Raw genomic sequence first — 115343 nt, forward strand, 5'->3', positions numbered from 1 at the left:
GAGGGGTTGACGCGGGCGTGGCGTCGTTTTACGGGGCGTTCGCAGTTTTGTGCGTTGGGTTCGGTGAAGTCGAATATTGGTCATTTGGAGCCGGCTGCGGGTTTGGCGGGGTTGGTGAAGGTGTTGTTGGCGATGGAGCATGGGGTGGTTCCGGCGTCGTTGCATGTGCGGCGGCCGAATGATCACATTCGGTTTGAGGAGACGCCGTTTTTTGTGGTGGATCGGCCGTGGGTGTGGGCGCGTGGTGGTGGGGTGCGTCGTGCTGCGGTGAGTGCGTTCGGTATGGGTGGGGTGAATGCTCATGTGATTGTGGAGGAGCCGCCTGCTGTTCCGGTGCGGGGGGTGTTGGGGCAGGACAGTCATGTGGTGCGGGTGACGGGGGCGGACGAGGCCGCGGTACGGGCCCTCGCCACCACCTACGCCGACCGGTTCGACACCGCGCGCGACGCGTGGGAGACCGCCGACCTGTGCCACACGGCCAATGTCGGCCGCTCCCCGCTCGAGTTCCAGACGGCCGTCCACGGACACGACGCCACCGAGCTCGCGACGGCCCTGCGCGCCGTCGCCGCCGGCCGCGTGCCGATCGCCCGCGCCGACGTCCACCTGACCGCCGAACACGCCGCCAACGGCACCCTCGTGGAAGGGGAACAGCACCGTCACAGCGCCGTCGCCGACCTGGTGCGAGCGGGGTACGCCCACGTGGACTGGGCCGCGGTGTCCGCCCCGGGCGCGCGTATCACCGACCTTCCGACGTATCCCTTCGCCTCCGAGCGGCACTGGCACTGGCACAGGCAACCCGTCGCGGCATCGGCGCCACCGCGGAACAGCCCCGAGGCGCTACGAGTCGAGTGGCGGCCCCGGGAACTGCCCGCCGTTACCCCGGCGGTATCCGGCGTGGTGCGCCTGGTCACCGCGGACCTCGTGCTCAGGGACGCGCTCACGGTGGAACTCCGTGCCCGCGGAGCGCTCGTCGCGGAGCCGGGGCAGCGCGCCGACTCCGTCATCGTGGTCGACGCGTCCCCGACCGCCGAACCGCTCGGCCTGAGCACGTTCTGGTCCGAACTGGGCGGTCTCATCGCAGAGTTGCCCCCGAACGGCAGGCTGCTCCGGGCGGGCTACCACGGTGCCGCGGTACACCCCGGGGAACGTGCTGCGCTGCGGCCCGAAGCGGCTGCCATGGCCATGGCAGCAGCGGCCGCCTGCGCCGAGAGCCGCAAGCCGTGTGCGGTCGTCCACCTGGACCCCGCCGACCCCGCCGAGGACCGGGCCCGGCAGATCGCCGCCGAGTACGCCGCCCTGTATCACAGCCCCGGGGACACGGAACCCGGCACGGCCGCGGCCTACCGACGGGGCATCAGATACATCCCGGACCTGGTCAGCGCGGTTCCCGGCCCGCCCTACGAGGTGTCCGCGGACGGGTACTACCTGGTGACCGGCGGACTGGGCGCCGTGGGACGGCGCCTGGCCGAGGGGCTGATCGACCGCGGCGCACGGCGCATCGGCATCATCGGCAGGTCCGTGATCGACGCCTCCCGGTCCACCGTGTTGCGGGATCTGGCGCGCCGCGCCGAGGTGGTGTACCTGCCCTGCGATGTGTCGGACGCGTCGGCCCTCGCCGCCGTGGCCGAGGAGCTGGGATCGCGCTGGACCCGGCTGCGCGGCATCGTGCACTGCTCCGGCGGGGTCAATCCGTTCGGGGCCATGCACCGCAGAACCTGGAACGACGCCGCCAAGGTGGTAGCCCCGAAGGTGCCGGGCTCGCTCAACGCCGTACGCCTGGCGAAGGACCAGGGCGCAGACTTCGCCGTCCTGGTGTCCTCCATCGCCGGCACTCAGGCCTCGGCCGGACGCGGCCTCGTCGACTACAGCCTCGCCAACGCTTATCAACTCGCCCTGGCCGAGGGCGAGAACAACTCCGACACCGTCGTCACCGCGCACGCCTGGCCCAACTGGACGGACATCGGCATGGAGGCGGACGCGTCCTTCGCCGCCGCCCACTCCGTCGGCGCCGACGAGGCGGAGGCCGCGTTCTTCGACCATGTGCTCTCCGGCGGCGCGGTGATCTTCCCGGGACGGACGCCCGCGCCCATGCCCGAGTCGGCGGACCCGATGACGGACATCCGCACGGTCATCCTCGCGCCGGCGGCGGCCGGGCGGAACCGGGCGGCGATGCGCGCGTCGGTGCGAGATGCCTTCGTCCATGTGCTGGGCGAGGACCCGGGCGAACGCCCGCTGCGGGGGCTCGGGCTCGACTCCCTGGTCATCGCGGAACTGGCCACGGCCCTGGAACAGCGGGCCGGCCTCACCGTCGATCCGTCGCTGCTGATGCGGACGCGGACGGCCGACGACCTCGCCTCAGCGCTCGCCACGACCGTGGAGACCGCGTCGGCCGCCGCCGAGGCGGAGCCCGCCCCGCCCCGGCCGGCCCCGCCCCGGCCCGCCCCGGTCCGGCAGGCGACTGCCGACGACGAACGCGTCGCCGCGCTGAGCGCCCTGCTGCGTCCCCTGCTCACCGGCGACCGAGAGCGGTGAGTCATGACCAACGACATCGACGAAAGGACTGTGGTGAGCGAGGTGGACAGCCGCATCGCCGTCATCGGACTGTCGGTACGGCTCCCGGGCGCCGAGGACGTCGTGGACCTGACGGACCTGCTGGCGCGCCACGACGTGGAGGTCGACGACGTCCCGCCCAGCCGATGGCGCCGCGAACTGTACCTCGGTGACGGCCCTCACCAGGGTTCCCATCACCGCGGCGCCTTCCTGCCCGACGTGTTCTCCTTCGACCACGAGGCGTTCGGCCTGACCGCCGAGGACGCCGTGCACCTCGACCCGCAGCAGCGGATGATGCTCGAGGTCGGTGCGCGCGCCCTGGAGGACTCCGGGTACCTCAGGTCCCGGCGCCGGCTGAACGCGGGCGTGTTCATCGCCGCGCGCATGAACGGGTACGGCTTCGACCAGGGACGTGGCCTGGCCGACTCCTCGGACCTCGCCGGCCGGCCCGCCGCGTTGTGGGGGCGGTCGCAGAACTTCATGGCCGCCTGGCTGTCGGACCGCTTCGACCTGTCGGGGCCCAGCCTGGTCGTCGACACGGCCTGCTCCTCCTCCCTGACGGCCGTGTGGCTCGCCTGCCAGAGCCTCGCGGCCGGCGCCAGTGAACTGGCCGTGGTCGGCGCGGTCGACCTGTTGATCGATCCACTGACGTTCGTCATGCTCTCGCGCACCGGAGCCCTGTCCCCTGACGGCCTGTGCCAGACCTTCGACACCAAGGCCAACGGCTATGTGCCGGGGGAGGGGGCCGTCGCGCTCGTCCTCAAGCCGATGGCGGCGGCACTGGCCGACCACGACCTGATCCTGGGCGCGATCAACGTGGCGGCGGTCAATAACGACGGCTCCACCATGGGTGTCACCACACCGAACCTGGACGCGCAGGTGGAGCTGTTGAGCAAGGCGTACGACACGATCGACCCGGCCACCGTCCAGTACGTGGAGGCGCACGGCACCGGCACCGCCATCGGAGATCCGATCGAGGCGCGGGCCCTCACGGAGGTGTTCGGCCGCCACGGTGTTCCGCGGAACGCCGTGGCGCTCGGTTCCCTCAAGCGCCGTATCGGCCACCTCCACTCGGCGTCGGGCCTGGCAGGACTGGCGAAGGTCGTCGTCATGCTGCGCGAGGGCGTCATCCCGGCGCTGGCGGTCGACGCGCCCAACCCCCGCCTCAACCTGTCCGACAGCCCCTTCTATCTGCCCGCCACCCACCGCCCCTGGCCCGATGCGCCGTTGCGCCGGGCCGCGGTGAGTGGATTCGGGTTCGGCGGCACCAACGCGCACGTCGTCGCCGAGGCCGTGCCCCAGGCCCCGTCGAGGCGGACGCGGGCGGACACGTCGCCCGGGACGGTCCACGTCCTGCCCCTGTCGGCCGACAGCCCGTACGCGCTGCGCGAACTGGCGGCGCAGTGGCTCCAGTTCCTGCCCACGGTGGCCGGCGACCTCGACCACGTGTGCGCCACGGCACGGCTGGCCCGTCCGCACCGCCGCGAGCGCATGGCCGTCACCGGCGCCGACGCCGACGAGCTGGCCTCCGCGCTGCGGGCGTGGCTGCTCCGGGGCGACCTGCCCGGATCCGGGCAGCCCCGGGCCGAAGTGCGGGTTCGCCCGGGAGTCGTGCCGGCCGCTTGGCTGTCCGTGCTCGACCGCTCCACGCCCGCCGTGCACGAGGTCATCAGCCTCTTCGAGGCCGCGACCGGCGCCCGGCTGGCAGGCTTCTCGGGCGAGTTGCTCCGGATCAGCCAGGGAGTCGCCGTCGCGGTGGCACTGCGCGACCTGGGGCTGCCGGAGGACTCGGTGGACCTGCCCCCGGGATGGGAGGTGGTCCGGGACTTCGCCTGGGGGCGCGTCCCCCTGGAACAGGCGCTGGCCGACGTGCTCAGGCGTGACGACGACGCGGCGCCCGTACCCGAGGACGACGGGGGCGGCGACCGCGAGGTCTGCGCACGGCTGGCCCGGGCCCACGACGAGCAGGACGTGGCCGCGGTCCTCGCCGCGATCGCCGCCGAACTCTTCGCGGCGGGCCTGGACATCGACTGGTCCGCGTTCCAGGCGGGGCGCACCTGGCACAAGCGTCTGCTGCCCGTGGCCCAGCCGAGCGGTCCCGCTCTCGACCTGCGTGAGCCGCAGCGCTCGGCCGAACCCGGGACGCCCACGGAACTCGTCTCGGACGAAGGAACCGCCGGGTACACCTTCTCCCGGGTGTTCGGACCCGGTGAGGTCCCCATCGCCCAGCACGCCGTGCACCGGAAGATCATGCTTCCGGGGGTGGCCTGGTTCGACTTCCTGCGCGAGGGCGCCGCCGTGCGCGGCGAGCCCTTCCACGGAGTCGGGGACGTCCTGTTCCACCGCCCGCTGATCCCCTCCGGGGCGCGCCGAGTGGTGTGCCGGGTCGATGGGCAGGGCGGGTTCACGGTCGAGGACGCCGAGAGCGGCGAGCCCTTCGTCACCGGCCGGTATCTGACACAGCACGCACCCGAGCCCGCCGCCGTGCCGGTCGCCTCGCTGGTGGACGACTGCTGCGACGTCCACGCGGGCTCAGGCCTGTACCGATGGTTGCGGCGGGTCGGATACCACCACGGCCGCTACTACCGGAACATCTCCTGGGTGGCCGGCCTGCCCGACGGCGGCACGCTCGCCCGCGTCGAGGGCCGCCGCCAGCGGGAGCTGAACCCGTCCGGTGTCCAGCTGTTCCCGGGGCTGCTCGACAGCGTCACCATCGCCGCGATCGCCCCCGGCAACCCGGTGTTCGGCGCGGCGGACGCCTCGGCGTTCATTCCGCTCTCCGTCGGCCGGGTTGATGTCCACGGGCCCTTGGACGACGCGGCGTATGTCCGTACGGAGATCGCCTTCTGGAACGACGAGGCCTGTCGCGTCACCCAGACCGTCACCGACGTGACAGGCCGGCCGCTGCTCGTGTTCGCCGACATGTCGTCCAAGCGCGTGCCCGCGCAGGCGTTCGACGCGGACAGTGAGACATCGCCACCGGCCCACGTCCCCGCCGAGCCTCCTCCCACTGCGCCCCGGGCCGCCGCGCCGACGAATCAGCCGGCGAACCAGGCGTCGGATGCCGGGCGGGTGCTCGCGTGGTTTCTGCGACTGACGGAAACCGCCGAGGAACACGCCGACACGGAGTTCCTGTCCGCGGGGTTCGACTCGGTCGGCCTGGTGTCGCTGAGCGAGCGCATCTCCCAGGAAACAGGCATGTCTCTCTATCCGACGGTCTTCTTCGAGTACCCGACCCCCCGGCAGTTCGCCGAGTTCGTCGTGCGAGAGGCACCGGAGCTCGCCCTCGCACCGGAGGATCCGGCCGCCGAGCCGTCCCGTGCCGCCGACGAGGCGCCGGCCCCCGAGCCGGAGCCGGCGGTACCGGCTCCGGCCCTCCGCCGGACCGGCCCGGCACGCCAGGCCGCCGACCACGCGCCCCGCCCACGCGACATCGCGGTGGTGGGAGCGGCCGTCCGGCTGCCGACAGCAGATGGCCTCGCCGACTTCGCGGAACTCCTGCACGAAGGCCGGGACACCGTACGCCCACTGCCGGACGGCCGCTGGGGCCGGCCTGACCAGCCGTCGCCGTACGCCTCGTTCCTGGACCACGTGGACGAGTTCGATCCCGCGCCGTTCCGCATCTCGCCCCGGGAAGCCCCGCTGATCGACCCGCAGGCGCGGATCGTCTACGAGACGGTCTGGGAAGCCCTGGAGGACGGCGGTCGTGTCGGCGAGCGCGCCGAGGGCAGCGTCACCGGCCTGTGGATCGCCTACAGCCACGACCACTACCACGAGGAGCGGGCGCGCCATGGCATCCCCGACGGGCGCGGGCTCGGCCTGGAGGCGATGATCGCGAACCGGCTGTCCTATCTGATGGACTGGCACGGTCCCAGCACCGTCGTCAACACCCTGTGCTCCTCCTCGCTCGTGGCGGTGCACTCGGCCCTTCAGCATCTGCGCGCCGGAGACATCGACACGGCGGTGATCGGAGCCGTGCACGCCGCCATCAGCCCCGAGTACTTCCGCTCCATGGGCGATCTCATGGCACTGTCACCACGGCACCGCTGCCGCGCCTTCGACAACACCGCCGACGGGTTCGTGCCGGGCGAAGGGGCCGTCGCCGTGGTGCTGCGGCGGTACGACGACGCCGAGCGGGACGGCGACCGCGTCCGCGGCCTGGTCAAGGGCGCGGCCGTGAACCACGGAGGCCGGACCACCCGGTACTCCGCACCGAGCCCCAAGGCCCAGCGGGACGTCATCGCCGCCGCCCTGCGGGACGCGGACGTCTCCCCGGAGACCATCGAGCTGGTCGAGGCCCATGGCACCGGCACCCGGCTGGGCGACCCGATCGAGATCGACGGGCTGACGCGGGCGTGGCGCACGCACACGGGCCGTTCCCAGTACTGTGCGATCGGGTCGCTGAAGGCCAACATCGGCCATCTGGAGCCAGCTGCGGGCCTCGCGGGCCTGGTGAAGGCCCTGCTGGCCATGGAGCACGACCGGATTCCGCCGACGCTCCATGTCACGCGCCCCAACGACCACATCCGCTTCGAGGACACCCCCTTCTATCTCGCCGGGCGCGCACAGCCCTGGCCGCGCGGCGTCCGCCCGCGGCGCGCCGCGATCAGCGCCTTCGGGATGGGCGGAGTCAACGCACACGTGATCGTCGAGGAGCCACCCGCCACGTCCGGCCGGGCACCTCTCACGCAGGACAGCCACATCGTGCGGATCAGCGCCGCCGGCGAGCCCGCCCTGCGAGCCCTGGCCGGCGCCTACGCCGACCACGTGGCCGCCACGGACGAGGAACGGCTCGGGGACTTCGCCCACACCGCGAACACCGCCCGGGCGGTGCACCGTCACCGGGTCGCCGTCCACGGCGCCACCGCCGAAGAACTGGCCACCCGGCTCGCCGCCGTCGCCGCCGGAACCACCCCGGCGACCCGGCACACCGGCGGGACGACGCCCACCGCGTTCCTCTTCACCGGGCAGGGCTCCCAGTACCCCGACATGGGCAAGGGGCTGTTCGCCACCGAGCCGCACTTCCGCGGCGCGCTCCACGAGTGCGCCGAACTCGTCGCTCCGCACACCGACGTCCCGCTGCTCGAACTGCTCTACGGAGACGCCCAACACCTGCTGGACCGGACCCGGTACGCGCAGATCGGCATCGTCAGCGTGCAGGTCGCCCTCGTCCGCTGGCTGGAGGCGGCCGGCATCCGTCCCGATGTGGTCGCCGGGCACAGCCTCGGTGAACTGACCGCGGCCTGGACAGCCGGCGTGCTCACGCTGCCCGACCTGCTGCGGCTGACCGCCGTGCGCGGCCGGCTGATGCAGGCGCAGCCCGCCGTCGGGGCCATGGCCGTCGTCCACACCGACGCCGACACCCTGATGGCCGCGCTCCAGCCGTATCCCGGCATCGAGATCGCCGCCTACAACGCGCCGCGCATGCAGACCATCAGCGGGCCGGCGCAGGACATCGACCGCTTTCGGAGCGAGACCTCCGCACGTGTGCGGCCGCTGGCGGTCAGCCACGCCTTCCACTCCGCGCTGATGGACGGAGCCGTGGCCCCGTTCGCCGATGTCGTGGCCGCCACCACCCTCACCCCGCCGGTGATCCTCTTCGCCAACACCCTCACCGGTACCTGGCACACCCCCGACACCGCCACCGACCCCCGGCACTGGGCCCAGGCCATCCGCCGGGCCGTCCGGTTCGGCCAGGCCGTCACCACCCTGGGCGAGGCGCGTCCGCACACCGTGTGGGAGATCGGGCCGCACCCGCAGCTCATCCCCCTGGCCCGCGCCACGCTCGCAGAGGGGGGCGCGGGCGTTCAACCGGCGTGGATCGCCACGCTCCGGCGGGACCGTGGTGACCAGGCCCAGCTCCACGCGGCCCTGACGACCCACCACAACCACACCGGCGCGGACCTGACCTGGACCGGCCTCCACCACGGCAAACACCAGCGCACCACCACCATCCCCACCTACCGGTTCCACCGACAGCGTTTCTGGATCCCGGCCGACGCCCGGGACACCCCGGACGCCACGGCCGGCACACGTCCCGACGACAGGAAAAGGCACCAGCATCATGGCTAGCGAGTACGGACTGAAGCGACACTTCAACGGCGAGGCGGCACACCTCCTCGGTGGGATGATCCGCCCCGCGCACCCCGCTTTCGACGCCGAGGGCTACGCCGCCGAGGTGGAGCGGCGCATCCCGGACAAGGAACTGAAGGACCGCGTTCTCGTCCTGACCGAGGGCCTGCGCGCCCGGCTGCCCCAGGACTACCCCGGTGCCGTCTCGATCCTGCTGTCGATTCTCGGCGAGGAACTCGCCGAGGGCGAGGGCATGTTCAACGCCAGCTGGTATCTGATGCCGGTGGCCAGGTTCGTGGAGGAGTACGGTCTCGACCACCCCGAGCTGTCCCTCGACGCCATCGAGGAGATCACCAAGCGGCACACCGGCGAGTACGCGATCCGGCCCTACATCGAGCGCCACTACGAGCCGACCATGAAACGCGTCGCGCGGTGGGCCCACAGCCCGAGCCACAACGTGCGGCGTCTGGCGAGCGAGGGGGTCCGGCCACGCCTGCCCTGGGCCCGCACCCTGGACATCTTCGTCAAGGATCCGCAGCCGGTCCTGGAGATCCTCGAACCCCTGCGCAGCGACCCCTCCGAGTATGTGCGCAAGTCCGTCGCGAACAACCTGAACGACATCTCGAAGGACACCCCCGACGTGGCCCTCGCCACCGCGCTGCGATGGCTGGAGGAGAGCCCCACCGCCGAGACGACCTGGACCGTCAGGCACGGGCTGCGCACCTTGGTGAAGAAGGGCGACCAGCAGGCCCTGGCCCTCCTCGGCGCGACGGGCGGCGAATGGGTCCACGCGTCCCGCCTGCGCGTCACCCCCGGGTCGGTGGCCGTCGGGGACACGCTCGTCATCGACTTCGAGATCGAGAACACCGACGACCGGGCCCACAGCGTCACCGTCGACTACGTCGTCCACCACATGCGTAAGAACGGCCGCAGCATCCCCAAGGTCTTCAAGCTCACGACCCTCGAGCTCGAGGCCGGTGAACGGCGGAGCCTGCGGAAGTCCCACCCGATCAAGGAGGTGCAGACCCGGAAGTACTACCCGGGCGAACACCTCGTCGACATTCAGGTCAACGGCCTGGTGAAGGCCACCGAGCGATTCGATCTGCGGACATGAGCGGCGTCCGGTTCCACCTCGGCGCTACCGATCCGGTGGTCCGCGACCACCGGATCGGGGCCACCCCGGTCATCGCGGGCGCGACCCAGGTCGATGTCATGCTCCGCGCCTGCGAGGACCGACGGCCCGGCAGCCTGTGGACGTTGCGGCATGTCACCTTCCGCAGACCGCTGCGGGTGGCAGGGCCGGACATCGAGCTGGTGGGCGTCATGACCGAGGACGGCCACTGCTCGGTCCGCTCGCCGGACGCCGACGGGCCGGTCGAGTACAGCACGGCCCACTGCCACGGCGTTCCCCTGCCGCCGCCCCGCTACCTCGACGTCGCCGGGCTGCGCGCGGGCTGTACCGAGAGTGTCCCGCTGGCGGAGGTGGCCGGGTGGCGGCGCGCCAGCGGCATCACCTACGGGCCGGCCTTCCAGGCGATCCGGTCCGTGTCCCGCGGGCCGGGCCGGATGCTGGCGGTCCTGCGCGCCTCCGACGACCTGCGCTGGGCGGGCTTCTTACCGCCCCCGCTGCTCGACGGCGTCCTCCAGCTCCTCGGCATGCTCGACGCCGGAGCGGCCGGGATGCGCCTGCCCTGGTACATCGGCCGGGTCGTGGCCCGCCGCCCGATCACGGGAACGGTCCTGGCCCTGGTCGAGCGGGAGACGACGCCGCCGGGCGGCGCCGGTGGTGCCGTACGCGGCCGGGCCACCGTGTGCAGCCAACAGGGGGAGATACTGCTCGAACTCGAACGCATCACCCTCAAGGCCCCGGTGTCCGAGGCGCGGGAGCGGCCTCAGGCGCCGCCCCCCGGAGCGGTGTTACGGCCCCCCGGCCCGATGGAGACGGTCACCTGGCGGAAGGCCGAGCCGACCGCCGCACCGCCGTCCTCCGACGGTGTCACGCTGCTCGTCTCCGCGCACGACCTGCCGGCACCGCAGGACCGGCCCGTCGTACGGCTGGCCCTCGGCGAGCTGACCGCGGAGCGTCTCGACGCCACGCTCGCCGACGGCCCCGTGTGTGAGGTGGTGTACGTCGCGCCCGAGGACATCACGACCGAGGCACAGGCGACCGGGGCACTCCAGGGCGCCTTCACCCTCGTACGCCGACTCGCGGCGCGTCCCCCGATGCCGGACCTGCTGATCGTCACCACGGCGGCCCACTCGGTCACGGGGGAGGAGTCCGTCGCCCCCTTCATGACCGCGCTGTGGGGCCTGGGCCGCACGCTGCGCGTGGAGCATCCCCGCACCACCGTGCGCCTGGTCGACCTGGAACCCGGCTCCACCCGGGGCGGCCGGGCCGCGCCGCTGCCCGACGCTCTGGGACACGCGGAGCCGGAACTCGTCCGGCGCGGCGGATCCTGGTACACGCCCTCGCTCGAACCGGCCCAGCCTGCCACCGGCCGGCCGGCCCGGTTCCGCGGCGGCCGCTTCCTCATCACCGGCGGCATGGGCGCCATCGGCCTGCGGGTGGCGGAGTTCCTGGCCGCGGAGGGCTGCGCGCATCTGACCCTGGTGGGCAGGACCGTGCCGGACCGTGAAGAAGCCAGGCGGCGCATCCACCGGCTCTCCACGCTCTGCGAGTTGGATGTCGTGGCCGCGGACGTACGCTCCCTGCCCGCTGTGCTCGACGGCGCCGCGCGCTACGACGGGATCTTCCACACCGCGGGAGTGCTGCGCGACGGCCTGGCCCGCAGCCTGACACCGGACCAGGTGGCGGAGGTCCTCGGCCCGAAGATCGGTGGGGTGCACGCCATCGCCGATCTGGTGGCCGCGCACGACCGGCCGGACTTCGTCGTCCTGTTCTCGTCGATATCGGCCGTACGCGCCAACCTGGGCCAGAGCTCCTACGCCGCCGCCAACGCCTACCTGGACGGCTACGCAGCCCGCAAACGCGCCGACGGCGAGCCCTGGTACAGCCTCGCCTGGGGCCTGTGGACCGTCGGCATGGGCGAGGACATCGCCGTGCGGGCCGCCGAGCACGGCATCCCGGCCCTCACCGCGGACGACGGCGTCGCCCTGCTGCACGCGGCCCTCAGCCGTCCCCCCACGAACCACGTCCTGTCCGCCGCCGCGCAAGCGAAGGGTGAACCCATGACCACCGTCACACCGGAAAGCGGGCTGTGGCCGCCGCTCGCCACCGCTGTGCAGAAGATTCTTCACGTCGACGACGTCACACCCGAGGACGACCTGCTGGAGTTGGGCCTCGATTCGATGATGGCGGTCGAGCTGGCCGCGGCCCTGTCCGGCGACGGACTCGACGTCGACCCCATGGTGTTCTTCGAGCACAGCGGCATCCGCCCCCTGCTCGGCCATCTCGACTCGGCGGTGGCGGGGGGCGGTGCGGTCGGCGAACCCGCGGACGGCGCATCAGCCCGGACGCCCGAACCGGCGGCCTCCCCGGCACCGGCTCCGCGGGAGGACCCCGCGGCACCCGCTCCCGCGGGTACCGTCGCCGACTCCTTCGTCCCCGACTGGGACCGCTACCGTCCGGCGGCGCCCCCACGGCCCGCGGAAAGCCCGGCCCCGAGCCCCGCACCCACCTCCACGGTTCCCGTGACACCCCGCACCGCGGGGCGCATACCCCGTCGCACCCTGCCCGGCCGGCTGTCCCCCCGGAGCGACGGCACCTTCCTCGACCGGCGCATCGACGCGCTCTCGGCGGAGGACCGTCTCGTGGTCGCCCGGGACGAGTATTTCTACGAGCCCGTCATCGAGCGGGCCGAGGGCGCCCGGATCAGGTTCGACGGCCGCTGGTTCCTCAACTTCGCTTCGTACAGCTACCTGGGACTCATCGGGCACGACTACATCGACCAGCAGGTCCTGGACGCGGTGGAGCGGCACGGGACCGGCGCCCACGGCGTGCGGCTCCTGGCCGGCACCCTGCATCTGCACCGCGAACTGGAGCTGACGCTCGCCAGGTTCCTCGGGACCGAGGACGCCATCGTCTTCTCCAGCGGCTACATGGCCAACGTGGCGACGGTGGGCGCGCTGGTCGGCCCGGGCGACGTGATCATCGGCGATGTGTACAACCACGCCAGCATCCTCGACGGATACCGGCTCTCGGGGGCCGAGGTCATCACGTACGCGCACAACGACCTGGCCGACCTGGAGCGAGCCCTGAAGAAGGCGGGTGACGCGGGCCGGCTGGTGGTGACCGACGCCGTCTTCAGCATGGACGGCGACGTGGCCGACCTGCCGGGCATCGTGGAGCTGTGCGAGCGCTACGGCGCCCCGCTGATGGTCGACGAGGCGCACAGCCTCGGCGTGCTCGGTGACACCGGGCGCGGCATCACCGAACACGCCGGCCTCGACCCGGAGCGCGTCGACGTGAAGATGGGCACGCTGTCCAAGACCGTTCCCAGCGCGGGCGGTTACGTCGCCGGATCGCGCGACCTCGTCTTCGCGCTGAAGAACAACGCGCGCGGCTGGATGTTCTCGGCCGCCGCGACTCCGGCCCAGGTGGCGGCGGCCAAGGCGGCGATCGAGGTGATGGCGGCCGCCCCCGAACTCACCCGCGAGCTGCGGGCCAGAACCACCCGGTACCGCGAGCAGCTGCGCGCCCTTGGCTTCGACACGCTCGCCAGTGAGACGCCGGTGGTGCCGGTCGTCTGCCGCAGCGCCGAGCAGGCGATCGCCATGGCCCGGCTCTGCCAGCTCGACGGGCTGTTCGTGCAGCCCATCGTCTATCCGGCGGTGCCCCGGACACTGCCGCGCCTGCGGACGATCGTCAACCTCAGCCACTCGGAAGCCGATCTGGACACGGCGGTGGCCACGCTGGAGAAGGCGGGCCGGTCCTGCGGCCTCATCTCCTGACCGGCGACCAGGCCTCTTCAGTGGCAGTACGACAGCACCTGCTCTCGACGAACCACATGACTCTCAGGGGGTTTTGGACATGACCGACATCGACGCCGCGGCGTTCTTCTCCGCCGTACTGAAGACCATCGCCTCGACCCGCAACCACGGCACCGACCCGGGCGAACACGCCAAGGGTGTGGTGGAGCCGGCCACGCGCATCCGTGCCGTCGAGGAGGAAGTGGGCGAGCGACGGCTCACCTCCGACGAGGCCGAAGAGGTGCTGGAACTGCTCGGGACCACCTTCCGGGCCAAGCGCACCCCGGACGAGGAGCGGGAGTACTACCTGCGGTACATCGAGCAGGTTTCCGGGATCAGCCGGGCCTCGCTGGGTGTGTCCGCACCGTGAGCACTCCCGACCCCGCGTGGTACAGCCATGAGCTCTGCTTCTGGCACGACCCCGGGCCCGGTTCGGGATACGTACCGGTCGGGCCCGGGATCGAGCCGCTGAGGCAGTTCGCCGTGGACCCGGACCTCAGACGGGCCGAGGGTCTGGTCAGGGCGTCCGGTGTCATGGACCGGTTCACCGCCGTGACACCGACGCCCGCCTCGGACGAGGACCTGCGGCTCGTACACACACCGGAGCACATCGAACGCGTCGAGGCGGCATCGGCGATCGGCGCGGGAGACGCGGGCGTGTACGCCCAGGTGAACTACCACAGCGCCCAGGCCGCGAGGCTCGCCGCCGGGGCCTGTGCGCAGGCCACCACGGATGTCCTGGACGGGCGGTTCCACCGGGCCTACTGCCTGGTGCGGCCGCCCGGACACCACGCCGAACCCGACCGGGCGATGGCACTGTGCCTCTACAACAACGTGGCCATCGCCGCCCGGGCCGCGCAGCGCCACGGGGTGCGCCGGGTGCTGATCCTCGACTGGGACGTGCACCACGGCAACGGCATCCAGCGGGTCTTCTACGAGGATCCCGACGTGCTGTACATCTCCATCCACCAGGACGGGCTGTTCCCGGCGGCGTCCGGCCTCGTCATGGAGACCGGTGCCGGTGCGGGCGCGGGCAGCACACTCAATGTGCCGCTGCCCGCGGGCAGCGGACACGAGGCGTACCTCGCGGTCGTCAGCCGCGTCGTGGAACCCGCGGCCCGGGCGTTCGGGCCCGGGTTGATCCTGGTGGCGGCGGGCGTCGACGCGGGCGGTCACGATCCGATGGGCCGGATGATGTGCACCAGCCGCACGCTCCACGCCATGACCTCGATGATGTGCCGTCTCGCCGGCGAACTGACGGGGGGAAGGATCGTCTTCGCCCACGAGGGCGGCTACTCGGCCTGGTACCAGCCGACGCTGGTGCTGAGCACGGCGAGCGCGATCGCCGGTCTCCCCGCCCCGTACGACCCGTTCCTGCACTCGCTGGAACACCTTCCGGGGCAGCGTCTGCAACGGCACCAGAACCGGGTGATCGAACATCTCGAAGCCCACCATCCGCTGCTGACCGAGCAGTCGGCCCCCGTCCGGCCCGGGGCCCGGAGCGGCCGATGAGCCACTGGTGGATGAGACCGCGGGCCGGTGCGCCCGGAACCGGGCCGCCTCCCCGCCGCCGCGTGGTCGCCCTCCCGCACGCCGGGGGCTGGCCGTCCGCCTTCCGCTCCTGGTGGCAGGTGCTCCCCGCGGATGTCGAACTCCTGGTGGCATCGCTGCCGGGACGCGGCGCGCGCATCGGCGAGCCGCCCCTGACCCGCGTCGAGCCGCTGGTCGAGGCCCTCAGCCGTGATCTCGCGGACCTGGAACCGCTGCCGTACGCGGTCATCGGGCACAGCTTCGGCAGCGTCCTGGGCTATGAACTCACCCGGGCCATGGAACAGAAGGGCCTTGCGCCCACCCTGCTCGCCGTGTCGGCCCGCCAGCCCCCGTGCTTCCCCAGCGAGCCGCCGTTCGCACACCTCAGGAGCGACCCGGAACTGCTGGAGCATCTGCGGGACATCGGCGGCATGGTGCCCGGGTTCATGGCCCGGGCGGACCTCGTCCAGCCGACCCTGCGCGCCGTCCGGGCCGACCTCGAGGCGATGGAACGGTACGAGCGGCCGCTGTCGGGGACCAGCGTGCCCGTCCTGGCCCTCGGCGCGGTGGACGACCCGGTCGTCATCGCCGAGCGGCTGCACCTGTGGTCGCTCGAAACGACCGGCGGATTCCGCCGGTTGATGTTCACGGGCGGCCACTTCTATCTGTACGCACACGCCAACGCGGCGGTCATCGCTCGCCATCTGGTGGCCGAGGACCGCGGCTTACTTGGAAGGAAAGACCTTGAGCAGCATCGCTGACTCTCCCCGCCAGGCCGGCCCACGCGAGTGGCTGGGCCTGGCCGTGCTGGCGCTTCCCACGCTTCTGCTCTCCATCGATGTGAGTGTGTTGCACCTGGCGGTGCCGCACATCAGCGAGGCGCTGGACCCGTCTGCCACCCAGATGCTGTGGATCATCGATGTCTACGGCTTCCTGATCGCGGGCTTCCTGGTCACGATGGGCACGCTCGGCGACCGCATCGGCCGCCGGAAGCTGCTGCTGATCGGCGCCGCGGCCTTCGGAGTCGCCTCGGTTGTCGCCTCGTACGCGACCGACCCGGCCATGCTGATAGCGGCGCGGGCGGCGCTCGGCATCGCCGGCGCCACGCTGATGCCGTCCACGCTCGCCCTGATCAGCAACATGTTTCCCGACCCCAGGCAGCGGGGGATGGCCATCGCCATCTGGGTCACCATGTTCTCCGTAGGTGTCGCGCTCGGCCCGGTGGTCGGCGGCGCCATGCTGGAGTACTTCTGGTGGGGGTCGGTCTTTCTGCTCGGCGTGCCCATCATGGCGCTGCTGCTGGTGGCCGGCCCCCTGCTGCTCCCGGAGTACCGCGACGAGGACGCCGGCCGCCTCGACCTGGCCAGCGTGGCACTGTCCCTGGCGGCCATCCTGCCGGTGATCTACGGGCTCAAGGAGATCGCCAAGGACGGAGTGTCCGCGGTACCGGGGCTGGCACTCGTCGTGGGTCTGGTCGTCGCGGTCGTCTTCGTCCGCCGGCAGCGCACACTGGACAGTCCGCTGCTGGACTTCCGCCTCTTCGCCAACCCCACCTTCCGCACCGCACTCGTGACACTTCTGCTCAGCATGCTGGTGGCGGGCGGTACGTATCTGTTCGTGACGCAGTACCTGCAACTCGTCGGCGGACTGTCGCCCATGAAGGCCGGCCTGTACCTGTTGCCGGCGGCCTTCGCGCTGATCGTGACGTCCGTGCTGTCCCCGGTCGCCGCGAGCAGGTTCCGGCCCGCGTACGTCGTCGCCGCCGGCCTGGTCGTGTCGGCCGTCGGCCATGGGATGCTGGCGCTCGCCGACAGCTCGTCGGGGGTCGCGCAGGTGGTGACCGGCTTCGCCTTCGCCTACGCGGGCGGTGGCCCGCTGGTGGCCCTGGGCACCGACATCGTGGTCGGATCGGCCCCGCCCGAGCAGGCGGGGTCCGCTTCGGCCCTCTCGGAGACCAGCACCGAGCTGGGCATGGCGCTCGGCGTGGCCACGCTCGGCAGCGTGGGCACCGCCGTGTACCGCGGCGAGGTGGACGTTCCCGCACGGGTTCCGGACGGCGCGGGCGACACTCTCGCGGGAGCACTCGAGGCGGCGAAGAACCTGCCCGCGGACCTGTCCGCGGCATTCGTCGACTCCGGACGGGCCGCCTTCACCGAGGGCATGAACGTCATCGGCGGCATCGGGGCGCTGCTCGCGCTCGGCAGCGCCGTCCTGGTGGCCGTGGTGATCAAGAGCCCTCCCACCGGTGTCGGCGAGGAGTCCGCCGCCGGTGCCGAGCCGGTCGCCGAAACCGCCGAACGGGCCTCTTGACCAACTCTGTTGACGTTCCAGGTGGCCCGGATGGGTACGGGCCGCCTGGACGTCCTGTGTTGACATACCGACGGTATGTCACTAACTTTTACATGCTGCCGGTACGCGAAATGGGGAGTGGCATGTCGGCCTCGGCCGCCGGGTTGCCACCCCGTGAACTCACCCTGGTCGAACCAATCCCGCCCGGCCGTGGTCGGACGCACAGAAACCACTGGTGCGCGCGGTTCGAACCACCCCCGAAGCAGATGTCGGACAGGAGAAGACTGGAGCGTGTCCCCATGTGTCCGGATCCACGTCATCGCACCGCCGACCGATCAGTGCTCGCACGGGACGCGATTCTCGCGGTTGAGAGAGAGACGTGCCATGCCCGGAAGAATTGACCCCGAGACCGCGGCCGCGGTGATGCGCGCGGCGGGCCTTGAACCACTGGCGCCCTACCCGGGGGCGAATGTGGCCTGGGATTGCCGCTGCACCAAGGGAGCACACCGCGTCGCACCCACTTTCACCTCGGTGCGCACCGGTTTGAATTCGGGCTGCCGTTACTGCGGATGGACCGCCGCCGGTGAACGGCGACGCGCCGCCGGCCGGGAGAGGGCGGAGGTGGACATGCGGGCGGCGGGCTTCGAACCGCTTGAGCCCTATCCGGGCGCCCGAGTGAAGTGGCGCTGCCGCCATACGGCCTGTGGCCACATTGTCTACCCCCGACTGTTCAAGATCCGAGCCGGTGGCGGCGGATGCCTCGCCTGCGCCGGCCGGGCGCCGGTGGATCCGGTGGCCGCCGAGGCGCAGATGCGCGCGATCGGCATGGAACCTCTCGAACCTTTTCCCGGGCGGGTGCGCGACCAGTGGAAGTGCCGCTGCACGAGGTGCGGTCACATCGGCGCGCCGACACTGAACAACATCCGGCGCGGTCAGGGCGGCTGCTTCGTCTGCGCCCACAGCACCCCGGAGCGCACGGCGCGCGCCCCATCGCCCTCGTCTCACCGCGCGCGCAGCGCCTCCAGCAGCTGAGCCAGCGCTTTCGCGGTGTCCGCCAGGTCGCGGGGGTTCCCCGAAGTCGCCAGCCACAGAGCCGCTTCGTTCATCGCACCGGACAGCAGATGCATGAGCGGCTCGACCGGCTGTGCGGCGATCGTGCCCTCCTCGATCAGGTCGACGAGCACCTCGGTCAGGTGCCCACCCGAGGTGGCCTCGTTCATCGCCCGCCACTCGCTCCAGCCGAGAACCGCCGGCCCGTCGATGAGCAGGATGCGCTGGACCGCCGGATCGGTGGAGGCGTTGAGGAACGCCTGACAGCCGACGATGAGCCGGTCCCAGGGGTCCTCCCGCACATCTGCCGTGACGGCGATGTGCTCGCCCACCTCCTGCTGCACCTGCTCCAGCACGGCACGGAACAGGTCGGACTTGCTGGCGAAGTGGTGATACAGCGCGCCCTTGGTCACGCCCGCCGCGCCGACGATCTGCGACAGGACCACGGCGCCGTATCCGAGCTCCGAGAACAGCCGCCTGCTCTCGAGCAGCAGGGTCTGTCGTGTCTGCTCCCGCTGTTGTGCCCGGACTCCTTGCGACATCTCGCTGCCCCGTCCTCGACGTACTGAAGGTGTGCCAACGCGTGTGCCGCTCGAAAAGTCACCGCCGCACGTCATGTTGCTTATCTGTACGCCCTGATGATGCCACTGAGGATTCAGATGTATAGGACTTTGCCCGGGCTGAAGTGGCGCGTCGAAGTGCGCTCCGGTCGACTACCGGGAGCGACGTGTGAGGGAATGCGGCATCAACCGCCTCAAAAGGAACCGAGCCCGCGCAGGGCCCGTCGGGTCGGGAGGGGGTTGCCGGGCTCGCGGGGCGGTGGGTCCGGCGAGAAAGGAGCGGGCTGTCCGGCATCGCCGCACAGCCCGCTGTGGTCAGCCCGCGAGGGCGGTCAGCAAGGGCAGGTATCCGTCACGGTGCCCGGCCTGATTGGGGTGGTAGGACTCGTTGATCTTGCTCCACTCCAGACTTGTCACCCAGGTCTCGCCGCGCGAGCAGATGGTGTGCGGGTCGAACGCGGCACGCGGGTCGAGAAAGGTGAACCCGGCCTTCGTGGCCTGCTCCGCCAGGACCGAGTCGAGCGTGTCGGCGGCCGAGTTGAGCGCCGTGCGTTCGGTGTCGCTCAGCCCGAGGATCCCGCAGCTGCCGCCGATCGTGTACAGCCGCGGATAGCCCACCACCACGACCTTGGCGTTGGGTGCCTTCGCCCGCACCGACGCGTAGGTGCTCGCCAGCGCGCTCGGCAGATTGCTGGTCGCGGCGGCCTTCGCGGCCTCCACTCCGGCGACGCAGTCCTTGTCGTCGATGGTGAGGATGCAGTTCTTCAGCACCTCGACGAAGCCGACGTCATTGCCGCCCACCTGCACCGTCACCAGCGTGGCGTCCGCGGTGAGCTGCGGCACCTGCCGGCTTGTCAGCTCCGCCGTGGTGGCCCCGGAGCACGATGCCTCCACGAAGGCGTACGAGGGGTGCTGCTGTGCCCACAGCCGGGGGTACGTCAACGGGCCGCGGCGGCACGGGTCGTCGGGGTTGTCGTAGACGCGTGTGCCGGGCCCGACGGCGTATGAGTCGCCGAGTGCCACGTACGTGCCGGCCGACGCCGTCGTCGGCTCGGCGTCGGCGGCGTACGCACCTGATGTGGCCGTGGCCGCCAGGCAGAGGGTGGCCAGCGTGAGAGAGAGGGACGCGAGGCGTTTGCGATTTCTTAAAGAGCGCATTCTTCACTCCTGGAGTGTGGGTGCGGTCTTAGTGGCGGAACTGTCGGCCGAAGCGCCGGCCCTGAAGTTCCGTGATCAGATCACCCGCGGCGAAATCCCGGGTGTCGACTCGGCGGACCGTAATAAGGATCGCGCAGTCCTGTCAACCGCTTCTCGGCGCCTATTTCGTCCTTCGGGCGCGAGCCTGCCAGCCGACCAGGGAAATGTATATGGAGTCCAGCAGCATAACGGGAATCTCAACAGTGTTGTCCGGGGACATGCGGGGGAGGGGTGGAACGAACTGATCGCGGCATTGCTCCGTCGACACCAAGCTGTAACCGAATAAGCCGGGCGCGGTGGCTGTACTTCGTAGTAATGTCCCTGCCGCTACCCGCTCTCGGACGCCTTACCCCCCACCCTTTCCGAGGCGCTTGACTCATGGCAGCTCATCTTGCCCTTTTCCCCGTGCACGCCCTCGCGTATCTCGGATAACGGGCCACTTGCGTCGTTCTTGAGCTTTGCTTCATGCGCTTCCTCGTTTCCTGGAGAGTTTTCCATGCCAATACTCCAGAACAGCACTGACGGTGGCACATCGAGGATCAGGGACCTCGTCCTCGCGGTGCATCCGTTCGGTGTCGCGTCGGCACGGTTCACCGCGGCCGCCGTACGCGCAGGCGGACTGGGCGTGCTCGATCTCACGGCCGGTGACCGGTCGGCGCGTGAGCAACTGGGGCTCGCCGCCGATTGGTCGCGCGCCGGATTCGGCGTACGGCTGGCCGACGGCCGTGGTTTCCCGCCGCAGGACCTTCCCGCCTGCGTCCACACCGTGGTGCTGGCCGCCGGCGCGACGGCGACCGCCGCCGACTTCCCCGGGCGACGCCTGCTCGTCGAGGTGACGTCCGGCGCCGAGGCCCTGGCCGCCGTGGCCGCCGGAGCCCACGGGCTGATCGCCCGCGGCCACGAGGCCGGCGGCCGGTGCGGTGAGCTGAGCACGTTTGTGCTGTTGCAGCAGTTGCTCGCGAACGAAGCCAACGAAGCCAACGAAGCCGACGAAGCCAACGAAGCGGACGCACTGCCTGTGTGGTGTTGCGGCGGCATCGGCCCGCACACCGCGGCGGCGGCCGTCGCGGGCGGGGCCGCCGGAGTGGTGCTGGACACCCAGACCGCGCTGCTCGCCGAGGCGGAACTGCCCGCGGAGATCACCAGCTTGCTGAGCGGACTCGATGGCTCGGAGACCGTGGTCACCGGCGGCCGGCGCGTGCTGCGGCGGCACACTCCGGGCTCGGACGACACCGCGGTGGCGCTGGAGATCGGGCAGGACGCCTTCCTGCCACGACGCTTCCAGCGGCGCTGGGGCACGCTGGGCGCGGCGATACGCGGCATACGCGAGGCCGTGGCCGACTCGCTCGGCACCGACGTCCCCGTACTCGGTCCGGACAGCGCGGGCAGTCGCGCTCTCGGCACCGAACTCCCGCTCGTCCAAGGGCCGATGACACGGGTGAGCGACCAGCCCGCCTTCGCCGCCGCCGTCGCCGCCGAGGGAGGCCTGCCGTTCATCGCGCTGGCGCTGTCCGGCGCGGAGCAGACCCGCGCGGTGCTGGAGGAGACCCGGACGGCCCTGGGCGACGCGCCCTGGGGCGTCGGCGTGCTCGGCTTCGCCGCCGAGGAGATCAAGAACGCCCAGCTGGAGGTCATCCGGGAGATCCGCCCCTCACACGCCATCGTCGCGGGCGGTCGTCCCGCGCAGGCGGCGGTCCTGGAGAAGGCCGGCGTCTCGGCCTTTCTGCATGTGCCCTCGCCGGGGTTGCTCAGCCAGTTCCTCGCAGCGGGCGCGCGCAAGTTCGTCTTCGAGGGCTCCGAGTGCGGCGGGCACGTCGGCCCCCGCACCAGCTTCGCGCTGTGGCAGGCACAGCTCGACGTGGTGGACGACTTCCTCGCCACCGCCGGAGAGGACACCGCCACCGAACTCCAGCTGCTGTTCGCCGGCGGTGTGCACGACGAGCGGTCCGCGGCCATGGTGGCCGCCATGACCGCTCCGCTGGCCGCACGCGGCGCGGCGGTCGGACTCCTCATGGGCACCGCTTACCTCTTCACCGAGGAGGTCGTCGCGGCGGGAGCGGTACAGCCGCTGTTCCAGGAGCAGATGCGGGAAGCCGAGCACACCGAACTGCTGGAGACCGCCCCCGGCCACGCCACCCGCTGTGTGCCCAGCCCCTTCACCGAAGAGTTCGCCGCAGTCAAGGAGGAACTGCGAACCGGTGAGGTGCCCGGCCGCGAGATGTGGGAGCGGCTGGAGAGGCTCAACGTGGGGCGGTTGCGGCTGGCGAGCAAGGGCATCGAGCGGGTCGGCGGGGTGCTGCGCGCGGTCGGCGAGGACCGCCAGTTCTCCGAGGGCATGTTCATGGCCGGGCAGGTCGCCGTCCTGCGGTGGGACGTCACCACCGTCGCCGCGCTGCACGCCTCGGTCACCACCGGCGCGCGGACCTTCCTCGAGCGGCGCAGGCTCGCCCTCGGAACCGGCGAGGACGAGCCCGTCGCCGCCCCCGAGCCGCTGGACGTCGCCGTCGTCGGCATGGCCTGCGTGTTCCCCCAGGCGCCCGACCTGGCGTCCTTCTGGGGAAACGTGCTGTCCGGCGCCGACGCGGTCACCGAGGTGCCCGCCTCGCGCTGGGACACCTCCCTCTACTACGCCGAGGACGGGGCGGGGGAGCACACCCCCTCGCGCTGGGGCGGCTTCCTGCCCGAGGTCCCCTTCGAACCGCTGGACTACGGCATCCCGCCCGCCTCCCTGCCGAGCATCGAGCCCGTCCAGCTGCTGGCCCTGGAAGTGGCGCGGCGCGCGCTCGCCGACGCGGGCTACGCCGACCGCGCCTTCAACAGGGGCCGCGCCTCGGTGGTGTTCGGGGCGGAGGCGGGGAGTGACCTGTCGAACGCCATGACCCTCCGTACGGTCCTGCCCTCCTACCTCGGACAGCTGCCTCCCGAGCTGGACGAGCAGCTGCCCGGCCTGACCGAGGACTCCTTCCCCGGCATCCTCGCCAACGTCATCGCCGGACGGATCGCCAACCGCCTCGACCTCGGCGGCGCCAACTACACGGTCGACGCCGCCTGCGCCTCCTCCCTCGCAGCGGTCGATGTGGCGTGCAAGGAGCTGGCGGGCGGCACCAGCGACCTGGTGCTGTGCGGCGGCGCCGACCTGCACAACGGCATCAACGACTACCTGCTCTTCGCCTCGGCGCACGCCCTGTCCCCCTCCGGCCGCTCGGCGCCCTTCGACCGCTCTGCCGACGGCATCGCGCTCGGCGAGGGCGTGGCCTGCGTCGTCCTCAAGCGGCTCGCCGACGCCGAGCGCGACGGGGACCGGATCTACGCGGTCATCAAGGGCGTCGGCAGCTCCAGCGACGGCCGGGCCCTCGGCCTGACCGCACCGCGCGCCGACGGCCAGCGCCGCGCGCTCACCCGGGCCTACCGCAACGCCGGGATCTCACCGGCCGAGGTCGGGGTGGTCGAGGCGCACGGCACCGGCACCGTCGTCGGCGACCGCACCGAACTGGGCGCCCTCACCGAGACCTTCACCCAGGCCGGCGCCGACCCCGGCGGCTGCGCCCTCGGCTCGGTGAAGTCCCAGATCGGCCACACCAAGTGCGCGGCCGGCCTCGCCGGGCTGATCAAGACCTCGCTCGCGCTGCACCACGGCGTCAAACCGCCCACGCTGCACCTGCGGCACCCGAACCCCGGCTGGGACGAGCGCACCAGCCCCTTTGTCTTCCACACCGGGGCCAGGCCCTGGCCCGTGCCGCCCGCCGAGCGCGTCGCCGGGGTCAGCGCCTTCGGATTCGGCGGCACCAACTTCCATGTCGTCCTGCGCGCCCACGACGACGGTGCCCCACCCGTCCACGCCCGCGACGAGTGGCCCGCCGAACTGTTCCTCTTCCGCGGCGCCGACCACGAGACCGCCGCCAAGGCGGCCCGGGACCTCCTCGCCCTCGCCGAGGCCGACGGCTCCGCCCATCGTGCCCCCCGGCTGCGGGACCTCGCCCTGGCCGCCTCCCGCCGCGCCGACCCCGCGGCCGTACGCGGCCTGCCCACCCGGATCGCCGTGCTGACCTCCTCCGTGCCGGACCTGACCGCATCGCTGCGCCGGGCCATCGACGGGGAACACGCCCCGGACGACGGCATCCACCTCGCGGACGGCACCGAACCCGGCGAGATCGCCTTCCTCTTCCCCGGCCAGGGCAGCCAGCGCCCGGGCATGCTCGCCGATCTTTTCGTCTCCTTCCCCGAACTCCAGCGCTTCCTGCGCCTCGACGAGTCCGCCGCGGCGATCCTCCACCCGCCCGCCGCCTTCGACGAGGCCGGACGGCAGAGCCAGGCCGATCGCGTCACCGACACCCGCGTGGCCCAGCCCGCGCTCGGCATCACCGGACTCGCCGCCCACCACCTGCTCGGCCGGGTCGGTGTCCGCCCGGCGATGACGGCCGGACACAGCTATGGCGAACTCGTCGCACTCGCCGCGGCCGGCGTGCTCGGCCCCGAGGAACTGCTGTGGTGCAGCAGGGCGCGCGCCGAGTCCGTCGTCGCCGCCACCGGCGCCGGCGACCCCGGCACCATGGCCGCCGTCGCCGCCTCGGCACCGGACGTCACCGCACACCTCGAGGAGGCCGGCCGCGCGGGGTCCGTGGTCGTCGCCAACCGCAACTCGCCCCGCCAGACGGTGATCTCAGGCCCCACCGGCGACGTGGCGGCGGCCGTCGAACACCTCCGCGCCCGGGGGCTGAAGGCCCAGCGGATCCCGGTGGCCTGCGCCTTCCACAGCCCCTTGGTCGCCGCCGCGGGCGACACCCTCGCCGCGACGCTCGCCTCGGTCCCCGTCGAGGCGCCGTCCATCCCGGTGTGGTCCAACCGCACCGCCGGGGTGTATCCCGCCGGACCCGAGGGGATACGCGCCGAACTGGCCGCCCAGATCGGGGCGCCGGTGCGCTTCGTCGAGCAGATCGAGGGCATGTACGCGGCCGGCGCCAGGACCTTCGTCGAGGTGGGCCCCGGCGCGGTGCTCACCCGACAGGTCACCGAGATCCTCGGCGACCGCCCGCACCGCACCGTCACCCTGGAGACCCGGCGCCGTACGGGGCTGACCGGCTTTCTCTCCGCGCTCGCCGAACTGGCCGCGGCGGGGGCCGACGTACGCACCGGCTGGCTGTTCCAGGGCCGTGACGCGATCGACGCGGCCTACGCCCCCCGCCCCAGACGCGCGGGCTGGACCGTCGACGGCCACCTCATCCGCACCGCCGACGGCGCCATCCCCGCCACAGCCCTGCACCCCGCCCAGCGCATCCCGGAGGCCCTGGTGACCACCCGTCCCGACAGCCATGGAGACCATGGACAGCCACTCCACGCCGCCCCCGCCCATGGCCCGACGGGGACCGGCGGCGAGGCCCTGGTCAGGGAATTCCTCCGCACAAGCCGGGAGCTGATCAACGCCCAGCGCGATGTCCTGCTCGGCTACCTCGGCACCGGACCCGGCCTCCGCCCCGGGCCGCCGCCCGTGGAGTACGTACCCCGCGAGGTGACTGCCACGGCCCTTCCCGCGCTGGCCGCACCCGCCGCACCCGCCGCCCCCGCCGCACCCGCCGCTCCCGAGCCCGCGCCGGACCCGGCGTCGGCCGAGTCGGCCGGGGACTCCGTCCTCGCGGCCGTCCTGGAAGTGATCGGCGAGCGCACCGGCTACCCGGCGGACATGATCGAACCCGACCTGGACCTGGAGGCCGACCTGAGCGTCGACTCCATCAAGCGCGCCGAGATCGCCGGACAGCTCGCCCAGCGGCTCGCCCTGCCCGCCACCGACGACGCCGGCATGGAGCGGCTGGCCAAGGCGCGTACGGCGGCGGGCATCGCCGAACTGATCGCCGCCGCACGGCAGGACGACAACCCACGGCCCGGGACAACCGAAACAGCGCAGTCCCCGGAGTCGCCGGACGACGGCTCCGCCACCCGCGCCCCCGACACCGAACCCGTCGTCACGGCCCCGAAGCGCCTGGTGATGACGGAGTTCGACCTCGCGCCCGCCACCCTGGCCCCCGCCGAACTCGCCGGACGCACCTTCCTGATCCTCGGCGAGGGCCCGCTCGCCGTGTCCGTCACCGAGCGGCTCGGCTCATACGGCGCCCGAGCGGTGACCGCCACCGGGATACCCGACGGCGGCCGCTTCGACGGCCTGATCCACCTGATCTCCCCGGACGGCGGCCCGGCCCCCGAGCCGGTGCTTCCCGGCGCCGTCCCCCTCTACCGGTCCGCCCTGGCGGCCGGACCACGCTGGATGCTGGTCGCCGGAGCCGCGGAGGGACTGCGCGGACTCTTCCGCTCGCTGTCCCGGGAGTACCCGCGGACCATCGCCCGCGTCGTCGAGCAGCCCGCCGGAACGGCCCCGTCCACCGCGGCCGACGCGATCGCCGCGGAGCTGACCTCCGTCGACCGCGAGCCGGTCGTGCTGCGCACGGCGAGCACCCGGCGCGGACTGCGGATGACCGAGACCGACCGCGGAACCCTGGGCACGGCCGGAGCCGGACCCTCCGACGACGGCGCCGCGGAGGCCGCGGCCTGCGGACTCGACCACGAATCGGTGGTGCTCCTCGTCGGCGGCGCGCGGGGCATCGCCGCCCGGTTCGCGACCACGCTCGCCACCGCCGCCCGCTGCCGCCTGGAACTCTTCGGCCGTACCCCGGTGCCCTCCCTGGAAGAGGCCCTCGCGACAGCCGCCACCTCCGACGCCGACCTGCGAGCCGCGCTCATCGCGGGCGGGCTGACATCCCCGGGCCGGGTCGAGCGGGAGATCGGCAGGATCCAGGCCGAGCGGGAGGTCCGCGACACGGTTCGCCGGCTCACCCGGCTGGGCAGCCCCGCGCGCTACCACTGCGTGGACGTGCTGGACACCGAGGCCGTACACCGCGCCGTGAAGAACGTGCACGCCGAACACGGCCGGCTCGACGGAATCGTCTACGCGGCGGGCGTGATCGAGGACAAGCTGTTCGCCGAGAAGTCCCCGGAGTCGTTCCAGCGCGTCTTCAGCACGAAGACCGACGGCGCCAGGACCGTGCTCGACGCCGTCAGCGGGCTCCCTCACGGCCCCCGCTTCGCGGTGCTGTTCGGCAGCATCGCGGCCACCCTGGGCAACCGCGGACAGAGCGACTACGCCGCCGCCAACGACGCTCTCGAAGAGATCGGCCGCGACTGGTCCGACGCCACCGGCCGCCGGGGCCTGACCGTGCACTGGGGCCCATGGGCGCCCACCGGCACCAACAACGGCATGGTCACCCCGGAACTGATGCGCGTCTACGCGAGCCGCGGCATCCGCCTCATCGACCCCGACGAGGGCGCCATCAGCCTGCTGCGCGAACTGGCCTGGGGGCCGCAGGAGGACACCGCCGTCGTCTACACCGCTTCGGGGTGGTGACGGCGGCGATGGACGAACCCCGCCCGATCGCCGTCGTCGGCATGTCGGCGCTCTTCCCCGGCGCGCCCGACCTCGACACCTACTGGCACAACCTCGTCCAGGGGACGGACGCCATCACCGACGTCCCCGCGGGCCGCTGGGACGCCGCGTACTACGCCCCGTACGCCGAACGCCGTGCCGACCGCGTCTACTGCCGGCGCGGAGGGTTCATCGACGAGCTCGCCGACGTCGACGTCAGCGCCTTCGGCATCATGCCCGCGTCCGTACGGGCCACCGAGCCCGACCAGTTGCTCGCGCTGCGGGTGGCGTCCCAGGCGGTCCAGGACGCCGGCGGCGCCGACGGGCTCTTCACCGACCGGCGCCGCGCCGGGGTGATCCTCGGCCGCGGCGGCTACCTCACGCCCGGCCTGGTCCGCCTCGACCAGCGGGTGCGCACCGCGGGCCAGCTCGTGCACACACTGCGAGAACTCCTGCCGGACCTCGGGGAGCGGCGACTCGAGGAAGTGCGCCGCGCCTTCACCGAACAACTCGGGCCCGAGGCCCCGGAGTCGGCCATCGGCCTGGTGCCCAACCTGGCCGCCTCCCGGCTCGCCAACCGCCTGGATCTGCGCGGTCCGGCCTACACGGTGGACGCCGCATGCGCCTCATCACTCATCGCGGTCGACCACGCGGCCCGTGAGCTGGAGACCGGCCGCTGCGATGTCGTCCTGGCCGGGGGAGTCCACCACTGCCACGACATCACGTTGTGGAGCGTGTTCTCCCAACTCGGAGCCCTGTCCCGGAGCCAGCGCATCCGCCCGTTCCACCGGCACGCCGACGGAGTGCTCATCGGCGAGGGCACCGGCGTGGTGGTGCTCAAGCGGCTCGTCGACGCCGAGCGCGACGGCGACCGGATCTACGCCGTGATCACCGGCACCGGGGTCGCGGGAGACGGCCGCACCGGCGGCCTGCTCAGCCCGGACTCCGCGGGGCAGGCCGAGGCGATCCGTCAGGCATGGCGCCGGGCCGGCCGGGATCCCGCCGAGCCCGGAGCCGTGGGGCTGCTCGAGGCCCACGGCACCGCCACCCCGGCGGGGGACAGCGCGGAACTGGAGACCGTCGCGGCGGTCTTCGGCCCCCCGGGCGACGCGCCCCGTGGCGTGATCGGCTCGGTCAAGTCGATGATCGGCCACACCATGCCGGCCGCCGGGATCGCCGGGCTCATCAAGGCGGCGCTCGCCGTGCACCACGGCGTCCTCCCGCCGACCCTGCACTGCGACGACCCGCACCCGGCGCTCGCCCGCACCCGCTTCACCACCGTGGACGCCGCCGTTCCCTGGGAGCCCGAGGTCCACGGCCCCGTGCGCCGTGCCGCGGTCAACGCCTTCGGATTCGGCGGCATCAACGCCCATGTCGTCCTGGAACAGCCCCGCACCGCCCCCATCGGCCCCACCGGCCCCACCGGCCCGCTCGGCCCCGCGGCCGTGCTGCGCGAGCCCGAGCGGGTACTGCGGCTGGCCGCGGCGACCCCCGCCGAACTGGCCCGGCTGCTGGACCGCGACGACGCCACCCTCCACGCCACCGCGGCCGACGGGACCGGACCCGAGCCCGTCGGCCCCGTCCGGCTCGGCGTGGTGGATCCGACCGCGGGGCGGCTCGCGCTCGCCCGTAAGGCGGTCGACCGGGGCAGACCGTGGCGCGGCAGGAACGACGTGTGGTTCGTCCCCGAGCCACTGCTGGGCGACGCCGGCGGCCGACTCGCCTTCGTCTTCCCCGGCCTCGAAGCCGACTTCGAGCCCAACTGCGACGACGTCGCACGACACTTCGACCTGCCGTGGTCGCTGTCCGGCACCGATGTCACGGTCGGCGATGTCGGCCGCCAGGGCACCGGTGTCTTCCAGCTCGGCCGCCTCCTGCACGCCGCGCTGGAGCGGATGAGTGTCGTGCCCGACGCGCTCGCCGGACACAGCCTCGGCGAGTGGACCGCCATGGCCGCCGCCGGGATCCACGCCGAGGACGAGGTCGATGCCTTCCTCGCCTCGTTCGACCCCGACGCGCTGCGCGTGCCGGGCCTGGCCTTCGCGGTGATCGGCGCACCCGCCGACCGCGTCGTGGAAGCTCTCCGCGGACAGGCGCGGGTCGTGCTCTCGCACGACAACGCCCCCAACCAGTCCATGATCTGCGGCCCGTCGGAAGGGGTCGAGGAGTTCGTCGCCCGCTTCCGCGGGCAGGGCGTGATCTCGCAGATCCTGCCGTTCCGCTCGGGCTTTCACACCCCCATGCTCCGGCCCGCTCTGGGCCCGATACGCAAGGCGGCGGAGGCCTACACGCTGCACCCCGCGAAGCTGCCGGTCTGGTCCGCGACCACGTGCGGCGAATACCCCTCGCGACCGGAGGCGATACACGACCTGTTCATTCGCCACCTCCTGGAACCGGTCCGCTTCCGGCAGCTGATCGAGGCCATGTACGCGGCGGGCTTCCGCGCCTTCGTCCAACTCGGCGCCGGCCAACTCGGATCACTCATCGCGGACACCCTGCGGGGCCGCGATCACCTCGTGGTTCCCGCCCACTCCGCGCACCGCTCCGGCCTTCCCCAACTGCGCCGCGTGGCCACCGCGCTCTGGGCCGACGGAGCCAGGGCGGACCAGACCCTGCTCCACCCGACGGCCACCCCGGCGCGCAAGGCCGCGCACCGCCCGGTCCGGCTCGACCTGGGCGGCGCGCTGATCTCCCTCGACGAACCCACCCGCACCGCGGTCGGCGCGGCCCTGACCCCGCCGCGCCGGGCGGCCGGCAGCGCGCGGCCCTCGGCCCACGATGCCCTCGATGTCCTTGGCGACCGGGACCCGCTGGCCGCCGAGTTCGTGGCGCTGCTCGACGACACCGCGGCGCTCGCGGCGGACGTCCTCGGCGCGGGACGCCGCGACACCCTCCGGGCGGTCGCCGCACCCACCGCGCCCCGGGCCACCGCGTACGCACGTCAGGCCCCGCCCGCCACGCCGCCGCCCGGTGAGCTGCACACCTCGCTGCGGATCTCCGTCGACACCATGCCGTACCTGCTCGACCATTGCTTCTTCAAACAGCCGCCGCAGGCCGACACGGCCGACCGCTGGCCGGTCGTACCCGGCACCACGGTCATCGGACACCTCATGGGCTTCGCCGAACGGGCCGCCCCCGGCCTGCGTGCGGTGGCCGTCCACGACGTCCGGCTCAACCAGTGGATCACCGCCGTCCCCACGGTCGACATCCCCGTCCACGTCACCCCCGCGCCCCCGCGTTCCGCGCCTTCGCATCCCGCGGGCACGGCCCGGGTGACGGCCACCCTCGGCCCGTACGCCCGCGCCACCGTCGAGCTCGCACGCGGCCACGACCGGCATCCGCCCGGCCCGTGGACCTTCCCGCCGGACCAGGAGCGCCCCTGCGATCTGACCGCCCGCGAGCTGTACACCCGGCGCTGGATGTTCCACGGCCCGAGCTTCCAGGGCGTGACCGAACTGATCGCGATCGGCGACGCGCATGTGCGGGGAGTCCTCACCACCCCGCCCGCCCCCGGAGCGCTGCTGGACAACGTGGGCCAGCTGCTCGGCTATTGGATCATGTCGGAGCGGCCCACGCGCACGACCGTCTTCCCCGTCGGCATGCGGGAGATCCGTTTCCACGGCCCGCACCCCGCGCCGGGCGATCGGCTGGACTGTCTGATCCGCATCGTCTCCGTCACCGAGACCACGCTCGAAGCCGATATGCAGCTGGTTCATCGGGGCCGCGTCTGGGCGGAGTTCAGCGGCTGGCGCGACCGCCGTTTCGACAGTGATCCGCAGGTCCGCCGGGTGGACCGCGCACCGGAGCGCCACACCCTCTCCGAGCCCCAGGACGGCGGCTGGGTCCTGGTCCACGAGCGGTGGCCCGACCTGGCCACCCGCGAACTGATCATGCGGAACATGCTGGCCGGCGAGGAACGTACCGCCTACGAGACATACGCTCCCCGGGGCCGGCGCCAGTGGCTGCTCGGCCGGATCGCGGTCAAGGACGCGGTCCGGCGGCGGATGTGGGACGCCGGGAGCGGCCGGATCTTCCCCGCCGAAGTGCGGGTCGCGAACGACCCCGCCGGACGCCCCTACGTCACGGGCGCCTACGGCCGCACCCTCCCCGACCTGCACGTCTCCTGCGCGCACCGGGCGGAGGCCGCGGTCGCGATCGCCAGGACGGGCCCCTGCGGCATCGACATCGAGGAGGTCACCGGGCGCCCGGACGGGACCTTCGAGGCCGCACTCGGCACCCGGGAGCGGGACCTGCTCGTCTCCCTTGTCCGCGACACCGGTGAACCCGAGGCCCTGTGGCTCACCCGCTTCCGGGTCGCCGGGCAAGCCGTTGCCAGGGCCCGCGGCCCCGAGAGCCTTGAGATCACCGCCGCCACCGATACGACCCTCACCGTCCGCACCGGCGGTGGCACGTACCACGTCCAGCACAGAACGGTCGGCAACCCGCCCGGGCTGCCCCCCAGGAACTACGTCGTGGGCTGGACGGCCGCCCACGAGGAGGAGAGCGAAGATGACCGCTGAAGCCCACGGAGCCGGACGCCCCACTCCGGCCGAGCAGACCGTGCTGCACGAGGTGACGGGCATGCTGCGCGAGGTCCTCGGCGAGTACGGGCTCGACGACGCCGAGATCACCATGGACACCCTGTTCCACGACGACCTCCAACTGGAGAGCATCGACCTGGTCACGCTCACCGCGTCACTGCGCGAACACTACGGCGACACCGTCAACTTCGCCGCCTTCATCGCGGACCGCGGCCTCGAGGAGCTCATCGCGCTGACCGTCGGCGACCTGGTGCGCCACGTCGTGGCGTCCCTACCCGCCGAGCCCGCGGCCGAGGCGGTCTGAGGATGGCGAAGATCCGCGTCGGTGAACTGGACGTCCACGTGCAGCGCATGTCCGCGGCCGGGCCGCCGGCCGACGGGCCGCCGCCCCTGGTGGTGCTCGTCCACGGCCTGCTCATCGACAGCCTGGCGAGCTACTACTTCTCCCTCGGCCCCGCCTTCGCCGAGCGGGGGATGGACGTCCTCATGTACGACCTGCGGGGGCACGGGCGGACCGGCCGCCCCGCCACGGGCTACCGCCTCGAGGACTTCGTGGCGGACCTCGACGGGCTCCTCGACGCCCTCGGGGAGGACCGCCCGGCCCACGTCGTGGGCAACTCCTTCGGCGGGGCCATCGCCTACGGGCTGGCCGCCGCCCGTCCCGATCGCGTCCGGTCCGTCATCGCGATCGAGTCCGAGCCGCCGGTGAAGTCGTGGGCCGAGAAGATGGCCGAGGGCCTGACCGGCGAAGAAGGCGGTCTGGTGGTCAAGGAGGTGCGCACCTGGCTCGCCGAGGACCCCGAGCGCAACGCGCGCCCGTTCCAACTCGCCGGGGACATCCTGGACGCCACCACACTGAGCGAGGACATTCCGCGCAGCCGGGTCCTGGACGACGGGCTCGCCGACATCCGCTGCCCCGTCTTCGCCGTCTTCGGAGCCGACTCCGAACTCGCCGCTCAGGCCGACCACTTGGCCGCCACCCTCGGCCACTGCCGCAGTGTCGTCCTGCCCGATCAGGGGCACTCGGTGCTCGTGGAGCGGACCAGGGAGACGGCCGAACTGCTGCTGGAATGGTTGGAAGACGACATCCACGACGACATCCACGACGACATCCACACACCCGCGAAGGGGGTTCGATGAGCCGGTTCCTGTTCGTCGTGCCGCCCCTGGTCGGCCACATCAACCCGGCGGTCGGCACGGCCGCCGCGCTCGCCGCGCGGGGCCACGACATCGCCTGGGCGGGCCCGGCCGACCTGGTGCGCCGCCTGGCCGGACCCGAGGCGCAGGTGTACCCCTGTGTGCGGCCCCACCTGGTGCCGGACCGCGCCGCCAAGATCGCCGACCGGACCGCCGAACTGAAGGGACCCGCGGCCTTCCGGTTCCTGTGGGAGAGCTTCCTGATCCCGCTGGCGGACCACATGGCTCCCCCGATACGGGAGGCCATCGAGGAGTTCGGCCCGGACCTCGTGATCGCCGACCAGCAGACCGTCGCCGGCGGCATGGTCGCCGAGTCGCTCGGCCTGACCTGGGTGACCTCCGCGACCACCTCGGCCGAGCTGCTCGACCCGCTCGCGGGGATGCCCAAGGTGGCGGCCTGGCTGGACGGGCTGCTGGAGGCGCTGCGCGGCCGGATCGCGGACGGCAGGGGCACGGCCGACCCGAGGATGTCCCCGCACGGCGTGCTCGCCTACACCACACGCGCGCTCCTGGGCCCGGTCGAACTGCCCGAACACGTCTGGCTGGTCGGCCCGTCCGTCACCGACCGCCCGCCGTCCGCGGACTTTCCCTGGCAGTGGCTGGCGGGAGCGGAGCGCACCGTCCTGGTCAGCCTCGGCACCGCGAACGCGGACGCGAGCGCGCCGTTCCTGAACGCCGCGGTCCAGGCGTTGTCCGGCATGGCCGGGGTACGCGCCGTCGTCGTCGACCCCGCGGGCAGCGTGACCAGAACGGGCGAGAACATCCTGCTGCGCCCGCACATACCCCAACTGCCGCTGCTCGCCCGCGTCGACGCCGTCGTCTGTCATGCCGGGCACAACACCGTCTGCGAGGCCCTGTGGCACGGCGTCCCGCTGGTGGTCGCACCCATCAGGGACGACCAGCCCATCGTCGCGAGCCAGGTCACCGACGCGGGCGCGGGCGTCAGGCTGCGCTTCGGCCGCGCCGACCCGCGGCGGATCGCCGACGCCGTCGACACGGTCCTGGACGAGGCGTCGGGGCACCGCGCGGCGGCGCGGGCGGTAAGCCGCTCGTTCCGGACGGCAGGCGGAAGCGCGGCCGCGGCCGACCGCCTCGAAGCACTTCTGACGCTTCGTCGGAATAAATAGTGTGCCAAGCGAGACAAGGTTGGTTGCTACGTGAAGGACCCTTCTCAGCTGAAGGTGACCTCGCTGAGGTCGATCGAGACCATGAGCTGCGTCATGATGGGGCGGCCGTGGGTGTCGCGGCGGTATGCCCGGCGTTTGGTCGGCAGTACGATGCCGTCCGCTTCTACGCAGTCGTAGACATACTGCGCGGTGGCGAATCCGCCGGCCACGTCGACGTGGTAGTCGTGGCGCCGCAGCCGGTGGTCGGGGCCGAAGTAGAAGTCCTGTTGGGTGCTGTGGCTGGCGATATAGCTCGGGAAGGCGGCCCGCAGTCCGCGCCAGACCTCGTCTCCTTCGCGCCACGACTCGATCTCGGTGACCGAGAAGCCGGGCATCGCCAGCAGGAAGGGTGTGGTGAGGTAGGTCCACAACGCATAGCCGTTGAAGTAGGCGCGGTCCAGCGGGTCCCAGGGGGATTCCAGTGTGTGCCCGAGGAACGATCTCCGTGGGTCGTCTCGTTCGGTCACCACTCGCCCGTCGAGCTTTTCGATGCTCACGCGCCCCGGCGTGAAGTCCGTCCTCTGATCGGGAGAGCCGAAGGGCCGCACCGAGGCGTGTTCCTCGTGCAGTCGGACGGTCATCTCGCGAGGCGCGGGATCCTGCGGCAGGCCCTTTACGTCGAACAGAAGGCCGCCGCTGACAATCGTGGCTCGCGCCTCGGCCAGCTCCTGCCAGCGTTCGATCCCGCCATGGGCATCGATGGCGTTGGCGAGCAGCTCACGCATGTCAGTCCAGTGGGTCGAAGCGCCGGAGGTCGGTGGTGGCATAGTCGACGGCCGCCTGGTCGGCGGCTACGGCCTGCCGCAGGCGGTCGATGACCGCGGGAAGGTTTCCGACGGGCAGCGCACAGGTCATCTCCTCGGCCGGCAGCCCGGTGCGGGCCCGGCTGATGGCGCATCCCGGGCTGACCGCGACCTGGCCGCTGTGGGCCAGCGGAATGATCTGGCATTGTGGCCTGGTGGCGAGCCGCAGGTCCGGGCATGCGCCCTGGAGGGTCATGAGCGAGGACGGCGACAGCCGGACGAGCACGACGTCCGGGCTGGTCGCGACAGTGAGCGGTTCGTAGCGGATCGTCGTTGGCCGGATCGGCAGGTGTGCGACGAAGGTGAGGTCCGCCGGCGTGATCCAACCACTGCTGACCAGGGCGGCGGTGTCGGACCCGGAGGCGGCAGCGGCCAGGTCGGTCAGGCCGTGCGTGTAGCTTCCGGTACTACAGTTGGCGTGGTCCGCGGCGCGCGTGTCGAGGGGGCGGCGCTGGGCGGGTTCCCAGAAGCAGCAGCCTGCCGGCTGGGCTGGGAGCCTCTCGCCGCTGGAGGTGGCGGGTTCCGTGCTGAAGGTGATCGCGACGGGTGGGTGTGCCAGGCCGAGAAGTTCGATGAGCGGCGTTGCGAAAGCGGACGCGGGCGTCATGGCGGCACCCTATATGTCACGGAACCGCTTTACCGGGAGCCGCCGCCCGGGAAGGCGACGCGGATCTGGTGGTCGCCGATGTCCAGGTGGATTCGTATGGAGTTGCCGTCAGTGACGTCCCAGCCGGCCGAGTCCTGGCCGTCGACGGTGACCGACGCCTCGGCGGGGCTGGGGAGCCGGTCGATCGTGAAGCTGGTGGGATGTCCTCGCCGCGAGGGCGCGGCGGCCGTGGTCTCGATGCTGAGGACGTGGTGGGCCATGTCGTTCCGGGCGTGGCGGATGCCGATGTCGGGGTAGTCGACGCCGCGGAGCTCCGGTTCCGATGCCGACGCGAGCCGGGGTTCGTTGAAGATCCGCCACCACGCTCCCGGGCTGCCGCTCTCGGCGAGCATCAGGGTGGCGTTGACCTGCCCGCGGGGCCAGGTGGAGTCGTAGCCGAACCAGAACGCGAATCGGTCGTTCTCCTCGCCGAAGAACCGGGGCTGGTATTCACGCTCGACGAAATCCCGGATGCGGTCTTCGGTGGCGGTGTCCTCCACCTCATGTGCCATCCACAGGGCCGTGCTGAGGTGGTTGGGGTCGGGGTGGAGCTTGCTCAGCGGCAGATCCGGGTTGTTCCAGCCGAGTCGCCGCATCGCCAGCTCGTAGGTCCACAGGGCGAACTCGCGGTCCTGCGGGTACAGATACAGCAGGCAGGGGAACACCCCGTGGGCCACCGAGGGCCCGGGCAGCGTGTGGAGGCGTTGTTCCATCGGGTCGTAGTAGAGCGCGAAGGTGCGCAGCTCGCCGGTGCGGGTCAGGCTCATGTAGTGCCGGCGGACGTAGTCGACCCAGTGCGGGAACGGCTCGTGCAGGGTGGTTCGGAGCAGCGAGTCGTAGAGTTTCAGCCCGAGCCCGGCGGCGCTGACGCAGAACGGCCAGATCTTGGTGTTCTCGCAGTGCGGGCCCTGTGGGCGAGTACGGAACTGGGCGGAGATGAGCTCCGCGATCCGTGCGTGGGTCCAGGTGAACTGGCGGTTCTGGTACCCGGTGATGTGGAGGGGTTCGCGCTCGCCGGCCTCTCCCGAGACGTAGCGGCGTATCCCGAGGAGCAGGTTCAGCCAGCCCCGGTAGAACACATTGCCGTCGGCGCCCACCGGGTCCGGCTGGAGCCCCCATGGCTCGACCCCGTTTCCCGTCCATCCTGGTGGTGGGTAGCGGCCGCGAAGCGGTTCCGGGATGAAGGTCAGCCACTCGGGCGGGTAGCGGTCCACACCGGGATCAGGGCCGATCAGTGTGCACCAGTCGACCGCGCCCCAGAACGAGACATAGCGGCGGATGAGTTCGTCGGCGATCCGGGTGTAGACCTCCCGCCACGCCGGCGTCGCTTCGAGCATGACCGGAAGGGCGTACGCCATGTAGTGCAGGTCGAATCGGGGGAAGGCGCACATGGGCGGCGCGGTGTAGCGATCCCACCACGGATGCGGTTCGCCCTGGTCGCTCCAGTCGTCCGGGGTTGTCGCCTTGTCCCACATGAACCGCAGCCAGCCGAGCGCACGGTCGTTCAGCGCAACCATCGGCGCTCCCTCCTCGGAGGTCTCGGCGCGCGGGCTCATCACGGCTCCCGCAACGGTTCGCCGTTCGCCCCCCGCACGATCCACAGTTTGGCCCGCGCGTTCCAGGCATCGGTCCAGCGTGGATCCAACTGCCGTACAGCCGGCTCGATCGTGATCTGCTCGACGCCGTTCGAGGCCGGATCGTGTGCCACGTACGCGCCCGGCAGAGCCTGCCGGGGAGGACCCGCCCCGCCGATGGGCACCAACTGCCGCATCAGGCCGCGGAACCAGAAGAGGATCAGATGGTTGCCCTCGACCCGGACGGTCCCGTGAATCCGGCCGCGCATGATGCGGTCGATCCCATCCGGTGATGTCAGATGACGAAGCGCCTGACCGCTGCCGGCGAAGCGGACCGCGAAGTCGGGTGCCCTGGACCTTCCGGCCGAGCTGGACACGCGGCGCCGCTGGCTGTCGAAAACCCAGTGCCGCGAGGGGCCGTCGTCGGCGGACATCTCGACCGTGAGACTGCGTGTGATCTGCGACCGGACTGGTGCGCTGAACCGCGACGCCAGCACCAGTCCATGCCCGAGCCACCACAGCAGCGCCCGGAGCGCGGTCACCCGTAGCCGGTCGGTCGTGTCCATCACGGGGCCTTTTCCTCGCCGGCCCCGGACAGGAAGCTGTGTACCAGCTTGGCGAACTCCTCGGGCCACTGGAAGAGGAAGCCGTGGCCGGAGTCGGGGTAGATCCGGACCCGTGCGTTGGGCAGATGCTGTGCCAGCAGCCAGGAGTTTCCCGTCGGGATCATGATGTCGTTGTCGCCGTTGGCGATCAGGACCGGCTGGGTGATCCCGGCCAGCCGGTGCAGCCGGGACGGTGCGGGGATGCCCCACTGGGTGATGGCGTCCATCTGGGCGTCGCGGGCCTGCAAACCGGCGGGCTTGTCGTGGTCTGACGTGCGGGAGGCGCGCCGCTCCAGGAACTCCCGGCCCTTCTGCTGGCTGGTCGGGGTGACTTCGAAGAACAAGGACAGCAGGTCCTCGGGATGATTGTCCGCGACGTTGGCGAGGTATTGGACGTCGTTGATCCAGCCGTGCATCAGCTGGCCGCTTTGCGGCCCGGTGCCGGCCAGCACGAGCCGGCGCACCAACTGGGGGCGGATCAGGGTCAGTTCCTGGGCGACCATGCCGCCGATGGAGAACCCGAGCAGGTCGATCCGTGTCAGCCCGAGCGCGTCGATGAAGGCGATGGCGTCGCGGGCCATCCTGGTGATGGTGTGCGGCACCGTCCCGGACGACAGACCGACCCCGGCGTTGTCGACCGGGATGACCTCACGGCCGGACGCGAGGGCGCCGAGCAGCAGCGGATCCCAGTTGTCGAGGTTGCCGCGGAAGTGCTGAAACATCACCAGCGGGAGCACGCCGGGGGAGGGAGTGCCGAACCGCCGGTAGGCGTATTTCACCCCGTTAGGTGCCTCAACGAACTGGTTTCGGGCGGTCAGGGCGATGTCGCTCGTCGACATGATCGATCATCTCTTCCCTTTCGGGTCGCTTGGTAGATCCTGCCTCGCCCCGCACGCCGTTGCCGTGTCGCACCTGTATCCGGACTCGGGTCTCCTATGGCCTCTCCCTGGGCGGGCAGGCCCTTGCCTTCGTGAGGCGCCTGTTACCAGCGTAGCCCGGAGGAGGCACTCGACGAATGCCATGGTGGCGGGGACGGAGCGGATGGCGTAGGAGAAGATCCCGGCGGATATGAGCGCGACCACCTCGGCCGGAGTCCTGCGGGTTCCGGCGTCCTCCGCGCTCGAGATCACCCGGGACGATCGCGCCTCCGTGCCGAAAGCCGAGCCGCCTTTCCCGGTCTGGCCGGCGGCCTCTACCGACGGCTCGTCATCGGGACGGGTGGGCACGTGGTCGGCATGCGGCGCCTCCTCTCGGCAGTCCGCCGCCGAACCGAGTAACACCTCGCACAGGGTGGGCCGTTTTTCGGCCGGGCCCCGTGCGAACACCCCAAGGTCGGCGAGACGTTGGCCGTAGGCGCATCAGGGCGCGCCAAGGCGGTGCAGCAGGGTGTCGACGACGACGCCGGCGACATATGTGTCACGACGTCGGCGCACGGCGTCGTCGTGCGCCGGTCCACGCCCGCCTCGGCGGCGATGCCGGCGACGCCGGCGCCCGCTGGGTATGGCGCGGTCGGCCTCGGCACCTACACCGAGTACAAGACCATCACCCCGTCGGGCGACATGTGATACCGGCCACGCGCATGTGCTCCCGCATCTCGTCACCGCCTTGACTGGTGACGCCTGGGGGTGCACGCTAAAGGTCGTCCGAGGCGACGAGCGGGACGCGATCCGTGGTCGACGAAATGGAGAACGGTCATGAACAAGGACCTCGCGATGGACGCCGATGCGACGGCACGCCATGCGCGCTACGGCAGGCTCCCCGAACGCATCCGCTTCGAGGACATGGCCGAAGAGGTGGAGGCCGTGCCGAGTGGGGGGATCAATGCCTCCTATGACCCCGCGGGCTCCTGGAAGTACTACTCGTGCCTGGCCCTCGATCTGGGGCTGTAAGCACCGTCGACGCCCGCGCCGCGGCCTGAGTCACCCCTGACCGCGGGTCCCGCCCCCGACCCCGGGCACGGCCGCCTGCGGGAGGAGTGTGGTGCTGTCGGGGTGCGGTCCGGCGGTTTCGAGCTTCCTCTGACGGAGGGTCAGTCGGCCGTCTCCTCGCCACCTGTCGGCTTCACGAGGGTGTACATGACGGAACGCTGCTGCTTGAGACGCTGGATGCGTCCCTTGGCGACGAGGGACTCGAGGGTGTTCCGCACCACCTGTGGTGTCGGAGTGCGGTCCGGGTGCTTCTCCAGGAGCTCCTCGCGCAACTCCTTCGCCAGGCGCGGCTCGTTGTGGTTGTCGAGCAGATCCGCCAGGAGGTTGCCGAGCAGAGGCTGGTGCGACTTCCCCTGTGCGCCGGCCTTCGCCGCCTTGCCCGCCGGAGCGGCCTTGGCCGCCGGAGCGGCCTTGGCCGGCGCCGGGCGCCGCGGCGCGGCTCCCGCGGGGGCTGGCTTCGCCTTCGTGACGACGGGCTCGTCCTGCGCCTGTTCGGGCAGGCGCGACGGGTCCGCGAAATCCTCGTACCGCTGCGCGAGGTTCAGGATGTCCGCCAGGAGGGCTTCCTCCTGCTTCAACATCGCGATTTTCTCCGCCAGTTCCTGCTGTCGCCGGCGGTTCTCTTTCAGGTCCGAAGCGGCTTGTGCTACGTACCGCGATCGGAGCGTGTCGGCTGATTGGCTGGTCACAACCGTTCACTCCCTCGATGTGGATGACGTTGCGCATGGTACCCACGCCGAGGGCCCGTGTAGACAAGTGTCAACGCTGGACGGTCTTTCGTGCATGTTCACTCGGGGCCGAAGCGGTGCGTGTGGCCCCCTGGAGCAGGGGGTCAGTGGGCGGTCACCGCGGGCGCGGTCTTCTTGCGGGCGCGGTAGGCGGCAGCCTTGATCTTGTTGCCGCAGGACTCCATGCCGCACCACTGCCGCCGCATGCCCCGGGAGCGGTCGATGTAGACGCGCGTGCACTCGGGGTTGCCGCACTCCTTCAGCAGCGGGACGTCCGGGCCGCTGAGCAGTTCGACCGCCTGCCGGGCGACGGTGGCCAGGGCCTGCTCGGGGGTGGCCTCGGTGTGCCGGCCCGTCGGGGTGAGCTGCGGCGTCACGGGGGTCTTGCGCGCGGCGCCGTTGACCACGGCGAGCGCTTCCCGGTCGAACTCCTCACCGAGACGGCGGTTGGTGATGAGCCGGTAGACGGCCTCGCGCACCGTGGTCGCCTCGCGGACGTCGTCCTCCTTGCCGGGCGTGATCGTGTCCACGAGTCCGGACTCCAGGTACCAGGCGTTGAGCCGCTCCGGCGTCACGAACATCTCGAACCGGGTCGAGCGCCGGGCGCGGAGGGTGGTCGCGAAGTCGAGGGCCGGGTTCCCGCATACGAAGACATGGTTAAGATTCACATCACCATCTTGACGGGTGACTGCTCCCTACCGCAAGGATTGTCACCGTTCTGGGTGGTGATCACCCGGGAGGGGGTGATCGTGCGCTCCCCCTGGCCCGGTCACAGCCGCAGTTCACGGCCCTGCCACCGCCGGCGCAACCAGCGGTCGTGGCTGGCGGCCACGACCGCACCCGGGCCGGTGCCCAGCGCCGCCTCCAGCTCGTCGCACAGCCGGGGGGAGAGGTGGTTGGTGGGCTCGTCGAGCAGCAGCAGCTGGGGCGGCCGGGCCACCAGGAGGGCCAGCGCGAGCCGCCGGCGCTGTCCGACCGACAGCTGCCCGACCGGTTTGTCCAGGTCCGCCTCGTGCAGCAGACCGAGGGAGGCAAGTGGCACCTTCCCGGCCCGCTCCGGTCCCAGCGACAGCTCGTAGGTGTCCCGGACCGTGCGGTCGGGCCGGTCGAACACGGTGTCCTGGGCGAGCAGCCCCACGCTCAGCCCGCGCCGCCTGTGCACCTCGCCCTCGGCGGTGAGACGTCCGGCGAGCACATGGAGCAGCGTCGACTTGCCCGCTCCGTTGCCGCCCGTGACCAGCAGCCGGTCGGTCGCCGACACCTCCAGGCCGGCCAGCGCGAGCCGGCCCGGCACCCGTACGTCCCGCAGGGACACCAGGGGCCGCGGGCCCTCCTCCGCATGCGCGGCCAGTTCCCCGGCCGCGAACCGCAGCGGGCGCGGCGGCTCGGCGACGCGGTTGTGCTCCAGCTCCGCCAGCCGCCGGGTGGCGTTGCGCACCCGGCGGGAGATCTGGTTCTGCACCCGGCCCGCGCGGTGGCCGTACCCCATCTTCTCGTTGTCGCGCCGCCCCCGGTCCGGTGCGACCAGAAGCGCGGTCACGCCCGCAGCGTGACGCAGCTCCTCCAGTTCCTGCTGCTCCTCGGCGTACCGCCGCTCCCAGCGCTCCCGCTCGGCGCGTTTCTCGGACAGGTAGGCGCTGTAGTTGCCGCCGTAGCGGACCGGGCCGTCCACCGCCGGGTCGAGGTCGATCAGATCGGTGCAGACGGCGTCGAGGAACGTCCGGTCGTGGCTGGCGACGACCACGGCTCCGGGCAGGCCGCGCAACTGCTCCTCCAGGAAGGCGGCGGCTCCGTCGTCGAGGTGGTTGGTCGGCTCGTCCAGCAGCAGCGCCTGCGGGCGCCGGACGAGCAGCGCGGCCAGGGCCAGCCGGCCGCGCTGCCCGCCGGACAGCGAGCCGAGCGTGCGGTCGTGGCCGAGCGCGCCGAGGCCCAGGCCGTCCAGCACCAGGGCAGCGCGGCGGTCGGCGTCCCAGGACTCCCGGTCCTGGGCCTGTTCCAGCCGCCTGCCGTAGGCGTCGAGGAGTTCCTGGTGGCCGGGATGGTCCTGCGGGACGTGGGCGAGTTCCGCGCCGAGCCGTTCCAGCTCCGCGAGGTCCTCGCGGGCCTCGCGGAGGGCCGTATCGAGCACCGTGGCGATGGTCGAGGGGGCGTCGAAGGGCATCTCCTGGTGCAGAAAACCCAGTTCGGCGGGGCGGGAGACGTGTCCCGTGTCGGGTTCGTCCACGCCGGCGAGCACCCGCAGCAGGGTGGACTTGCCGACGCCGTTCTCCCCGATCAGGCCGATGCGGTGGCCGGGGGAGGCGGTCAGCGAGACGCCGTCGAGGACGCGCCGGCCTCCCAGGGTGCGGACGAGGTCGTGGGCGAGCAGAGCGGGCTGGGGCACAGGGAACCGTCCAACGTGATCGGTGGTCGGCCCGCCGGGCGCAGGGCCTCGGACGCGGGCCACTTCACACGTCGGCGGCTCACACCGCGGGCGCTCCCGTCTCCTTGAGCGCCCCGTCGGACAGCATCACCCAGCGGTTCACCCCGATCTCGGCGAGGAACCGCTCGTCGTGGCTGACCACCATGAAGGCGCCCTGGTAGGAGTTCAGCGCGCTCTCCAGCTGGCCCGCGCTGACCAGGTCGAGGTTGTTGGTCGGCTCGTCGAGCAGGAGCAGATGGGGGGCCGGTTCGGCGCACAGCACACAGGCCAGGGTGGCGCGCAGCCGTTCGCCGCCGGAGAGGACCCCGGCCGGCAGGTGTGCCCGGGCGCCCCGGAAGAGGAAGCGGGCGAGCAGGTTCATCCGCTCCGCCTCGGGCCGGTCGGGGGCGAACGCGGCGAAGTTCTCCGCGACGGTGCGGTCCAGGTCCAGCAGGTCCAGGCGCTGCGAGAGATAGGCGATGCGGCCGTCGTTGCGCTTGATCTCCCCGCTGTCCGGCGCGAGGTCGCCGGTGATCAGACGCAACAGGGTGGTCTTGCCGGCTCCGTTGGGCCCGGTCAGCGCGATGCGCTCGGGGCCCCGGACGGTCAAGTCGACGCCGCCGTCGGCGAACACGGCCCTGTCGCCGTGGTGGACCTGCATCCCCTCGCCGAGGAAGAGGTTGCGTCCGGCCGGCACCTGGGTGTCGGGCAGATCCAGGGTGATGCGCTGCTCCTCGCGCAACGAGCGTCCGGCCTCGTCGAGCCGGGCCTTGGCCTCGCTGACCCGGGTCGCGTGCATCTGGCCGGCCCGGCCCGCGGACTCCTGCGCGCCGCGCTTCATGTTGCCGGCGAAGATACGCGGCAGTCCGGCGTTCTTGAGGTTCCGCGCGGCGTTGGAGGCGCGGCGCTCGGCCCGTTCGCGGGCCTGCTGCATCTCCCGCTTCTCCCGCTTCAGCTCCTGCTCGGCGTTGCGGACGTTCTTCTCGGCGACCTCCTGCTCGGCGCGCACGGCCTCCTCGTACTCGGTGAAGTTGCCGCCGTAGAAGCGCAGTTCGCCGCTGCCGAGCTCGGCGATACGGTCCATGCGGTCGAGCAGCGCGCGGTCGTGGCTGACCAGGAGCAGGCAGCCGGGGAAGTCCGCCAGCACGTCGTAGAGCTTCTGCCGGGCCTCCAGGTCGAGGTTGTTGGTCGGCTCGTCGAGCAGCAGCACATCGGGGCGCTTGAGCAGCTGGGCGGCGAGGCCCAGCGAGACGACCTGGCCGCCGCTGAGCGTGCTCAGGCTGCGGTCCAGGGTGAGGTCGGCCAGGCCGAGGCGGTCGAGTTGGGCGCGGGTGCGCTCCTCGATGTCCCAGTCGTCGCCGATGGTGGTGAAGTGCTCCTCACCCACGTCCCCGGACTCGACGGCGTCCAGGGCGCGGATCACCGCGGCGACGCCGAGCACCTCGGCGACCGTGAGGTTGCCGGTGAGGGGGAGGCTCTGCGGGAGGTAGCCGAGGGTGCCGCTGACGGACACCGAGCCGGTGGCGGGCTCGAGTTCGCCGGCGATCAGCTTGAGCAGGGTGCTCTTGCCGGAGCCGTTGGGGGCGACCAGGCCGGTGCGGCCGGTGTTCACGGTGAAGGACAGGTCGTGGAAGACCGGGGTGTCGTCGGGCCAGGCGAAGGAGAGGTTCGAGCAGACGACGGCGGCGTCGGACATGGAGGTGACCTCGAGCGTGTTGCGGGCAGACAGCTCTGCCCTGGGCAGGCGTGGGAAAAATGGGTACGACAAACCGGCCACATCGGCGGCGCTCCTGGGCGCGTCCGGTGGCCGTCAGATCCGGGTCTCACCCGGAGATGTCGTCTTCACCCACCACGTCTGTGACTCCTCGATACACGGTCTACGTCGCTGAGAGCCTAGCAGCCGTCGTCGTCGCCCCGCTCGGTATTTCGTCACCGGTTTAACCGGTGATAAGGTCTGGGCCGTTCCTCAGCGAACCCGCGGCAGAGGCTTCCTCGGGTCGCACACATGGGTCACGGAGGTAAGCGCGCGGAGGTCGTCCGCGGTGAACCCGTCGACCTGTCCACCGCCCTGCTCATGTGACGTGCACACGTGTCGCCGAGTCCAGGCGCACACCTGCTTCTTGGAGGGAAACAATGAGACGACTTCTGACGGTCCTGGCGGCCGGCGTGCCGCTGGCTGCGGCGGTGTGCCTCCCGACCGCGTCGGCGGCACCCCGGACCGCCCCCGCACCGCGTCGGGCACCTCCGCCGGCCGGGTCGACCTGAGCCCCCTGTCGGCGCGGCGCCCCGTCACCAACCCTTCGGTGCGGGGGCGTTCGCCGACTCGACCCGTTACGGCGCGCCGGCGAGGTTGCCCATCACCGCGTAGAGCTGCTGTGCGGTCAGCGGGGCGGTGGGCAGCGGGTGGGCGGCTTCGGCGCGCAGGCCGTCGAGCATGAAGGCGACGCCTCGGCGCCAGGCGTCGGGGGCCGTGTCCTTGGCAGCCCGGGACAGCAGGGCGTTGGTGCCGAAGATGAACAGCAGGTCCTCGCGGGTGAAGTCGGGGCGCAGGGCGCCGGCCCGCTGGGCTCGCTCGATGATGCGCGTGGCGGCGGCGTGGGAACGCTCGCAGACGGCCATCAGGCGCTGGGCGTCCGGATAGCGGCCGGTGACCACGTCGCTGATCGCGGGGTCGGTGACCTGGAGTTCGCAGACCGTCTCGATGTAGTACGTGAATCCGTCCCAGGCGTCGTCACGGGCCAGGGCCTGCTGGGCCGCCTCGTCGAGACGGTCCGCGGCCAGGTCGGCGACCACCTCGTCGATGAGCGCCTCGCGGGTGCCGAAGAGGTTGTAGAGGGTGCCGTGGCTCACGCCGGCCCGGCGGGCGATCTCCTTCAGGGGGGCCTGGAGCCCGCGTTCGCGGAAGAGTTCGGCTGCCGCTGTCCGCAGCTTCTCCGCGTTGCGTTGCGCGTCGGCGCGCATCCGGTGTTCCTCCTCATCGGGTGGGCGGCCTTCATGGTCGCACCCTCACGTCACACATAGATTGACCCCGGGGTCAAGTTGCGTGTTACGGTCGGAGCCGAAGTTGACCCACGGGTCAGAATAGCTCCGCATGGAGGTCATCGACATCATGACGAAGGGACTCCTCATGCTTGATTTCTCTCTCCGAAACGGTACGGCGGGAGAGCCCGCCGAGACCGCCTCCGATGGAGCGGCCACCACGGCCGATGACGCTCCGGGCGCGGAGGAAGCCGCACCCGCTCTCACGCTCCTCGGTTCGGACGACGCCGCCGTCTGCGCGGACGGGGTGTGTGCCCTGTGAGCGCGCTGCGTATCGACGTCTGGTCGGACGTCGTCTGCCCGTGGTGCTACATCGGCAAGCGGCGCCTGGAGTCGGCGCTCGACCGGTTCGACCACGCCGACCAGGTCGAGGTCCACTGGCACAGCTTCCAGCTCGACCCCGCCCACCTCAAGGGCCACCGCCGGCCGGTCTTCGAGACGCTGGCGCAGAAGACGGGCGCGCCGATCGCACAGGTCAGGGCGATGGTCCAGCAGGTCACCGACCTCGCCGCCGCCGAGGGCCTGACGTACGACCTGGAGCGGGCCGTGTCGGTCAACACGATCGACGCCCACCGCCTGAGCCACCTGGCCGCGGCACACGGACTGGGCGACCGGATGCACGAGCGGCTGCTGCGCGCCCACCTGTGCGAGGGCGAAGTCGTCGACGACCGGGACACGCTGGTGCGGCTGGGTGCCGAGGTCGGTGTCCCCGAGGACGAGACCCGGCGGGTGCTCGACGGCGACACGTACGACGACGCGGTGCAGGCCGACGTCCGGGAGGCGCGCCGCTACGGCGCCACGGGCGTGCCGTTCTTTGTGCTCAACCGCGCCTACGGCGTCTCCGGCGCTCAGTCAGTCGACACCTTCCTCTCCGCTCTGCGCACCGCCCACGCGGATACCGCCCCGACGAGCCGCTGAGCCGGGACGGCCTCCACGAATCGCCCACCTTTCGGCTTTCTCCGGGTCAGTGGGCGGAGCCCTCGATCTCGACCTCGGTACGGTTGCCGGACCAGAGCGTGTGGAAGGTGCCCTCCTTGTCGATCCGTCGGTAGGTGTGGGCGCCGAAGAAGTCGCGCTGGCCCTGGACGAGCGCGGCGGGGAGCCGCTCGGCGGCCAGCGAGTCGTAGTAGCTGAGCGCGGAGCCGAAGCCCGGCACCGGTACGCCGGAGAGGGCGGCGGTGGCGACGATGCGACGCCAGGCGGCCTCCCCCTCGACAACGGCCCGTGCGAAGTAGGGGGCCTCGAGGAGCGTGGTGATGTCCGGGTTCTCGGTGTACGCCTCGGCGATGCGGTTGAGGAAACGCGCACGGATGATGCAGCCGCCGCGCCAGATCTTGGCGATCCGGTCCTTGCGAACGTCCCAGCCGTACTTCTGCGCGCCGGCGATGATGGCGTCGAAACCCTGCGCGTAGGCGACGACCTTCGAGGCGTAGAGGGCCTTGGCGAGGTCCTCTGCGAAGGCGGCGGCGTCGACCTGCTGTATCTCCGGGCGGGCGGCCAGCCGCCGGACCGCCGCACGCTGCGCCGGCTTGGAGGAGACGGCGCGGGCGAACACGGCCTCGGCGATGCCGCCCACGGGGACGCCGAGGTCGAGGGCGTTCTGCACGGTCCACACGCCGGTGCCCTTGGAGCCCGCCTGGTCCAGCACGACGTCCACGAACGGCTTGCCGGTGGCGGGGTCCACCTGGCGCAGGATCTCGGCGGTGATCTCGATGAGATAGGACTCGAGCGGCCCCTGGTTCCACTCGGCGAAGATGTCGGCGACGGCGTGCGGCTGGAGGCCGCCGACCGTCCGCAGCAGGTCGTACGCCTCGCCGATCAGCTGCATGTCGGCGTACTCGATGCCGTTGTGGATCATCTTGACGAAGTGGCCGGCGCCGTCGGTGCCGACGTGTGTGACGCAGGGCTCGCCCTCGGCGACCGCGGCGATGGACGCGAGAATCGGCCCGAGGGTCCGGTAGGACTCCTCCGACCCGCCCGGCATGATCGAGGGACCGTTGAGGGCGCCTTCCTCGCCACCGGAGATGCCGACACCGACGAAGTGGATACCGGTGGGGGCCAGCCTCTTCTCGCGGGTGATGGTGTCGGGGAAGTTCGCGTTGCCGCCGTCGACGATGATGTCGCCGGGCTCGAAGCGCTCGGCGAGCTGGTCGATGACCGCGTCCGTGCCCGCCCCGGCCTGCACCATGATGATCGCGGTGCGCGGCCTCGCCAGCGACGCGACGAAGTCGTCGATCGACTCACTGGCGATGAATCCCGCCTCGGGGTGCTCGGCGACGAGTTCCTTCGTGCGGGCGTAGGTGCGGTTGTGGACGGCGACCGTGTTGCCTTCGCGGGAGGCGAGGTTGCGCGCCAGGTTCGATCCCATCACCGCCAGCCCCACGACGCCGATATTGGCCGTTGCGCTGGTGTTCATCTGGACCTCTTTCGATCGGTGGGTGCGCCGGGTGTCATTCTGGCGCTTGTGGCCGGGGCGGCGGTGATGTGGGGGGTATGTGCGTGGCTGTCGTCCTGGTCAGTAGAACTCGACGGTGTTCACGCGGTTGATCAGGCCCTGTCCGTCGAGGAGCCGGGTGGCGTTGGCGGCGAAGAGCTCGGCGATGAGGCGGTCCTCGGCCGTGTCGAGCGCGGCGGTGTGCGGGCTCACCAGCACGCGGTCGTGGTCCCACAGCGGGCTGTCGGCCGGCAGCGGCTCCGTCTCGAAGACGTCCAGCGCGGCGAAGCCGACCCGGCCGGAGTCGAGCGCGTCGGTCAGGGCGGTCTCGTCGACGACGCTGCCGCGGCCGACGTTGACGAGGGAGGCGCCGGGCCGGAGGGCGTTGAAGAACCGTTCGCCGAGGAGGTGTTCGGTGGCCTCGGTTCCGGGGAGCGTGTTCACGACGGCGTCCACGGTGGGGGCCACCTCGGTGATGCGGTCGGGGTGCACCACGGCGGAGACACCGGGTACACCGGGGAAACAGTCGTCCCTTCTGCTGGTGCCGATGACCGTCGCGCCCAGCGCGTGGAGTGCCGCGGCGACGACGCGGCCGATCCCGCCGAGCCCGAGGACGAGAACGGTCTGCTGGTTCACCTGCCCCATCGTCCAGCGGCCGCTCCATTCGTGGTCGCGCTGCTGGCGGTGCAGGCGGGGCAGGTCCTTGGCCCCCGCGAGCACGCCGAAGACGGCGAACTCGGCGAGTGGGCGTCCGTGCACTCCGGCCGAGGTGGTGAAGTGGACCCGGTGGAGTTCTTCGGCGTTCAGCCCGGCGGCCTTGACCTGGCTGCCCCCGCCCGCGGCCATGGTGTGCACCCAGCGCAGCCGCGGGTTGGCCCGGACGGCGCGCGCCAGGGCGGCCGGGTTCACGTCGGGGATGCCGTAGAGGGCGTCGGCCGAGTCGATCGCGGCCTCGTAGGCGCGCTGCTGGTGGGGGGTGCGCTGCCAGTCCGGGTCGCCGGCGAAGTCGGCGGGCCAGCGCATCGGCGGGAGGAGGGAGGCGTCGACGACGAGGTCGATGCGCGGTTCCAGCTCCTGGACGCGCGCGCGGTTCTCCTCGGACAGCGGGGCGGCGACGGCGACGCGGAGTCGGCCCGCCGCGCCGTCCCGGCCGCTCATCGCGAGGCCTTGGTGCGCAGCGCCTCGACCTCGGCGTCGAGGGCGGCCTCGCGGGCGACGATCTCCTCCACGGCCCCCAGCGCTTCGTCGGCGCGGTGCGGCGGGATGACGATGACGCCGTCCCCGTCGGCGGCGACGATGTCGCCCGGGTTCACCACGACGCCACCGATGGCGACAGGTTCTCCGATGGTGCCCGGGCCGTTCTTGAAGGGGCCGGCGGGAGTCAGCCCACGGGCGAAGACCGGGACGCGGAGCTGTTCGATGATCGCGGCGTCGCGGACATATCCGTCGACGACCGCGCCGACCGCACCGTGCACCGCGAACCGCTGGGCGAGGTTGTCGCCGATGATGGCGCGGCCGTCGTAGCCGAAGGCGTTGATGACGAGGAAGTCGCCGGGACGGATGTGTTCGAGCGCCGCGATCACGGCCTTGTTGTCGCCCGCGACGGTGAGGACCGGGAGCGCTGTGCCGACGGCCTTGGCGCCGTGCCAGATGGGGGCGATGCCTCCATCGACGATGTTCAGCCGGTCGAGGGCGTCGCCGAGGTTGGCCACGGAGTGGGTGCGGAACCGCGCGAGCACATGCTCGTCGACGCGTTTCCACGCGGTGTTCACGCGCACGTTGTCCTGGGTCATCGCGGGTTCCTTCGGGTGGTGTGGGTGTCGGCGCCGGGGGCATGGGTCCATCGCGCCCCGTCCAGAAACTGCGAAAACTTTCGCGTTTTTGCGTGAGTCAGTGTGCATCCATCCGGGGCGCGGCACAAGGGGTGGCGGCAAGGTCGCGGCGGGGGCGTGGGGGATGGGCGCCGGGCTCCATCTGCGTGGCCGGAACAGATCGTGCTGGACGTCGGCGGACCATGGAATCCGGCTTCGTGCGGTCGAGGGAACCGCACAGTCCAAGGCGGAAGCGCGATGGAGGCCCAGGGTTAACGCCAGGGGAACGCACTTCTTGACCACCGCCAGAATGCGAACCTATTCTCATTCGCGATTCAAGTCGCAACTTGGCTCTGGCGCTGTTCTGCGGCCCTCTACCGTGACGTCTCCTCCCGGCCCCACTCGGGCGAGCAACGACGGCCTGAGCCCCTGAGGCGGTAGCACCGCCTACCTCTTGGGACCCACAACGCATGGGTGCACCTCGGCGCAGGAGCGATTGCCGGCAGCGACCACGTTCAGCGCACGATCCTTAAGGACGCCGTCCCCGGAGTCCGCGACACCGAAAGTGAACGTGTATGACAACGTCAGATCGGCTCGACATTCCATCAGACCGCCACGAGGCACCGTCGGAGACACCCGGCGCGGCAGCGGTCGACGTCGTCTCCGCCAACGGCAAGGTCGTCCGCAAGGCCACCATCGCGGGCGCGGTGGGCTCCTTCGTCGAGTGGTACGACTACGGCATCTACGGCCTCCTCGTCACCTATCTCGCGATCAACATCATGGGCGAGGCCGATGCCGGAAGTCTCTTCCTCACCAACGTCGGCTTCCTGATCAGCTTCATCGCCCGCCCGTTCGGCAGCGTGATCTGCGGTTACCTCGGCGACAGGCTGGGCCGCAAGAGCCTTCTCGCCACCCTTCTGGTGCTGATCTCCGCCGCGACCGCGGCCATCGGCCTCATCCCCTCCCACGCCGTCATCGGTGTCGCGGCGCCCGCCCTTCTCGTGCTCCTCCGGGTGGTTCAGGGCTTCTCCGCGGGCGGTGAGGTGGCCGGCGCGATGTCCTTCGTCGGCGAGTACGCGCCGGACGCCCGCCGCAACTTCATGATGAGCTTCATCGCCGTCGGCTCCTTCGTCGCCCTCATGTTCGGCAGCGCCTTCTCCGCCATCCTCATCACGACCCTCGGCGACGCCTCGATGACCTCCTGGGCGTGGCGGGTGCCGTTCCTGCTCGCCGTCCCGCTCGGCTACGTCGGCTTCTACATCCGCCGCCAGTTGGAGGAGACCCCGCACTTCACGGCGTTGCGCGAGCAGAACACCGTCGCGCGCAACCCGCTGAGGGAGGCCTTCACCTCCCGGCGCCACCTGAAGGCGATCGTCCTCACGATCTTTCTGCCCGCGCTCAACGGCCCCGGCTACTACCTGCTGTTCGTCTATATGCCGACCTATCTGAAGACCTCGCTCGGCGCGCACAACTTCTCGATGCTGAGGGCGCTCACGGTCACCTCGTTCAGCCTGGTCGCCATCGCGATCTGCATCCCGCTCATGGCGCGCCTGTCGGACCGGATAGGCCGCAAGCCCGTGCTCGCCGGCTCCGCCATCGCCATGGCGGCCGTCTCGTACCCGATGTTCAAGCTCATCACGACCGGGGAGTTCGGGCCGGCCTGCATCGGCACCATCGTCCTCGCGATCGCCTTCTCCGGGCACGCCGCCGTCGTGCACACCATGCTCGCCGAGATGTTCCCGACCACCGTGCGCTACTCCGCCTACAGCATCGGGTTCAGCGTCTCGACGATCATCTTCGGCGGCAGCGCCCCGCTGGTGATGACCGAGCTGATCAAGTCGACCGGTTCCAACCTCGTCCCGGCCTTCGCCTCCATCATCACCGCCCTGATCACCCTGGTCACCGTCGCGTTCCTGCGCGAGACCAAGGGCCGCCCCCTCGCAGCCAGCTGAACCATCCCCCCCCACACACACATCGGGAGAGACACCGTGGGAATCAACTCCGTAGCCGTCGTCGCCGACCTCGGCGAGAGCTTCGGCAACTACACCATCGGCGACGATGGTGCCCTGCTCACCCTCGTCACCTCGTCGAACATCGCCTGCGGCTTCCACGCCGGTGACCCGCGCATCATGGACCGGACGGTCGCCGACTGCGTCGAGCGCGGCATCGAACTCGGGGCCCACCCCGGCTACCCCGACCTGGTCGGCTTCGGCCGCCGGCTCATCGAGGCGACCGAGGAGGAGATCCGGACCGACGTCCTCTACCAGCTCGGCGCGCTCGACGCCTTCGCCCGGGTGCACGGCGGCACCATCAGCCACGTCGCCCCGCACGGCCGCATGGGCTCGATCGCGCAGACCGACGCCAAGCACGCCCGGGCCATCACCGACGCGGTCGCCGCGTACAACAAGGACTACATCGTCATCTGCCAGCGCGGGCTGCTCGCCGAGGAGTCGCGCAAGCGCGGCCTGGAGGTCGGCTATGTGTTCCTGGCCGACCGCGGCTACGGCGACGACGGCATGCCCGTCCCGCGCTCCCACGAGGGCGGCCTGATCTACGACCCCGAGCTGATCGGCGAGCGCTCGGCGCAGGTCGTACGGGAGGGCACCGTCCGCTCGGTCAACGGCAATGTGGTCCCGCTCGGCCACGACGCCGACGTTCTGCTCCTGCACGGCGACCACCCGACCGTCCTCGAGAACGGCACCGCGCTGCGCGCCGCGCTCGACGCCACGGACATCCGCGTCGCCGGCCTGCGCGAGGTCCTGGCGGAGAAGGCGGAGGTCGCGCTCGCCGGCTGAGGGCCGAGCGCACCAGGCGATGACCACAGCACAGTACGGCGCCATCACCGTCGAGCCCTTCGGGGACTCGGCGGTGATGGTGACCATCCCCCACGCCGACCAGGCCATCCGAAGGGCCGGGATCGTGGCCTTCCGCGACCGGTTCCTGGCGCACCGCCCGCACGGCGTGCTCGACGTCGTCTCCGGTCTCGAATCCCTGCTGATCGAGTTCGACCCGTTGCGGACCGCGCTCCAGCACGTGGAGTACGCGGCTCGTCTGGTGGCGCGGTGGGCGCCCTCGCCCCCGGACGGCCCGGCCCGCAGGCAAGCGGTGCGGACGTTCGCCATCCCCGTCGTCTTCGACGAGGTCAGCGGCCCCGATATGGCGTCCGTCGCCGAGGAACTGGGCATGGCCCCCGCCGATGTGGTCGGGGCGATCGCGGAGTCCACCTTCACGATCGCCCTGCTCGGCGCGGCGATGGCACCGATGATGGACGGGCTCGAGGTGCCCAGGCCGGTGCGTCGGCGTGCCGAACCACGGACGGACGTCGCCCCCGGAGCAGTCATGATCGCCGGGACCAACGCGATCATCCAGCCGTTCCCCGGGCCGACCGGCTGGCGGGTGGTCGGGCGCACCCCGCACACCATCGTCGACATCTCCCGCCCGGACCCCGTCTCGTTCGGCACCGGCGACATCGTGCGCTTCGTCCCCGTCACCCGGGACGAGGCCTTGGCGCTGGACGCCGGATTCCTGCTGCCGACGGGGGAGGAGGCCGTATGAAGACCGTGGCGCTCGACATCACCAGCGCCGGATGGGTCACCACCTTCCAGGACCTCGGCCGCCGCGACACGGAACGGCGCGGGGTGCCCACCGGCGGCGCGGCCGACCAGCATTCGGCGGCCGTCGCGAATCTCCTCGTGGGCAACTCCCGCGGCGCGGCGCTGATCGAGAACCTCGGGGGCGAGCTGGCCCTCGTGCCCGACGCCGATGTCCTGCTCGCCGTGACCGGGGCGCCCGCCCAGGTCACCGTCGCGGGGTCGCCCGCCGACAACTGGTCGCCGCTGGTGGTGCCGGCGGGTCATGAGGTCCGGGTGCGCGGGGACATGAACCAGGGGACGCGCACCTATCTGGCCGTGAACGGAGCCCTGTCCACGAAAACCCTTCTGGGCAGCGCCGCCCCGGACGCCCGGATGGGATTCGGGCAGACCGTCACCCCGGGCTCGCGCGCGCTGCTGGAGACGGAGTTCCGGGGGTTTCAGCACCGGCTGTTCGAGCCGCCGCTGTTCCGGCTGCCCGTCCCCGTACCGCGATTCGACGACGGCCCCTGGGCCATCGACGTCGTCGCCGCCCACGGTGTTCAGGCGATCCCCGGCATCCGCGAGGTGATCGAGGAGGCGACCTATGTCGTCACCCCCCGCTCCAACCACGTCGGGCTGCGGCTCGACGGGCCGGTGCTCCACCCGGACACCGGCACCGAGATCGTGTCCCACGGCGTGCCCATCGGAGCGCTACAGATCCCGCACGCGGACGAGTTGATCGTCCTCGGCCGCTACCGGAGCCTGACCGCGGGCTATCCCATCGTCGGTGTCGCCTCGCGGGCGTCCCTGCCCCTGCTCGGACAGGCTGGGCCGGGGCACCGGCTCCGGTTCCGCTGGACCGACCGCGAGACCTCGCTCCGTCGCTTCGCGCGCCGTGAAGCCGAGGTCCGCGCGCTCGGACACGCGGCTGCCGAGGCGTTCGGCGCGCTCGGCTTCACGGAACCCTTGCGTCACATGAATTGAGAATCTATTCTCACTTGCAATGTGAATCTCATATCGGTCATGGAGTCAGTCATGGAGGAGGAACGGTGACGACGTCGCCCGGCACGACCGCGCTCATCACAGGAGCCGGCAGCGGGATGGGGCTGGAGACCGCACGGCTGCTCGCCCGGGACGGTGCCGCCGTCGCACTGGTCGGCCGCAGACAGGAGGCGCTCGACGCCGTCGCCGCCACGATCCGCGCCGAAGGAGGGACCGCCCTCGCCCTCGCCGCGGACATCACCCGCCCGGACGATGTGACACGCGTCCTCGACCGGGTACGGGCCGAACTCGGCCCGGTCGACGTCCTGGTCAACAACGCCGGCAGCGCCTCATCGGTGCTCAACCCGCGGTGGCTCCCGCACGACCAGTGGCGCCAGGTCCTTGACGTGAACCTCACCGCGGTCTTCCAGCTCACCCAGGCCGTCCTGCCCGACATGCTCGACCGCTCCACCGGGACCATCGTCACCGTCTCCTCGCTCGCCGCGGTCAACCCCAACCTGCTCGGCGGCGCCGCCTACGGCGCGGCCAAGGCCGGCGTCCGCAACTTCATGACCTTCCTGCACAACACGTTCCGCAACCAGGGTCTGCGCGCGATCACCGTGCTGCCCGGCGAGGCGGACACCCCCATCCTCGACAACCGCGCCCGGCCCCCGGCGCCGGAAGAGCGCGCCGGCATGGTGCAACCCGAGGACGTGGCCGAGGCCATCCGCCTGGCCGTCGCCCTTCCCCAGCGCGTCGTCCTCCAGGAGATCGTCGTCGCCCCCACCCGGCAGCGCGACACCTCCGCCGACCTCGAGATCAGCCGCTGGGCGGGCGCGCCCGCCGACGCCGCACCGCAGGCCTGACCACCCCGCAACCAGGAGGAGCGCATGCCGCCCGCCATCACCACCCAGCCGCCCCTGTTCGACACCGCCGACGCCGTCGCCCGCATCGCGGCCGCCTCCCGCCGGACACAGCAGCCGCAGTCCCGGGCCGACCTCGTCTCCCTCGCCATGGGCGAACCCGACTTCGACACACCCCAGCAGGTGACCGAGGCGGCCCACGCCTCGATCCGCGCCGGACGCACCCACTACTCACCGCTGCTCGGCGAGCCGGCCCTGCGCGAGGCGCTCGCCGCGAAGCTCGCCGCCACCGCCGGGGCGCCGGTGTCCGCCGCCGACATCCTCATCACCCAGGGTGGCACCGCCGGGCTCGCCGCCTCGATCCTCGGCATCGTCAACCCCGGTGACAAGGTGGTCGTCCCCGACCCCACCTACTCCCTCTACGGCGACCTGGTCGCCATGGCCGGAGGCACCGTCGTCCCCGTCCCGCTCGCGCCGGACCTGCACTGGGACCTCGACCGGCTCGCCGACGCCCTCACCGGCGCCAAGCTCTTCGTCTTCTGCAACCCCGTCAACCCGACCGGCATCGTGCACAGCCGCGAGGAACTCGACACGCTCGCCGGCCTGCTCGACGGTGCACCCACCATCGTCATCTCCGACGAGGCGTACTCCGACCTCGACTACACCGGCCGGCCCTTCACCTCGGCGATCTCCGTCGACGGCCTGCGCGAGCGGACCGTCTACTGCCAGACCTTCTCCAAGAGCTACGCGATGACCGGCTGGCGCGTCGGCTACCTCTGGGGGCCGACACCGCTCATCCAGGCGTCCGCGCGCATCCACAACACCTTCAACGGCTCCGTCAACACCTTCATCCAGGACGCCGCGCTCACCGCGGTGAACAGCTGCGACGAAGACATCGCCCGGATGCGCGCCGCGTACGAGCAGCGCGGCGAGATCATGCGCGGGGAGCTGGCCGCGATCCCCGGCCTCACCCTCAGCGCACCGGAAGGGGCCTTCTACCAGTTCCCCCGCTACGACCTCGACCTGCCCTCCGTGGAGGTCGTCGCGGCACTGCGCGCGCACGGCGTCGCCGTCCGGCCCGGGAGCGAGTTCGGGGCACAGGGCGAGGGGCACCTGCGGCTGTCGTACGCTGCCAGCGCGCAGTCCATCACCGAGGGCGTCCGTCGACTGGCCGACGGCCTCTCGGCGCTGCGATGAACGCCGTCCCGCACCCCACGAGGAGTCGCCCCATGCGCAGTGACACCGAGCGCAACCGCAGGCACCTCATCGAGGCAGCCGCGCGGCTGTTCGCGAACTCGCCGACGCCCGTCAGCCTCGCCGAGATCGCCAAGCAGGCAGAGGTGTCCACCGCGACGGCCTACCGCCACTTCTCCTCGGTCGAGGAGATCCTGCACGCCTTCCGCCGTCAGGTCGGCTCCGACCTGCGGGACTTCAGCGCCCGGCAGACCACGCGGGGCATGGCGAAACTCGAGGCGGTGTCGCGGTACTGGGTGTCCCTGGTCCTCGAACACGGCGGCGCGATGGCCCAGATGCGCTCGCACCGCGGCTACCTGGAGCGGCTGCGCGAGGGAACCGGCTACCTCACCCCGCAGGCCGAGGCGCTCGCCGAGCCACTGCGCCAGACCGCCGGGGAACTCGGCCTCGGAGACCTCGGCGACGAAGCCCTCTACCTGTGGAACGCGCTGTTCGACCCCCGGGACATCCTCGACCTCATCAAGAGCGGACGCACCGAGGACGAGGCCGCCACCCGCCTCGTGGCCGCCCTGCGCGGCGCCCTGATCGGCTGGTCCACGTCGGGGCAGCAGGGCGCATGACAGAGGGCCGGCACCCGGCCGGCCCGCACCCGAACAGAGAGACAGCACCTATGGACGTCAGCGCCCACATCGAGGCGGTCTACGAGGACATCCGCCGGCGGAACCCCGGGGAAGGGGAGTTCCATCAGGCCGCACACGAAGTCCTGCACGCGATAGGCCCCGTGCTCCGGGCGCACCCCGAGTACTCCAGGGCCCGGATCGTGGAGCGGCTCTGCGAGCCCGAGCGGCAGCTGATCTTCCGGGTCGCGTGGGTGGACGACCAGGGCACGGTCCAGGTCAACCGCGGTTTCCGGGTGGAGTTCAACAGCGCCCTCGGACCGTACAAGGGGGGCCTGCGGTTCCACCCCAGTGTCAACCTCGGCATCGTCAAGTTCCTCGGCTTCGAGCAGATCTTCAAGAACGCGCTCACCGGCATGGCGATCGGCGGTGGCAAGGGCGGGGCGGACTTCGACCCCAAGGGGCGCTCCGACGGCGAGATCATGCGCTTTTGCCAGGCGTTCATGACCGAGCTCTACCGCCACCTGGGCGAGCACACGGACGTGCCCGCCGGGGACATCGGGGTGGGCGGCCGCGAAATCGGCTACCTCTTCGGCCAGTACAAGCGGATCACCAACCGCTACGAGGCCGGCGTCCTGACCGGCAAGCCGGTCGGCTGGGGCGGCTCGCACGCCCGCACCGAGGCCACCGGCTACGGCGCGGTGTACTTCGCCCAGGAGATGCTCGCCACGCGGGGTCACGACTTCGACGGGCGCCGGGTCGTGGTCTCCGGGTCGGGAAACGTCGCCGTCTACGCCGTCGAGAAGGTCCACGCCCTCGGCGGACGCGTGGTGGCCTGCTCGGACTCCTCCGGCTACCTGGTCGACGAGGACGGCATCGACCTGGACCTGCTCAAGGAGGTCAAGGAGGTGCGCCGCGCCCGGATCTCCGCCTACGCCGAGGCGAAGCCGACCGCCCGGTTCTCCGCCCGGGGGTCGGTGTTCGACGTGCCGTGCGAGATCGCCCTGCCGTGCGCGACTCAGAACGAGCTGACCCGGCAGGACGCCGTCGCCCTGGTGAAGAACGGTGTGCTCGCCGTGGCCGAGGGCGCCAACATGCCGTGCACGCCCGAGGCGGTCGAGGTGTTCCGGGGCGCGCGGACCCTCTTCGGCCCCGGCAAGGCGGCCAACGCGGGCGGGGTCGCGACCTCCGCGCTGGAGATGCAGCAGAACGCCTCCCGCGACAGCTGGACCTTCGAGCGGACGGAGGACCGGCTCGCCACCATCATGCGGCAGGTGCACGCCCAGTGCCGGGCCACCGCCGAGACCTACGGCGGCGACGCCGACGACTACGTACTCGGCGCCAACACCGCGGGCTTCCTCCGCGTCGCCGAGGCCATGATGGCCCAGGGAGTCGTCTGAGCACGGACGTGGGGCATGCCCCGGGCGCGACCCCTCGTCAGCGCCCTGCTGTGCGGTAACACCAGCGTCCGGTGGACGGCTGGAGGGCCGCGACCATGGCGGCGATCGCCGGAGCGGCCGTCAGCGGGCCGATGACGTTGGCGATCAGTTCGATGTCCGGTGGCCCTCCCACCACTTGGTGCTGCACAAAGACGCTCAAGCAGTGCAGAGCCGCCACACAGCCGGCTGTCGCGATCATCCTGCGTCCGGCCATCCTGCGCTGGTGCAACAGCAGCGCGCCCATGGCGAGCACGACCATCTCCACGATGCCCAACACCAGATTCGTCGCGATCACCCCGGTGGGCGCGGAGGGGTCCGAGAGGTACTTGAAGGTCGTGGTGACGATGTACAGGAGGCCGGGAAGGGACAGCAGCGCCAGCGTCACCGCGGCAGTCGCGGCTCCGCGCCCCTCGGGCGCGGGGTCCATCGGCGGGAGCGGAGCCGTGGGGGGCATCGCCGGGGGCGGGGTGGCCGCGCCTCCCGGTGGCGTGTGCCCGGGGGCGTCGTCGAGCCGCCGGAGGGCCCGGGCGAGGTCGGCCGCGGTCCCGTACCGCTGGCCGGGGTCCTTGCGCAGCAGGGTCTGCACCAGGCCGTCCCAGGCGGCTGGGATGCCCGGGGACACGGAGCTGGGGGTGGGCGGCTCCTCGGTGAGGTGCGCCGAGAGATAGCCCACGGTGTCGGGAGCCTGGAACGGCAGCCGACGTGTGATCAGTTCGAAGAGCACGCAGCCGAGCGCGTACAGGTCGCTGCGCGGTTCGGGGAAGCCGCGTGCCTGTTCGGGAGCCATATACGGGGGTGTGCCCACGATGAAGCCGGTCTGGGTGAGGCGGTCCGCGGTCGCGTAGGGATCGGCGGCCCGCGCGATGCCGAAGTCCAGGACCTTCACGATGCCGGACGGCGTGATCAGGACGTTGGAGGGCTTGATGTCCCGGTGCATGATTCCGGCATCGTGGGCCTCTGCCAGCGCGTCGCATATCTGCGCGCCCCACCGCGCGGCGTCCCGCAAGGTGACGACGCCTTGGCGCAGCTTCGCGTCCAGGCCCTCGCCTCGGACCAGCTCCATCACCAGGAACGGGGCCTTGCCGTCCCCGGTGCCCGTCTCGCCGATGTCGTGGATGGTCACGATGTTGGGGTGCTGGAGGCGGGCGGTGATCCGCGCCTCGCGAAGAAACCGGGCGCGCGCCTCGGTGCCATGGCTCCCACCGCCGGCGAGCAGCGAGATCACCTTGACCGCGACGGGCCGGCCCAGCGACTCGTCCTGCGCCTCCCACACCTGCCCCATACCGCCTTCGCCGAGCTGCCGCACCAACCGGTAACGGCCCCCCAAGAGCTCATCCCGCACTGCCGTGCCTCCCCGTTTCTGTTCACTTCCGCACCGGGATCATGGCGCAACCGCGGGAGGTGGTACACCCGATACCCGGAAACCGACCACAAGGGGCCCCGAGCAGGCCCGCGCGGCCGTCCGTGCCACTTCGAACGGCCGCGCCGGGATTCACCGGTTCGGGGCCGTGGGTATGTGTTTCAAGGAAGGCCGCGCACCAGGCACCGCGCCTGCCTCGTCGCTCGCTCCGCTCCACGTGTCACCGTCGTGCACCGTCGCCGTACACCACGCCACGCAGGAGATGCCCATGCGCCGTAGCTCCCGCCCTCCGGCCGCTGTGATCGCGTTCCTCACCTTCTTCGCCTTCCTCGGGCTGCTGCTCCCCGGATCCACCGCCGGGGCCGCCCCGGCGCGCGGTCCCGGCCCGTTGCCGTCCGTCGTGCCGCGTCCGCAGGAGATGGCCCGGCTGGGCCCGGACGTCACGGTGCCCGCCGTGGTGCGAGTGGTCTACGGCGACGAAGTGGACCGGCCCACGCGCGACCTGGTTGCCTCCGTACTGCGCCGGGCGGGGGCGAAGCGCCTGCGGGGCGGCTCCGGGCCGGGGCTGACGGTGACCGTGGGGCTGCTCGCCGACGCCCGGGTCGCGGAGGCGCTGAGGGCCGCCGGGGGCCGGGCGCCCGAGGAACTGCCCGCGGAGGGGTACGCGCTGGCCGCGCGCGGCACCTCGGTGGCGCTCGCGGGCGCGGACGCCGACGGGACGTACTACGCGGCGCAGACGTTGCGCCAACTGGTCACCGGCGCCCGGAGGATCGCGTCGGTCTCGGTGGTGGACCATCCGCTGATGCCGCTGCGCGGGGTGATCGAGGGGTTCTACGGAAGCCCGTGGACCCACGCCGAGCGCATGGACCAGCTGGCGTTCTACGGGGACGTCAAGATGAACACCTATGTCTACGCGCCCAAGGACGACCCGTACCACCGGGAGAAGTGGCGCGAGCCGTACCCGGCTGACAAGCTCGCCCAGCTCGGCGAACTCGTCCGGCAGGCCGCCGGCCACCATGTGCGGTTCACCTTCGCGCTCTCGCCCGGCACCTCCCTGTGCTACAGCGATCCCGCCGAGTTCACGGCGCTTCAGGCCAAGCTCGGGGCGATGTACGACCTCGGGGTGCGCAGCTTCTCGGTGCCGCTGGACGACATCAGCTACACCCGGTGGAACTGCGCCGCCGACCGCGCCGCCTACGGCGAGCCCTCGCAGCGGGCCGCGGCCGAGGCGCAGGCCGATCTGCTGAACCGGGTGCAGAAGGAGTTCCTGGACGCCCGCGAGGGCAACGCGCCGCTCCAGACGGTGCCGACCGAGTACGGCGACGTCACCGACACCGCGTACAAGCGGACCCTGCGCGAGCGGCTGGACCCGCGGGTCGAGGTCATGTGGACCGGCACCGACGTGGTGCCGCCGCGGATCACCGTGGCCGACGCCGCGCGGGCCGCCGCCGTCTGGGGGCGCAAGGTGTTCGTCTGGGACAACTACCCGGTCAACGACTACGGCCAGGCCGAGGGGCGGCTGCTGCTCGCCCCGTACGACGCCCGTGAGCCCGGTCTGCACCAGCAGCTCTCCGGTCTGGTCCTCAACCCGATGAACCAGGCCGCCGCCAGCAAGGTCGCCCTGTTCGGCGGGGCGGACTTCGCCTGGAACGACACCGGTTACGACCCGGACCGCACCTGGCGGGCCGCCGCAGCGTACCTGGTGGGGGACGATGCGGACCCGGCCACCGTGTCCGCGCTGCTGTCCTTCTTCGACACCCAGCACCTCGCGCCCACCTTCGGCGCCGAACCCTGGCAGCCCCAGGCGCCCGAACTGGCCGCCCGGCTGGCCCGGTTCCGTACCGACTGGGACGCCGGACAGCGGCGGGCGGCGCTGGAGGCCCTGCGCCCCTCCGCGACGCTGCTGGCCACCGCGTCGGCCACCATCAGGGCGGGCGTGGCCGACCGCGGCTTCGTGGCGGACTGCGCGCCGTGGCTGGACGCGCTGGCGCTGTGGGGCCGCGCGTTCGAGCGCACCCTGGACGCGCTGGGCGCCCGGCTCGACGGCAACACCCAGCAGGCCGAGCAGTGGTTCGCCGAGGCGTCGTCGCTGGCCGGGCAGGCGGGGCGGATCCGCACGATCCCGGGCGAGACCCGCCCCGAGGGCCCGGTCCGTGTCGCCGACGGAGTGCTCGACACCTTCCTGGCGGCGGCGCCCCGACTCGGCTGAGCGGGAGCGCACGCCTCCTGACGGTGGTCCGGGCCCGTCGGCTCAGCCGGCCGACCGGAGCTGTACGACCACGACCGAGTACGCCGGGACGGTCTGGCGGGTCGCGCTGCCCGTCGTGGCGGAGCCGACCGATGTGGCGTTCTTCGGATACGAGTAGACCGTGGGCGTCGCCGAGGACGGTGTGAAGCCGCTGTAGGCCACGGTGACCGTGGCGTCGTTGGCCGGGTCCTTGTTGATGAGCATGACGCTCACGTCGCCGTTGGCCCGCCGCACGGCATGCGCGGACACCAACGGCGTCGAGCCGACGGCCCGGACCAGGGTGTCACCCGGCGCACCGAGCTTGGTGATCATCCGAGCGCCGTAGTGCGGCGGGAAGGGCGTGTTCAGCGGTGGCTCGCATGAGGCGCCGCTGGACAGTATCCCTCCGTCGTCGTAGTCGGTGGCGCCCTCCACCGTGGTCACATGGCTGCAGTCCGTGCCGTTGTGCAGGTTCCACCAGTCGACGGTGAACGCGCCGTTCTCCATCCATGTCAGGTACTCGTCCGGGGCGAACAGCCCGCTCGGGGACGTGTTCTTGTAGGCGTTGGCACCGACCTCGGTCACCGCGATGCCCACGTTCGGAGCGTTGCTTCCGGCGTACTGGTTGATCAGGGAGCGCAGGGCGGTGGCCATGCCCGGGATCTCGGCCTGAGGTTTGCCGAGCAGATCGGCCTGGCTGTTGCCGATCGGGTCGCGGTGCCGGCGGGCCACCCGCTCCACACCCCGGATGATCTCCACCGCCCACATGTCCCTGAGCTCGCGGAACACCAGCTCCACGACGTTGCTCCGGTTGGCGCCGGCGGGCTGGTTGAACAGCGTCGCGTGGGCGTGCCCGGTGGACATTCTCGCATCTCCTGGCGATGAACCTGTGGCCTCGGTCACAGGTTCATGTTTCCTTCTCCGTCGTGAGCGGAGAAAGTTTCTGCTGGTGTCGGTATCCCGACGGGCCTGCTCTCTGTGAGTTTCTGTGAGCTGCCGGCCGGCCGGCAGCCGCGGCCTGCCGGTTTCCACCGAAGGCGCTCCCGGTTCGCATGACACACCCGGACTCGCGCAGATCCGTCCCAGAAAAGCGGATCACTGTGAAGTGACGCGCTCGGCGACAGCACATCGTCGTGCACACCACATCCCGGGAAGGACGCCATGGCTGACGTATGCGACACCGAGGTCCTCATCATCGGAGCCGGCCCCACCGGCCTGACCCTGGCGTGCGACCTCGCCCGTCGCGGGATCGCCCACCGCATCGTCGAGCGGGGCCCGGTGCCGAACCGCGCGACGAGGGCCAAGACCATCCAGCCCCGCTCCCTGGAAGTGCTCGACGACCTCGGCGCCGTCGACCACGTCCTGCGGCGCGGAGTCGCCGAGCTTCCCCTGCGGTTTCATGAACCGTCCGGCGTGGTCGTGGACAAGCCGTCGATCTCGGCCCGAGCGAGCACCTCGTTTCACACGCCGTATCCCGACGCGCTGTGGATCGGCCAGTTCGACGTCGAGAGCGCGCTGCGGCAACGGCTCGAGGAACTCGGCGGACGCGTGGAGTTCGGTGTTGAAATGGCCGGTATCGACCAGGATGACGACGCTGTCACCGTCACCCTGCGGACACCGGACGGCGAGCAGACCGCCCGCGCCCGGTACGTCGTGGGAGCGGACGGGGGCAGGAGCAGCGCCCGCAAGCACATCGGGCTCCCTCTGGTCGGCAAGACCTATGAGCAGCAGCGCTGGTACCTCGGTGACGTCACCGGGCCGGACCTCGACCGTGGCCAAATGCACATCTGGCCGTCCGAACGCGGGATGCTCGGCCTGACTCCGCTCGGCAGCGACGTGTGGCAGTTCCAGAGCCCGATCCTGCCCGGCGAGGAGCCGGGAACTCCGTCGTTGGAGTTCTATCAGCGACTGTTCGACGAGCGTGCCGGCCACGGCGCTGTGGTTCTGAAGAGCGCGACCTGGCTGTCGGTGTACCGAGTGAACGCCCGCATGGTGGAGAACTACCGCCAGGGCCGGGTCCTTCTCGCCGGGGACGCCGCCCACGTGCACTCCGCCGCCGGGGGACAGGGCATGAACACCGGCATCCAGGACGCCTACAACCTCGGCTGGAAACTCGCCAGCGTCCTCGACGGCGCCCCTCCGGCCCTGCTGGACACCTACGCCGCCGAACGCATCCCGATCGCCCGGACCGTCCTGGAGATGAGCATGAGCAAAATGCTCAGGGTCATGGGACAGGTGGGCCGAGGCAGCGGGGACGGACTGGGCTCGGCACTCGCCGACATCGGCGACGGTGCGATGAACAGCGGGCTGGGGGTCCACTACCGCACCAGTCCGGTCAACTACCGCCATGGGCGGGCCACGTCCGGCCCTGTGGCCGGTGACCGGGCGCCCAACGCCGGCGGGCTGGAGGGTGTGGCGTTCAGCGGCGACCTCTTCGACCTCATGGGGGGACCGCACTGGTCCCTGGTCGTCCACGAGCACACCGATCCGGTCGTCCTCGACAACGCCGAGCCGCGCCACCTGCGCGTGCACCGCATCGGCTGGGCTCCGGGCAGCGGCCTCGTCGACGCCAAGGGAGAGTTCCGGCGCGTCTACCGGCCCCACCCGGGTGAACTCATCCTCATCAGGCCCGACGGGTACATCGCCGCCCGCACCTCCGTCGGCCAAGGGCGGGAGGCGGACCTCATCGACCACTTGGCCCCGTTCTGGCCGATCGGCAACCCGGCCAGACCCCGCTAGCCCGCCGCCACGTCGCACATCCGCGGCGTGCCCGCACTCATCTCATCCCGCCGTACCGAACAGGAGGAGCGTTTCATGCACGACAGCGGCATTGCCAGCGCCGGACAACACACGAGTTGGAACAGGCGGCTCGTCGGCCAAGTGGCCATCCTGATCCTCGTGAACACCATGGTGGACACGGTCGTCACGGCACCACTCCTCGTCCTTCCCGAGATGCTCGACCACTTCGGCACCGATCAGTCGGCGTGGATCGACGCCAGCTCGCTGCTGGCGGGAGCGATGTGGGCGCCGCTGCTCGGCAAGAGCGCCGATATCCATGGCAAGCGCAGAGTGCTGGTCATGACGTTGATCACCGCCTTCGCGGGCGCCCTCGTGTGCCTCGTCGCTCCCAACCTCTGGGTGTTCATCCTCGGGCGCCTGCTCCAGGGAGCGGCCGTGGGAGCCGTGTTCCTTACGGTCGCCCTCATCCGTGACATGTGCGCACCCGACATGGCGATGATCGCCACGGGCATCGTGACCTCGGGCTCAGCGCTTCTCAGCATCGTGATGCCCTCGCTCTTCGAACTAACAGCCGCGGAGTTCGGCTGGCGGAGCGTGTTCGTCGCATCGGCGATCTTCGCGGCTGTCGCGGGGATCCTCGTGCGCACCCTTGTCCCCAAGTCCACGATCAGGACACCGGGCAAGGTCGACATCGCCGGGGCGCTTCTTCTCGGCGGAGGCCTGGCGGCGGTGCTCAGCTATGTCAGCCTCGGGGCGGAGTTCGGCTGGTTCGCCGTCGGTCCGCTCGCTCTCCTCGTCGGCGGCGCCGCGGCGCTGGCCAGGTGGTTCCTGGTGGCGAGCCGGGTTCCCGAGCCCGTGATCGACATCAGGAACCTCGGCAGGCCCCTGGTGCTCACGCTCCTTGTGGTCGTTTTCGGAACCGGCGCGTACCAGAGCATGCTCACGCTCTTCGGCCTCATCGCCAAGGTCTCCCGGGATCAGCAACTCGGGTACGGACTCGCCGCCCCGGGGGCGCTGGGCCTGCTGTACGGCGTACCGGCGATCGGGATCGTGCTCGGCGGCACCCTGGCCGGGGTGCTTGGAACACGCATCGGGCCGGCCGCGGCCCTTGCTGGTGGAGTGGCACTCGGAACGGTGGGAACCATTGGGATGTTCTTCGGGGACTCCCTGCTCCCTCTCGCGGTCGTCTGCTCCTTCCTGTTGAGCCTCACGGCGGGAACGCTCGTGACATCCGGCTTCAACATGGCGGGGACGCTCGCGCCCCCGGAGCGACAGGGCGTCGTGTCCAGCATGGTCATGGTCATGGTGGCAACCGGGGCGGTGATCCTGAAGTTCGTGGGTTCAGCCGTACTCAAGTCCACCAACATGGTCATCGACGGAGAAACGGTGAACTCGGCCACAGGGGTCCACAGCTACATCGCGGTGGCCACCGGCGCGTTTGTGGCCGCCGCCGCGGTGGCTGTCATCCTGCTGCGAACCCATCGCCGCACACACGCGGCGCCCTCGCCGGCCTCCTCGGAATCCATGACTCCCTCCATCTAGGGGCTCAGGTCGGTCGGTTCGAGGCGGGCGGGGCGTCACCTCAGTTCCATGAGAGTGTCGGCGCGGGCGTAGTAGTCCGCCACCGGTAGGCGGTCGCGGGTGATCGTGACGAACCCGGCGTCCTTGTAGAGGTGGATGGCGGGGGCCAACTTGCTGTTGGTTCCGAGGAACAGCCGGGTCCCGCCGAGTTCGCGGGCGCGGTCGATCGCTGCGGTGACAAGTCGGCGGCCGATGCCGCGTCCTTGCGCGGCGGGGGCCACGGCCATCTTCGCCAGCTCGAACACGCCGTCCGGATAGGCCAGCAGCGCGACGCACCCGACTGCGGTGCCGCTGTGCGGCTCGTGAGCCAGGAGCACGTCGCCGCCTGGGCCCACGACGTGGCCGAACGGATCCTCGAGAACGGCCCGGTCCTCTTCCTCCAGGGTGAACAGGCGCGAGATCCACTCCTCGTTCAGCGTCCGGAACGCGGCGGCGTCACTCTGGGAGGTGATCGAGGCGATGGTGGTCGGGGCAGAGGCGAATGGCATCGGGCGGTTTCCTTTCCGGTGGGGTTGCTCACCAGCCTCCGCCCTGCCCACCCATACGTCCAATACATAGGGGAGCTGTCATCAATAAGCTGGGTGTATGGATCGCGCGATCGAGTTCCGTCATCTGAGGTACTTTCTGGCTGTGGCCGAGGAACTCCACTTCGGCCGTGCCGCCCAGCGGCTGCACATCGCTCAGCCGGCCCTGTCTCAGCAGATCAGACAGCTCGAGAAGATCGTCGGCGTCGAATTGTTCCGACGGACGTCCCGAAGTGTCCGCCTCACCGAGGCGGGAGAGGCGTTCCAGCCACGTGCGAGAGACCTTCTGGGTCGTCTGGCGGCCGACCTCGACGAGGCCGGCCGTGTCGGTCGCGGCGAGGCCGGCCGCCTGGATGTCGCCTTCATCACCTCTGCCACGACCATCGTCGGCGAACGGCTCCGTGCGTTCTCGCGGCGTCGTCCGGATGTCCAGGTGAAACTTCATGACGGCTTCACCGTCGAAGTGCTGGCGGCCGTGCGACGAGGCACGGCTGACGTCGGGATCGTGCGGGACCCCGAGGAGCGTGACGATATCGACCTGTCGCCGCTCACGACGGAACGGTTCGTCGCCATCGTCCCAGCAGAGCACCCCGCCGCGAGGGGCGACCGTGTGGAGGCGACGGCCCTGGCCGCCGACCCACTGATCCTGTTCCCGCGTTCAGCCGGGGCCCACGCGTTCGACGTGAACACGCGGCCGTTGCGGGATGCGGGCGTCGACGTCCACGTCGCGCAGGAGTTCTCGAACTGGCACACCATCGTCACGTTCGTCGCCGCCGGTCTCGGCGTCAGTATCGCCCCCTACAGCGTCACGACACTGCTTCCCCCGGGCGTCCGGAGGGTCGAACTCGACGGGCCCACTCCCAGAAGCCAGATCTTCATGGCCACCCGCCGCGGAGACGAACGTCCCCTCGTTCGAGCCTTCATCGCAGCGTCCGAGTCATGGCAGCCTCAGCGTAAGGGTTGAGAGTCGCAAGGTGATGACAACAGTGTGGTCGGCATGACACTGCAAACGGCCGGACGTGCCCGATCCCAGGCCGGCGACCCGTGGCGCTATCGCTGGATTGTGCTGGGCATCGCCACCTTCACCCAGGCCGCGTCCGGCTTCTTCGTGGGCGGCATCGGAGCGCTCGGCGTCCACCTTCAGCGGTCCCTGGACCTGAGCACGGCGCAGCTGGGTCTGCTGGTTTCGGCGGCCCAGTTCGTGCCGCTGGCCGGGCTGCTGGTGGCGGGTGAGCTGCTCGACCGCTACAGCGAGCGCTGGGTGGTCGGGATCGGGGCCGGCGTGGTCGCGCTGGCTCTGTGCGCGGGGAGCCTGGCCCCGGGATACGCGGCCCTGCTGGGTGCGCTGGTGGTGGTCGGGGCGGGATACAGCACCGTCCAGCCGGGTGGGAGCAAGTCGGTGGCGTCCTGGTTCGACGCGTCACAGCGGGGCTTCGCGATGGGTATCCGGCAGGCCGGGCTGCCGCTGGGGGCGGCGCTGGCCTCGGCCGTACTCCCGCTCGTCGCCGAGGAGTTCGGCTGGCGGGCGACACTGCTGACCGGCGGCTTCGTCGCGCTGCTCGGGGCCGGGCTCTTCATGGGCTGCTACCGTCGGCCGCCCGCGCTGCCCGGCCCACAGGACAAGGAGCCGTCGGCCCCGCTAGCGGCACAGCTCCGGGCCCGGCTGCGAATGCTCCGTGAACCGTCCACGGTGAAGATCATGCTGTCGGGGACCAGCCTGATCTCGGTGCAGTGCGGCGTGGGCATCCTGACGGTGCTCCACCTCCACCAGGCGTCATCGGTCGGCGCCGGGCAGGCGGCCCTGATCCTCGTGGCATCCCAGGGCGCGGGTGTTGCGGGCCGGATATGCCTGGCGGCCTGGAGCGACCGGAGCAGGTCCGGGCGCTATGCCATCGTGCTGGTCTGCATGGTCGCCGTGGTCGCCGGGCTGGCCGTGCTGATGACACCGGCGGGGCGGGCACCGGTCGTCGCTTCCGGCGTCTTCGTCTGGCTCGGCTTCTTCGGATTCGGCTGGTACGGCCCGTGGGTCGCCTACGTCACCGAAGCGGCCCCACCGGACAAGACGGGCTTCGCTCTGGGGCTGGCCATGTCCGTCAACCAGATCGCCATCGTCACGGTGCCGCCCGCGCTCGGCCTGCTGGTCGATCTCACCGGCAGCTTCACACCGGCCTGGGCACTGCTGTCCCTGCTCACCGTCGTAGCCCTGGCGGTCACGGCCGACGCGGAACGCCGCACCCGCTGGAAGTCGCGCGCATCTGCTCGCTGCGCTGCCCGCTCCGGCGCGCCCAGCGCGGGAAAGAAGCCCTCGGAGCACTGAGACACCGTACGACGACGGCCTGGATCACTCCCCACGTGGTGATGCAGGCCGTCGTCACGTGGGGAGCCGGGGCTTCGTTCCCGTGCTGTGCGGCAGGAGTGACGTTAAAACGGATCAGCGGGGCGGGCAACGGTGCACGGTGCGCACCGTGTGCCCGCGATATGTGCACGGTGCACGGTCAGCCCGCCGGGGGCAGGCCGGTGATGTGCAGGGCGTGCACCAGGTCGTGGATTCCGGAACCGGTGGTGAGCAGGTCGCGGCTGAGCAGGTGTTCCGCGGCGCGCAGATGGGCCCTGACGGTGTTGCGGCTGAGGCCCAGGTGGCGGGCGGTCCGCTGGGCGTCCGTGTTCGCGTCGATCCAGGCGCACAGGGTGGTGTGCAGGGCGCGGCCCCGGGTGTCCTGGAGTGGGCGGAGGAATTCCCGTGCCCATGCGTGCGCGGGCTCGGTGCGGAGCAGTTCGTCCAGGGTGGGCGTCGGCCGCCCGTGGTGACCGCCGGAGCCGCCGAAGCCGCCGAAGCCACCGGACACGTCGTCCGGATGCGGTCCGGACAGGCAGAAGGCCAGGTCGAGGGCGGCCCGGGTGCGGACGTCGCTCAGGTCGAGACCGAGGGTCGTCTCCACCCGTCTGAGGTGGTGGGAGACGGTGTTGCGGCTGATGTCCAGCAGCCTGGCCACGGCGGACCGGGGAAACGTGACGGCGAGCCGGGTGATGTCGAGGGTGGCCCTCGGGGTGGACCCGAGCGGCCGCAGAAAGGCGCGGGCCCAGGCGCTCGCATCCTCGTAGGGCAGCAGTGGCACCAGCGGTGTCCGGCCGAGGTAGGCGGCCACCCGCTCGGGCGTCTGGCGCGCCGCGGCAAGGGCGTGGAGGGCCTGCCCGTACGCCTCGGCCGTGGCGCCCAGCGGATACGGGCTGCTGATGCCCAGCGCGTAGTGCGGGTTCTCCCGGACCAGACGGCGCAGCACCGTGCCCTGACCGTGGGCCGTGTCGGGGTCGGCATCGGCGTCGGGGTCGGCATCGGCGTCGGCGTCGGCGGCGACGAGGCAGATGAGGTGTTCCTTGAAGGCCGGACAGTGCACCATCAGCCCCGTGCCGTGATAGCCCGCCCCGTCCTGGTGGATCTGTGCCAGCCGGTCACGGTCCTCGACGGTGCAGTGCAGCAGATAGACGCGCAGCCGCTCGGCGTCCAGCAGCGCGGGGACGGCGCCGGTGGTCATCCGTCGGGCCAGCGTGAGATCCCCCGCCAGCAGGGCGCTGAACACGGCGAACCGCAGTTGCTGCGCCTTGTGCTGATAGCCGCGGAAGGTGGTGTCCGCGTCCTGCGCCCGGTCCAGGAGCGCGATGACGCTCCCGGCGTGCGAGACCAGCGACGCCGCGCCGGGTGTGGGCGCCGAGGCGCCCGCCACCACCAGGACCGGGCGTGGTGCGCGGGGGCCGAGTGCCTCCAAACGCACCTGAAGGGCGCCGGCCTCGGTGGCGGCCGCGGCCATCCGCCCGCCGGCCAGCCGCGCGAGGGTGGGTTCGAGCGAGGGCAGTATCTGCCGCGGGAAGCGCGTGGTGGCCGCCTCCACCGCGCCCGCGCTCCCGACCAGCGCGACATCGGCGTCGATCTGCCGACTCAGCCAGTCGAGAACCGCGCGCGGATCCGCCCCGGCCCCCTGGGCCATCTGCCGCCGCACCTCGTGCAGCAACTCATCCAGCCACCCGGCGTGCGCCCGTGCCTCCACAGCAGTGCTCCTCTCTCACCCCCGTGGTTCGCCACGTCGCGCGGCCCGATCCGCGGTCCGCACACCGCCTACTTTATTGACCGGTTCACGGGGCCTGGGGGAGTGGCGTACACATCAGGCCGGACGACATGGGGTGACGCGAGGATCAGTGCAGGTCGGCCCGTGCGGGGCTGTCATCGAGGAAGCCGCCCACCTGGTGCTGCCACAGCTTCGCGTAGGCGCCGTCCGACGCGAGCAGTTCCTGGTGCGGGCCCTGCTCGACGATCCGTCCGCGGTCGAGGACGACGACCTGGTCCATGGTGGCGATGGTGCTCAGCCGGTGGGCCACCACAAGCGCCGTCCGCCCCTCCATGAGCCGCCACAGCGCCTCCTGGACGAGGATCTCGCTCTCGGAGTCCAGGGCGCTGGTCGCCTCGTCGAGCAGCAGGATCGGCGCGTCGCGGAGGATCGCCCTGGCAAGGGCGACCCGCTGGCGCTGTCCGCCGGACAGCTTGACACCGCGCTCGCCCACCATGGTGTCGAAGCCGTCCGGCAGCGCATCGGCGAACTCCGTGACATGCGCCGCCTCGGCCGCGCGGCGGATGTCGGCGTCGGTGGCGTCGGGTCGGGCGAACGCGATGTTGTCCCGCAGCGTGCGGTGGAACATCGCCGGGTCCTGTGGCACATAGGCGATCAGGCTGCGCAGGTCGGCCTGGCGCAGCCTGCTGATGTCCTGCCCTCCGATCAGGATCCGGCCGGCGTCGATGTCGGTCATCCGCAGCAGCAGTTGGGTGAGCGTGGTCTTGCCCCCGCCGGACCGGCCGACGAGACCGATCTTCGTCCCGCTGGGCACGGCCAGGTCGAGGCCGTCGAACAGTGTCTCCGCGCCCGCGTGGGCGAAGGTCACCTTCTCGAAGCGGACGTCGGCGCCCTCGGACCGCAGCGGCTCCGGCGACGCCGGGTCGAGCACGGTCGGCGGTGTCAGCAGCAGCTCGGTGAACTGCGCGGCCTCCGTCATCGAGCTCTCCAGACGGCGGTAGATCTGGTTGAACTCGAACATGATCCGCGTCGCGTTGGAGTAGTACGTGAAGGCGACCACGACCGCTTCCACACTGTGCGTGCCCCCGCCGAGCGCGACCGCGAGCAGCAGGCCCAGCGTGTTGGTCAGCACGGACAGCGGCGCGACCAGCGTGTCGATGCGCAGATTGCCGTAGTCCCAGGACCTCAGCGAGAGTCGCCGCGACTCCGCGACGCGGGACCGGTGCTCCGCGGCCTCCCGTTCCTCGGCGGCGAACGCCCGGACCGTGGCCATGTTCATCAGGCTGTCGGCGACGTGGCCTGCCACCCGGGCGATCGCCTCCTCGCGCTGGTCGACGAGCCGCTGGCGGCGCCGGATGAGGGGCATCGCACACAGCGCCGTCAGTACGATCATCACCAAGAGCCCGACGACGAGCAGCGGTTCATAGGTCCAGAGCACGACCGAGGCGAACACCAGTGGCACGAAGTTGGCCACGACCGAGAATGCCAGCGTGTCGATGAACTGTTCGAAGCGGGCGGCGAAGCTCAGGACCCGCTTGGTCAGCGACCCGGCGAAGTTGTCGTGGAAGAACGCCGCGTCCTTGGCGAACAACTCGTCCATACCGATCACGTACAGATGCTCGATGCCGTGCGCGTCAAGGCGGTTAAGGCAGTGAAGGCCGATGCGCCACAGCAACTCCGCCAGCAGTAGGACACTGACGAAGCCGAGTACGTAGGGCAGCGTCGTGCCGGTCGAGACACCGGAGTCGCCGGCGATTCGGCCCACGAGCTTCGCGACGATCAGCGGCCCGATGTAGAAGATGCCGATGTTGCCCAGCGCCGGCAGGAGCATCGCGGGCACCGCCACCCGCCGTAGCCGGGACAACTCGCGTCCGTAGTAACGAAGTGCGAGGATCACCGGGCCCGTGCCCGGCGGGACCTCGCGCGATTCAGGCGTTCCCATTCCACCCCTGGGTTGTCGTATGGCGGCCCGTCACATGCCTTGCCGGGGCCTGCCGTTTTCTCCCTGGCCCGGGTGGTCCTCCCACAGACGCGACACGGCGACGGAGCCCCCGCGAAGCTCGTGGCAACGTCAATGTGCGGGTACGGACCGGCCCGAAGGCGCAGTGTCCCGTGACGGCGACCGTGGCGTCCAAGCGTTTTTCTCAGCCATCGCCACCGCCTTGCCATGGACCAGGGCCGCCGTGCCGCCTTGTGTCCCGCGTCGTACGGCTGTCAGGAGTCGGTCGTGGACACGTGGCGTGCCAACTCGGCGGCCAGGCGTTGCATGACGGTGCGGTTGGCGCGCCGCATCGTGGCCCGTACGGCAGCGGCCAGCAGCCGGTCGGCGAGCGGGGCGCGTACCCAGGCGTACGTGAACGAGATGTGACTCCCGCCGGTGGGCAGCGGCTCGATGGCGTAGGTGCCGTGGGCCAGCCGCCGGCCGCCCGCGCTGACGTTGCGCTCGACGATGCGCCGCGGCGCGTCGGCCTCGACGACCTCGATGCTGACGTCGGTCTTCGTGCCGCCCAGCGCCACGGTGACCGTGGCGCGCGATCCGACGCCGCGGTCGGGGCCGCTGTAGCGATAGTCGGTCAGGTAGTGGTTGGTGAATCGCTCATGGTGAGCCATGACATCGAGGAAGTCGTAGACCTGCTCGGGCGTCTGCGGCACGTCGATCGACACGGTGACGGACTTCATGTACCAGACGGTACATGCTCGATGTACCGATTGGTACACTCGCGGCGTGGTGACTACGGACGAGGCGCATTCCGACGGCGAGGCCGGCCAGGGCACGGACGGGGACCGGCGCACACAACTGGTGGACGCGGCGGTCGACCACGTCGCGGCGCACGGCATCGCGGATCTGAGCCTGCGCCGCCTGGGCGCCGCGATCGGCGTCAGCCACCGCATGCTGATCCACTACTTCGGCTCCAAGGAACAGCTGCTCATCGAGATCGTCCGGGCGTCGGAGCGGCGCCAGCGCGAACTGCTGTCCCGGCTCCGCCTGGAGCCCGGTCTCTCGCCCGCCGATGTCGCGCGGCGGCTGTGGCAGCAGCTGACGGATCCTCGGGTGGCCGGTCAGGAGCGGCTGTTCTTCGAAGTCTGCGGGCATGCGCTCCGGGGCCGGCCCGAGGCCGTCCCGGTGCTCCAAGGGCTCGTGACGGACTGGCTGGAGCCGCTCGTGACCGCCGAGGTCGGCGCGGGGGCGGACCCTGCCGTGGCCCGGAACCGCGCCAGGCTGGGCCTTGCCACCGTCCGCGGTCTGCTGCTCGACCTCCTCGCCACCGGTGACCGCGCCGCCGTCGACGCGGCGATGGAGGAGTTCCTGAGGCTGTTCTACGGCTCGGAGTGATGGATTCGCCATGTGTCGGCGATGGGAGGCGATCAGTGCATACTGGGCGTATCCAATGTTCCGCGATTGCCTTTGACTAAAGCTTTTGCGGCGCTTCTGCTGACGGCTGGGCCGCCGCCGGTGATGATGATGTCGAATGCAGCGGTGAGCGGGGGATGTTTCCAGGTTTTCCAGGGGTGGCGCGGCTTTCGGGCGGGGATTACGCAAAGGCTCGTTCCCTTTCGGTTTGATGTGCCCGAGTTGCACTCGACGTTCCCGGGCGCGGCTGACTACACGTTGCGGCAGCGACATGGTTGTCACAAGAAAGGGAAACGCGGACATGAGATGGAATGACCTCTATATCGATGCGTCAGGCGTCCGGCTGGGCCGGAGTGAGGACGTATGGCAGGCCGTGGCCGAAGGGCGTTACGATGCCGATGAATGCAAGGTCGACGACCTGGTGAGCGTCAGCGTCGTGGATGACCTGAGCCAGGCCGACCTGGCCGTGGAGGCGGCACGGCGCGCACTGAGCCGTAGCACGGCCGCTCACGACGACTTCATGCTCGTCGCGCACGTCACCAGTTTTGGATTCCAGGGCCTGGACCATTGGGCGCCCGCCGCGTATATCCAGTCTCGTACCGTCGGTGGCCGGGCCCCGGCGATGAACTTACAGCAGGCGTCCAACGGAGGCATCGGCACGCTCGACCTCGTGGCGGCCTATGTGGCGGCCGGCGGGCCGTCCAGCGCCGCGCTCATCACCACCAGCGACAAATACCAACTGCCCCCGTGGGCTGCCGCCGCGGGCGAGCACGGGTGGCCGGTCAGCCTGCGGCGGCGCTTCAAGGAATACCTGAGCAGCAGCGGTGTGGAGGTCGCCGACACGGCCAGGGCGGGCGCCGCCGGGCAGCAGCGGGTCATGGAGCAGGCGATGGGCGAGGCGGGCATCGGTATCGAGGACGTCGCCCGGTTCGTGTACCCGCACGCCGGGCGGGCGGTGATCGACTGGGACGAGGTCAAGAAGATCGCGGGCATCGACGTCGAACAGACCAACTGGGAATTCGGCCGCCGCCTCGGCCACCTGGGAGCGGGCGACCAGTTCGCCGGACTCAACCATCTGCTGGAGACCGGGGCCGTCAAACCGGGTGACAAGGTCGTGCTGTCCAGCGTCGGCCATGGGTACACCTTCGGCTGCGCCGTCGTGGAGATCGTGGCGGATCCGGAGTGGCAGCAGGCGAGTAACTGACGGGGCGCCGGCGGCCCGCGCTTGGCGCTAGCCTTGCAGCCACTTGCGCGAGAGGGAGACCCGTTGTGTCCACGTTCGTTGTGTTCGACCTTGAATTCACCACATGGCACGGGGCACTTGAGCAGGACTGGGGAGCGCCGGGACAGCTTCGTGAGATTGTGCAGATCGGTGCGCTGCGCCTGCGTGAGGACTTTTCCGTCGCCGAGGAGTACGAGGCAGTCGTGCGGCCTGTGGTCAATCCGCAGCTGTCCCCCTACTTCATCGAGTTGACCGGAATCGAGCAGGAGATGGTGGACCGGGAAGGCGTCTCCGCGGCAGAGGCACTCGGCGACTTCCTCGGATTCTGCCGGGGGCAGTCGGTGCTTTCCTACGGCAACGACATGGTGGTTCTGGGGGAGAACGTGGGCTGGGCGCGAGCCCGAGGGGAAGACGTCAAGCACGGGTTTCTCGCCGCCCATTTCCTGAATATTCGCCCCTGGTTGAACGCCGTCGCGCCGGAGACGGAAAACAGCAACGTCGGCCGGCTGTGGCAGGTGCTCGGCCTTCCCAGGCCTGCGGCAGGGAAGGAGCATTCGGCGCTCTTCGACTGCTATTCCTTCGCCGCTGCCATCAAGCATCTGTGCGGCGCCGGGGCGGTCCTGCCCGTGGGCGGCATCCGGCGCTAACACCGGATGGCCGTGTGGTTCCGCTGGAAAGCGTCCACCCGCAGGTCCCGAGTGCGGGACAGATGACGGATCATCGCCGTGCGCGCCGTTTCCGCGTCGCCTCGGCGGATGGCGTCGAGGATCGCGACGTGTTCCTCCTGGCCCGCGCGGAGGGCCTGGTCCAGGTGGTCGACCTGCGTCATCTGCGGGTTGTAGATCTGCTGGAGCACGCCGAGTCCGTCGAGCAGCCGGGACATCGTGCCGTTGTGCGCCGCGGCCCGCAGGGCCTGGTGCCACTCGGTGTTGAGCTCGGCGTGCTTCTCCTGGTCCGCGCATTGTTCGGCTTCGGCGGTGATGTGTTCCAGGGCGGCCAGGTCACGACGGGACGCCTGTTCCGCGGCCGCCGCGGCGCAGGCGGACTCGAGGGTGATCCGGACGTCGTAGATCTCGCGGATCTCCTCCGGGGTCCGCGTCTTGACGACGTAGCCGCGTATCTCGCGGTTGATCAGCTCCTCCTGGGCCAGCCGGGCGAGCGCTTCCCGCACGGGGGTGCGGGAGACGCCGAGCTTCTTCGCCAGGGCCGTCTCCAGGAGGACGGCCCCTGGCGGGAGTTCGCCGCCGACGATCATGGCGCGGATGGATTCGTACTGCACGGCGGCGGAGTCGTAGACGCTCATGTGAAGGTCACCGGTCCACGAGGGGTGTCAACGGTGAGGGACAGCCTCAAGGGGCCCGAGCTCAGCGGCAGACTGGTGCCGAGGGCGAGGATGAGGGCACGGACCCCGTCCGGATCCGGGGTGCGGGCGGACAGGTCCAGCAGCGGGGTCTGCGGGAGGCCGGCCTGGGTGGGGTGGGCCGATCCGGTCCAGTCGATGAGGAACGGGACCAGTCCGGAGGGGTGCGCGGTGTCGAAGGAGGTCAGCCGCCACGTCAGCAGGGTGCCGTCCGGGCGGCGGCGGCTCATCGGGAGTACCGGCCCCGGGTCGTAGCCGACCGCGTGCGCATCGGCCACGGCCCTGTCCAGGTCGGGCGGGCTGATGGCCCAGGTCACCATCCTGGGGCCGGTCAGCCGGTCGATGCCGAAGGGGCGGGGCCGCGGGGGCTCGGGCTGGTCCGGGTCCGGGCCGATGATCTCCAGATAGCCCGAACCGCCGAGCGACACCAGGCAGTTGCGGGTGCCCCGGTCCGGGTGGGCGCCGCCGGGGGCGGGCCGCACGCCGGTGCGCCGGGCGAAGTCGGCGACCGTCGCCTCCAGATCGGGCGTGGCGAGGACGACGTGGTCGAGGGATCCGGGATGGGCGTTCATCCCGGGAGACTACGTACACGCGTGTATACGTTCAAGCCTTGACGTGCGGAAAGGGCGCGGCTACGGTCGGAGCCCATCGAGTCCGAGCGTCTGACGGGAGGGAGCTGCCGTGAAGTCGAAGTCCGCTGTGTACGGCACCCCCGTCCGCCTCGTCGGCTTCGCCCGCGCCCTGCGTCGCCACATCGACCTGCTGCGCGTCTCCGGCACGCTCTGTCGCATCTGACCTCGGCCGGGTCCGCCCCCGCGAGGGATCGGTAGTGTCCGATCCTCGTCCGCGGCCTTGTCCGCCTCTTACGGGTCTCTGACCCGCCATGTGGCGTTTTTTCGCCTTTCTTCTCCATCTCCATTCTCTTCAGGCCGACCGCTGCCGTGTGCGCCCGCATGTCCGGGCGGCTACCTCGCGATGCCATGTCCTCACCAGGAGTACGACCGTGATATCCAGCAAGAGACGCCTGCTCATCGGGGCCCTGACGACCACCTCCCTGCTGGCCCTGTCGGCGTGCGGCGAAGGCTCCGGCACGTCGGCGGACAGCACCGGCCCCGTCTACTTCGGGGTTTCGGCTCCCGTCACCGGCCAGTACGCCGAGTACGGGAAGTTCTACAAGCAGGGCTTCGACCTCGCGCTCGACCAGATCAACGCCGACGGCGGCATCAACGGCCGCAAGGTGAAGCTGAAGTGGGAGGACAGCCAGTCCGACCCCAAGCAGTCCGTGCCGATCGCCCAGAAGTTCGTCAACGACCAAAACATCATCGCGGAGCTCGGCGACTTCTCCAGCCCCGCCTCGATGGCCGCCTCGCCGGTCTACGAGCGGAACAAGCTGGTTCAATACGGCTTCACCAACTCCTCGCCGAAGTTCACCCTCGGCGGGCAGTACATGTGGAGCCCGGGCATCTCGCAGGCCACCGCCGAGGTCCAGCAGACCGATGAACTGGCGAAGTTCGGCAAGAAGATCGCGGTGGTCTACCAGAACACCGACTGGGGCAAGCAGGTCTTCGAGATCTTCCAGGAGCGGGCGAAGAAGCTCGGGCTGACGGTCACCTACAGCGCCGCCTACCTGCCCTCCACCACCGACTTCCGGCCGCTGCTGATCAAGGCCCGCGACTCCGAGCCCGATCTGGTCTACGACATCGGCTACGACAACGACGCGGCGGCGATCCTCACCCAGGCGCCCAAGGCGGGGGTCACCGCCGAGATCTTCACCGAGCAGCTGACGGCCACCGGCATCAAGCTCGCGGGGAAGGACGCCGAGGGAGCGCTCACCACCGCGACCTGGTTCCCCAACTCCTCCGAGCCCCGGGTCAAGGCGTTCACCAAGGCGTTCAAGGCGAAGTACGGGCACGTCCCGGGCGCGTTCGAGGTGTACGCGTACGACGCGCTGACCCAGTTGGTCCACGCGGCCAAGAAGGGCGGTGCCACCCGGCAGGGCGTGTACCAGGGGCTGAAGAACTCGGCCGATCTGCCGAGCGTGCAGTACGGAAAGTTCCGCTTCCAGTCCGACCGTCGTCCCGCCGACCCGCCGACCCCCGTCGCCGTGATCGTCAAGAACGGCGAGCAGGTCCCGGCCGAGGGATGACGGCCGAACCATGATCGACACACTCCTCGCCGGGATCATCCACGGCAACACCTACGCGCTCGTCGCGATCGGACTCTCGCTGATCTTCGGCGTATCCAATGTGGTCAACTTCGCCCAGGGGTCGGTCTTCGCGGTCGGCACCATGTCCGGTTGGTGGCTCATCGCCGAGCAGCACTGGCCGCTCTGGGCGGCGATCGTCGGCGTCTGCGCCTTCACCGCCGTCCTGGGCCTGGCCGTCAACCTGCTCGCGGTCCGGCCGCTGGCCAAGGTTCCGCCCATCGCCGCGCTGCTGGCCACGTACGCGGTGTCGGTGGTCCTGGACAACCTCTCCCAGGTGGTGTTCGGCCCCGACACCCGGCGGTTCCCGCAGGCCCTGGACACCCTCAACTTCCATGTGGGGGGCTTCCGCTTCGGCACCCTCGACGTGGTGATGTTCGCGGTGAGCGTCGGCTGCATCCTGCTGCTCGGCGGCTTTCTGAAGTTCACGAAGTACGGGCAGGCCATCCGCGCCACCGCCCAGGACTCCGACGCGGCGCTCCAGATGGGCGTGCCCGTCGGCAGGGTGCGGAACCTGTCGTTCATGCTCGCCTCGGCGCTCGGCGGCCTGGCCGGTGTCCTGGTCGGCATGTACAACAGCAACGTCTCGCCCAGCGCCGGTACGGCCGCGGGTCTGACCGCCTTCACCGCCGCCACCCTGGGCGGCCTCGGCAATCTGCCCGGAGCCGTGCTCGGGGGACTGGCGCTGGGCATCGTCGAGGCCTTCGGCATCTCCTACTGGGGCGCCGGTGTCGACAACCTCATCATCTTCGGCGTCCTGTTGCTCGTGCTCTGGGTCCGGCCCGGGGGACTGCTGGGCAAGGTGCCGCTGATCTCCGCGGAGCCGCTGACGGGGACGTTCCTCGGCGGCGGCCGGCCCTTCCGGCTGCGGTGGTGGCAGGCCCTGGCCCTGGTCGGGGTCGCCGCCGGCGTCGTGCCCTGGGTGGCGGACGACTACCAGCTCACGACCGGCACCCAGGTGCTGATCTTCGCGATCCTGGCGCTCTCCCTCACCCTCGTCTCCGGTTCGGCGGCCCAGGTCTCCCTCGGCCAGGCCGGGCCCATGGCGGTGGGCGCCTACACCTCCGCGCTGCTCGTCGGCGAACACGGCTGGCCCTTCCTGGCCGCCCTGTTCGCCGCCGGCCTGGCCGCCGCGGTGGTCGGCACCCTGCTGATGTCCCCGACGTGGCGGCTCAGCGGCCACTACGTGTCCATCGCCACCCTCGGCATCGGCGCCGTGACCGTGGCCGCGATCCTCAACCTCGACTGGCTGACGCACGGCCCGCTGGGCATCACGGCGATCCCGCCGCCCAGCCTCTTCGGCCACCAGATCATCACGCCCACGGACACCTATCTCCTCGACCTGACCGTGCTGCTGGTCGCGCTCGGCCTCGTCGTCCGGCTTCAGAAGTCCTTCCTCGGCACCATCTGGTCGGCGGTCGGCGCGGACGAGACGGCGCTCAGCGCCTCGGGCCTGCGCCCGGCCGACTACAAGGCGCTCGCGTACGCCGTAGGCGCCTTCGTCGCCGGGCTCGCCGGAAGCCTGCTGGCCCACCAGTACAGCTACCTGGACCCGACGATGTTCAGCCCGGACCTGTCCATGCTCGCCCTGACCATCATCGTGCTCGGCGGGATGAACAGCCCGTTCGGCGCCGTGCTGGGCGCGGTGGTCCTCGTGGGCGCCCCCGAGTTCCTGCGGATGGCGCAGGACGCCAGACTTCTGACCTACGGAGTGCTCTTGCTGCTGCTCATCCGGTTCCGGCCGCAGGGCCTGTGGGCGAGGCGGGCATGACGGCCGAACACCCTCCCCTCCCCGCGCCCGTACTCGAGGTCGCCGGCCTCGCCCGCTCCTTCGGCGCCGTACGTGCCGTGAACGGCGTCTCGTTCCAGGTCCGGCAGGGCGAGGTGGTCAGCATCATCGGCCCCAACGGCTCCGGCAAGACCACCACGCTCAACCTGCTCGGCGGGCTGCTCACCCCCGACAGCGGCGAGATCCGGCTGCACGGCCGCCGCATCGAGCGGCTGCCCGCCGAGCGCAGGGCGGAACGTGGCATCGCCCGCACCTTCCAGAACGGGCGGGTCTTCGCGAGCCTGCCCGTCGCGGACAACGTCAACGTCGGCCAGTACGCCAAGCTGACGCGCACCCGGCCCTTCGCCCGGCTGCGCCACCTGCCCGTGCTGCGCTGGATCCCCCTGCTCGCCGAGCTGCTGCTGGCCCTCGTACAACCCCCGGCCGTGCGGCGCGAACGGTCCGAGGCCGCGGCGCGGACCGAGGCACAGCTCGCCCGCTTCGGGACCCGGCTGCTCCCGCGCGCCGACCACCGCGCACACACCCTGTCGTACGCCAACCGCCGGCGCACCGAGATCGCCCGCGCACTCGCCCTCGAACCGACGCTGCTGCTCCTCGACGAGCCGACGGCCGGGATGAACCAGACCGAGACGGCCGAAGTGCTCGATCAACTCCTGGAGTTGAAGGCCGAAGGGCAGACGATCGTGCTGGTCGAGCACAAGATCGACCTGGTGATGACGGTCTCCGACCGGGTGATCGTGATGGACGAAGGACAGGCGATCGCCGCCGGGACACCCGCGGAGGTCCGCGACGACGAGCGGGTCGTCGAGGCCTACCTCGGCCGCCGCCGTGCGCGACGCGAGGAGGCATCCCGATGAAGGCCACGGCCCCGCCGCTGCTGGAACTGAAGAACGTAGACGTCTTCTACGGCCCCTCACAGGCCCTGGCCCAGGTGTCCCTGGAGGTCGGACCCGGCGAGATCGTGTCCCTGCTCGGCGGCAACGCCTCCGGCAAGTCGACCACCATGAAGACCGTCCTCGGCCTGCTGCGCCCGGCCGCCGGCCACGTCCTGCTGGACGGCGAGCGGATCGACACCCTGCCTCCCCGGGCCCGGGTGCGCCGCGGCATCGCCTCCGTCCCCGAGGCCCGACGGGTCTTCACCGGTATGACGGTCGAGGAGAACCTGCACCTCGGCGCCTTCACCCGCAGGGGGCGCGGCGAGATCCGTGAGGACATCGAGCGGCTCTACACATCCTTTCCGCGCCTCGCCGAACGCCGCACCCAGCACGCCGGCACCCTCAGCGGCGGCGAACAGCAGATGCTGGCCTTCGCCCGGGCGCTCATGAGCAGACCGCGACTGATCTGCATGGACGAACCCACGATGGGGCTGTCCCCGCTCTTCGTCGACCGGGTGCTGGACATGATCGCCGACATCAACCACTCGCTGGGCGTCGCGGTGCTCATCGTCGAGCAGAACGCCGAACTGGCCCTGTCCATCGCCTCCCGCGGCTATGTGCTGCGCACCGGATCGATCGTGCTGCACGGGCGGGCGGGCGCGCTGCTCGACGACCCGTCGGTCCGCGAGTCCTACCTCGGAAAGGCCACCTGATGCCGGTACGAAACCCCTTCCGGCTGGGCGTCTTCACCCGCCTGGTCGACGACATCCCGCCCGCCGAGCTGTACGCACGGGCCCTGGAGCTGTTCACCGCCGCCGAGGAACTCGGCTTCGACACCGGCTGGGTCGCCCAGCACCATCTGCGCGACCAGGGCGGGCTGCCGTCGCCGCTGGTCTTCCTGACGGCCGCCGCGGCCCGCACGACACGGCTGCGGCTCGGCACCGGGATCATCACGCTGCCCCTGGAGAGCCCGTTCCGGCTCGCCGAGGACGCGGCCGTGCTCGACGCGCTCAGCGGCGGACGGCTGGAACTCGGCTTCGGCACGGGCGGCGGCGACCTCGTGTTCTCCGTCTTCGGCCGACGGGCCGAGGACCGCCGCGACACCTACGAACGGGCTCTGAAGGTGGTGCGCGACGCGCTGTCCGGCAAGGAGCCCGTGCCCGGCGCCCCGCCCCTCTTCCCGCCCGCCGACACCCTGGGCGACCGGCTCTGGGAGGCCACCTTCGGGGTGGCGGGGGCGATCCGGGCCGCGCGGAACGGCAGTGGTCTGCTGCTCGCCCGTACCGCGCTCAGCCCGGTGCCGGACGGCCGGCCGGAGCCGCCCCGCGTACCGCTCGGCGACGCGCAACACCCCCTGGCCTCGGCCTACCTGGAGCACTGGGCGCGGCCGGATGCCGCTCCCCGGATCGGCCTGTCCCGGTCGGTGTACGTGGCGCCGAGCCGCGCGGAGGCGCTGGCGGACGCCGAGGACGGCTTCCGCCGGTTCGCCGCGACGGCAGGCGAGGCCGCGGCCCGCCGCACCCAGGACGACGCCCATGTCGGCAGCGCCCAGGACGTCATCGCCTCGCTCGGCGCCGACCGACTGCTCCCGCTGGCCAGTGACCTGATCGTCCAGGTCCACTCGATCGACCCGTCGCACGAGAAGACGCTCCGGTCGCTGGAGCTGATCGCCACCGAGGTCGCCCCGGCGCTGGGCTGGCGGCCCGGCCGTGACAGTGGCGACGGGGCCCGCGCCGACCCGGAAACCGCCCCCGAGCGCGGCGCCACCACAACCCATTCCCTCCCCGAGGAAGGCCACCCACGATGACCACCCCATCCGGGACACCCACCGATCTGATCGGCACACTGCTCGCCATCGACCCCGGCTCACCGCTGGCGCGGCTGCGCGCCCGCCGGCCGGAGGCGACCCGTCACACGCAGGGCAGCTACGACGCGCTGTTCGCACCCGCGGCCCCCGCCACCTCCGTGACCACCACCGAGCGGTTCGCGGCCGCGCTGCGGGTGGCGCGGCTGCACGGCGACCAGGTCCTGGCCGAGCACTACACCGGGCAGCTGCTCGGTGCGGGCGGTGCGGGCGGTGCGGGCGGTGCGGGCGGTGCGGGCGGTGCGGGCGGTGCCGACGGTGTGACGAAGGAGCTCGTGGCGGCCGTCGAGGACGTCCGGCCGCTGCGCCCCGCCACCGAACCGTCCGCCCCCGACCCGCTGTCCGACCGGCTGCGCGCCATCCTCGCCCACACCGACCTGCTGGTCCTGCGCCCCGCGGCGGCCACCCCCGCCGACCTGGACGCCCTGGCCGAGGCCGGGCTCGACGCGGCAGCGATCATCACGGTGTCGCAGCTCATCGCGTACGTCAGCTTCCAGGTCCGGCTGCTCGCCGGCCTGGCGCTGATCCGCGGGGACGAGCGGCCCGCGCCGGGCCCCGCGCGCGGCCCGCTGGACGCACCCCGGACCGGATTCACCCAGGAACAGCTGGGCTGGACGCCCTGGCTGGAGCCCGTCGCGGTCGAGGACGTGACGGACGAGCAGCGCGCGGTCCTGCCCGGACAGCGCCTCCAGTCCCCGTACTTCCGGCTGCTCGCCCTGGACCCGGCGGTGCTCGGTGAGCGCACCGCCACCGACAACGGCATCTTCTACACCCGGGGCGGACTGCCCCGGCAGGAGCGCGAACTCGCCGCCACCGTGACCTCGCGGGTGAACGGCTGCGTGTTCTGCGCCTCGGTGCACAGCCGCTTCGCCTCCCAGCTCAGCAAGCGGGACGAGGATGTCCAGCGACTGCTGGACGAAGGCGTGGACACCCCGCTGGACGACCGCTGGCGCGCCATCACGGACCTCTCGGCGGCACTGACCACGACACCGCCGACGGCCGACCGCACCCACATCGCCGCCCTGCGCGAACTCGGCCTCGACGACCTGGACATCCTCGACGCCACCCAGGCCGCCGCGTTCTTCGCCTGGGCCAACCGCCTGATGCTCACCCTCGGCGACCCCGAACCGCCCGCGCAGCCCTGAACCGAAAGAGGTACGGACATGCCACCCACCGCCACAGCGAACACGACCCGCAAGAACAACGACGAAGGGCCGCGGACAGCGGACCAGTTGCTCGACACCGCCCCCGACCCGCGGCCCGGACTGCGCGCCTATCTCGAGGTCAAGCGCGCCGCGCTGCTCGCCAAGCGGGAGGCCGAGCGCGCCGGCTCCGTGACCGAACCGAACCGGCTGCGCGCCAGGACCAAGGCCGAGGAGCGCAGCGGCGTACGGCGCATCCGCATCCGCCACCACCAGATCCTCAGCGACTCCCCGCCGGACTTCGCCGGTTACGACCTCGGGCCCGCCTCGCCCGAGATCCAGCTCGGCGTACTGTCCAGCTGCCTCACCCACATCTTCCTCATCCAGGCCGCCGACCTGCGGATCCCCCTGGACTCCCTCGAGGTCGAGGTGCAGGCCGACCAGGACCCGCGCGCCGGAGCGCCCGGGTTCGAGCAGGTGCCGATCTACCCGCACAACATCTCGTACACCGTGCACATCGCCTCACCGGCCACCAAGGCGCGCATCCGCGAGCTGCACGAGACGGTCGAACGCAAGTGCCCGATCTACAACCTCCTCGTCAACCCGCAGAGCGTCACCGGCCGCGTGGTCCTGACCGGCAGTCCGGAGGAGATATGACGGCCTCCCGTATCCGGCTCGGCTTCCTCACCCACGCGAACGGCCCCGTCGACACGCGGGAGACCTACCGGGGCCTCCTGCGCCTCTTCCGGGCCGCCGACGAACTCGGTTACGACACCGGCTGGATCTCGCAGCACCACTTCCAGGACGACTACGGGCGCGTTCCCTCGCCGCTGCCGTTCCTGTCGGCCGTCGCCGCGCAGACCAGCCGGATCCGGCTGGGCACGGCGGTCGTGATCGCCCCCTTGGAGGACCCCGTACGGCTCGCCGAAGACGCCGCCGTCGTCGACGAGATCAGCGAGGGTCGGCTCGAACTCGGCCTCGGCAACGGCGGTTTCGGCCCCGAGGCGGAAAGGGTCTTCGCGGCATTCGGCATCGACCCGGCACGCCGGCGGGAGCGTGGCTCGCAGGTGCTCGACCGGACGCTGCGTGCCCTGCGCGGCGAGCCGCTGGGAGACCGCCCGGACGGCCCGGTGCTCCAGCCGCCCGTCCCCGGGCTGGCCGACCGGGTGTGGTGGTCCTCCGCCAATCCGCGCGGTGGCGCGGAGGCCGGGATCCGGGGCGCGGGACTGCTGCTGGCGCGCCGCGCGCTCGGGGTGCCGGGCCCGACCGATCTCGACCAGCTGCGCGTGGTCGAGCCCTACCTGGAACAACTGGCCGCGGGGCCCGGAGTGGCGCCGCGTATCGCCGTCTCGCGCGGGCTGTTCGCCACCAAGGACCCCGCGGCGAGCGAAGAGGAGTTCCGGCGGATCGTCCGCCGCTATCTCGAAGGCCCCCTCCGCAACGGAGAGTTCCCGCCCGGCCTCGGCTTCGACGACTATCTGGCGCGGTCCAACTTCTTCCACGGCCATCCGGAACAGATCGCCGAGCAACTGAACCGCGACCGGATCCTGGCGTACACGACCGAGCTGATCGTGCAGGTCCACTACGGGGCGACGGTGGAGGAGTCGCTGCGCAACCTGGAGCTCATCGCGACCGAGGTCGCCCCGCTGCTGGCCCCTGTGGGCGCGGGGGCGGGCGGGGAGGTGCTCCCGTGACCACCGGGACGAGGGTGGCGCCACCCGACACCCGCCGTGCCGAGCAACCGGCGGAGCGGAAGACGGGTCCCGCCGGTACGCGCCGACGCGTCGTCCGCCGGCCCGATCCGCTGCCGTGGCTGCTGCCGCTCGGCGTGCTCGGGATGTGGCAGCTGGCCTCCTGGAACACCTGGATGGATCCGCTGCTGCTGCCCTCGCCCGGTGCGGTGGCCCGTGTCCTGTGGGACTCCGCCCGCGACGGCACTCTCGGCACCGACCTGTCCGCGAGCACCGAGCGCTGGGCCTCCGGCTTTCTGATCGGCGCATCGCTGGGACTGCTGCTCGGCTCGCTCGTCGGCCTGTCCACGCTGTCCGAGCGGCTGCTCGACACCTCGGTGCAGATGCTGCGCACCGTACCGGTGTCCGGCCTGTCGCCCCTGCTCATCGTCTGGCTCGGGCTGGACGAGGCGCCGAAGGTGGTGCTGGTCGCGGTGGGCAGTTTCTTTCCGGTGTACATCAACACGTTCGGCGGCATCCGCAACGTGGACCGCAAACTCATCGAGGTGGGACGGGTGTTCCAGTGGAACCGGCCCACCGTGCTGCGCCGGATCGTCCTGCCCGCGGCGCTCCCGGAGATCCTCAACGGCATCCGGTACGCGCTCGGCGTCGCCTGGGTGCTGCTGGTCCTCGCCGAACTCCTGGGGGCCACCTCCGGGCTGGGCTTCATGCTCAACCAGGGACGCGAGCTGTCGCGGGTCGATGTCGTGATCGCGGCGCTGCTGGTCTTCGCCGTCGCGGGCAAGGCCGTCGACCTGCTCGTACGAGCCGCGGAGCGACGGCTGCTGCGCTGGCGCGACCTGCACACGGGAGCGTGATCCGGGCCATGAGCATCGCCTTGTCCCTGCGCGGCTACGGCCGTACGTTCACCACCCCGGCCGGTGCCCTCAGGGCCGTCGACGGCGTCGACCTGGACATCGCGCCTGGCGAGTTCACCGCCCTGGTCGGGCCGTCCGGCTGCGGCAAGTCGACCATCCTGCGGGCCGTCGCGGGCCTGGACACCCGGGGTGAGGGGGAGGTGTCCGCGGGCGGTGAACCGGTCACCGGGCCGCATGCCTCGCGCGGCCTGGTCTTCCAGGAACACCGCCTCTTCCCGTGGCAGTCCGTCGCCAAGAACATCGGTGCCGGGCTGCGGGGTGACCGCGCGGCGCGGGAGCGACGGGTGGCCGAACTCGTGGAGCTGGTCGGCCTGGAGGGCTTCGCCGACGCCTACCCCGGCCAGCTGTCCGGCGGCATGGCGCAGCGCGTGGCCATCGCACGCGCCCTGGCGCCCTCTCCTGACGTCCTTCTTCTGGACGAACCCTTCGGCGCACTCGACGCGTTCACCCGGATCCGGCTCCAGGACGCCCTGCACGACATCTGGGCCGCCCATCACGTCACCGCCGTCCTGGTCACACACGACATCGACGAGGCGGTCGCCCTCGCCCAGCGCGTCGTCGTCCTCGACCCCCGCCCGGGGCGTGTGCGGCGCGTCCACGAGATCGACCTGCCCTACCCGCGGGACCGGGCCTCGGCGCGCTTCGCCGAGCACCGCTCGGCACTGCTCGGGGACTTCGCCCTGAGCGGCCTCTCCCGACCCCCCGACTTCCTCAACTCCGATTCCCCACGCCCCGAATCCCCACGCACCGAATCCCCACGCACCGATCCTTCCGAGGAGAAGCACCATGCCTGACCTCTCTCTGTCCCGGCGCGGGCTGCTGCGAGCCGCGGCGGGCGGCGCCGCCGCGACATCGCTCGCGGCGTGCGGGCCCGGCGCCGCGGCCTCCGGCTCGGCGGCAAAGGGCGTCGCGGGGCAGCTCAGGATCGGATTCCAGCCGCCCTACATCGTGATGGACGTGCTTCAGAAGCAGAAGACCCTCGCCTCGGCGCTGCGCGGCGACGGCACCGACGTCTCGCTCAAGGTCCTCGACCCGACCGTCATCCAGCAGTCGGTGGCCGGCCGCGCACTCGATCTCGGGGTCGGCGGGCTGGGGCCGATCCAGCTCTCCGGCCAGCCGTTCACCGTCGTCGCCCTCGTCGAACACAGCCCGCGCACCCAGGCGTTGCTGGTCCGCAAGGACTCCGGGATCAAGAGCGTCACCGATCTCAAGGGCAGGAAGCTCGGCTCCTACGGCACCACGATCAACGCCAACCTGTTCGTCCTCCGCGCGGCGGAGAAGGCCGGAATCGACACGGACGAGATCAAGTTCGTCCCCCTCACCACCGACCAGATCACCGCCGCCCTGCTGTCCGGCTCCGTGGACGCCGTACAGACCTGGGACCCGTTCGTCGCCCAGCTCGAGGCATCCAAGCGCACCCGCACGCTGCTCACCGGCCAGGGCCTGGTCGAGAACTACGTGGTGATCTACGGCCACCGGGACTACGTGAAGAAGTACCCGAAGACCATAGCCAAGGCGCTCCGCACCTATCGCAAGGCGCTGACCTGGGTCAACGCCCACCACGACGAGGCGCTTCGGCTTTTCGCCTCCGCCAACAAGCTGGACGCCGAGGTCGCCGCGCTCACCTTCCGCCGCCGTGAGTATCTGCTCTCGGCGCCCAACGAGCGCTTCCTCTCCGATCTGAAACGCCAGGAGAGGGAGCTCAAGGCGTCCGGCGTCCTGACCAAGAGCGTCGACTGGGACGCGGCGATCGACCACACGATCGCCGCGGAGGCCCTGGCCACGGAGCGTTGACGCAGGCCGGCTGCCTCAGCAAGATCAGTACGTCACCGGAGACGGCCGGTAGCATGGGGAACGAATATCCTTATATGTCCTGGTTGATCGGCTGGACGTGCTCACGTACCTGTTGTCGGTGCTGGCGGCCTGCGCCAACGCCATCTCCTCGGTGTTGCAGCGCAAGGCGAACCGTGAAATGCCTCCCGAATTGGCACTGCGGCCCAAACTCATCGGCGAGCTGTTGCGTCAGCCGGTGTGGCTCGCCGGGTTGGCCGGGGTCGTCGTCGGCTTCCTTCTCCAAGCCGCCGCGCTCGGCCGTGGTGAGCTGTCCGTGGTGGAGCCGATCCTGGTCTGTGAGCTGCCACTGACCCTGTTCCTGGCGGCACGGGTGTTCCGCGCGCCGCTGAGGCCGCGGGAGGCGGGCGCGGCTCTCGGTATGGCGGCGGGGCTGGCCGGGCTGCTGTTCTTTCTCGCCCCGTCCGCCGGGCACGCACAGGAGGTGCCGTGGTACGAGTGGCTGCTGGCGGGCGCCGCGACCATGGTGGCGACAGCGGCGGCGTTCGAGTGGGCGCGGCGCGGCCGTGTCGCCCGGGATCAGCGGGAAGGCAGCGCGCGGCGGGCCGCGGGGTTCGGCATGGCGGCGGGGTGCCAGTTCGGTCTGACGGCGGCGTTCATCAAGGCGGTCACGGTCCGGTTCGGCGAAGCGGGCATCGCCGGCGTGTTCACGGGATGGGAGCTGTATTGCATGATCGTCTGCGGCGCGCTGGCGATGTTCCTGCTCCAGTCGGCGATGCACGCGGGTCGGCTGGTCGCCGCGCAGCCGGCCCTGACGCTGACCGATCCGCTGGTGTCCGTCCTGTGGGGCGTCACCGTCTTCGGGGAGATGGTGCGCGGTGGCCTCTATCTGCTGTTCGCCGCGGCCAGTGGCCTGCTCCTGGCCGCCTGTGTGGTGATCCTGTCGCGCTCGCCGGCGATCGGTGAAGCGGAGACCCGACCGCTTCGAGGAGGCTGACCGGACGTGTCGGGCGCGGTCTACGCATTTGGTCTCGCCGCCGCGTGCCTGCTGGGGCTCGGCTTCGTACTCCAGCAGCACGCCGCGCAGCGCGCCCCGCTCGCCGACATGCTCTCCTTCCGGCTGCTGCTCGACCTGGTGCGGGACCGGACATGGCTGGCCGGCATCGCCTGCATGGTGGCCGGGCAGATCTTCGGCGTCTTCGCCCTCGCGAGGGGGCATGTCTCCAGCGTCGAGCCGCTGCTCGCCACCAACCTGCTCTTCGCCGTGATCCTCGCCCGGTGGCTCAGCGGTCAGCGCCTGGGCTGGTCGGGGTGGATCGGTGTGGCCCTCCTCAGCGGAGGGGTGACGGCGTTCATCGTCGCCGCACAGCCGAAAGGGGCCACTGCCCCCATCGGCGGGGTCCGGCAGGTGCTCGTCATCGCGCTCCTGCTCGCTTCCTCGCTGATCCTGGTCATCATCGCCAAGCACCTACGGCTGATCAAGGAACCACCGCTGTTGGCCGCCGCCGGGGGCCTTCTGTACGGCATCCAGGACGCGCTGACCCGCATGTCGACCGGCATCTTCTCGGCAGGCGGTCTCCTTGCGCTGGTCACCACCTGGCAGCCCTACGCGGTCGTGGCACTCGCCGTGACGGGACTGATGCTCGTGCAGAGCGCCTTCGAAGCGGGACCGCTGCGCATGTCGCTGCCGGCCCTGACGGCGGCGGAACCGATCGCGGGCATCGCCTGCGGCATCGGTCTCCTCGGGGATCAGCTCCGCGTCACCCCCACCGCGCTGGCCTGGCAGGTCGGCGGCCTCATCGCCGTGGTCATCGGGGTCCTGCTGCTCGGCCGGCACCCCGCGATGCCGACCGGCAGGTCCGATCCAGGGTTGACGGTGGCGAGTTGAGTCGTTACGGTCCCAGCGATCCAGTGCGCCGTGGGTGCTCCGCTCTCCAAGGCGACCCTTCCGTTCTTCCCGTATCGAAGACAAGTCCGCAGGCACTGCCGTGGTTGGGAGCGCTCCCAAGGGTGGCGGGGTTACGCCGTCCACCGAGGCAGCGCAGACCGACGCCAACATCCAGGAGGCGGAACAAATGGTGCTACCTCGGAATGAATCCGCGGCCAGGGGGCTGGAATCCCCGAGCCGGAGGTCTGTTCTGGCGACGATCGGTGCCCTGCCGGTCCTCATGGCCGCGACACCGGCCGTGGGGGCATCCGCAGCGGCGGCTGCCCAAGTGACCGTCGACCCGTCGGCGGAGCGGCAGACGATCCGGGGCTTCGGCGGCATGAACCACACGCTCTGGATCAGCGACCTGACGCCCGCCCAGAGGGACACGGCATTCGGCAACGGCGAGGGCCAGCTCGGGTTATCCGTGCTGAGGATCCCCGTCCATGAGAACCGGGCGGACTGGAGCCGTGAGGTGGCGACGGCGAGGCGTGCGGTCGAGTACGGGGCGACCGTCATCGCGTCGCCGTGGAATCCCCCCGCACAGATGGTCGAGACCTTCGTCCATGGCGATCAGTCCAACGCGAGACGGCTGCGGTACGACATGTATGGCGCTTATGCGCAGCACCTGGACGACTTCTACAGGTTCATGAGGGACAACGGGGTGAACCTGTATGCCATCTCGGTGCAGAACGAGCCCGATTACGCGCATGACTGGACGTGGTGGACTCCGAGCGAGATGGTCCGGTTCCTGCGGGACAACGCCGGCTCGATCGGTACCAAGGTCATCGCGCCGGAGTCCTTCCAGTATGTGAAGAGCTTCTCGGACCCGATCCTCAACGACGCAGGAGCCCTCGCCAACCTGGACATTCTCGGGGCTCACCTCTACGGCACCCCGTACCAGAACTTTCCCTATCCCCTCTTCAAGGAAAGAGGGAGGGGCAAGGAACTCTGGATGACCGAGGTGTACCACCCCAACAGCAGCGATTCGGCCGACCTCTGGCCCCAGGCGCTCGATGTGGGGGAGCACATCCACCGCGCCCTGGTGGATGCCGAGTTCCAGGCGTATGTGTGGTGGTACATACGGCGTAGCTACGGCCCCATGAGGGAAGACGGGCGCATCAGTAAGCGCGGCGCCAACATGGCGCACTTCTCGAAGTTCGTCCGCCCGGGGTATGTGCGGATCGATGCGACGTCGAATCCCCAGTCGAATCTCTATGTCTCGGCGTACAAGGGAGGTTCCAAGGTGGTCATCGTCGCCATCAACAAGGGGACCTCGGCGGTGAGTCAGCCGTTCACCCTGGTGAACAACACCTCGTCCAGCGTGTCGCCCTGGTTGACGGACGCAAGCAGGAACCTCGAACCCCGGGGTGCGATCAACGTGTCCAATGGCTCCTTTACGAGCGAGCTTCCCGCCCGGAGCGTGACCACCTTCGTGACCGGGTGAGGCAGACCACCCTCAGGGCCTGCTCACACAGATCAGGGTCTGCTGCCCGTTGGCGATGAGTTTCCGCCCGCCGTCCTGGGCCGCGAACACCTCCAACTGGCAGACGGTCAGGGTGCGGCCGGACTTCAGGACGGTCCCGACCGCCTCGAGGTGGTCGCCGAGGGCGGGCGCGAGGAGGTTGATCTTGTACTCGACGGTGAGCACCTCGGTGTCCTCCGGGAACAGGGTGAAGCCGGCGTAGCCGCCCGCGGTGTCCGCGATCGCGCTGGTGGCGCCGGCGTGGAAGTAGCCGTGCTGCTGGGTCACCTCGGGGCGGGCCGGGAGCACGATGTGGACGCGGCCCTGCGCGATGTGTGTTATCCGCGCACCGAGGTGGCTCATCAGCCCCTGCCGGGCGAAGCTGTCCTGGATGCGCTTCCGCGTCTCGGGGCTCGCCTGTTCCCGGTGCGTCCGGTCTTCCACGTGTTCTCCTCCTGCGGACATCGCATGGTTCGTCGTGAGGGAAGACTAGTTGCGACCTCGTCGAAAGTGTTCGCATGGCTACTCAGCGATCGAGCAGTCCACTTTTTCGTGAGTGGCTCTGTCCCACCCGTATCGGCATCCATTGGGATGGACATGCTTCCGCCGATGCTGCCGAAAGGGCCCACGATGACTATTCCGCGCGCACGCTCGTTTGCGCAGGTCGACGTGTTCTCCACGAGCCCCTGTCGAGGCAACCCGGTGGCGGTCGTCCTTGACGGTTCGGACCTGACCGACGAGGAGATGCAGCGCCTGGCGAACTGGACGAATCTGTCCGAGACCACGTTTGTGCTGCCCCCCACCACTCCGGAGGCGGACTACCGGCTGCGCATCTTCACGCCCCAGGGCGAACTGCCGTTCGCCGGGCACCCCACCCTCGGCTCCGCACGCGCGTGGCTGGACGACGGCGGCACACCGCACCACGCCGACCGCATCGTGCAGGAGTGCGGCGCCGGCCTGGTCGGTGTGCGCCGCGGCGACGGCACTCTGTCCTTCGCCGCGCCGCCACTCGTCCGCGGCGGTGCGCTCGACGGCGAATACCTGAACGAGATCGTCGCCGCGTTCGGCATCACGCGTGACCGTGTCCTCGCCCACCAGTGGGTCGACAACGGCCCTGGCTGGGCCGTGATCCAGCTGGCCACGGCCGACGAGGTCCTGGCCCTCGAACCCGACCTCTCCCTCATCCCGACCGCGATGGTCGGCGCCATCGGGGCCTACCCCGACGGCTCCGACCACGACTTCGAGATGCGCACCTTCGCCCCCCGCTGCGGCGTGGCCGAGGACCCCGTGTGCGGCAGCATGAACGCCTCTGTGGGGCAGTGGCTCACCGCCACCGGTGCCGCGCCCGCCACCTACCGGGTCTCCCAGGGAGCGCGCCTGGGCCGGGCCGGGACCATCGAGATCACCGCCGACGCGGACGGCACCGTCTGGGTCAGCGGCGCCGCCACCACCTGTATCCGCGGCACCATCACCTTGTGACCGGCGATGGCTGCCTCGCCATCAGTCGCCCCGGACGGGTGAGGCGGCGGACGTGAGCCGGCGCTCGGCGATCTGCTGGGCTGCCCGCAGCGGGGTGACGCCGGTCGGGCGAGCCAGGTCGAGAACGTGGCCGACGGTGTCGCCGATACCCTCCACCCGCTTCTGGGCGGCCTCGTGGCTGTGGTTCTCCGATTCCCGGCTGAGCGCGTAGACGATGCCGCCGGCACTGGCGACGTAGTCGGGGATCCAGACGATGCCACGCTCCGCGAGGGCGTCGGCGACGGACTCCTCGGTGAGCTGGTTGTTCGCCGGGCCGACGACCAGCGGCGCGGTGAGCCGGGGGACGGTCGCCGCGTCGAGTACGCCGCCGACGGCCGCCGGGACGAGGATGTCGGCCGGCGTGGACAGGGCCTGATCGGGCTCGACCCATCCGTATCCGCTCGACAGGGCGGCGTCCCTGCGGGACTGTTCCACGTCCGACACCACGACGTGTGCACCCTCGGCGGCCAGGTCGGCGGCGATACCGCTGCCGACCGACCCGAATCCGCTGATGACCACCGTGCGGCCGGTGCAGGAGGCGTCGCCGAACACATGCCGGGCGCCGGCGTGCAGGGCGGCCAGGACGCCGGTGGCGGTGGGGCCGCCGGAATTCCCGGTCCCGCCGTGCTCCTCCGGCGCGCAGTACGCGTACGGCGAGAAGCGCCGCAGGACCACCATGTCCTGCGGGCCGGTGCCGATGTCGGGGCCGGTCCGGTACGACCCCTGGAAGGAAGCGATCAGCTCGCCCAGGTCCTCCAGCGCGGCCTCGCGCAGGCCCGCGGTGAGTTCGGTTTCCTTGTCGAGGGCGATCACGCTCTTGCCGCCCCCGAAGTCCAGACCGGCCACCGCGGCCTTGTAGGTCATGGCCTCCGACAGGCGCAGCGCGTCGGCCAGACCGTCCTGCCAGCTGTCGTAGCGGCGCAGCCGGCAACCGCCGACCGCCGGGCCCAGGGCCTGGGAGTGGACAGCAACGATCAGTGGCAGCCCGGAGCGGCTTCCGCGGCGGACGACCACCTCTTCATGTGCAAATGCTTGGCTCATGCAGGCGAAGCTAGAGTGAATGCACGGATCGTCGGCCGAGTGCCGAATCAAATTCGGCAGAGGAATCATGGAGGTAATCATGGACGAACTTGATTCGGCGATCGTGCACCACCTACAGGCCGATGGCCGGCTGTCCAACCGGGCCCTCGCCGAGAAGCTCGGCATCGCACCGTCCACCTGCCTCGAACGCACCAGGCTGCTGCACAAGCGCGGCATCATCCAGGGGTACCGGGCCGAGGTCTCTCTGCGCGCGCTCAACCGCTCGGTCCAGGCGATGGTGTTCACCCAGGTCCGGCCTCTGCGCCGGGATGTCGTCGCCGCCCCGCTGCCCCAACGCCCGGAACTCCGCCCGCAGACGTGAGCCGCGGATCGGCCATGCCGGTGCTGGCGGCGCTCCTGGACCGCTCGGTCGAGCAGATCGCGGAGGCCGCGGCGGATGTCCGTTTCTACGACCGGGAAACGATCCGCGCGGTATCGGATGTGTGGGACAACAACCTCTTTCCGCTGTTCCGGGCCGCGAGCACGGCTCATGCCCACAAGCGTGAGCGTCGGGCTCTCGCCGCGTTGGAGTGGATGGCCGACTTTGGCGAGGGGCGGCGCAGATGGATGACCGAGCAGGCCGCGATCGCGGGGTACGAACTTGAGTCGCTCCTGCCGCCGGCCGAGCCGGACACGCCAGGCCGCGACGACTGGGGGCACGTCATGCCACCGTTCTGCCGGCTCACCCGGCAAACCGTGGACGATCTGGTCCCCGACTACGACCTGGCGACGGCGACCGTCCGCCGCCTTCGAGTGGAGCGCGCCGGTACGCGCTTGACCGCCTTCCTCCAGTTGCTCGCTCCCCGCAGGTACGCCGTCGACGAGAGCACGCCCGAGCGACCTCCCCTGCTGAAGGTGGCGTTGGAGGGCGTCTCCGACGCCGTATTCGACCTCTCCGACACGCGAGGGGCGGCCCTGGACCCCGGAGTGGGCGGGATCGAGATATCTCTGGGCTCGGGCGGCCGGCTCCGCGCCGCCGGCGGCGAGTACTGCCTCGACGACCGCTCATGGCATCTCTCGGCCGCCGGCCGGCGCGCTGACGCCGTCACCCCGCCCCGCACCGGCCCGTCGGACCGCCGACGACAGCCGTCCGCCGGACACCTGGGTGCCGACGCCTATGCTGCCGCCACCCTCCTGCACCACGCCATGCTGGAGCTCCGCTCGGTGCGTTACACCGCCCGTGCTGATCATGTCCCGGTGCTCGGCCTGTGCCGGGCTTTCTCGGGAGCGGGTGAAGCGATCCTGGCCGCGGGATCGCGACGCGGTGCCCGCCGCCGTGCGGCGGCCTTCCGTGACGTGATCCGAACCTGGACCGACCGAGCTGTGGAACGAACGCCACCTTCCCGCACCGACAGCTCACCCGTGTTCGGCACGCCCTCGCAGGCAGTTCTCGTCTCGGCCGCCTGGACAGCGGCCTACGACGACTACGGGACAGAACGTCCGGCCGACGCGCAACTCCAACTCGCCCTGCCGCCCCGCCCCGACGAGCCCCCCTCGGCACCCTGGCGGCTACGCACCGTCAGCTGTACCGAGCCCGAGGCCTTCCGCCTTCACGCCGACGCCTTCCAAGGCCCCGGTCAACTCACCCCGAGCGGGGAGCCCACCGCCGCCTGCGGCCTCGACCTGCACCACAGGGCCATGTTCATCGCTGCTCGAGATGGCTGGAGAGCGTCAGCCGGCTGAGCCTGCGCGGTGCCATCATGTCCGACTGCTGTGTGCGTGTCGGCCTCGCCCTCGTGTCCTCTTGCGCTCCCGTGTCATGATACAACCAGCATCCAGATGATGAAGTCATCGGGAAAACATGAGCATCGGAGATCGCGTGGGGCACGATATGACCTGGTCCGAAACCCATACGACGGACACCAGTCTGTTGGTGCTGCACGCCCTGCGTTGCGTCGGCGCCGCCAGCCTCGCCCGTCTCCACTTGGCCACGGGACTCGGCGAGTTCGACGTCGAGTCCGAGCTCATCGATCTCGGGGCCGAGGGCCTCGTGGCGCGGATGTCCGGCGACATGTCCTTCTGGATGCTCACGGACGCCGGCCGCGCCGCGGACGCCGGGCGAATCACCGACGAACTCGAATCGGCCGGCGCCCGCGGAGCCGTTCAGGCGGCATTCGAGCGGTTTCTCGTTCTCAACCCTGAGCTGCTCGACCTCTGCACGGCATGGCAGCTCCGAGCCGTCGACGGCGTCATGAACGCCAACGACCACAGCGACCCCGCCTACGACTCCCGGGTCCTCGACCGATTCGCCGATCTCGACCGGCGCGCCGCCCCTGTCTGCGACGAGCTGTCCGCGGCGCTGTCGCGATTCGGCCGTTACCGCGACCGCCTCGCGGGAGCGCTCGACCGCGCCGCCTCCGGCGCGCTGGAGTATGTGACCGACAGCACCGCCTCGTACCACACCATATGGGCGGAGCTGCACGAAGACCTGCTCGTCACCCTCGGGTTGCCGCGATGAGGTGGATTCGCGCGATCTCCGCCGAGGTCGAGGAGACGGCGGAGACGCTGGGTGGCAAGGCACTTGGCCTGGTCCTTCTGCACCGTCTCGGGTTGCCGGTGCCCGCCGGGTTCGTCATCACCGCGGACGCATGCCGTGCCTTCCTGCGGGAAGGACATCTGCCCGACGGACTCGGCGACGAGCTCACGACGGCCATCGCCGGTCTCGAACGCTCCACCGGGCGTGCCTTCGGCCGGCCGAGGAGACCGCTGGCGGTGTCCGTGCGCTCCGGGGCCGGTGTGTCGATGCCCGGCATGATGAGCACGGTCCTCAACCTCGGCCTCACGACCGAAGCCACCGAGGGCCTTGCCGCCGAGACGGGCGACCGGCCGTTCGCGCTGGACTCGCGGCTGCGCTTCCTGTCGAGCTTCGCCTCCGCGGTCACGAACGCGGTCATGAACGAGGGCGCGGGCGACGTGGGAGCCGCCCACGGGGGAGGGGCCAAGGACGCGGAAGCGCGCCTCACCGAGGAGATGAAGGCGGTCGAGGACTTCGTCCGAGAACGGTGCGGACAGCCGATCCCCGACGACGCGACCCGTCAGCTGGCGTTGGCGGTCGAGGCCGTGTTCTCGTCCTGGGACACACCACGCGCACACACCTATCGCGCGTTGCACGACATCCCGCACGACCTCGGAACGGCCGTGATCGTCCAGAGGATGGTGTTCGGGAACCGCGACGACCGCAGCGGCACCGGAGTCGCGTTCAGCCGCGATCCCAACACCGGTGAGAACACCCCCTTCGGCGACGTCCTGTTCGGACACCAAGGAGAGGACGTCGTCTCCGGCAGATCGATGCCCCGGCCGCTGCGCGAACTCGCCGAGCGGGAGCCGGCGGTGTGGGCGGAGCTGCTCGACGCCCTGCGCCGGATCGAGGGGCACTACCGCGACGCCTGCTACGTCGAGTTCACGTTCCAGGCCGGCGAGCTGTGGATTCTTCAGGTCCGGCCCGGCCGGTTCGTCGGAGGCGCCGCGGTGCGCGTGGCCACCGAACTCGCCGACGAGCGCGTCATCGAACGCCACGAAGCGCTCCTCAGAGTCTCGCCGATCCATCTCCGGCAGGTCCGCACACCACGTATGGCGTCGCCCGAGGAGGCCGATGTCTTCGCCCGGGGTCTCGGCGCCTGCCCCGGTGTCGCGGTCGGCCGGGTGGCGACCACGGCGGACCGGGCGGTACGCATGGCCGAAGGCGCCCCGGTCATCCTGGTGCGCCCCGAGACCTCTCCCCATGACATGCACGGCCTCGCCGCCGCCGCGGGAATCGTCACCGCTCGCGGCGGGCCGGCCAGCCACGCCGCGGTCGTCGCGCGATCCATGGGAAAGCCCGCGGTCGTGGGCGCCGCCGACCTGACCGTCGATGTCGGCAACGGCACCGTGACGGCCGGCGGGCGCACCCTCGGCGACGGCACCCTCGTGACCATCGACGGGACCAGCGGCGAGGTCGCCCTCGGCAGCCACCGCGTCATCACGAACGCGGCCGACGAGCGCCTCCACCGACTGCTCGAATGGGCCGACGCCACCTCGGGGGACCACTCCGAACGCGACGAATCCCAGCGGCTCGAAGCGGCCCATGCCGCACTGCGATCCTCCCGCGCCTGATGACAGGCAAGACCCCGAAAGGAGATCGGCGATGCCGACTCGGCACGTATATCTGGCAAGGCACGGCGCGGCGGACCCGTTCGGCGAGCTGACCGACGTCGGGCAGCGGCAGTCGGAACTGCTCGGGCGGCGCCTGGCCGGACTTCCGATCGACGCGGTGTGGCATTCCCCGCTGCCCAGGGCAGTGCGGTCCGCGCGGATCGTCGGCAGGCACCTTCCGGAGGCCACCGTGCGGGAAGCGGCCGAACTGGTCGATCACGTACCGCATGTACCGGACGAGGCGCCACCGGCGTGGGCGGCGTTCTTCGACGGGTACGACGCCGAGGAGGCCGCGGCGGGCTCACGCCTCGCCGATGCCCTCACCGACAGATTCGCGCGCCCCGCCGAAGCCGAGACGCACGAGGTCCTGGTCACCCATGCCTATCAGGTGGCCTGGCTGCTCCGGCACGCCCTCGACGCGCCACCGGTGCGCTGGCTGGGGCTGAACTGCGGGAACACGGCACTGACGGCGATCGAGTACCGCGATGGCATGGCGCCGACGGTGGTGCTGTACAACGACATGGGCCACCTGCCGGCCGAGCTGCGATGGACGGGGTTCGGGAACGGGACGCGGCCATGAAAGGCAGCGTGACCGCTGCGTTCAGCCCGGGTGGGACGGTCATCACCGGGCGCCGACGGCGGGCGGGACGGCGTCGAGGTCGGCGAGGTCGGCCGGAGACAGCCGGAGATCTGCCGCACCCGCGTTGTCGACGAGGTATGCCGGGGTCTTGGTGCCGGGGATGGGCACGACGTGTGGGCCCTGGGCGACGAGCCAGGCGAGGGCGACCTGCGCGGGAGTGGCTTCGACCCGGTCGGCGACTTCGCGGACCTTGGCCGCGATGGCGAGGTTGGCCCGCAGGTTGTCCTGCTGGAAGCGTGGCAGGCGTCGCCGGTGGTCGTTGTGCGGCAGTTGGTCGAAGGAGGTGAAGCGGCCGGCGAGGAAGCCGCGGCCCAGTGGCGAGTACGGCAGGAGGCCTATGCCGTGCTGTCGGCAGTAGGGCAGGACCTCGGCCTGGACGCCGCGGGTCCACAGGGAGAACTCCGACTGCACGGTGGTGACCGGGTGCACGGCCCGGGCGCGCTGGATCTGCTCGACGGTGACCTCGGACAGGCCCAGATGGCGGGCCTTGCCGGCGGCCACGGCCTCGGCCATGGCGCCCCAGGTTTCCTCGATCGGGACCTGGGGGTCGACGCGGTGGAGTTGGTAGAGGTCGACGTGGTCGGTGTTCAGGCGGCGCAGGCTGGCGTCGATGGAGGCACGGATGTGCTCGGGACGTCCGTTGCCGGCGAGGATGGGAAGGTTGTCGGGGCCGCCGGTGGGGTCGACGACCACCCGGCCGACCTTGGTGGCGAGCACCGCGCGGTCGCGCCGGCCGGTCAGGGCCCGGCCGACGAGTTCCTCGTTGGTGTGGGGACCGTAGACATCAGCGGTGTCGATCAAGGTCACGCCCAGGTTGAGGGCCTGGTGGATGACGGAGACCGACGTCGCTTCATCGCGCGGGGCGGCCATGTCGTAAAGGAAGCTCATTCCCATGGCGCCCAGGCCGATGACGCCGACCCGCGGTCCGCGGGTGCCCAGAGTGGTGTTACGCATGCTGTGTTCTGCCTTCGTACCGGATCGGGGGTTGTTTCGAAGCCCGGCCGCCCGGGCCGCGGACCATCGGCGACATCAGTGCTCGCCGAGGCGGGAGACCTGGTAATGGCTGATGAACCAGCCGGCTTCCGAGCGCTTCAGCAGGACGAGGAGGTTGACGCCGATCGTCGGCCGGTCCGTGAACGAGAAGTCGACGGCCAGGTAGCCGAGCACGATGTCTTCGGAGAGGCGCCTGCTCTCCACAATCCGGTAGGCGGCTGACAAGCCCAGGGGCTGGGACGCGTAGTAGTCGGCGACGCCCTGCCTGCCCACGCTGTAGGGATGCAACCCCTGGAAGATCGCGTCTTCGGTGAAGAGGGACGCGACCCGATCGGGCTCGTGGTTGTCGACGCCCGCCTTCCACCGGCCGAGCACGTCATGCAGGATCGCTTCGGTGTCCGTCATGCCTGTTCTCCTTCAGTGACCCGCGCTCATGCCGCCGTCGACGTGGAGGATCTCGCCGGTGACGAACGGGGCGTTCTCCAGGTAGATCACCGCGTCCACGATGTCGCTCTGCTCGCCCATCCGGCCGACCGGGTGCAGCGCGGCGAGGTCCTCATGGGTCTCCTCGGGGTGCATGGGCGTCTTGATGGTGCCGGGCGAGACGGCGTTGGCGCGGATGCCGCGGGTGGCGTGCTCGATGGCGAGTGACTTGGTGGCGGACTGGAGGCCGCCCTTGGTCAGCGAGGCCAGCACGGAGGGGACTCGCGAGTCGGCGTTGTCGACCAGGCTGGTGGTGATGTTGACGATGTGACCGCCGCCCTGGGCGAGCATCCGCTCGACGGCCAGCTGGGTGATGCGGAAGAAGCCGGTGAGGTTCACACCGATCACGGTGGCGTAGTCGTCCTGGGTGTACTCGGTGAAGGGCTTGGCGACGAAGATTCCGGCGTTGTTGACCAGGGTGTCCACGCGGCCGAAGCGCTCGATGGCGGCGGCGATGACACGCTCGGCGGTGGCCGGGTCGGCGATGTCGCCCGGGACGGTCAGGACAGCCGCGTCGTCGGAGGGGGCGATGGTGCGGGAGGTGGCGACGACGCCGTAGCCGAGGTTGCGGTAGGCGTCGACGAGACCGGCGCCGATGCCCTGCGAGCCGCCGGTGATGACTGCGACCTTCTGAGTGCTCATGATGACCTTCTCCGGGATGGGGTGGGGATGTTCGCGACCGGACGGAGGAGCTAGCCGACCGGTCGCCTATTCGAGAAGCTAGGCGGCCGGCCGGGCGAAGTCAAAGGTCAAGAGCGCTTGGGCCGGGACTTGCTCCCTCGCACCTGAGAGGCCTGGACTCCCAGTGCACGTCGGGGGGCGGGGGAGTGGTGGAGGTTCCTAGCGCCGATACGGGTCGCCGTCGGGCAGCCAGGCATCCGGGCCGTGGATTCCGAAGTCGCCGACACCGTCGCAGAGGGCGTCGACGACGGCGAGGACCGAGGTACGGACTTCGCCGCTGCGCCACACCAGGGACCAGGTCCAGCGGATCTGCGGTGCGACGACGGGGCGTTGGACCAGGTCCGGCGGGAGCGGGGTGGTCTGGCCCTTGGGAGAGTTGATGACCGGGCGGCCGCTGCGGCGGACGTGGTCGAAGAAGGCGGGGCCGGTGATGCCGCCGTCGGAGATGCGTATCGCGTGGGCCCCGGTGTCCCTGGCCAGTTGCTCGGCGTAGGCGTTCCAGGACGACCAGGAGGTGATGTCGTCGTCCAGGAGGACGACGGTGTCCCGGGCGGTCACCTCACCGGTGTCCTTGCCGGTGGCGACGGCATGGAGCCGGTCGGCGCCGATGAGCCGGGCGCGCAGATGGTGCCGCTCCAGGTCCGCGGTGCGCACCCAGCACACGGCGAGGTCCAGGCTCCCGTCGGCGACCCGGGCGGCCTGGCTGTGCGAGGGGGCGACCCACGCGTCGATGTGGACTTGGGCCACGGCGGACGTGCGGGCGATCAGGTCGGCGGGACGCCAGTTGACGTAGCCGAGCCGGACCGGTTCCGAGCCCGAGAACCGACGCGCACGTCGTTGCAGGTCGTCGGCGCGTTCCAGCAGCGCGCGGGTGTGCGGGAGCAGGGCCGAGCCGGCCGGGGTGAGGGACACGGAACGGCGGTCGCGGTCGAACAGGCGCACCCCCAGGTCGCGTTCCAGCGCCTTGATCTGCTGGGACAGGGATGGTCCGGCGATCAGGAGCCGCTCGGCGGCCCGGCCGAAGTTCAGCTCCTCGGCCACGGCGACGAAGTATCGAAGTTGGCGCAGCTCCACGCCCGCCATCGTACGTCGGTGAGAGGCCATGCCTCCCAGGAGAGAGACGGCCGGTCGTGGCCCGGCTTCTGACGGCGGGCCGATGATGAGGGCGTGGAGACCCGACGTGAAGTGACCGTTCCTCCCGGCCCCGATACGTCGGCCGCCGTCCGATCCGACCGCGGCGACCGGCCGGCGGCCGGGGGAAGCGCTCCGCGCTGCGGCTGCTGGCCGGCGTCGCCAGCGCACTGATCTTCGTCATCGCCGTCAGCTCGCTCCACAGCCATCTGCGCGAGCACCCCGCCCACCTGCCGGGCTGGGCCTTCGGCGGAGTGGGCGCCGGCATCGCCCTGTCCGGCTTCCTGGTCCTCACCGTGCGTTCTGTCGCCGACTGGCGGGCCGCCTGGTGGGCCTCGGCGGCCCTCGCCGCCGTCCTCACCGTCGCCTCGTGGAACCTGCGCCCCGAGCCGGCTCCCGCGATCACCGCGGAACGGGGCAGGGCGGCGGCCGGTGGGCCGAGGATCCGCACGCATCGCTGGTTCGGCTTGCTGTTCACCTCCTACAGCCTGGAAGGCGTCGGCTACATCGTCGCCGCGATCGAGCAGAGCTCTCCGGGGTGGCTCGGCAGCGGCGCCTGGGTGCTGGTCGGTCTGGCGGCCGTACCGTCCTCGGCGCTGTGGGCACGGCTCGGGCGCCGCTGGTCCCGCCCTGATCTGTTGCTCGTCGCGCTCGTCGTCCAAGCGGCCGGCATCGCTCTGCCGGCGCTCGTCGGGGGTGCGGCGGCTGCCCTCGTCTCCGCGGCCCTGTTCGGCGCCACCCTCATCGGCGTCAGCACCCTGGCCCTCGCCGCGGGGGCCCACCTGCGATTTCCCCGCTCGGTCGCGCTCCTGACCGCCGGATACTCCGTCGGTCAGATCCTCGGCCCCCTGGCCGTTGCGCCATTGCTCCGCCACGGCTATCACCAGGCCCTGATCCTGGCCGCCGTGGTGGTCCTGGCAGCCGCCGGGGCAGCCGCAGTGCTGCGCATCGGCTTCCCGAACCACGTGATGGTGGTGCGCCACGGCGCTCCGGCACCACAGCCGATACCCGGGGAGGCGCGAAGGGTGTCCCAGGAAGCCCCCGACGGCTTCTGAATCCGGATACGCCCTGGCCTCGCCCGTCGCGTCGTCGCGGCGGGCGAGCGTCAGGCTCCGGCCACGGCCTCCCGCGGCGCACGGGCGCCGAGCAGGGCAAGGCAGTTCTGCCACAAGGGACCGAGCCGGTCGGTGCTGTTGTAGAGCTTGGCGAACAGCACCTGACCCTCGAGCTGGGCAACCACAGCCCGCGCGGCTTCCCGCGTCTCGGCCACCTCGACCTCCTGCCGCTCGCGGGCCTCGTTGATGACCGAGTCGACCATCTCGACCTGCGCGTCGAAGATCTCCTGAAGCCGGGTGCGGATGGCCTCGGTCTGGTTGCACAGCTCCAGGGTGAGATTCCCGAACAGACACCCCGAGACGGTGCCGCAGCTCTGCTGGGCGGCGTGGAGGCCGGCCGCCGTCTCCTCGAACAGCCGGCGAAGACGCAGCAGCGGTTGGGCGTCACCGCTGAGAGCGGCCGTCCAGGTGCGCTTCTGACCGGTCCAGTGCTCGTCGATGACGGCCAGCGCGAGGGACTCCTTCGAATCGAAGAAGTAGTAGAAGCTCCCCTTGGGTACGCCGGCCGTCCTGCATATCTCGGCCACCCCCAGGGCCGAGTAGCCGTGTGTTTCGATGAGCGACCGCGCGGCGCTCAGAATTCTCTCGCGAGCATCACTGGTCCGTCCCATGAAGCCAGTTTACGACCGGTCGACTATGACGCCCGGGGCTGTTCGGAGGCCGCTTCACCACGATGGATCCGTCACACCGAGAGAAGCGAGGGAAGCAGTCATGCCGCTGCTGTACGACGACATGGGCACCGCTGTGGACCTGGCCCGTCCGCCACGCCGGGTGGTGTCCCTCGTGCCGTCGCTCACGGAGGCGGTCGCCGTAGGACATCCGGACGCCCTGGTCGGGGCGACCCAGTGGTGCACTCATCCGGGCGACCTCGACGTGGTGCGCGTGCGAGGCACCAAGAACCCCGACCGGGCGGCGATCGTCCGGCTGCGGCCGGACCTCGTGATCGCCAACAAGGAGGAGAACCGCGAACTCGACGTCACCCGGTTGCGCGCCGCGGGAGTGCCCGTGTGGGTGACCGTCATCGAGACCGTCCCACAAGCCCTGGACTCGCTCGAGCGGCTGTTCACCGAGGCGCTCCGAGCTCCGGTCCCCGACTGGCTCGACGCGGCACGAGAGCTGTGGTCGGGGCCCGTCCCCGAGGCCACGGCCACCGCGGCGGTTCCGGTCTGGCGGGATCCCTGGATGGTGGTCGGGAGGTCCACCTTCACCGGTGACCTTCTGCGCCGGGCCGGTATCGCCAATGCGTTCGCCGAGCACCCGGATCGCTACCCGCATGTGGCGCTGGAGGAGATCGACCGACCGGACGTGGGCGTCGTCCTGCTGCCCGACGAGCCCTATGTGTTCACCGAGAGCGACGGCCCCGAGGCCTTCCACCGCACCCCGACCCGCCTGGTCAGCGGTCGGCTGATCACCTGGTACGGCCCGTCGCTGCTGCCGGCACACGAGATGCTGAAGGATCTCCGGCTGGAATAAGACGCACGCGCACTGTGCCTCTCTTCACACCCTTCTCACCTTCAGTAATTTACTAGGACGTCCTAGTATCTATACGGTCAGCGATCCTGACCTGTCTGGGAAGGCCCTCATGAGCGATCTGCACCGACCCGTGCACCCTGTCCGCCTGGTTACGGCTTCGGCGCTGTTCGACGGGCACGATGCGTCGATCAACATCATGCGGCGGATCTTCCAGTCGCAGGGGGCCGAGGTGATCCACCTCGGACACAACCGGTCCGTGCGCGAGGTCGTGGACGCGGTGCTCGAGGAGGACGCACACGGCGTCGCGGTCTCCTCCTACCAGGGCGGACATGTGGAGTACTTCGAGTACTTGGCCGAGTCGCTGCGCGAGCGGGGAGCGGAACACGTCCGCGTGGTGGGCGGCGGAGGCGGCGTCATCGTGCCCGAGGAGATCGCCCGGCTGCGCGAGAGCGGAGTGACCATCTTCTCTCCCGAGGACGGCCAGCGGCTGGGCCTCGCCGGGATGGTCAACTCGGTGATCCGGGATTGCGACTTCGACCTCTGGGACGGCGGGCCGGCTGATGCCGCCGCCATACTCGCCGGCGACCGGTTCGCGATCGCCCGCGCCATCACCGGCGCCGAGCTCGGCAAACTGCCCCCGGATCTCCTGGGACAGCTGCGCGCCGCCGCCGCGGAGCGGGGCACGCCGGTGCTCGGCATCACCGGCACCGGCGGCTCGGGGAAGTCGTCGCTCACCGACGAACTGGTGCGCCGCTTCCGTCTCGACCAGCAGGGCGAGCTACGCATCGCGGTCATCGCGGTCGACCCGACCCGCCGCCGTGGCGGCGGTGCGCTGCTCGGTGACCGGATCCGGATGAACTCCCTGGACGGACACCGGGTCTTCTTCCGGAGCCTCGCCACGCGCGGCAGCCGCGAGCTGCCCGAGCATCTGTCCGACGTGATCGACGTGGTCAAGGCCGCCGGGTTCGACCTGGTCATCGTGGAGACGCCGGGCATCGGCCAGGGGGACGCGGCGATCGTGCCGTTCGTCGACACCTCGATGTATGTGATGACGCCGGAGTTCGGCGCCGCCTCGCAGCTGGAGAAGATCGACATGCTCGACTTCGCCGATGTGGTGGCGATCAACAAGTTCGAGCGGCGCGGCGCCAAGGACGCACTGCGTGACGTGGGCCGCCAACTGGTCCGCAACCGTGAGGCGTTCGGCAAGCGGCCCGAGGACATGCCGGTGTTGGGCACCTCGGCGGCCACATTCAACGACGACGGTGTCACCGCGCTCTACCAGCACCTGAGGACCACCCTGGCCGGGCAGGGCCTGCCGCTGTCCGAGGGCGCGCTGCCGCCGGTCGACGTACGCCACTCCTCGGGCATCCGGCAGGTGGTGCCCGCGGACCGGGTGCGCTACCTCGCCGAGATCACCGAGACGGTCCGCGGATACCACGCGGAGACCGAGCGGCTGGCCGAGGCGGCCCGCCGGGCGCAGCGCCTGGACGCGGTCAGGGGTGAGCTCGTCGAGGCGGGCTCGGACGCCGGAAACGTCCAGTCGCTGCTCGACGACGCCCGTCGGCGGCTCCCGCGCGACATCACGGAGCAGATCGGGAACTGGCCCGCTGTCGTGGCCGCCTACTCCGGTGACGAGCAGGTGGTGAAGGTCCGCGACAGGGAGATCCGCACCACGCTGACCCGCGAGTCCCTGTCGGGCAACAAGGTCCCCCGCGTCGCCCTGCCCAGGTTCACCGACCACGGGGAGCTGGTGCGGTTCTGGCGCCGGGAGAACCTGCCCGGCTACTTCCCCTTCACGGCCGGGGTGTTCCCGTTCAAGCGCGACGGGGAGGACCCGGCGCGGATGTTCGCCGGCGAGGGCGATCCCTTCCGCACCAACCGGCGCTTCAAGCTGCTCTCCGAGGGCCAGCCGGCCACCCGGCTGTCCACCGCCTTCGACTCGGTCACCCTCTACGGCCGCGACCCCGGCGAACGCCCCGACATCTACGGGAAGGTCGGCACCTCCGGAGTGTCGGTGGCCACGCTGGAGGACATGCGGGCCCTCTACGACGGCTTCGACCTGGTCGCGCCGACCACCTCGGTCTCCATGACGATCAACGGACCCGCGCCGACCATCCTGGCGTTCTTCCTGAACACCGCGATCGACCAGCAGGTCGAAATGTTCCGCGCGGCGGAGGGCCGCGACCCGTCACCCGAGGAAGCCGCTCGCTTGCGCGCACACGCGCTGGCGAGCGTGCGCGGCACGGTGCAGGCCGACATCCTCAAGGAGGACCAGGGCCAGAACACCTGTCTGTTCTCCACCGAGTTCTCCCTGCGGATGATGGCCGACATCCAGGAGTGGTTCATCGCGCACAAGGTCCGCAACTTCTACTCGGTGTCCATCTCGGGCTACCACATCGCCGAAGCCGGGGCGAACCCCATCAGCCAGCTGGCCTTCACCCTGGCCAACGGCTTCACCTATGTCGAGGCCTACCTGGCGCGCGGCATGCACATCGACGACTTCGCCCCGAACCTGTCCTTCTTCTTCTCCAACGGCATGGACCCCGAATACTCCGTGCTCGGCCGGGTCGCCCGCCGCATCTGGGCGGTGGCGATGCGGGACCGCTACGGGGCGAACGAGCGCAGCCAGAAGCTGAAGTACCACGTCCAGACCTCCGGCCGCTCCCTGCACGCCCAGGAGATGGACTTCAACGACATCCGCACCACCCTTCAGGCGCTCATCGCCATCTACGACAACTGCAACAGCCTGCACACCAACGCCTACGACGAGGCGGTGACCACCCCGACCGAGGAATCGGTCCGCCGGGCCCTGGCCATCCAGCTGATCATCAACCGGGAATGGGGCCTCGCGATGAACGAGAACCCCCTCCAGGGGTCGTTCATCATCGATGAGCTCACCGACCTGGTCGAGGCGGCGGTGCTCGCCGAGTTCGAGCGGATCAGCGAGCGCGGCGGTGTGCTCGGCGCCATGGAGACCGGCTACCAGCGCGGCCGTATCCAGGACGAGTCGATGCTGTACGAGCAGCGCAAACACGACGGGACACTGCCGATCATCGGGGTCAACACCTTCCGCAGCCCGCACGCGGACACCGCGGAGCCCGGCGCCATCGAGCTGGCGCGCGCCACCGAGAAGGAGAAGGAGTCCCAGCTGGAGCGCGTACGGGACTTCCAGGCCCGCCACCGCGACCAGGCGCAGGCCGCCCTGGCCGCCCTCAAGGACGCGGCGGTGGGCGGCCACAACGTCTTCACCGTCCTCATGGACGCCGCCCGGGTCTGCTCGCTCGAGCAGATCACCGAGGCGTTCTTCGAGGTCGGCGGCCAGTACCGCCGCAACGTCTGACCGAGAGGTTTACTTCTCTTCGTCGTCCAGGAGAGCGAGCAGCGGCCCCTGCTCGCTCTCCTGGACGTACCCGGCGTAGTAGTCGTAGAGCTTGCGCCGCGAGATGCGCGCCGCCGCCAGGCCGTCCCGGGCCCGGATCGCCTCCAGCACCTCCTGGTGGTGCTGGAGCGACTCCCGCATGAGCGCCTTGCGGTTGTGCGCCTGCGCGACCTTGTCCGAGATCAGCGAGAGGACGGCGCCCCGGACCACCTGGTTGCAGACCTCGATGAGGGAGTTGCGGCTGGCCACGGCCACCGCCTCATGGAACGCGACGTCAGCCTTGCTGAACTCGTCGTACCCCGTCTCGATCGCGTCCGCCATGACGGCGATCGTCCGCTCCATGGCGGACAGCTCCTCCTCGGACCGCAGCCGGGCCGCGAGCATGCTCGCCGACCCGTCGAGAATCATGCGGAACGAGATCAGCTCCGCCATCGACACATTGTCGAACTGGACGAGCCGGGTCATCTCCTTGGTCAGGCCGGCCGAGGAGAACGGCAGGATCTCCGGGCCGTTCGGGTCGCCCGGGCGCGAGCGGATGAGGCCGTTGCTCTCCAGTACGCGCAGGGCCTCCCGCACGGTGGGCCGGCTCGCCCCGAACTGGGTCACCAGCTCTCGCTCGCTCGGCAGCCGCTGACCGGGCTTCAGATCACCGCGCGTGATCGCCTGCTCGATCTGCTCGACGATGCGCTGGTAGAGCCGTACCGGCGAGACCTGCTGGAACTGTGCCCCGTCACTCACGGCTTCTCCCCTTCGAGCGTTGTCGTTTCTCCCCCGGCCGTCTCTCCGGTGGTCGCCCCGGGGACGCCGTCCGGCCAGTGCGGGACCGCCTCGGCAGGCCGGTTCCGTTCGTACCACGCGGCCGCCCTCAGAACACCGAGATCGTCGAAACGGGGGCCCGCGATCTGCACCCCGACGGTCCTGCGGTCCGCCGTAAAGCCGCAGTTCACGGTCGCCGCGGGCTGGCCCGACATGTTGTACGGCGCGGTGAAGCCGATGTGGGACATCGTCTTCGCGTCCTCCAGGAACGGCATCGGCTGCTCGGCGGGGAACGCCGCAACCGGAGCCACCGGCGAAAGCACCAGATCGTACGGGAGCGTCGCCGCCACGGTCCGCTCCTGGATGCGCATGATCTGCTGGTAGCACTGGAGCACCCGCGTGCCCGGCACATCCGCGCCCCCCTGGCACCATCGGATGATGCTGGGGTGGACACGCAGCTTGGCCTCGGCCGCCAGTTCGCGGAAGTCGTTCCAGGACCGCACCCGCCAGAACAGATCCAGGTCGTCCAGGAGATCCTGGCCCATGAACGGCTCCACCGGCTCCACGACGGCGCCCGCCGCCTCGAAGACCGCGGCGGCACGGTTCACCGCGGTCAGGATCTCGGCGTCGCACGGCTCTCCGCAGCCCGCGTCCAGTTGCACCCCCACCCGAAGTCCGCGCACCTCGCCGACCGGTGCCGACCAGTCGATGTCCTGCGGCGGCAGGCTCGACCAGTCCCGCGGATCCGGTCGGCTCAGGATGCTCATGAACAGGGCCGCGTCCGCCACGGTGCGCGTCATGGGGCCGGCGGCGCGCCCCAGGTACGGGGCGTCCAGCGGGATCCTCCCGTAGCTGGGCTTGAGCGTGGCGAGGCCCAGCCAGGTGCCCGGCAGCCGGATCGACCCGCCGATGTCGGTGCCGACGTGGAGCGGGCCGTAGCCTCCGGCAGCCGCGGCCCCCGCGCCGGAGCTGGAGCCGCCCGTGGTCCAGGCGGGGTCCCAGGGGCTGCGGGTGATGCCGTGCCGGCTGGAGACTCCCGAGGAGAGCATGCCCCAGTCCGGCATCACGGTCGACCCGAGGATCACCCCACCGGATTCGAGGACCCGCGCGGTGATGGGCGCGTCCGCCTCGGGGACGACCGGATCCGTCCCCGCGTTGCCGGAGGGCATGGGGACGCCTCTGCGGGCGACGTTCTCCTTGAGCGTCACGGGCACGCCGTCGATGGGGCCGAGCGGTTCCCCCGCCGCCCATCGGGCCTCGCTGGCCAGGGCCGCCTTGCGGGACTCGTCCGGATCCCGCACCCAGAACGCGTTGAGCACGCTCTCGCGCGCCTCGATCACCGACTGGACGGCGTCGTGGACCTCGACCGGCGACAGCGTGCGGTCGGCGAATCGGGTCACCATCTCGACGGCCGGCATGGCGGCCAGGCCCTGTTCCGTGAGCACTCGCACTCTCCTCCTCCCCCAGCTACCGCTGGGCGGGTGCCCCTCGCGATACCCGGGGCATTCGAACCCTTGACAAGTACAGCCTCAGTCGTCACGGTACCTGGCAAGTCAGCTTACTGGTCAGGCCAGTCAGAGGGGAAGGTGCGTTGATGGCGCGGGACACCAACGTCGTGCGGCTCGCCGTCATACCTGGTGACGGAATCGGCCCTGAGGTCGTCGCGGCCACCGTGCCCGTGCTCCAGGCCGCGCTGGAGGCCGACGGCCACCGGCTCGACGTGACCTCGTTCGACTGGGGAGGCGAGCGGTTCCTGCGGCAGGGGGCGGCGATGCCGGCCGATGCGGCCGACCTCGTCAAGAAGACGGACGCCGTGTTGTTCGGCGCCGTCGGACGTCCCGATGTGCCGGATCACGAACTGGTCTGGGGCCTGATCATCGGCCTGCGGCAGCAGCTCGACCTCGCCGTGAACATCCGCCCGGTGCGCGCGTTCCCCGGCGTGCCCACCAAGGTGCGCGACACCGACGGCGTGGACCTGGTCATCGTTCGCGAGAACACCGAGGGCGAGTACGTCGGCGCCGGCGGCGTGGCGCACGCCGGCAGCGGACACGATCTCGGCATCGAGATCGCGGTGCACTCCCGCCGTGTCATCGAGCGGGCGGCGCACCATGCCTTCGCCCTGGCCTCCCGGCGGTCGGGACGGCTGTGCCTGGTGACGAAGTCCAACGCGATGCGCTACGGCTATCCGCTGTGGGACCGGGTGGTGCGCGAGGTCGGCGAGCAGTATCCGGCGGTCCGGTTGGAAACCGTGCTGGTCGACGCCATGGCCGCGCGTATGATCCAGGCTCCGCGATCGCTCGATGTCCTGCTCGCCGGCAATCTGTTCGGCGACATCCTGTCCGACCTCGCCGCGGTGCTCGCCGGCGGTATGGGCATGGCACCCAGCGCCAACATCCTTCCGGGCGCCGATGTGCCGGGGGTCTATGAGCCGGTCCACGGCTCCGCACCCGACATCGCCGGGAGGGGTGTGGCGAATCCGGTGGCGTGCATGCTGTCCGGAGCGCTGCTGCTCGACGACCTCGGACACACCAGCGCGGCTCGCCGCATCCGTGACGCGGTGACGGGCACCTTGCGAGATGCCCGGCACCACACGGCGGACCTCGGCGGAAACGCCACCACGGCGGATGTGACATCCGCTGTCCTGCACACGATGGAAAGCCAGGGGTAGAACCTATGAGAGACCACAAGCAGTTGACGCGACACACCGGGGTGGTCGCGGCCACGCTCGCGTCCCTACTGCTGGCAGCCTGCTCGGCCGGGTCCACGGCAGACGGCGGTGGCAGCGGCAAGTCCGGGAAGACCGACGACGCCCTGAAGATCGGCCTCAACGCCGAGCCGGCCAACCTCGACATCACCAAGACCGCGGGTGCCGCCATTCCCCAGGCACTGCTCTACAACGTCTACGAGAACCTGGTGAAGGTCGACCAGTCCGGGAAGATCCAGCCCCAACTGGCCAAGTCGTGGAGCCTGTCCAAGGACCGCAAGACGTACACGTTCCAGTTGGTGAAGGACGCCAAGTTCAGCAGTGGCGCACCGTTCACCGCCGAGGACGCGAAGTTCTCCATCGAACACGTCAAGTCCGACTGGACCATCGCGCAGAAGGCGCAGATGGACGTCGTCGACACGGTGCGGGCGGTGTCACCGACCGAACTCAAGGTCACCCTGAAAGAGCCGAGCAACGACTGGCTGTACCGGATGACCACCCGCGTCGGCGTGATGTTCAGCCGGACCGGCGTGAGCAAGCTGGCCACCGAGCCGGTGGGCACCGGCCCGTACGTGGTGAAGAAGTGGAACCGCGGCGACTCGATCACGCTGGCCCGTCGTGATGGCTACTGGGGGAGCGAACCGCACTTCGCGTCGGTCACCCTCAAGTACTTCAAGGACCCGACGGCCATGAACAACGCGCTGCTCACGGGCACCATCAACGTGATCGGCACGATGCAGACCCCGGATTCTCTGGACCGGTTCACGAACAACCCGACGTACAAGGTCATCGAGGGCACGACCAACGGCGAGGTGGTCCTCTCCCTCAACAACGGCTCGGGCCCGCTGAAGAACCTGAAGGCCCGCCAGGCCGTCCGCTACGCCATCGACCACAAGGCCCTGCTTGACACCTGCTGGGCAGGGCGCGGCAAGCTCATCGGCAGCATGGTCCCGCCGACCGACCCGTGGTACCAGGACCTCACCAACCAGTATCCGTACGACCGCGACAAGGCCAAGAAGCTCCTCAAGGAGTCCGGCGAAGCCGGCAGTACGCTGCGGCTGCGGATTCCGACGCTGCCCTATGCCACCGCGTGCGGCACCGTGGTCAAGAGCCAGCTCGAACAGGCCGGGTTCAAGGTCACCCTCGATCAGCTGGAGTTCCCCGCCGCCTGGCTGAGCACCGTGTTCAAGAACGCCGACTACGACATGTCCATCATCAGTCACCTGGAACCCCGGGACATGCAGACGGTGTTCGGGGACAAGAGCTACTACACCCACTACGACAACGCTGAATTCCGCGCGTTGCTGAAGAAGGCGGACCGGGGCACCCAGGAGGAGCAGGTCACCGCCATGCGGGAGGCCGCCCGGCTGCTGTCCAAGGACGCCGCGGCCGACTGGCTGTTCCTGCTGCCGAACCTGATGGTGGCGGACAAGAACATCACCGGCCTGCCCGTGGACAACGTCTCCGAGTCCCTGGATCTCACCGGCCTGGGCCGGTCGTGAAAGGCGGACTCAACAAATGATCGTCCGTCTGGTGCAGCGGATCGGGATCCTCCTGGCCAGCCTTGTCGTGAGCTCCGTCCTGGTGTTCGCGTTCATGGCGGTGCTGCCAGGAGACCCGGCCCGCGTCGCCCTCGGCGTCAGCGCGTCGGACACGGCGGTGGCGCAACTGCGCGAGCAGTTCGGGCTCGACCGGCCGCTCGTGGTCCAGTACTTCAGCTGGGTCAAGGGACTGGTGACCTTCGACCCGGGCAACTCCTACATCTCACAGACGGCGATCGGCCCGCAGATCGCCGACCGCCTCCAGGTCACCCTGTGGCTCGTCGGCGCCGGGATGGCGTTCGCCTGCCTCCTGGCGATCCCCATGGGCACGCTCATGGCGGTGCGGCACCGCAAGCCGTCCGGGCTCGTTCTCTCGGCCCTGTCGCAGGTCGGCGTGGCCGTCCCGGCCTTCCTCGCGGGCATCCTCCTGATCACCGTGTTCGCGGTGCGGCTCGGGTGGCTGCCGGCGAACGGCTGGACACCCCCGGCGCAGGATCCGGTCAT

90 protein-coding genes and 1 pseudogene (1 of these 91 running past the window's edge) are annotated in these 115343 nt (G+C 70.9%); 59 read left to right on the forward strand and 32 right to left on the reverse strand.

Annotated features, from left to right (window positions below; genetic code table 11):
- Positions 1-63: 63 nt before the first annotated feature.
- The 8 genes from ACZ4WQ_RS06915 (at position 64) to ACZ4WQ_RS06950 (ending at position 17391) form a co-directional block, all read left to right on the forward strand.
- The gene (locus ACZ4WQ_RS06915; protein WP_398374028.1) at positions 64-2532 is read left to right on the forward strand and encodes a beta-ketoacyl reductase; all 2469 of its coding nucleotides are present in this window, start codon (positions 64-66) and stop codon (positions 2530-2532) included.
- 3 nt (positions 2533-2535) lie between these two features.
- Positions 2536-8622 carry a beta-ketoacyl synthase N-terminal-like domain-containing protein gene (locus ACZ4WQ_RS06920; protein ID WP_398374029.1) on the forward strand — a complete coding sequence of 2029 codons (6087 nt, stop codon included), beginning with the start codon at positions 2536-2538 and terminating at the stop codon, positions 8620-8622.
- Complete coding sequence (locus ACZ4WQ_RS06925; RefSeq protein ID WP_311721819.1) at positions 8615-9736, forward strand: DNA alkylation repair protein; 1122 nt, start codon at positions 8615-8617, stop codon at positions 9734-9736. Before ACZ4WQ_RS06920 ends, ACZ4WQ_RS06925 begins: the two co-directional genes overlap by 8 nt.
- On the forward strand, positions 9733-13533 hold the full coding sequence (locus ACZ4WQ_RS06930) for an aminotransferase class I/II-fold pyridoxal phosphate-dependent enzyme (protein ID WP_398374030.1): 3801 nt from the start codon (positions 9733-9735) through the stop codon (positions 13531-13533). Before ACZ4WQ_RS06925 ends, ACZ4WQ_RS06930 begins: the two co-directional genes overlap by 4 nt.
- 79 nt (positions 13534-13612) lie before the next feature.
- Positions 13613-13921 carry a hypothetical protein gene (locus tag ACZ4WQ_RS06935; protein WP_311721821.1) on the forward strand — a complete coding sequence of 103 codons (309 nt, stop codon included), beginning with the start codon at positions 13613-13615 and terminating at the stop codon, positions 13919-13921.
- Positions 13918-15063, forward strand: a complete 1146-nt coding sequence (locus ACZ4WQ_RS06940) for a class II histone deacetylase (RefSeq protein WP_398374031.1) — start codon at positions 13918-13920, stop codon at positions 15061-15063. Before ACZ4WQ_RS06935 ends, ACZ4WQ_RS06940 begins: the two co-directional genes overlap by 4 nt.
- A gap of 11 nt (positions 15064-15074) precedes the next feature.
- Positions 15075-15842: a thioesterase II family protein gene (locus ACZ4WQ_RS06945; RefSeq protein ID WP_311721823.1), complete on the forward strand. Its 768-nt coding sequence runs from the start codon at positions 15075-15077 to the stop codon at positions 15840-15842.
- Positions 15811-17391 (forward strand): MFS transporter, encoded by a 1581-nt coding sequence (locus ACZ4WQ_RS06950; RefSeq protein ID WP_394816678.1) that lies wholly within the window; start codon positions 15811-15813, stop codon positions 17389-17391. Before ACZ4WQ_RS06945 ends, ACZ4WQ_RS06950 begins: the two co-directional genes overlap by 32 nt.
- Positions 17392-18371: 980 nt before the next feature.
- Here the strand turns inward: ACZ4WQ_RS06950 and ACZ4WQ_RS06955 are convergent.
- The gene (locus tag ACZ4WQ_RS06955) at positions 18372-18962 is read right to left on the reverse strand and encodes a TetR/AcrR family transcriptional regulator (protein ID WP_311721826.1); all 591 of its coding nucleotides are present in this window, start codon (positions 18960-18962) and stop codon (positions 18372-18374) included.
- Positions 18963-19295: 333 nt separating this feature from the next.
- A complete protein-coding gene (locus ACZ4WQ_RS06960) occupies positions 19296-20138 on the reverse strand; it encodes an SGNH/GDSL hydrolase family protein (protein WP_398374032.1) in 843 nt (280 codons plus the stop codon).
- A gap of 535 nt (positions 20139-20673) precedes the next feature.
- Between ACZ4WQ_RS06960 and ACZ4WQ_RS06965 the strand changes: the two genes are divergently transcribed.
- The 5 genes from ACZ4WQ_RS06965 to ACZ4WQ_RS06985 are packed head-to-tail and all read left to right on the forward strand — an operon-like array spanning position 20674 to position 34450.
- A complete protein-coding gene (locus tag ACZ4WQ_RS06965; RefSeq protein ID WP_398374033.1) occupies positions 20674-27567 on the forward strand; it encodes an SDR family NAD(P)-dependent oxidoreductase in 6894 nt (2297 codons plus the stop codon).
- 8 nt (positions 27568-27575) lie between these two features.
- Positions 27576-32105, forward strand: a complete 4530-nt coding sequence (locus ACZ4WQ_RS06970) for a beta-ketoacyl synthase N-terminal-like domain-containing protein (RefSeq protein WP_398374034.1) — start codon at positions 27576-27578, stop codon at positions 32103-32105.
- Entirely contained in the window at positions 32095-32430 is a 336-nt protein-coding gene (locus ACZ4WQ_RS06975) for an acyl carrier protein (RefSeq protein WP_361182483.1), read from the forward strand. The genes ACZ4WQ_RS06970 and ACZ4WQ_RS06975 overlap by 11 nt, the downstream gene beginning before the upstream one ends.
- Positions 32431-32432: 2 nt before the next feature.
- Positions 32433-33266: an alpha/beta fold hydrolase gene (locus tag ACZ4WQ_RS06980; protein ID WP_398374035.1), complete on the forward strand. Its 834-nt coding sequence runs from the start codon at positions 32433-32435 to the stop codon at positions 33264-33266.
- The gene (locus ACZ4WQ_RS06985) at positions 33263-34450 is read left to right on the forward strand and encodes a glycosyltransferase (protein WP_398374036.1); all 1188 of its coding nucleotides are present in this window, start codon (positions 33263-33265) and stop codon (positions 34448-34450) included. The genes ACZ4WQ_RS06980 and ACZ4WQ_RS06985 overlap by 4 nt, the downstream gene beginning before the upstream one ends.
- Positions 34451-34494: 44 nt before the next feature.
- Here the strand turns inward: ACZ4WQ_RS06985 and ACZ4WQ_RS06990 are convergent, their stop codons facing one another.
- Genes ACZ4WQ_RS06990 through ACZ4WQ_RS07010 form a run of 5 tightly spaced genes read right to left on the reverse strand, consistent with a single transcriptional unit; the run spans position 34495 to position 38956 of the window.
- Complete coding sequence (locus ACZ4WQ_RS06990) at positions 34495-35214, reverse strand: hypothetical protein (RefSeq protein ID WP_398374037.1); 720 nt, start codon at positions 35212-35214, stop codon at positions 34495-34497.
- A gap of 1 nt (position 35215) precedes the next feature.
- Positions 35216-35899, reverse strand: coding sequence for a DUF169 domain-containing protein (locus ACZ4WQ_RS06995; protein WP_398374038.1), 684 nt, complete (start codon positions 35897-35899; stop codon positions 35216-35218).
- Positions 35900-35928: 29 nt separating this feature from the next.
- Positions 35929-37494 (reverse strand): hypothetical protein, encoded by a 1566-nt coding sequence (locus ACZ4WQ_RS07000; RefSeq protein ID WP_398374039.1) that lies wholly within the window; start codon positions 37492-37494, stop codon positions 35929-35931.
- Complete coding sequence (locus ACZ4WQ_RS07005) at positions 37494-38078, reverse strand: hypothetical protein (protein ID WP_468022101.1); 585 nt, start codon at positions 38076-38078, stop codon at positions 37494-37496. The genes ACZ4WQ_RS07000 and ACZ4WQ_RS07005 overlap by 1 nt, the downstream gene beginning before the upstream one ends.
- A complete protein-coding gene (locus tag ACZ4WQ_RS07010; RefSeq protein WP_398374041.1) occupies positions 38078-38956 on the reverse strand; it encodes an alpha/beta fold hydrolase in 879 nt (292 codons plus the stop codon). The genes ACZ4WQ_RS07005 and ACZ4WQ_RS07010 overlap by 1 nt, the downstream gene beginning before the upstream one ends.
- 537 nt (positions 38957-39493) lie before the next feature.
- On the opposite strand from ACZ4WQ_RS07010, the gene ACZ4WQ_RS07015 reads away from it, so the two are divergent.
- Positions 39494-39682, forward strand: a complete 189-nt coding sequence (locus ACZ4WQ_RS07015) for a hypothetical protein (RefSeq protein WP_398374042.1) — start codon at positions 39494-39496, stop codon at positions 39680-39682.
- A gap of 129 nt (positions 39683-39811) precedes the next feature.
- A complete protein-coding gene (locus tag ACZ4WQ_RS07020; protein WP_385344121.1) occupies positions 39812-40006 on the forward strand; it encodes a hypothetical protein in 195 nt (64 codons plus the stop codon).
- Positions 40007-40146: 140 nt separating this feature from the next.
- On the opposite strand, the gene ACZ4WQ_RS07025 is transcribed toward ACZ4WQ_RS07020, so the two are convergent.
- From ACZ4WQ_RS07025 to ACZ4WQ_RS07045, 5 genes are all read right to left on the reverse strand, one after another.
- Positions 40147-40734, reverse strand: a complete 588-nt coding sequence (locus ACZ4WQ_RS07025; RefSeq protein WP_398374043.1) for a hypothetical protein — start codon at positions 40732-40734, stop codon at positions 40147-40149.
- Positions 40735-40877: 143 nt separating this feature from the next.
- Positions 40878-41441, reverse strand: a complete 564-nt coding sequence (locus tag ACZ4WQ_RS07030) for a CGNR zinc finger domain-containing protein (RefSeq protein WP_398374044.1) — start codon at positions 41439-41441, stop codon at positions 40878-40880.
- Between the two features lie 101 nt (positions 41442-41542).
- Positions 41543-43156, reverse strand: a complete 1614-nt coding sequence (locus tag ACZ4WQ_RS07035; RefSeq protein WP_398374045.1) for an ABC-F family ATP-binding cassette domain-containing protein — start codon at positions 43154-43156, stop codon at positions 41543-41545.
- 79 nt (positions 43157-43235) lie between these two features.
- The gene (gene abc-f / locus ACZ4WQ_RS07040) at positions 43236-44870 is read right to left on the reverse strand and encodes a ribosomal protection-like ABC-F family protein (RefSeq protein ID WP_398374046.1); all 1635 of its coding nucleotides are present in this window, start codon (positions 44868-44870) and stop codon (positions 43236-43238) included.
- 635 nt (positions 44871-45505) lie between these two features.
- Positions 45506-46135, reverse strand: a complete 630-nt coding sequence (locus tag ACZ4WQ_RS07045; RefSeq protein ID WP_311721854.1) for a TetR/AcrR family transcriptional regulator — start codon at positions 46133-46135, stop codon at positions 45506-45508.
- Between the two features lie 130 nt (positions 46136-46265).
- On the opposite strand from ACZ4WQ_RS07045, the gene ACZ4WQ_RS07050 reads away from it, so the two are divergent.
- Together ACZ4WQ_RS07050 and ACZ4WQ_RS07055 are read left to right on the forward strand one after the other, a co-directional pair.
- The gene (locus ACZ4WQ_RS07050) at positions 46266-46475 is read left to right on the forward strand and encodes a hypothetical protein (protein ID WP_398374048.1); all 210 of its coding nucleotides are present in this window, start codon (positions 46266-46268) and stop codon (positions 46473-46475) included.
- Positions 46472-47131, forward strand: coding sequence for a DsbA family oxidoreductase (locus ACZ4WQ_RS07055; RefSeq protein WP_385344104.1), 660 nt, complete (start codon positions 46472-46474; stop codon positions 47129-47131). The genes ACZ4WQ_RS07050 and ACZ4WQ_RS07055 overlap by 4 nt, the downstream gene beginning before the upstream one ends.
- 46 nt (positions 47132-47177) lie before the next feature.
- On the opposite strand, the gene gndA is transcribed toward ACZ4WQ_RS07055, so the two are convergent.
- The 3 genes from gndA to ACZ4WQ_RS07070 all read right to left on the reverse strand — a co-directional run bounded on the left by gndA (position 47178) and on the right by ACZ4WQ_RS07070 (position 50440).
- Positions 47178-48629 (reverse strand): NADP-dependent phosphogluconate dehydrogenase, encoded by a 1452-nt coding sequence (gene gndA / locus ACZ4WQ_RS07060; RefSeq protein ID WP_398374049.1) that lies wholly within the window; start codon positions 48627-48629, stop codon positions 47178-47180.
- A 99-nt stretch (positions 48630-48728) separates the two neighbouring features.
- Positions 48729-49805, reverse strand: coding sequence for a D-2-hydroxyacid dehydrogenase (locus tag ACZ4WQ_RS07065; RefSeq protein WP_398374050.1), 1077 nt, complete (start codon positions 49803-49805; stop codon positions 48729-48731).
- Positions 49802-50440, reverse strand: a complete 639-nt coding sequence (locus tag ACZ4WQ_RS07070) for an RraA family protein (protein WP_311721860.1) — start codon at positions 50438-50440, stop codon at positions 49802-49804. The genes ACZ4WQ_RS07065 and ACZ4WQ_RS07070 overlap by 4 nt, the downstream gene beginning before the upstream one ends.
- A gap of 593 nt (positions 50441-51033) precedes the next feature.
- On the opposite strand from ACZ4WQ_RS07070, the gene ACZ4WQ_RS07075 reads away from it, so the two are divergent.
- The 8 genes from ACZ4WQ_RS07075 to gdhA all read left to right on the forward strand — a co-directional run bounded on the left by ACZ4WQ_RS07075 (position 51034) and on the right by gdhA (position 59085).
- Complete coding sequence (locus tag ACZ4WQ_RS07075) at positions 51034-52410, forward strand: MFS transporter (protein ID WP_311721861.1); 1377 nt, start codon at positions 51034-51036, stop codon at positions 52408-52410.
- A gap of 36 nt (positions 52411-52446) precedes the next feature.
- Complete coding sequence (locus ACZ4WQ_RS07080; RefSeq protein WP_398374051.1) at positions 52447-53253, forward strand: 5-oxoprolinase subunit PxpA; 807 nt, start codon at positions 52447-52449, stop codon at positions 53251-53253.
- A 19-nt stretch (positions 53254-53272) separates the two neighbouring features.
- Positions 53273-54013: a 5-oxoprolinase subunit B family protein gene (locus ACZ4WQ_RS07085; RefSeq protein WP_311721863.1), complete on the forward strand. Its 741-nt coding sequence runs from the start codon at positions 53273-53275 to the stop codon at positions 54011-54013.
- Positions 54010-55014 carry a biotin-dependent carboxyltransferase family protein gene (locus ACZ4WQ_RS07090; RefSeq protein ID WP_398374052.1) on the forward strand — a complete coding sequence of 335 codons (1005 nt, stop codon included), beginning with the start codon at positions 54010-54012 and terminating at the stop codon, positions 55012-55014. The genes ACZ4WQ_RS07085 and ACZ4WQ_RS07090 overlap by 4 nt, the downstream gene beginning before the upstream one ends.
- Before the next feature lie 65 nt (positions 55015-55079).
- Positions 55080-55877 carry an SDR family oxidoreductase gene (locus ACZ4WQ_RS07095; protein WP_311721865.1) on the forward strand — a complete coding sequence of 266 codons (798 nt, stop codon included), beginning with the start codon at positions 55080-55082 and terminating at the stop codon, positions 55875-55877.
- A gap of 24 nt (positions 55878-55901) precedes the next feature.
- Entirely contained in the window at positions 55902-57071 is a 1170-nt protein-coding gene (locus tag ACZ4WQ_RS07100; RefSeq protein WP_311721866.1) for a pyridoxal phosphate-dependent aminotransferase, read from the forward strand.
- A gap of 32 nt (positions 57072-57103) precedes the next feature.
- The gene (locus ACZ4WQ_RS07105; protein WP_311721867.1) at positions 57104-57688 is read left to right on the forward strand and encodes a TetR/AcrR family transcriptional regulator; all 585 of its coding nucleotides are present in this window, start codon (positions 57104-57106) and stop codon (positions 57686-57688) included.
- Positions 57689-57738: 50 nt separating this feature from the next.
- Positions 57739-59085, forward strand: coding sequence for an NADP-specific glutamate dehydrogenase (gene gdhA / locus ACZ4WQ_RS07110; RefSeq protein ID WP_398374053.1), 1347 nt, complete (start codon positions 57739-57741; stop codon positions 59083-59085).
- Between the two features lie 37 nt (positions 59086-59122).
- Here gdhA and ACZ4WQ_RS07115 read toward each other — a convergent pair whose 3' ends face one another.
- Positions 59123-60466: a serine/threonine-protein kinase gene (locus ACZ4WQ_RS07115; protein ID WP_398374054.1), complete on the reverse strand. Its 1344-nt coding sequence runs from the start codon at positions 60464-60466 to the stop codon at positions 59123-59125.
- A gap of 280 nt (positions 60467-60746) precedes the next feature.
- On the opposite strand from ACZ4WQ_RS07115, the gene ACZ4WQ_RS07120 reads away from it, so the two are divergent.
- The gene (locus tag ACZ4WQ_RS07120) at positions 60747-62693 is read left to right on the forward strand and encodes a beta-N-acetylhexosaminidase family protein (protein WP_398374055.1); all 1947 of its coding nucleotides are present in this window, start codon (positions 60747-60749) and stop codon (positions 62691-62693) included.
- 42 nt (positions 62694-62735) lie between these two features.
- On the opposite strand, the gene ACZ4WQ_RS07125 is transcribed toward ACZ4WQ_RS07120, so the two are convergent.
- Positions 62736-63575: a hypothetical protein gene (locus ACZ4WQ_RS07125; RefSeq protein WP_398374056.1), complete on the reverse strand. Its 840-nt coding sequence runs from the start codon at positions 63573-63575 to the stop codon at positions 62736-62738.
- 297 nt (positions 63576-63872) lie between these two features.
- On the opposite strand from ACZ4WQ_RS07125, the gene ACZ4WQ_RS07130 reads away from it, so the two are divergent.
- Together ACZ4WQ_RS07130 and ACZ4WQ_RS07135 are read left to right on the forward strand one after the other, a co-directional pair.
- On the forward strand, positions 63873-65450 hold the full coding sequence (locus ACZ4WQ_RS07130) for an FAD-dependent monooxygenase (protein WP_398374057.1): 1578 nt from the start codon (positions 63873-63875) through the stop codon (positions 65448-65450).
- 75 nt (positions 65451-65525) lie between these two features.
- Entirely contained in the window at positions 65526-66992 is a 1467-nt protein-coding gene (locus tag ACZ4WQ_RS07135) for an MFS transporter (RefSeq protein ID WP_398374058.1), read from the forward strand.
- A gap of 35 nt (positions 66993-67027) precedes the next feature.
- On the opposite strand, the gene ACZ4WQ_RS07140 is transcribed toward ACZ4WQ_RS07135, so the two are convergent.
- Positions 67028-67519 (reverse strand): GNAT family N-acetyltransferase, encoded by a 492-nt coding sequence (locus tag ACZ4WQ_RS07140; protein ID WP_385344063.1) that lies wholly within the window; start codon positions 67517-67519, stop codon positions 67028-67030.
- Positions 67520-67616: 97 nt separating this feature from the next.
- Between ACZ4WQ_RS07140 and ACZ4WQ_RS07145 the strand changes: the two genes are divergently transcribed.
- A complete protein-coding gene (locus ACZ4WQ_RS07145) occupies positions 67617-68519 on the forward strand; it encodes a LysR family transcriptional regulator (RefSeq protein ID WP_398374059.1) in 903 nt (300 codons plus the stop codon).
- A gap of 33 nt (positions 68520-68552) precedes the next feature.
- On the forward strand, positions 68553-69872 hold the full coding sequence (locus ACZ4WQ_RS07150) for an MFS transporter (protein WP_385344059.1): 1320 nt from the start codon (positions 68553-68555) through the stop codon (positions 69870-69872).
- Between the two features lie 178 nt (positions 69873-70050).
- Here ACZ4WQ_RS07150 and ACZ4WQ_RS07155 read toward each other — a convergent pair whose 3' ends face one another.
- The 3 genes from ACZ4WQ_RS07155 to ACZ4WQ_RS07165 all read right to left on the reverse strand — a co-directional run bounded on the left by ACZ4WQ_RS07155 (position 70051) and on the right by ACZ4WQ_RS07165 (position 74295).
- Positions 70051-71598, reverse strand: a complete 1548-nt coding sequence (locus ACZ4WQ_RS07155) for a helix-turn-helix domain-containing protein (RefSeq protein ID WP_398374060.1) — start codon at positions 71596-71598, stop codon at positions 70051-70053.
- 145 nt (positions 71599-71743) lie between these two features.
- Positions 71744-73558, reverse strand: coding sequence for an ABC transporter ATP-binding protein (locus tag ACZ4WQ_RS07160; protein ID WP_311721879.1), 1815 nt, complete (start codon positions 73556-73558; stop codon positions 71744-71746).
- Between the two features lie 272 nt (positions 73559-73830).
- Complete coding sequence (locus ACZ4WQ_RS07165; RefSeq protein WP_311721880.1) at positions 73831-74295, reverse strand: SRPBCC family protein; 465 nt, start codon at positions 74293-74295, stop codon at positions 73831-73833.
- 46 nt (positions 74296-74341) lie between these two features.
- Between ACZ4WQ_RS07165 and ACZ4WQ_RS07170 the strand changes: the two genes are divergently transcribed.
- From ACZ4WQ_RS07170 to ACZ4WQ_RS07180, 3 genes are all read left to right on the forward strand, one after another.
- A complete protein-coding gene (locus ACZ4WQ_RS07170) occupies positions 74342-74950 on the forward strand; it encodes a TetR/AcrR family transcriptional regulator (RefSeq protein ID WP_398374061.1) in 609 nt (202 codons plus the stop codon).
- Positions 74951-75269: 319 nt separating this feature from the next.
- On the forward strand, positions 75270-76172 hold the full coding sequence (locus ACZ4WQ_RS07175) for a ketoacyl-ACP synthase III family protein (protein ID WP_385344050.1): 903 nt from the start codon (positions 75270-75272) through the stop codon (positions 76170-76172).
- A 65-nt stretch (positions 76173-76237) separates the two neighbouring features.
- Positions 76238-76837 (forward strand): exonuclease domain-containing protein, encoded by a 600-nt coding sequence (locus tag ACZ4WQ_RS07180; protein ID WP_398374062.1) that lies wholly within the window; start codon positions 76238-76240, stop codon positions 76835-76837.
- Here ACZ4WQ_RS07180 and ACZ4WQ_RS07185 read toward each other — a convergent pair.
- Positions 76834-77493, reverse strand: a complete 660-nt coding sequence (locus ACZ4WQ_RS07185; protein WP_311721885.1) for a GntR family transcriptional regulator — start codon at positions 77491-77493, stop codon at positions 76834-76836. The genes ACZ4WQ_RS07180 and ACZ4WQ_RS07185 overlap by 4 nt on opposite strands.
- Complete coding sequence (locus tag ACZ4WQ_RS07190; RefSeq protein WP_311721886.1) at positions 77490-78122, reverse strand: VOC family protein; 633 nt, start codon at positions 78120-78122, stop codon at positions 77490-77492. Before ACZ4WQ_RS07190 ends, ACZ4WQ_RS07185 begins: the two co-directional genes overlap by 4 nt.
- Before the next feature lie 431 nt (positions 78123-78553).
- Between ACZ4WQ_RS07190 and ACZ4WQ_RS07195 the strand changes: the two genes are divergently transcribed.
- From ACZ4WQ_RS07195 to xynC, 14 genes are all read left to right on the forward strand, one after another.
- Positions 78554-79696: an ABC transporter substrate-binding protein gene (locus ACZ4WQ_RS07195; RefSeq protein WP_398374063.1), complete on the forward strand. Its 1143-nt coding sequence runs from the start codon at positions 78554-78556 to the stop codon at positions 79694-79696.
- 10 nt (positions 79697-79706) lie between these two features.
- Positions 79707-81524, forward strand: coding sequence for an ABC transporter permease (locus tag ACZ4WQ_RS07200; protein WP_311721889.1), 1818 nt, complete (start codon positions 79707-79709; stop codon positions 81522-81524).
- Complete coding sequence (locus ACZ4WQ_RS07205; protein ID WP_311721890.1) at positions 81521-82399, forward strand: ABC transporter ATP-binding protein; 879 nt, start codon at positions 81521-81523, stop codon at positions 82397-82399. The genes ACZ4WQ_RS07200 and ACZ4WQ_RS07205 overlap by 4 nt, the downstream gene beginning before the upstream one ends.
- A complete protein-coding gene (locus ACZ4WQ_RS07210) occupies positions 82396-83130 on the forward strand; it encodes an ABC transporter ATP-binding protein (protein ID WP_398374064.1) in 735 nt (244 codons plus the stop codon). The genes ACZ4WQ_RS07205 and ACZ4WQ_RS07210 overlap by 4 nt, the downstream gene beginning before the upstream one ends.
- Complete coding sequence (locus tag ACZ4WQ_RS07215) at positions 83130-84224, forward strand: LLM class flavin-dependent oxidoreductase (protein WP_398374065.1); 1095 nt, start codon at positions 83130-83132, stop codon at positions 84222-84224. Before ACZ4WQ_RS07210 ends, ACZ4WQ_RS07215 begins: the two co-directional genes overlap by 1 nt.
- Entirely contained in the window at positions 84221-85426 is a 1206-nt protein-coding gene (locus tag ACZ4WQ_RS07220) for an alkylhydroperoxidase domain protein (RefSeq protein WP_398374066.1), read from the forward strand. Before ACZ4WQ_RS07215 ends, ACZ4WQ_RS07220 begins: the two co-directional genes overlap by 4 nt.
- An 18-nt stretch (positions 85427-85444) precedes the next feature.
- Positions 85445-86080 (forward strand): OsmC family protein, encoded by a 636-nt coding sequence (locus ACZ4WQ_RS07225; protein WP_398374067.1) that lies wholly within the window; start codon positions 85445-85447, stop codon positions 86078-86080.
- A complete protein-coding gene (locus ACZ4WQ_RS07230) occupies positions 86077-87117 on the forward strand; it encodes an LLM class flavin-dependent oxidoreductase (RefSeq protein ID WP_398374068.1) in 1041 nt (346 codons plus the stop codon). The genes ACZ4WQ_RS07225 and ACZ4WQ_RS07230 overlap by 4 nt, the downstream gene beginning before the upstream one ends.
- Complete coding sequence (locus tag ACZ4WQ_RS07235) at positions 87114-87971, forward strand: ABC transporter permease (RefSeq protein WP_398374069.1); 858 nt, start codon at positions 87114-87116, stop codon at positions 87969-87971. Before ACZ4WQ_RS07230 ends, ACZ4WQ_RS07235 begins: the two co-directional genes overlap by 4 nt.
- A gap of 8 nt (positions 87972-87979) precedes the next feature.
- Complete coding sequence (locus ACZ4WQ_RS07240) at positions 87980-88825, forward strand: ABC transporter ATP-binding protein (RefSeq protein WP_398374070.1); 846 nt, start codon at positions 87980-87982, stop codon at positions 88823-88825.
- Entirely contained in the window at positions 88818-89825 is a 1008-nt protein-coding gene (locus ACZ4WQ_RS07245) for an ABC transporter substrate-binding protein (RefSeq protein ID WP_385344014.1), read from the forward strand. Before ACZ4WQ_RS07240 ends, ACZ4WQ_RS07245 begins: the two co-directional genes overlap by 8 nt.
- A gap of 97 nt (positions 89826-89922) precedes the next feature.
- A complete protein-coding gene (locus ACZ4WQ_RS07250; RefSeq protein WP_311721901.1) occupies positions 89923-90819 on the forward strand; it encodes a DMT family transporter in 897 nt (298 codons plus the stop codon).
- A gap of 6 nt (positions 90820-90825) precedes the next feature.
- Entirely contained in the window at positions 90826-91710 is an 885-nt protein-coding gene (locus ACZ4WQ_RS07255) for a DMT family transporter (RefSeq protein WP_398374071.1), read from the forward strand.
- A 280-nt stretch (positions 91711-91990) separates the two neighbouring features.
- Positions 91991-93196, forward strand: coding sequence for a glucuronoarabinoxylan endo-1,4-beta-xylanase XynC (gene xynC / locus ACZ4WQ_RS07260; RefSeq protein WP_398374072.1), 1206 nt, complete (start codon positions 91991-91993; stop codon positions 93194-93196).
- Between the two features lie 12 nt (positions 93197-93208).
- Here xynC and ACZ4WQ_RS07265 read toward each other — a convergent pair whose 3' ends face one another.
- Entirely contained in the window at positions 93209-93679 is a 471-nt protein-coding gene (locus ACZ4WQ_RS07265) for a PaaI family thioesterase (protein ID WP_394816680.1), read from the reverse strand.
- A gap of 165 nt (positions 93680-93844) precedes the next feature.
- Between ACZ4WQ_RS07265 and ACZ4WQ_RS07270 the strand changes: the two genes are divergently transcribed.
- The gene (locus ACZ4WQ_RS07270) at positions 93845-94693 is read left to right on the forward strand and encodes a PhzF family phenazine biosynthesis protein (RefSeq protein ID WP_398374073.1); all 849 of its coding nucleotides are present in this window, start codon (positions 93845-93847) and stop codon (positions 94691-94693) included.
- A gap of 21 nt (positions 94694-94714) precedes the next feature.
- Here ACZ4WQ_RS07270 and ACZ4WQ_RS07275 read toward each other — a convergent pair whose 3' ends face one another.
- The gene (locus ACZ4WQ_RS07275) at positions 94715-95773 is read right to left on the reverse strand and encodes a Glu/Leu/Phe/Val dehydrogenase dimerization domain-containing protein (RefSeq protein WP_398374074.1); all 1059 of its coding nucleotides are present in this window, start codon (positions 95771-95773) and stop codon (positions 94715-94717) included.
- 79 nt (positions 95774-95852) lie between these two features.
- Between ACZ4WQ_RS07275 and ACZ4WQ_RS07280 the strand changes: the two genes are divergently transcribed.
- The 5 genes from ACZ4WQ_RS07280 to ACZ4WQ_RS07300 all read left to right on the forward strand — a co-directional run bounded on the left by ACZ4WQ_RS07280 (position 95853) and on the right by ACZ4WQ_RS07300 (position 100523).
- On the forward strand, positions 95853-96134 hold the full coding sequence (locus tag ACZ4WQ_RS07280; protein ID WP_398374075.1) for an Lrp/AsnC family transcriptional regulator: 282 nt from the start codon (positions 95853-95855) through the stop codon (positions 96132-96134).
- Positions 96131-97495: a hypothetical protein gene (locus tag ACZ4WQ_RS07285; protein ID WP_398374076.1), complete on the forward strand. Its 1365-nt coding sequence runs from the start codon at positions 96131-96133 to the stop codon at positions 97493-97495. The genes ACZ4WQ_RS07280 and ACZ4WQ_RS07285 overlap by 4 nt, the downstream gene beginning before the upstream one ends.
- Positions 97496-97643: 148 nt before the next feature.
- On the forward strand, positions 97644-98270 hold the full coding sequence (locus ACZ4WQ_RS07290; RefSeq protein ID WP_361182422.1) for a transcriptional regulator: 627 nt from the start codon (positions 97644-97646) through the stop codon (positions 98268-98270).
- Complete coding sequence (locus ACZ4WQ_RS07295; RefSeq protein ID WP_398374077.1) at positions 98267-99904, forward strand: pyruvate, phosphate dikinase; 1638 nt, start codon at positions 98267-98269, stop codon at positions 99902-99904. Before ACZ4WQ_RS07290 ends, ACZ4WQ_RS07295 begins: the two co-directional genes overlap by 4 nt.
- 31 nt (positions 99905-99935) lie before the next feature.
- Positions 99936-100523: a histidine phosphatase family protein gene (locus ACZ4WQ_RS07300; RefSeq protein WP_398374078.1), complete on the forward strand. Its 588-nt coding sequence runs from the start codon at positions 99936-99938 to the stop codon at positions 100521-100523.
- Between the two features lie 42 nt (positions 100524-100565).
- Here the strand turns inward: ACZ4WQ_RS07300 and ACZ4WQ_RS07305 are convergent, their stop codons facing one another.
- The 4 genes from ACZ4WQ_RS07305 to ACZ4WQ_RS07320 form a co-directional block, all read right to left on the reverse strand.
- Positions 100566-101537: an aldo/keto reductase gene (locus ACZ4WQ_RS07305; protein WP_398374079.1), complete on the reverse strand. Its 972-nt coding sequence runs from the start codon at positions 101535-101537 to the stop codon at positions 100566-100568.
- A gap of 75 nt (positions 101538-101612) precedes the next feature.
- Positions 101613-101981 carry a nuclear transport factor 2 family protein gene (locus ACZ4WQ_RS07310; RefSeq protein ID WP_385343988.1) on the reverse strand — a complete coding sequence of 123 codons (369 nt, stop codon included), beginning with the start codon at positions 101979-101981 and terminating at the stop codon, positions 101613-101615.
- A 12-nt stretch (positions 101982-101993) separates the two neighbouring features.
- Complete coding sequence (locus ACZ4WQ_RS07315; protein ID WP_311721915.1) at positions 101994-102701, reverse strand: SDR family NAD(P)-dependent oxidoreductase; 708 nt, start codon at positions 102699-102701, stop codon at positions 101994-101996.
- A gap of 198 nt (positions 102702-102899) precedes the next feature.
- Positions 102900-103823 carry a LysR family transcriptional regulator gene (locus tag ACZ4WQ_RS07320; protein ID WP_398374432.1) on the reverse strand — a complete coding sequence of 308 codons (924 nt, stop codon included), beginning with the start codon at positions 103821-103823 and terminating at the stop codon, positions 102900-102902.
- Positions 103824-104011: 188 nt separating this feature from the next.
- Between ACZ4WQ_RS07320 and ACZ4WQ_RS07325 the strand changes: the two are divergent.
- A pseudogene (locus tag ACZ4WQ_RS07325) lies at positions 104012-104926 on the forward strand (YbfB/YjiJ family MFS transporter); the annotation flags it as partial.
- A gap of 50 nt (positions 104927-104976) precedes the next feature.
- Here the strand turns inward: ACZ4WQ_RS07325 and ACZ4WQ_RS07330 are convergent.
- Positions 104977-105597 carry a TetR/AcrR family transcriptional regulator gene (locus ACZ4WQ_RS07330; RefSeq protein WP_311721916.1) on the reverse strand — a complete coding sequence of 207 codons (621 nt, stop codon included), beginning with the start codon at positions 105595-105597 and terminating at the stop codon, positions 104977-104979.
- A 100-nt stretch (positions 105598-105697) separates the two neighbouring features.
- On the opposite strand from ACZ4WQ_RS07330, the gene ACZ4WQ_RS07335 reads away from it, so the two are divergent.
- Together ACZ4WQ_RS07335 and icmF are read left to right on the forward strand one after the other, a co-directional pair.
- Positions 105698-106459 (forward strand): helical backbone metal receptor, encoded by a 762-nt coding sequence (locus ACZ4WQ_RS07335; protein WP_311721917.1) that lies wholly within the window; start codon positions 105698-105700, stop codon positions 106457-106459.
- Between the two features lie 109 nt (positions 106460-106568).
- A complete protein-coding gene (gene icmF, locus ACZ4WQ_RS07340; protein ID WP_398374080.1) occupies positions 106569-109799 on the forward strand; it encodes a fused isobutyryl-CoA mutase/GTPase IcmF in 3231 nt (1076 codons plus the stop codon).
- A 9-nt stretch (positions 109800-109808) separates the two neighbouring features.
- Here the strand turns inward: icmF and ACZ4WQ_RS07345 are convergent, their stop codons facing one another.
- Positions 109809-110576, reverse strand: a complete 768-nt coding sequence (locus tag ACZ4WQ_RS07345) for a FadR/GntR family transcriptional regulator (protein ID WP_311721919.1) — start codon at positions 110574-110576, stop codon at positions 109809-109811.
- Positions 110573-112039, reverse strand: a complete 1467-nt coding sequence (locus ACZ4WQ_RS07350; RefSeq protein ID WP_385343978.1) for an amidase — start codon at positions 112037-112039, stop codon at positions 110573-110575. The genes ACZ4WQ_RS07345 and ACZ4WQ_RS07350 overlap by 4 nt, the downstream gene beginning before the upstream one ends.
- Positions 112040-112188: 149 nt before the next feature.
- Between ACZ4WQ_RS07350 and ACZ4WQ_RS07355 the strand changes: the two genes are divergently transcribed.
- The 3 genes in view from ACZ4WQ_RS07355 to ACZ4WQ_RS07365 are tightly spaced (at most 16 nt apart) and all read left to right on the forward strand, a layout consistent with a single transcriptional unit that may run on beyond the window.
- Positions 112189-113262 (forward strand): isocitrate/isopropylmalate dehydrogenase family protein, encoded by a 1074-nt coding sequence (locus ACZ4WQ_RS07355; RefSeq protein ID WP_398374081.1) that lies wholly within the window; start codon positions 112189-112191, stop codon positions 113260-113262.
- Positions 113263-113267: 5 nt separating this feature from the next.
- Positions 113268-114800 carry an ABC transporter substrate-binding protein gene (locus ACZ4WQ_RS07360; protein WP_385343972.1) on the forward strand — a complete coding sequence of 511 codons (1533 nt, stop codon included), beginning with the start codon at positions 113268-113270 and terminating at the stop codon, positions 114798-114800.
- Positions 114801-114816: 16 nt separating this feature from the next.
- Positions 114817-115343: the 5' portion of an ABC transporter permease gene (locus ACZ4WQ_RS07365; RefSeq protein ID WP_398374082.1), read on the forward strand. Its footprint extends 424 nt past the window's final position; the window shows 527 of its 951 coding nt (coding positions 1-527); the start codon lies at positions 114817-114819; the stop codon falls past the right edge of the window.

The organism is Streptomyces sp. NPDC028305, assembly GCF_055569495.1.

Bases quoted from the DNA above. Each gene is read 5' to 3' on its own strand.
- ACZ4WQ_RS06920 (WP_398374029.1), top strand. From the start codon at position 2,536: ATGACCAACGACATCGACGAAAGGACTGTGGTGAGCGAGGTGGACAGC.
- ACZ4WQ_RS06925 (WP_311721819.1), top strand. From the start codon at position 8,615: ATGGCTAGCGAGTACGGACTGAAGCGACACTTCAACGGCGAGGCGGCA.
- ACZ4WQ_RS06930 (WP_398374030.1), top strand. From the start codon at position 9,733: ATGAGCGGCGTCCGGTTCCACCTCGGCGCTACCGATCCGGTGGTCCGC.
- ACZ4WQ_RS06935 (WP_311721821.1), top strand. From the start codon at position 13,613: ATGACCGACATCGACGCCGCGGCGTTCTTCTCCGCCGTACTGAAGACC.
- ACZ4WQ_RS06945 (WP_311721823.1), top strand. From the start codon at position 15,075: ATGAGACCGCGGGCCGGTGCGCCCGGAACCGGGCCGCCTCCCCGCCGC.
- ACZ4WQ_RS06955 (WP_311721826.1), bottom strand. From the start codon at position 18,962: ATGTCGCAAGGAGTCCGGGCACAACAGCGGGAGCAGACACGACAGACC.
- ACZ4WQ_RS06960 (WP_398374032.1), bottom strand. From the start codon at position 20,138: ATGCGCTCTTTAAGAAATCGCAAACGCCTCGCGTCCCTCTCTCTCACG.
- ACZ4WQ_RS06965 (WP_398374033.1), top strand. From the start codon at position 20,674: ATGCCAATACTCCAGAACAGCACTGACGGTGGCACATCGAGGATCAGG.
- ACZ4WQ_RS06970 (WP_398374034.1), top strand. From the start codon at position 27,576: ATGGACGAACCCCGCCCGATCGCCGTCGTCGGCATGTCGGCGCTCTTC.
- ACZ4WQ_RS06975 (WP_361182483.1), top strand. From the start codon at position 32,095: ATGACCGCTGAAGCCCACGGAGCCGGACGCCCCACTCCGGCCGAGCAG.
- ACZ4WQ_RS06980 (WP_398374035.1), top strand. From the start codon at position 32,433: ATGGCGAAGATCCGCGTCGGTGAACTGGACGTCCACGTGCAGCGCATG.
- ACZ4WQ_RS06985 (WP_398374036.1), top strand. From the start codon at position 33,263: ATGAGCCGGTTCCTGTTCGTCGTGCCGCCCCTGGTCGGCCACATCAAC.
- ACZ4WQ_RS06990 (WP_398374037.1), bottom strand. From the start codon at position 35,214: ATGCGTGAGCTGCTCGCCAACGCCATCGATGCCCATGGCGGGATCGAA.
- ACZ4WQ_RS06995 (WP_398374038.1), bottom strand. From the start codon at position 35,899: ATGACGCCCGCGTCCGCTTTCGCAACGCCGCTCATCGAACTTCTCGGC.
- ACZ4WQ_RS07000 (WP_398374039.1), bottom strand. From the start codon at position 37,494: ATGAGCCCGCGCGCCGAGACCTCCGAGGAGGGAGCGCCGATGGTTGCG.
- ACZ4WQ_RS07005 (WP_468022101.1), bottom strand. From the start codon at position 38,078: ATGGACACGACCGACCGGCTACGGGTGACCGCGCTCCGGGCGCTGCTG.
- ACZ4WQ_RS07010 (WP_398374041.1), bottom strand. From the start codon at position 38,956: ATGTCGACGAGCGACATCGCCCTGACCGCCCGAAACCAGTTCGTTGAG.
- ACZ4WQ_RS07020 (WP_385344121.1), top strand. From the start codon at position 39,812: ATGAACAAGGACCTCGCGATGGACGCCGATGCGACGGCACGCCATGCG.
- abc-f (WP_398374046.1), bottom strand. From the start codon at position 44,870: ATGTCCGACGCCGCCGTCGTCTGCTCGAACCTCTCCTTCGCCTGGCCC.
- ACZ4WQ_RS07045 (WP_311721854.1), bottom strand. From the start codon at position 46,135: ATGCGCGCCGACGCGCAACGCAACGCGGAGAAGCTGCGGACAGCGGCA.
- ACZ4WQ_RS07050 (WP_398374048.1), top strand. From the start codon at position 46,266: ATGGAGGTCATCGACATCATGACGAAGGGACTCCTCATGCTTGATTTC.
- gndA (WP_398374049.1), bottom strand. From the start codon at position 48,629: ATGAACACCAGCGCAACGGCCAATATCGGCGTCGTGGGGCTGGCGGTG.
- ACZ4WQ_RS07065 (WP_398374050.1), bottom strand. From the start codon at position 49,805: ATGAGCGGCCGGGACGGCGCGGCGGGCCGACTCCGCGTCGCCGTCGCC.
- ACZ4WQ_RS07070 (WP_311721860.1), bottom strand. From the start codon at position 50,440: ATGACCCAGGACAACGTGCGCGTGAACACCGCGTGGAAACGCGTCGAC.
- ACZ4WQ_RS07075 (WP_311721861.1), top strand. From the start codon at position 51,034: ATGACAACGTCAGATCGGCTCGACATTCCATCAGACCGCCACGAGGCA.
- ACZ4WQ_RS07085 (WP_311721863.1), top strand. From the start codon at position 53,273: ATGACCACAGCACAGTACGGCGCCATCACCGTCGAGCCCTTCGGGGAC.
- ACZ4WQ_RS07090 (WP_398374052.1), top strand. From the start codon at position 54,010: ATGAAGACCGTGGCGCTCGACATCACCAGCGCCGGATGGGTCACCACC.
- ACZ4WQ_RS07100 (WP_311721866.1), top strand. From the start codon at position 55,902: ATGCCGCCCGCCATCACCACCCAGCCGCCCCTGTTCGACACCGCCGAC.
- ACZ4WQ_RS07105 (WP_311721867.1), top strand. From the start codon at position 57,104: ATGCGCAGTGACACCGAGCGCAACCGCAGGCACCTCATCGAGGCAGCC.
- gdhA (WP_398374053.1), top strand. From the start codon at position 57,739: ATGGACGTCAGCGCCCACATCGAGGCGGTCTACGAGGACATCCGCCGG.
- ACZ4WQ_RS07120 (WP_398374055.1), top strand. From the start codon at position 60,747: ATGCCCATGCGCCGTAGCTCCCGCCCTCCGGCCGCTGTGATCGCGTTC.
- ACZ4WQ_RS07125 (WP_398374056.1), bottom strand. From the start codon at position 63,575: ATGTCCACCGGGCACGCCCACGCGACGCTGTTCAACCAGCCCGCCGGC.
- ACZ4WQ_RS07130 (WP_398374057.1), top strand. From the start codon at position 63,873: ATGGCTGACGTATGCGACACCGAGGTCCTCATCATCGGAGCCGGCCCC.
- ACZ4WQ_RS07135 (WP_398374058.1), top strand. From the start codon at position 65,526: ATGCACGACAGCGGCATTGCCAGCGCCGGACAACACACGAGTTGGAAC.
- ACZ4WQ_RS07140 (WP_385344063.1), bottom strand. From the start codon at position 67,519: ATGCCATTCGCCTCTGCCCCGACCACCATCGCCTCGATCACCTCCCAG.
- ACZ4WQ_RS07145 (WP_398374059.1), top strand. From the start codon at position 67,617: ATGGATCGCGCGATCGAGTTCCGTCATCTGAGGTACTTTCTGGCTGTG.
- ACZ4WQ_RS07150 (WP_385344059.1), top strand. From the start codon at position 68,553: ATGACACTGCAAACGGCCGGACGTGCCCGATCCCAGGCCGGCGACCCG.
- ACZ4WQ_RS07160 (WP_311721879.1), bottom strand. From the start codon at position 73,558: ATGGGAACGCCTGAATCGCGCGAGGTCCCGCCGGGCACGGGCCCGGTG.
- ACZ4WQ_RS07165 (WP_311721880.1), bottom strand. From the start codon at position 74,295: ATGAAGTCCGTCACCGTGTCGATCGACGTGCCGCAGACGCCCGAGCAG.
- ACZ4WQ_RS07175 (WP_385344050.1), top strand. From the start codon at position 75,270: ATGAGATGGAATGACCTCTATATCGATGCGTCAGGCGTCCGGCTGGGC.
- ACZ4WQ_RS07185 (WP_311721885.1), bottom strand. From the start codon at position 77,493: ATGAGCGTCTACGACTCCGCCGCCGTGCAGTACGAATCCATCCGCGCC.
- ACZ4WQ_RS07190 (WP_311721886.1), bottom strand. From the start codon at position 78,122: ATGAACGCCCATCCCGGATCCCTCGACCACGTCGTCCTCGCCACGCCC.
- ACZ4WQ_RS07200 (WP_311721889.1), top strand. From the start codon at position 79,707: ATGATCGACACACTCCTCGCCGGGATCATCCACGGCAACACCTACGCG.
- ACZ4WQ_RS07205 (WP_311721890.1), top strand. From the start codon at position 81,521: ATGACGGCCGAACACCCTCCCCTCCCCGCGCCCGTACTCGAGGTCGCC.
- ACZ4WQ_RS07210 (WP_398374064.1), top strand. From the start codon at position 82,396: ATGAAGGCCACGGCCCCGCCGCTGCTGGAACTGAAGAACGTAGACGTC.
- ACZ4WQ_RS07215 (WP_398374065.1), top strand. From the start codon at position 83,130: ATGCCGGTACGAAACCCCTTCCGGCTGGGCGTCTTCACCCGCCTGGTC.
- ACZ4WQ_RS07220 (WP_398374066.1), top strand. From the start codon at position 84,221: ATGACCACCCCATCCGGGACACCCACCGATCTGATCGGCACACTGCTC.
- ACZ4WQ_RS07225 (WP_398374067.1), top strand. From the start codon at position 85,445: ATGCCACCCACCGCCACAGCGAACACGACCCGCAAGAACAACGACGAA.
- ACZ4WQ_RS07230 (WP_398374068.1), top strand. From the start codon at position 86,077: ATGACGGCCTCCCGTATCCGGCTCGGCTTCCTCACCCACGCGAACGGC.
- ACZ4WQ_RS07240 (WP_398374070.1), top strand. From the start codon at position 87,980: ATGAGCATCGCCTTGTCCCTGCGCGGCTACGGCCGTACGTTCACCACC.
- ACZ4WQ_RS07245 (WP_385344014.1), top strand. From the start codon at position 88,818: ATGCCTGACCTCTCTCTGTCCCGGCGCGGGCTGCTGCGAGCCGCGGCG.
- xynC (WP_398374072.1), top strand. From the start codon at position 91,991: ATGGCCGCGACACCGGCCGTGGGGGCATCCGCAGCGGCGGCTGCCCAA.
- ACZ4WQ_RS07265 (WP_394816680.1), bottom strand. From the start codon at position 93,679: ATGTCCGCAGGAGGAGAACACGTGGAAGACCGGACGCACCGGGAACAG.
- ACZ4WQ_RS07270 (WP_398374073.1), top strand. From the start codon at position 93,845: ATGACTATTCCGCGCGCACGCTCGTTTGCGCAGGTCGACGTGTTCTCC.
- ACZ4WQ_RS07275 (WP_398374074.1), bottom strand. From the start codon at position 95,773: ATGAGCCAAGCATTTGCACATGAAGAGGTGGTCGTCCGCCGCGGAAGC.
- ACZ4WQ_RS07280 (WP_398374075.1), top strand. From the start codon at position 95,853: ATGGACGAACTTGATTCGGCGATCGTGCACCACCTACAGGCCGATGGC.
- ACZ4WQ_RS07290 (WP_361182422.1), top strand. From the start codon at position 97,644: ATGACCTGGTCCGAAACCCATACGACGGACACCAGTCTGTTGGTGCTG.
- ACZ4WQ_RS07295 (WP_398374077.1), top strand. From the start codon at position 98,267: ATGAGGTGGATTCGCGCGATCTCCGCCGAGGTCGAGGAGACGGCGGAG.
- ACZ4WQ_RS07300 (WP_398374078.1), top strand. From the start codon at position 99,936: ATGCCGACTCGGCACGTATATCTGGCAAGGCACGGCGCGGCGGACCCG.
- ACZ4WQ_RS07305 (WP_398374079.1), bottom strand. From the start codon at position 101,537: ATGCGTAACACCACTCTGGGCACCCGCGGACCGCGGGTCGGCGTCATC.
- ACZ4WQ_RS07310 (WP_385343988.1), bottom strand. From the start codon at position 101,981: ATGACGGACACCGAAGCGATCCTGCATGACGTGCTCGGCCGGTGGAAG.
- ACZ4WQ_RS07315 (WP_311721915.1), bottom strand. From the start codon at position 102,701: ATGAGCACTCAGAAGGTCGCAGTCATCACCGGCGGCTCGCAGGGCATC.
- ACZ4WQ_RS07320 (WP_398374432.1), bottom strand. From the start codon at position 103,823: ATGGCGGGCGTGGAGCTGCGCCAACTTCGATACTTCGTCGCCGTGGCC.
- ACZ4WQ_RS07330 (WP_311721916.1), bottom strand. From the start codon at position 105,597: ATGGGACGGACCAGTGATGCTCGCGAGAGAATTCTGAGCGCCGCGCGG.
- ACZ4WQ_RS07335 (WP_311721917.1), top strand. From the start codon at position 105,698: ATGCCGCTGCTGTACGACGACATGGGCACCGCTGTGGACCTGGCCCGT.
- icmF (WP_398374080.1), top strand. From the start codon at position 106,569: ATGAGCGATCTGCACCGACCCGTGCACCCTGTCCGCCTGGTTACGGCT.
- ACZ4WQ_RS07355 (WP_398374081.1), top strand. From the start codon at position 112,189: ATGGCGCGGGACACCAACGTCGTGCGGCTCGCCGTCATACCTGGTGAC.
- ACZ4WQ_RS07360 (WP_385343972.1), top strand. From the start codon at position 113,268: ATGAGAGACCACAAGCAGTTGACGCGACACACCGGGGTGGTCGCGGCC.